The sequence below is a fragment of the Gracilibacillus sp. D59 genome (assembly GCF_052246695.1).
Classification (GTDB): Bacteria; Bacillota; Bacilli; order Bacillales; family Amphibacillaceae; genus Gracilibacillus.
In genome coordinates, this window is record NZ_JBQQCK010000009.1 from 1 (window position 1) to 115,343 (window position 115,343).

Here is a 115,343-nt window from a genome sequence, read left to right on the forward strand (position 1 = left end):
CTAGTAGAAAATGGAACATAAAACATAAACTGCGAAGTAACATTTTTGTGATTTTGCTCTTTTCCATCATGTCTAAGAGAGTGCTGGAATATCGCTCCTGCAGAATACTGCGCTTTCCGTGGGCTCGGCTTCAGCTAACTTCGCAAAGAAAATCACTTTGTAAAGTGGACGGAAAGTCCTTCCTGTGTGTTACTTCAATCAAATTCATAACATTACGCAAAGCGAAGTATCTTGCCGGAGCGTATGTAAGCACTCAGTAAAAATCAGAATGGAGAAAAGCCTCACTTCGGAAATTTTCATTACTTCACAGTTTTTATCTAATTCGAAACCGTTTAACAGGGTTCGTCTGGATTTTTTCCCTTATAGTCTTTAACAATGAATGGGGGAATATCTTATTTTTATAATTAGACGCTTTGGTTGTTATCTTATATAATAGGTTTTAGTGTTAATGTAAAGGATGAGCGCGATGTGGAAGACTGTTTTATCGGTAATGGTTGTTTTGATTTTGGTTGTAATTGTGGTGATTACCAATTTTACTAATATAGGTGATCAACAATCAGAGCCAAATATTATAGATGTTACAGAAGATACCTCTGTAGATGGTGTAGGTATTACAGCACCGAACGTGGAACAATTACAGGAAGGTAATCAGGCCCCTAATTTTAGGTTAACTGATCTTGCTGGTAATGAAGTAGAGGCATTTGATGTGGAACAGGACTATATTTTATTGAATTTTTGGGCAACTTGGTGTAAGCCTTGTAGAGAAGAAATGCCTGCTATGCAGACGTTTGAAAATGAAAATAGTGATACAGTTAAGGTGATCGCAGTAAACGCTACGAATAGAGAAACATCAATCGATAAAGTAAAAGCATTCGTGGAAGAAGGTAATTTCGAATTTACTGTATTATTAGATAAAGATGATGTCGTGTATGAAAGATATTCGATTATCGGTATGCCGACTTCCTTTATCATTAGAACAAGTGATCAAAAGGTTATGAAACGAATTAATGGTGCTATGACACTAGAGCAAATGCAAGATCACTTAAAAGAGTTACAGAGCTAGAATTGATCGGGAAGGAGTATGTTTGTGTCAACAATAGAATGGCAAGAAATAGAAGAAAAAATCCAGAGTTGGAATTCACTAGATGAGATTCCACCCTACAATGAGATAGAAATATTGCGAATCCTTGATAAAGTTGAACAAGCAACTTTTTCTTTGCAAGTTGACTCAGAAGCATTACTTTATAGTATGCTTACTTTTTATCGTTTAAAGAGAAATGTGACAGATGATCATTTAAATAAACATCTCGAACAATTAAAGAAAGAAAGTAATCATCCAATGGTTGCAGACGTACAAGCATTAAAGCATTATTTATCAATCTATAATGATATCCAGGAGACCGATCTTGCACAGTATCACATTCGTGAAACAGACTTTGATCCGGTTAAATTAAAGAAAGCTAAAGCACTCTTAGCTGAAATGGATCGTTTATCAAAATTGAGATCAATTCATACAGCATCATCCAACCATATCAAGAAAACGTATGATCAAATCTTTGAGCAAGTGGAATTTATTGAAGATGTAGCCGAATCAATGGTTTACACTTTAGAGCAACGCAAATCAACAAAAGAAATTCAATCTTACAATGAGGCTGTCGAAAGACTAAGCTATTTTATTACGCTTTTTTATGATGCGTTACCTTCCTTTATTAAAGATGAAACAGCATCTGATCCATTAGATGAATTATCGAAAATGATCGGACTGGATGAGGTTAAAGATTATATTAACCATTATTATCAATATTTAAAATACCAGCAAAAAAGGAAAGAAGCAGGATTTCAAATGGTTGATGAGCAAGGATTAAATATGGTGATCACCGGAAATCCAGGAACAGGTAAAACAACCATTGCTCGTTTGCTAGCGAATATTTACTACCGTCTGGGGCTGCTTGAAACAAACGAAGTGATTGAAGTGAACCGTTCGCAATTAGTCGGTTCCTTTATGGGGCAAAGTGAGGAGAACACATTAAATTATGTCAAGAAAGCATTAGGTGGAGTACTCTTTATCGATGAAGCTTATAATTTAAAACGAGAAGACCAAACTGGTAATGATTATGGTCAAGCAGTTATTGATACATTAGTTTCTAGTATGACTAGTAAGGAATATGCTAATAAATTTGCAGTAATTATTGCGGGATATCCTGATGAAATGCAGCACTTTTTATGGTCAAATCAAGGCCTAAGAAGTCGTTTTCCAGAAGGTAACTTTATTAAGCTGCCTGATTTCTCTAATGAAGAATTATTACAAATTGCGGAAGATGCGGCTTTACAAAATGACTACTTTTTCACAGAAAAGGCACGACATCGCTTTCTATCATTAATTGAAAAGGCACGTGTTGATGAATCATTCGGAAATGCTCGTACAGTTAAAGATTTGGTACTGAAAGTAATTTTCCATATTGGTGCCAGTCATGAGCTACCATTAGAGGACAATTGGCTTGCCCATATGCGCATATCAGAAGAAGATATCGCCACACTTGATGATCAGAAGGATTCTACTGAGCCAATGGAACAACTGGAACAATTAATTGGGCTTGATAATGTGAAAGAGGAAGTGAAGAAGTTATCTGCATTTGTGCAAATACAACAAAAGCGCAAATCATTAAAACTACCGACTGTACCTGTTCAATTACATTCCGTCTTTTCGGGTAATCCGGGTACTGGCAAAACAACAGTTGCCAAATTATTTGCGCAAATTTTAAAGCAATGTGGTTTACTAAAACGAGGTCATTTAGTAGTAGCGTCAAGAAGCGATCTTGTTGCTGGATTTGTTGGTCAAACAGCTATGAAAACCAAGAATAAAGTCCGTGAAGCTTTAGGTGGCGTATTGTTTATTGATGAAGCATATGCGTTATACCGTGGGGAAAAAGACTTTGGCAAAGAAGCAATTGATACGTTAGTTGATGAAATGACGAAGCATAACGAAAATATTGTGATTATACTTGCTGGTTATAAAAATGAAATGGAGCGTTTTATTGCTAGTAACCCAGGATTAGAATCTAGGTTTAAAAAATATTTTCAGTTTCAAGATTATACGAAAGAGGAACTTCTGGAAATGGTGCGATATCATGTCAAAGAATTTGAATACCAGTTGAACGATGATGTAATCGACTATTTATTAAAACATTTTGAAGATACGACAATTAGCGGAAATGGACGATTCATCGTTAACTTGATAAACGAAGCGATCCAGTATCAAGCGTTAAGACTTGATATTGATACGGCACAAATAGAAAATCTTGAGTTGTTAACGAAAAAAGATTTCGAATTAGCTTGGAAATCTATTAGGGGGACAAATCAACAATGAAAGTAACTACACCAATTAAAGTACGATATCAGGAAACAGATCAAATGGGAGTAGTCTACCACGCCAATTATTTAATCTGGTTTGAGATAGGAAGGACAGCATTTATTGAAGAATTAGGCTTTAAATATCATGAAATGGAAGCAAAGGGGATTGTTTCCCCGGTTATCGATGCCAATATTCAATTTAAGCATCCAATTCGTTATGGTGATGATGCCTATGTGGAGACGTGGCTGGAAAAATATAATGGCATTCGTACAACATATGGTTATCGAATCTTAGATCAGGAAGGAAATGCTGCAGTTACAGGTGAAACACAACACGTAATTGTAAAAAAAGATAATTTTCGGCCACTTTCCTTGAAAAAGCAATTTCCAAACTGGCATGATGCGTATCAGAATGCGTTAGAAAGCGTGGAATAATCATGGCCTTCGGAATTAACAGAAATACATTAAAAAAGTGGAAGTCAGATGTTAGAAATGGGGAAATAGCTTTTTTAACTCATTATTGGCTAGATGACCGTTTTCCCGGATGCACGACAGTTACAAAAGTAGGTTGTGCTGATTATCAGAAATTAATTGAATGGGGTAAAAAATATAGTCTGAGGAAAGAGTGGATTCATCAAGATCCAAACTATCCGCATTTTGATCTGTTTGGAGAGAGGCAAAAACAAATCTTATTTAATGAACAACAATGGGAACAGATAAATAAGTTTCAATTGTAATTAGAGATTTTCACATTGATTGAAGGGGTGACCTGGAAATCGCGAAAAATCAGACAGCAATAATAATGAAAAAAAGGCTTGGATAAAGTTTTAGATTCCAAGCCTTTTTTGTGTGTAAATTAAAAAGAGACTATTATTAGCTGTAATTTGTTAGGCGATTATATTAGAACTACTTGTTAATGCTCGGTCTTTTTGGAAGGTACCGGGTCAAAGCCTCCAGGATGAAATGGATGGCATTTTATTATTCTTTTGACTGATAAATACGTTGCTTTAAATAGGTTAAAACGTTGAAAGCATTCTAGACTATAGTGAGAACAAGTTGGTTGAAAACGGCAACTTGGTAGAAACATTGGACTGATAAAGTGTTGATAAAAACGAATGAATGCCATAATCACTTTTTTCAAAGTACTCACCTCATTGATGAAGTGCTTTATCATAGGTAATCGATGCAATTGCATCATGTAAATGAATGGATTCTTCATTTTGGCACGTTACGGTGAATCTTTCAATAAACGGTAATTCATATAAGTCCGCGGCCACAAGTCGAACCATATCTTCCACAAAACGAGGGTTTTCGTATGCTTGCTCGGTGACCATTTTTTCATCAGTGCGTTTTAATACTGGATGAATACGTGCACTTGCATTACTTTCCGCTGCATCTAATAAAGCTTGTTTCCAGTCTACGTCATCCTCTTGATAGTCAGCCGATAAATCCGCGGTCATTTTAACATTACCGCGTTGGTTATGCGCACTATACTCACTGATTTCTTTTGAACAAGGGCACAAAGTCGTAATAGTACCTTCCAATGACACCGTTATGTTGTATCCTACATTTTTATCATAAATAATCGTGATTTCTGCATCTGCATGGTTCATGCCTGCCAAGTCAGAAGCTGGTCCGCTACGCTCAAAGAACCATGGGAAAGAAACAGTAATTTGATTATCATCCTGTTCCAATCGATCTGCCATTTCCTTGGTAAATTGTTTTAATGTTGAAACGGACAACTCGAAAGGATTTCCATTACTATAATTTTGCATCATTTCAGTAAAGCGGCTCATGTTTGTCCCTTTGTGATTTTTCTTAATGGAAGATGTCATTTTAAATGTCCCGATTGTTGTTTGCGTTTCAGGTTTCACCTTACTGGAAACCTGTATCGGATGCTTGACATTGGAAATACCAACTTGATCTATATCAAATAAAAAGTCTTTCTGTGTATTTTGTAAGTCGGGCATTTTTTCTTTTTCAGTTGGTTTCGTTTTTTCACCTGGTTCAACTGAGCCAAACAATTTATGTCTTTCTGTTTTGCTTGGAAGTTGTTTGGTGTTAAAATCTTTCATGATTAGACCCCTTTCGTCTTCAACTATTTCAAAGTATACTTAATCTGAGTACAATATTCAATTTAAAAAGCTTGTAAAAAAGGATCTAACGGTTCTGTTAGACCCCTTTACATCCATTTAATTTTAGGCTCGGTTTTGTTAATAATTCGTTTTATATTGGCCTGATGACGATAAATCACAAATGCTGTTAAAATAGAAATCACGACAATTAACCCGATATCTTGTTGCACAATGCTAACAATAATGGCGATTATACCAGTTAACATTGATGCTAATGATACATATTTTGTGAAATAAAGGATAATTAAAAAGCTACAAATCATAATGGCAAATAATAACGGGTTAACACCTAAAATTACTCCTGACGAGGTTGCTACTGCTTTCCCACCTTTGAATTTTGCGAAAATTGGGTACATGTGTCCAATTGCAGCGAAAATCCCAACTAACAGTGGATAAACATTTTCTGCTTGAAAAAGGATAGGTAGTACAGCTGCTAACGTACCTTTTAAGATATCGACTATGGTCACCGTTATACCAGCTTTCATACCAAGTACACGAAAGGTGTTTGTAGCACCTAAGTTACCACTGCCATGTTCTCTTATATCTTTTTGATAGCCAACCTTACCTACGATTAGTCCTGTTGGTATTGAACCAAGTAAATAGGCAAGAATGATAAAAATAATATAATCCATCATCAAACTCCTTAAATATAATGTTATGATTGGTAATGTTGATTATATTTTAGCACGATGTTAGTAAAAGGGATACATGCATTATTTAATTTTTTGTTCATCTATGATAAAAAAGAAGAAGAACTAGCAAGAAATGGATAGAAAGTGGTATATTTTTTAAGTGTACACTTGCGTCAAAGTCTATTAAATGGTTTAATCAATAAAAATGAGGTGTAACAAGATGAAGCATGAAAATGAACAACAATTAATGCATGAAATGTTAGAAAAAACAAAAACAATTGCAGTTATCGGACTTTCAGATAAATCATATCGAACGTCATATCAAATTGCAAAAGCAATGCAAAATGAAGGGTATCGTATCATTCCGGTGAATCCGAATGTTGAGGAAGTATTAGGTGAAAAGGCATATGAGAAAATAGAAGATGTGCAAGAACCTTTTGAATTGATCAATATTTTCCGGCGGTCCGTCTATTTAAAAGAGTTAGCTAAAGAAATTGTAAATACGGATGCAAATTATGTTTGGATGCAACAAGGTGTTAAAGATAATGATGCATACGACTATTTAACTAAACATAACAAACAGATAATCATGGACCAATGTATAAAAGTCGCACACGCCGTTATAATGAAATAACTTTACAAATAGGAATGTATGTTCTATATTCTAGTTATAGAGGTAGTGTAGGGAAGGAGTTTCGAGAAAGTAATGAGCAATAATACAACGTATAGTGATGATTCAATTCAAGTTTTAGAAGGGCTAGAGGCCGTAAGAAAAAGACCAGGGATGTATATTGGTAGTACAGATGCCAGAGGTTTACATCATCTAGTCTTTGAAATATTAGATAATTCCGTTGACGAGGCATTATCCGGTTATGGTGAACAAATTACTGTAACGATCCACCCGGATCAAAGTATTACCGTATCAGATAATGGTCGTGGTATGCCAACAGGTATGCATCAAACAGGGAGACCTACTCCTGAGGTCATATTAACCGTATTACATGCTGGTGGAAAATTTGGCCAAGGAGGCTATAAAACAAGTGGTGGTTTACATGGTGTAGGGGCATCTGTTGTTAATGCTCTGTCAGAATGGTTAGAAGTTACCATCGAAAGAGATGGGGCAGTTTTTTACCAGAGATTCGAGAACGGTGGTAAGCCAGTTACTACACTAGAGAAAAAAGGCAAAACGAAAAAAACGGGAACAACAATCACATTTAAACCTGACCGTTCGATTTTTTCTACTGATATGTTTCAGTTTGATATTTTGGCAGAAAGATTAAGAGAAGCTGCCTTCTTGTTAAAAGGAATTACCATTGATTTAATCGATGAAAGAAACGAAGGAAAAGAGGAGACTTTCCATTATCCAGACGGATTAAAAGAGTTTGTATCCTACTTAAACGAAGAAAAGGATGCACTCCACGATGTAGTTGCTTTTGAAGGCGAACATCAAGAAATGGAGCTCGATTTTGCTTTTCAATTTAATGATGGTTTTGCTGAAAATATTTTGTCTTTTGTTAATAATGTTCGAACAAAAGATGGCGGGACTCATGAATCTGGTGCCAAAGCTGCCATTACAAGAGTTGTGAACGATTATGCAAGAAAAGTTAATCTGTTAAAAGAAAAAGACAAAAACCTTGAAGGTAACGATATCCGTGAAGGTTTCACAGCAGTCATTGCCATAAAAATACCAGAACAAAAGTTACAATTTGAAGGGCAGACAAAAGGAAAACTAGGTACTGCAGAAGCCCGGTCTGCTGTCGATACGATTGTAGCTGAGCATTTGCTTTATTTCCTGGAAGAAAACCCGGACATTGCATCTATGCTGATTAAAAAAGCCATTCGTGCTAAAGATGCTCGATTAGCTGCAAGAAAAGCAAGAGAAGAAGCAAGAAGTGGCAAGAAAAAACGAAAAAAAGATGCTTTGTTAAGTGGTAAATTAACTCCAGCACAATCTCGAAACCCAGACAAGAATGAACTATATCTGGTGGAGGGTGACTCAGCTGGTGGATCGGCCAAACAAGGTAGAGATCGAAAGTTTCAAGCTGTATTGCCTCTAAGAGGTAAGGTTGTAAATACGGAAAAAGCAAAATTAGTAGATATATTGAAGAATGAAGAGATTTCTACGATTATTCATACAATTGGTGCAGGAGTAGGCAGTGAGTTCTCTCTTGATGATGTCCAGTATGATAAAATCGTGATTATGACTGATGCTGATACAGATGGTGCTCATATTCAAATATTATTACTGACCTTCTTCTATCGTTATATGAGACCTTTAATTGAAGCCGGGAAAGTATTCATTGCCTTACCACCTTTATATCAGATTTCTAAAGGAAAAGGTGCCAAGGCACAGATAGAATATTGTTGGACAGAAGATGAATTAGCAAAAGTAACCAAGACATTTAAAAATGGTTATCAACTGCAACGTTATAAAGGTCTAGGGGAAATGAATGCTGATCAGCTTTGGGAAACGACAATGAACCCTGATACTCGTACATTAATTCGGGTAACTATTGATGATTTAGCAAGAGCAGAACGAAGAGTGACGACATTGATGGGGGATAAGGTCGAGCCTCGTCGTAAATGGATTGAATCTCATGTACAGTTCAGTTTAGAAGAAGATGATAATATTATTGATAATGAAAATATTCAAAGTTAAGGTTATATAGGAGGAATTTCGTTGGCAGTAGAAGAAAAGTATTTAGATCTTCCGTTAGAGGATGTGATGGGGGATCGATTTGGACGTTATAGTAAATACATTATTCAGGATCGAGCATTACCTGATGCGCGTGATGGATTAAAACCAGTACAACGTAGAATTCTTTTTGCAATGCATGAAGAAAAAAATACACACGATAAAGCCTTCCGAAAATCAGCCAAAACGGTAGGTACAGTAATTGGTAATTATCACCCGCACGGTGATTCATCTGTATATGAAGCCATGGTTCGATTAAGTCAAACATGGAAGGTTCGCAATGTGTTAGTGGAAATGCACGGTAATAATGGTAGTGTCGATGGTGACCCACCAGCAGCGATGCGTTATACCGAAGCAAGATTATCTGCTATCTCATCAGAGCTACTTCGCGATATTGATAAAGGAACCGTTGATTATATCCCAAACTTTGATGATACGATTGATGAACCAGTAGTACTTCCAGCAAAAATACCTAATTTGTTGATCAATGGTTCAACCGGAATTTCTGCTGGATATGCGACAGAAATTCCACCTCATAATTTAGGTGAAGTCATCGATGCCATTATCAAACGTTTAGATAAACCATCTGTAACAGTAGAAGAATTATTGGAGATTGTAAAAGGGCCAGATTTTCCAACCGGTGGAATTATTCAAGGTTATGAAGGACTAAAGAAAGCCTATCAGACAGGAAAAGGTAAAGTTGTCGTACGTGGAAGGGCAAATATTGAACCACTAAAAGGAAACCGTGAACAAATCGTTATTGACGAAATTCCATATGAAGTGAATAAGGCTGTCCTTGTCAAACGGATGGATGAACTACGAATCGATCGTAAAGTAGAAGGAATTGCAGAAGTTCGCGATGAAACAGATCGAACTGGTTTACGGATCGTGGTCGAAATGAAAAGAAATGCAGACAGTCAAGGTGTACTCAATTATTTATATAAGAATACCGATTTACAGATTACCTATCACTTTAATATGGTGGCCATCAAAGATAAAACACCGCAATTATTAAATTTATTACAAATGATTGATGCTTATATTGAGCATCAAAAAGAAGTTGTCACAAGACAAACAAAATTTGACTTAAATAAAGCTGAGAAAAGAGCACACATTGTCGAAGGTTTAATAAAAGCCGTTTCTATCTTAGATGAATTAATTCAAACGATCCGCGCATCTAAAGATAAGCAAGACGCCAAAAAGCGGATTATGGAAGCATATAGTTTTACGGAACCTCAAGCAGAAGCAATTGTCACCTTGCAGTTGTACCGTTTAACCAATACAGATATAACTGCTTTAGAAAAAGAAGCGAATGAACTTCAAAAAGCAATAGAAAAATATCAGGCAATTCTTGCTGATGAGAATAATTTATTATCTGTGATAAAAAAAGATCTTCGAAGTATGAAAAAACAATATGCAGAGCCTCGCCGTACAAAAATTGAGGAAAAGATCGAAGAATTAAAAATAAATGTAGAAGTAACAGTAGCTAGTGAAGACGTCATTACATCTGTTACAGAACAAGGCTATGTAAAACGAACAAGTATCAGATCTTATACTGCTTCAAGTAATGAAGATTTTACGATCAAAGAAAATGATCATTTAATCTCCTTATTGGAACTGAATACGACAGACCATTTGTTATTGTTTACGAATAAAGGACGTTACGTGCCGATACCTGTTCACCAGTTACCTGATATTCGCTGGAAAGAACTCGGTCAGCATTTATCCAATATAGCCTCTATTGACAAAAATGAGACGATCGTAAAAGCTATACCAATTCGAGAATTTGCAAAAGATAAATACCTTATTTTCTTTACGAAAAATGGTATGGTTAAGAAAAGTACATTAGATTTATACTATTCACAACGTTATTCCCGACCGCTGATTGCTTTGAACTTGAAAAAGGATGATGAGTTAATCAATGTTTATGAGACGGATGGTAATCAAGATATATTAGTAGCTACCAATAAAGGTTATGGACTTTGGTATCACGAATCAGAAGTAGCGGCCATTGGTCAGCGAGCTGCAGGAGTGAAAGCAATCCAATTAAAAGCTGGTGAATATGTTATCAATGCGGTTCTGATGGATGAACTTCACGAGAACAGAAACTTGTTTGTTACCACTCAGCGAGGTGCTTGTAAACGAATGTCGATTGATCGATTCGAGAAATCATCACGCGCTAAAAAAGGGCTAGTTATGTTAAGAGAATTAAAGGGAAAACCACATCGTATTGTCGGTTTCGATCTAGTGGACAATGAAGATGTGATCACACTAATAACCTCAAAAGCGGAAATTCATGAAGTAAAACCAATGGAACTTCCTATTAGCGATCGATACAGCAATGGATCATATGTGATCGACACCGATCTTGCAGGCGAAGTAACAACGATCAAACCAAAAATGGAACTAACCAAAGCATTTGACGAAGAAAAAGAATAAGATAAAGTAGACTATGATCATGTTAGCGTCTGTTATACTTATCCTTGTGTTACTTGAAGCTTAAGTGGGGGCATACAGACGGAGCACCGTGATAAAAAGATACCCAGCTTATGGTTTGGGTATCTTTTTTTGCAAGACAAAGAAAGTATAAAATTTGCGCGGATGTCTAGCTCCGATCGCCCAAAAACTAGGCTACTTCACGAATCGCCCTACGATAAAGAAGATTTGCCGATTGGTGAAACCAGAGGCTTAGTCACCCTTATACCCTTGGGTGAAAGCCATCATCGGTTCGTAACCTCACCGTGATTCTGAAGTCGCTACGTTTCTAATAACCCCCACTGATGGAAGTCTCACTTTATGATGAAAGTTATCGTGTGCAAGAAAATCGCTTCGGAGAAAACCATCCTGTAGGAGTGGAAGCGGGCGGCCTTCTCTATATAGTTTGCTCTACAATGGTAATGACCGTTATCTTTTTGAACGTTCTAAAAGGATGGTACCCCATATAGCAAGAAATAAGAGTCTAACTGCTATCACTCGCATCCAATGTAGGCATTTTATCTAGAAAAGGCGTTTACTTCGACTCCTGGGGAATCAGCGCGCTCTGAATATCCACTTTGCAAAGTTAACTACCTAAGTTTATCTATGGAAAAGTGAGAAAACTATTAGCCATAATTCAAAAAAATCAGTATAATGGGAAAATAGAATGATCAATCAAGGAGTTTAGACAATGTTGACAACTAGTGACCAAATGGTAGATAAACAACAATTAGCAGACTTATATCACTTTTTCGATCAAAAAAACGAATCAACCTTTCAAGAACAAATACTTGATTATTATGCCAAATTACAAGAACAGATGTTGCATATTTGTTTTAGTGGGCACTTTTCAGCAGGGAAATCGACGTTAATCAATCAGTTAATGAACGAATCGTTATTACCTCAAAGTCCTATCCCAACCAGTGCAAATATTGTGGAGATAAAAAGGGGAGATGATGGCGTCATTGTTCATTTTGCTGATCAACCTGCTATTAAAATGAAAGCTCTTCCGCATTTGGATCGACTTCATCAATTATGTCGTGATGGAGATGAAGTGAAAAAGATAGAAATTTTTAAAAACATGGAAACATTACCTCAAGGAGTAACGTTTATGGATACGCCAGGTATCGACGCTGCCAATGATGCAGACCGATTAATGACTGAATCAGCTCTCCATCAAGTTGATGTGTTGTTCTACGTGATGGATTATAACCATGTACAGTCAGAGGTGAATGCCCGATTTTTGAAACAAATAGATGAAATGAATAAACCATATTATGTCATAATTAATCAAATGGATAAACATGATGAAATGGAAATTGCTTTTTCGGATTTTAAAGATAGCTTGGAGCAGGTTTTTGAGCAATGGGGGATTAGCCCTGAGCAAGTTTTTTATACATCCATCTATGACACTGAAAAGAAAATTAATCAATTTGACGAGTTGAGAAAAACGATTAATCAATTAATAACGGCTAATCACCAGACTATTTTACGCGATACTTTATGGCAAGGTACAGTATACTCGGTTTATCAAAGCATCCAAGAAAAGCAAAAACAAATGGATGCAACACTTACTAATTTAGAGGATCAGTTAGAGGAAATAGAATTGCCTGCAACTTCTTATGAAGAAGTCCAAGACCGTTATCAAGCATTACAAGCAAAGAAAAATAATTTAGAAAAAGACTATTTATATGAGGTCGAGCAGACAACGAAAAATGCTCAGCTTGTCCCGTATGAAATTCGTGAAAAAGCGGAGCATTTGCTCCAATCCTTCGATCCAAAATTTAAGGTGGGTCTATTCCGTAATCGTAAAAAAATAGAAGCGGAACGTAATGAGCGATTAGCTACGTTTTATCAAGCAATGAAAGTGAAAGCAGAAGTAAGTTTAGAATGGAAATTAAGAGATAAAATGTCGGAATTTTTAAAACCTTATGTATCAGTTCACTTTTCAGAGCCTATCTTTGAACAGTATTTCCAAGCAAATGATTTAGTGAAATTAATGAATGAAGGTGCGACTGTCAATGGGGACTATATTCTTGTCTACACAGATCAGGTCTCATCAGCGATTAAAAAAGTATTTCGGCAGTTTTATAAAAACAAATGGCATGAAGTAAAAGATAGGGTATTTTCACCGATTGAGGAACAATTAATCGAGAAGAAAACAGAACTAGAAACAATCGAAAAGTATCATTCCATCCAATCTGAGATAGAGCGAATAAAGCACGAATTTAATGAGTATAGAAATAACGCAGAATCCATTTTAGGTAAAGAGCTCACTTTTGGTAAAGAAGAATTACTTGTTATCGAGAAGGAATTAGATGCCAAAATAATTGATAATGTAATGGATATAGAAGAGCTACCAGAAAAGAAGGAGTCCGTTACAAAAACAAAGGATCCTTCACAAAACAGTAAAGATAACGATTTGCCATTATATTCTTTTAACGAAACTGTTAAAGACGTAGAAGAATCAGAACGAATGTTTAAAGGAATTAATAGCTTGGATTCGATTCGTCAAGAGATGCTTAATAAAACAGATAGGCTGAGTAACCGGTCGTTTACAATAGCACTTTTTGGTGCTTTTAGTGCGGGCAAATCTTCCTTTGCCAATGCATTGATTGGAGAGAAAATATTACCTGTTTCACCAAATCCGACAACAGCTGCCATCAATAAGATTAGCCCAGTAAATGGCGATTTTCAGCATAAAGATGTCTACGTAGTGATTAAACAAGAACAAGAACTTTTAGCAGATATACAGGAAATTGTTGAAGAAGATTTTCGTAATTTGTCAATGGCATATAAGTGGATTCATAAAACAAAACTAGATAAATTAGATATTGCCGATCAACATAAGTCCTTTCTGACTGCTTTTTACAATGGATTTAGTGACATGCAAGATAGAATTGGAACCAATTATGTCATTGGTTTTGATGATTTTCAGGCGTATATTCGTGAAGAAGAGATCGCATGTTTTGTTAAGGAAATGGAGCTTTTTTATGATTGCCCGTTAACAGAGAAGCAAATTACGTTAGTAGATACACCTGGAGCTGATTCTGTTAATGCTCGTCATACAGATTTAGCATTTTCCTATATCAAAGATGCTGATGCAATTCTATTTGTAACGTACTATAATCATCCTTTTTCCAAGCCAGATCAGCAATTTTTAGAACGTCTAGGTAAAGTTAAGGATGCGTTTGAACTAGATAAAATGTTCTTTATTATTAATGCAATTGACTTGGCGAAAGACGAACAAGAGGCACAGTTAGTTGTTGATTATGTTCGTAATGAATTACAGCAATTTGATATAAATGGTCCTAGAATGTTTTCCGTCTCGAGCAAAAAAGCAATTGAAGAGAAAAGTGAATGTACTGGATTGCCGAAATTTGAACAATCCTTTTATCGCTTTGTAAAAGAAGAATTAACCCAAATGAGTATGCGTTCCATCTATACTGATCTGCATAGGGCAAACTCCCTTGTGACAAATTGGCTTACTATTATTAATGGGGATCAGGCAGAAAAAGAACGGTTAATCGAGCAAGGTAAAACTAATCAAACAGAAATAGAGCATGTAATCAAGCAACGTGATGGTGAATCATATCTCGATCAAATCATCCAAAAGTTAACGAAACAAACCTTCTATGCTAAGCAACGGTTTTCGATTCAATATATCGATTTATTCAAGGATTATGTGAATCCCGGTGCTATTCAATCGAATGGGCGCAAAGGTAAAAAAGAAGTTGAAGCTGCACTTGCTGCACTTTGGAAAGCAATAGATACACGTTTGGAGTTGGAGTATGAAGCTATTTCGATTCGCTTGGAGCAAACTTTTAACCAATCGTTACAACAAATGCATCAAGATATTCAACGTAAAATAAAGCAAGTCGACAAGCAATTTTCTTTATCAGATTTAGAAAGTGTTCATTTACCAAAACCAGAGATACTTCTTAAGCAAAGAGAAGTTGATAAAAGTTTGTTAACCAAGTGGAGTAACACTTATAAAGATTCGAAAAGTTTTTTTGCTGGAAATGATAGAAAAGCGCTTGAACAAATAACTGGCAAGTATTTTGGTGAGACTTGGGAAGAAGCTGTTACTAAAATGGAAAAAGACTTGATTACGTTTTATCAAGACCATTGGAAGCACTATGATCGAGTGATTTGGCAACAGTATCATGAAGAAACAACCACATACTATCATCAGGTAGTAGCAGGTATTGAAGATCAGGAAGAAAATAAAGAGCATTTGCTTGCGATCAAAGAGCATTTAGCTCACGTATTAGACTCAAAAATTCACGCTCTATAGAATTTAATCTAGTCTTTCTATCATAAGAAAATGAAGGACAAATAAGCTAAACAAGCATTTGTCCTTCATTTTTCACTATTTGCTAATTTTAAGTTGATCAAATCCGCGTGCAATGGTTTCTGATGCGTGGCTATCAGAGCCTGGTTTCCAACTTATTCCCTTTTCTATTACTTGTTCGATGATGGAAATTGGTGGGTATAGTTCAAGGCAATCGTCTTTATAAAGACCAGCTGTATTAATGTCTAATTCTAATTGGTGTTCTTGTATTAGATCAAGCAACCGCGCTATTGTCGCGTTATAGCTTTGATCGACAGCATATTTGCGTTGATATTTGTGAATTAAGGTTAGGTGACCGATTCGGTTAGGTTTATGAGCGCCAAGGTCAGAAATAATCGCCTTTTCGATAGTGCGGTAATATTGATCATAGACTGCTTCAACACTACCAAATAACTGAATGATACGAGCAAATTCTTCACTACTGAAATCAATGCATACATAGTTATGATCAGGTGTTCTTAACATATGTACAGATAAAATGGCATCATCGATATAGTGGCCATATTGATCAAGAAATGAAGTAGTATCATCTTCATATCCTTCAATATAATCGATTTCAAAGCCTAAATTAATTTTTATTTTTGATTTATATTTTTGTTTAGCATTCTCTATAATCTGAATATACGCATCAAGATCTTCCCATGACATTGCACTGTCTTGATCAGGTGTTGGGTCATTGAAATTTACCGGTAATGGCGCATGCTCGGTAAAGCTTAATTCATTCATCCCCTTTTCAATGGCTCGCTCTATGTACATCTCGATACTATCATTTGAGCCATGTGGACAGAAGGGGGTATGTACGTGATAATCTCCTCTCATGTTCATACAAGACATCTCCTTATGTAAATAGGTTTATTTTTTATTGTATACACAATTCGCTAAAATGAAAAGTGATGATTGACAGAAGTAAAAAAAGTATGCTAATGTTGTATTTATAAACGGACGCTTTACCACGGTAGAGTGGTAAATCAATAAAGTGTAAATAGGATGTGAACGATATGTTTTTACCAGCAGGAAGTCAAGACGAAACAGGTATGCAAATCTCCAACAGGCTTCGGGCATCAGAGATTTTCAGACGAGTCACTCAAAAACGAAATTTTCAGCAGATCTCAACACCAGTTGTGGAATATGCTCAAACATTTACCAATGATGTAGCAGGTATGGACTTACATTCCATGCTAAAATGGTTTAATGGTGAAGGGGAGATAGAAGTACTAAGACCGGACTGGACTGCAGCAATTGCACGTGCGATTGCAGGACAGCATCCATCCAAACAAAAGTGGTCATATCAAGGTAGTGTGTTTCGCTTTGACAAAGAAGATACCGAGAACAGACAGGCCGGTATTGAAATCGTTCATGCCGATCGGTTTTTCGGGGAGGCAGAGAGCCTGCTTACCGCTGTGGCTTATTTGAAAAATTTAAACATTCAATCTTATGTTATCGAGCTAGGACATACCGGAATTTTTGATGCATTGATTGCGCCTTTTAAATTAAACAAACAAGAGGAAGCGGAGTTGTTAAAAGCAATGCATGATAAACGGTCAGATCTTGTCGAAGAAATTGTTGTGAAAGCGGGGAGTTCAGAACTTGTTAAGCCTTTACTTGCATTAATCGATGCATATGGTTCTCGTGATATTATAGAGCAATACCGGAAACGTTGGGAGAATCGTCAAGACTTAACGGAAATTTTAACCCATATCGAAAAGCTGATTGATTTACTTGAAGCTTCAGGTGTAACAGAAGTTATAGTCGACCTTGGCCGTGTGAAAAACCTGCCTTATTATGATGGCATTATGTTTAGAGGTTTTTTGACAAATGATGGATCGACTTGCTTCTCAGGTGGCAGATATGATCGTCTTTATCAACAATTTGAACAGACAACTTCGGCAGTAGGTCTTGCTTTTGATGTCGACGAATTAGCTAAACAGATGGAACCGGAACAAGAACCTGAAAAAATTTGTATAATTGCTTCTCCCAAAACACATGCGATTGCGGAAAAGTTCCGCATGGAAATGGAGGAACAAGTAGTAGATATCCAATACGAATTAAGGAATCAAGCAGCCTATCATAAAATTTATCAAGTGGTAGAGGAGAACAGTCAGTATAAGGTGGTTGAAAAATGAAACCAGTAATTGCACTAACAAAAGGACGACTGGAAAAACAATTTTTAAAATTTTTCGAAGGCTTAGGATATGAGGTCGAATCCTTATTTGAAAAAGGAAGAAAACTTCAAATTGAAACGAAGGAATTTTCCTTCTTTTTTGCCAAAGGGGTAGACGTAACTACTTATGTGGAAAACGGTATAGCAGATATCGGAGTTGTAGGTGGAGATATTTTAATTGAACACGAGCCTGATGTATTCAATTTGTTTCCATTACCATTTGGTCATTGCCGAATGGCACTTGCAACGAAACAAGATTACCAGTGGCCAGATCAGAAGAAGCGGATTGCTAGTACATTTACCAATATTACTAAATCATATTTTAAAGATAAAGGTGAATCAGTAGATATCATTAAGCTAGAAGGATCTGTCGAGTTGGCACCAATCTTAGGTCTGGCTGATGCAATTGTCGATATTGTTGAAACAGGAACGACATTAAAAGAAAATGGTCTGGTGATAGAAGACGAATTTTTGTCATTTAGTGCAAGGTTAATTGCCAATCGTTCGTCATTAAAAATTAAGCGAGAACAATTGGTTCCGGTTATTGAGCGGTTTAGGGAAGGAGCGAAAAACAAATGATTCCTTTATTATCCATTGAAGAATTTTTAGCAAAAGCAGCACCTGAAAAAACAAATAGCAAAGAACAGCAAAAATTCTTACAAGCAGCAAGTACCATTATTGCTGATGTTCAAGAAGGTGGCGATCAAGCGGTGCGATCATATATCGAGAAATTCGATGGGAAAGCACCGAAAACCTTTTTAGTATCTAGAGAAGAGCGGAACGCGGCATGGGACCTAGTGGATGACGAAGTGATACAGTCATTACAACGTGCAGCAGAAAACATTCGAGATTTTCATCGTAAGCAATTAAATAATTCCCGCATGATGCAGGCAGATGGAGATGTGATCTCAGGCCAACTATATCGTCCAATCGATCGTGTAGGTATTTATGTACCAGGTGGAACAGCGGTATATCCATCGTCCGTTTTAATGAATGCTATTCCAGCAGTCCTTGCCGGTGTCGGAGAAGTAAACATGGCAACACCTGTTAAAGATGGTGAAGAACTCGCTCCGATTTTAGCTGTTGCAGCTGATATTGCCGGTGTAACGAATATTTACCGAGTTGGCGGTGTGCAGGCAGTTGCCGCACTTGCCTACGGTACGGAATCAATTCCAAAAGTAGATAAAATCGTCGGCCCAGGAAATGCTTATGTAGCAGCAGCAAAAAAATTGGTCTATGGTGACGTTGGAATAGACATGATCGCCGGACCAAGCGAAGTAGCAATTATCGCGGATGAATCAGCAAATCCGATTTTTGTGGCAGCTGACCTTATCGCACAGGCTGAGCATGATACGATTGCGCGTGCCTTTCTTATTACAACATCTCAAGCTTTTGCAGAAGCTGTCGATCAGGAATTAGTCAAACAATGCCAAGTGTTACCTCGAAAAGAAATCGCAACTACTTCTTTGCAGGAAAAAGGTGCCTCTGTTGTGGTAGAAACGTTAGCTACAGCAGTTGATGTAGCAAATAGGATTGCACCAGAACATCTAGAAATCCAGGTAAAAGATCCTTTAAGTTACCTAAGTAAAGTAAAACATGCTGGATCAGTATTTTTAGGTCATTACACACCAGAAGCTTTAGGGGATTATTTTGCAGGACCTAACCACGTATTACCAACATCAGGCACAGCAAGATTTTCATCCGGCTTATCAGTCGATGATTTTGTCAAGAAAACTACCTATCTTTACTATACCGAAGAAGCTTTGCGAGAAGCTGGAGACGACGTGGTTCGAATAGCAAATCAAGAACAGTTAGAAGGACATGGACTTGCGGTAAGTAAACGTCTGGAGGAGAAACGATGAGAACAGCTAGTAAAAAAAGAGAAACATTAGAAACACAAATTGAAGTGTCTGTGAACTTAGATGATCCGAATGAAGTAAGTATCGAAACAGGTGTTGGTTTTTTTGACCATATGTTAGAAGCATTTGCCCGTCACGGACGAATCGGCCTTGTCGTCAAAGCTACAGGAGATTTGCATATCGACAGTCACCATACTGTGGAAGATGTCGGAATTGTGTTGGGGCAATTAATCAAGGAAGCGCTAGGTGACAAGAAATCAATTAATCGTTTCGGAAATGCTTATGTACCAATGGATGAAGCGTTAGGATTTGTTGCTTTAGATATTAGTGGTCGGCCTTTTCTCGTATTTGACGCGGAATTTTCCAATGAAAAGCTCGGTAATTTCGATACGGAATTAGTTCAGGAATTTTTACAGGCCTTCGCTTTCCAGTCCGCAATCACACTGCATGCGAAAGTATTGTATGGACACAACACCCATCATAAAATTGAGGCAATTTTTAAAGCGCTGGGTCGTGCACTTGGAGAAGCCATGCAAATTAATCCGGATATTAAAGGGGTTAATTCTACAAAGGGGATAATCGAATGATTGCAATTGTTGATTATGGTATGGGAAATGTAGCTAGTGTTAAAACAGCTTTTCAACGACTAGGTTATGAGGTGGAAATTACCGATTCAGTCGATCGTCTTCAAGCTGCAAGCCACATTATTTTACCTGGTGTTGGGTCTTTTCAAGCAGCAGTAGAAGAAATCAATCAGCGTCGCTTAGCCGAACCATTACGACGTCTTGCAAAAGAAAAACCTTTTTTAGGTATCTGCCTCGGTATGCAATTACTATTTGATAAAGGTTATGAAAATGGTATATCCGATGGACTTGGATTAATACCAGGTGAAGTTAATAAGATCGAAACAGAATATATTTTGCCTCATATTGGTTGGAATCAGTTACAAGTCGAAAACAACAATCAGCCTTTCGCATCGTTCCAGGATAAGCATGTTTATTTTGTACACTCTTTTCAGGCAAGAACGGAACAACAATACCTTGTCGCAACAGCAGATTATGGTTCGAAGGTTCCGGGAATCGTACAAAATGGCCACGTCTATGGAATGCAATTTCATCCAGAAAAAAGCGGGGAAGTTGGTGTCGATTTGTTAAAAGTATTCATGGAAGAAACCAGTGATAGGGGGCAACTAACATGATTGCCAAACGTATTATTCCTTGCTTAGATGTGAAAGAAGGAAAAGTAGTAAAAGGTACTAATTTTGTAGGCTTAAGAGAGTTAGGTGATCCGGTAGAAATGGCATCTAATTATTCTAAAGATGGGGCGGATGAAATCATCTTTTTGGATATCTCTGCAACAAACGAAGGCCGTCAAACAATGGTTGATATTGTGAAGAGAACGGCGGAACAAGTTTTTGTCCCTTTTACTGTAGGTGGTGGAGTTCGAACGATAGAAGATGTAAACCGCTTGTTAAAAGCAGGTGCTGACAAAGTAGGGATGAATTCAGCTGCTGTAAACAACCCACAACTTATCACGGAATCCTCTGACCGTTTTGGTGCACAATGTACAGTGGTAGCAATTGATGCCAAGCGAGTTGGTGATAAATGGCATGTGATGACACACGGAGGATCGAAAGACACTGGTATGGATGCAATTGAATGGGCAAAAGAAGCCGAAAAAAGGGGAGCAGGTGAAATTCTGCTGACAAGCGTCGATACAGATGGTGTTAAAGACGGTTTTGATATACCGTTAACCGACATTGTGGTCTCAGCTGTACGCATTCCTGTTATTGCATCAGGTGGTGTCGGTAAACCAGAACATTTTCCGGAAGTATTTAATAAAACCGATGTTTCGGCAGGTTTAGCAGCATCGATTTTCCATGAAAATACCTTTACAGTTAAACAAGTAAAAGATGTCTGTGTGGAACAAGGAGTGAATATTCGTGAAGCCTGATTTTTCAAAAGGACTTATACCAGCAATCATAGCAGATTATTATACGAAAGATGTTTTAATGCTTGCTTATATGAATGAAGAAGCATACGAAAAAACGTTAGAAACAAAGCAAACCTGGTTTTATTCACGTTCACGTGATGAATTATGGAATAAAGGTGCAACCTCTGGAAATACGCAAGAAGTACAGTCGATCGATTTAGATTGTGATCAGGATACATTATTGATTCAAGTGATCCCAGCAGGTCCAGCCTGTCATACTGGTGAGACTTCATGCTTTTTTAATCGCGTAGCCGAAAAGGAATCCAACTTTGATGCTTCTATCATTGATCAAGTGATGAAAGAAGTAGAAGAGCGCAAAACAGAACGTGTTGAGAATTCTTATACCAACTATTTATATGATAAAGGCGTCGATAAAATTGGTAAGAAAGTAATTGAAGAAGCAGGTGAAGTAGTAATCGCTGCGAAAAATGATGATAAGCAAGAACTAACGAATGAAGTTAGCGATTTACTCTATCATACATTTGTGATAATGGCCAATCAAGACGTGTCGTTAGAAGATGTAAAGCAAGAATTATCCAACCGTTTTGCTAAAAAAGGGAACAATAAAGGGGACCGTGCAGAAATTAAAAAATGGTAACCTAAAAATCTCCACTATGGGTCCATATGTGGAGATTTTTGTTTTTAATTCATGCTGTCTACAAAGATATAGCCTCATTTAAAAAATTAAATCTGATGCATAGGAGTCCCATTCTTTATTATCAGTATTTATTTCTAATGTGGGAATAACTGATTCAGCTGCTTGTCGTTTATATTCTTGTTGTCGTTTAATAAATAATCCACAAGCCACTTTTATTTCCTCTTCTGTGTTCTTAGTCCATTTATCGAGGTTTCTACTTCTTAATAATGTTCTTCTTTCTAACAAATATTTAATTTTGATCCCAATTTTTTTCTATAAACTCATCTCTTCCAGATTTTTCTCGATCTTCTAAGTATTCCTCTTTATTTTTCTTATAAAAGTCTTGATGATATACCTCTGCCGGATAAAATATATTTGCAGGTAATATTTTAGTAACGATCTCTTTTTGGAATCGGTTGGATATTTTTAATACCTCTAGTGAATGGAACGCTAACCGCTTCTGATCATCATTATGATAAAAAATAGCAGTTCGGTACTGTGGACCTCTGTCATGAAATTGACCACCATCATCAGTAGGATCAATTTGTGGCCAATATAAGTCTAGAATTTGCTGATACGATATTTTGTTAGGTTCATAGGTGATTTGTACAGCTTCATAGTGACCTGTTGTACCTGTTTTCACCTCTTCATAAGTTGGGTTCTCTAAATGTCCTCCTGTATATCCGGAAATAACACTTTCTACCCCATCCCATTGATCAAAAGGCTTCACCATGCACCAGAAACAACCACCAGCAAATGTGGCCTTTTCCAATTTTTTCTCCATGTATGTTTCTCCTTTATGTTGCAAAATCCTCTTGTAGCATTTAATATACAAGTTATATTAATAGAAGTAAATCAATTAAACTTAGAGGGTGAAAAAAATGACAAATAGATCACACGTCCTTATTGTAGATGGGATGGCATTATTATTTAGAGGATTTTTTGCAACTGCATTTACCGGGAATTTTATGGTCAATAGTAGAGGGATTCCGAGAAACGGATTATTTGGATTCTTGAATTATTTTACCAATGCGGTAGAGACATTTCAGCCGACACATGTTGTCTGCTGTTGGGATATGGGAAGCCAAACGTTTCGCAATGAATTATATGAAGGATATAAAGCTAATCGAGATGCACCTCCTGAAGAGCTTGTGCCACAATTTGACCTTGCAAAAGATATTGTAACAGCATTTCAAGTGCCTAACGTAGGAGTCACAGGTTATGAAGCTGATGACTGTATAGGTACACTTACCAAACAATTGCAAAAACATCATCAAGTAACGGTTGTAACTGGTGACCAAGACTTATTACAACTAGTGGATGAAAATATTAATATTGCGATTATGAAAAAAGGACAAGGTAATTACGACGTTTTTAGTGCTGATAACTTTTATGAGAAGAAGGGATTAACTCCTAGTCAGATTATAGATCTAAAAGGATTGATGGGAGACTCATCTGATAATTATCCAGGTGTAAAAGGAGTAGGGGAGAAGACCGCTCTCAAATTATTAATGCAGTATGAAACAATCGATAATTTGTTAGCAGATAAAGAAAATTTAACAAAAGGCATGCAGAAAAAATTGGAACAGTATGCAGAAGATCTAGCAGTATCTCGGAAATTAGCAGCTATTCACACAGAAGTGCCGCTTACTTTTTCCGTAGAAACGGCAGTATGGAACAATGACTTAACGAACATTCGAACTTATTTAATCGACGAATTAGAATTTCAAAATCCGGGACGATGGTTAGATAAATTATGGGAAAAAGCAACGGGATAAACCTAAAAAAATATATTAAAGCAGAGCTAGCCGTGCAGCTAGCTCTTTTTTATTGAAACCTTTGTAAGATGGAGAAAAATTCCTTAATAAATTCATAGAATACTTGTTCAGAAGGTGCAAGTTTTCTGTTCTTGGGAATAATAATCCCAACAGTTCGCTTTAACTCTGGATTTTGAATCGCAACTTTTGCACTGTAGTACGGATTCAAATCGTTAAATGCACTTTCCGGTAATAATGTAATCCCGATACCTGCTGCAACTAACCCTTTTATTGCATCCAAATCCTCCCCTTGAGAAGACACATTTGGTGTGAAACCTGCTTGCTTACAGCCATCGATAACGAGCTGGTGTAAAATAAAACCTTCCGGAAATACTACAAATGTTTCATCATGTAAATCGCGTAAATTCACACTGCTCTGTTCGGCTAAAGGATGTGAATTTGGCACTAATGCATAAAAATTTTCTGTAAATAAGATATCCCCTAAAATATCAGGATGCTCTGTTGGAACAGGACCTAAAAATGCTACATCAATTTCACGATTTTCTACGGATTCAATTAAAAAATTATAAGAGCCTTGTCTTAACTGAAAACCGATCTTCGGGTGTTTTTTCTTAAATTCGGAAACAACGGTAGGTAACAGATTACTTGCCAAACTGGTTGGAAAACCAATTTTAATTGAACCTCTTTCAGGATCAATGTATTCATCGATTTGTTTCTTTGCATGATCAATTGCTTTTAATGCCGTTTTGGTATGTGTCAAAAATATCCGCCCTATATGGGTTAAACGCACATTTCTACCTTCTCTTTCAAATAGTTCGACACCAAGTTCGGCTTCTAGGTTAGCTATTTGTCTACTGATTGCAGACTGGGCAACATGCAATTCTGCTGCTGCATCAGAGACGTGTTCACGCTCTGCGACTTCCACAAAATAGCGTAATTGACGTAATTCCACTCGATTCACCTCATGATATATATCAGAATTAGAACAATATTATGTTTATTATATATTGTTTCGATCAATAAGAAAACTTACAATAGTAATAGACACCTTAAAAGTATATTGAATGGGGGCGACATATATGATGTATCGCGACTTGCCTAGTGCCCAAGGGTTATACAATCCAGATTTTGAACATGACGCTTGTGGTATTGGATTATATGCGCATATAAAAGGGAAACAAACACATGAAATCGTAAAAAAAGGGTTAGACATGTTATGCAAACTAGAGCACCGTGGTGGTCAAGGGAGTGACCCACTAACAGGTGACGGATCTGGCTTAATGGTACAGATCCCTGATAATTATTTTAGAAGAGAATGTAAAGACTTTCAACTACCAGCTGTCGGACGGTATGGAGTTGGTATGTTATTCTTATCTCAAGATGAAAATGAACAAAAACAAGCAAAAGAAAAGATTAATCAATTAATTGAACAAGAAGGTCAAAAATTAATCGGTTGGAGAGATGTTCCAACAGACCCGACACACATTGGTAAAGGTGCGGTTGAAACTTTACCAACTGTTCATCAGGTATTTATAGAAGCTGCTGATGAATTAGAAGACGATTTAGCCTTCGAAAGAAAATTATATATTATACGTAAACAAGCTGAAAATTGGGCGAACGAAAAAGAAATCCGCTTTTATTTTCCAAGTTTGTCAAACCGAACGATCGTTTATAAAGGTTTATTAACACCTGAACAAGTAGATAAATTTTATTTAGATTTACAAGATGAAGAGTTTGTATCTGCTTTCTCACTTGTACACTCACGATTCAGTACCAACACATTCCCATCTTGGGAAAGAGCACACCCTAACCGTTATCTAATTCATAACGGTGAGATTAATACGATGCGTGGAAACGTAAACTGGATGCGTGCAAGAGAGAAACAATTTGTTTCTGAAGCATTTGGGGATGACTTAGAGAAAGTGCTACCAATTATCAATGGCGGAGGTAGTGACTCTGCAACATTAGATAATGCATTAGAATTCTTTACTTTGGCAGGTCGTAAACCAGCACATGCTGCGATGATGCTGATTCCTGAACCATGGGAGAAAAATCCACACATGGATGAACAAAAACGTGCATTTTATCAATATCACAGCATGATGATGGAGCCATGGGATGGTCCAACATCCATTACCTTTACAAATGGTAAACAGATCGGTGCGATTCTAGATAGAAATGGTTTACGTCCGGCGCGTTATTATGTAACAAAAGATGATTATATCATTTACTCTTCTGAAGTTGGTGTTATCGACTATGAAGAAGAAAATGTATTATTAAAAGAACGGTTAAGTCCTGGTAAAATGCTCCTTATTGATATTGAAGAAGGACGTATTATATCAGATAAAGAAATTAAAGAAGAGGTCGCAAGTTCTCATCCTTACAAAGACTGGCTAGAGGATCAAATTGTACCATTAGAAGTGGAAGCGAAAAATGATGACTATATTGATCCACAACTACTTCAGAAACAAAAAGCATTTGGTTATACAACGGAAGATGTGGAGAAATATCTTATTCCGTTACTGGAAGGTGGAAAAGACCCAATTGGTGCGATGGGTAATGATATGCCGTTAGCGGTATTATCCGAACGTCCACAAAGCTTATTTAACTATTTCAAACAATTGTTTGCTCAAGTAACAAATCCACCAATTGATGCTTATCGTGAGCAACTTGTTACATCGATGCTGACATGGTTAGGAGCGGAGGGAGATATCCTTCATCCTGCAAAAACGAAATCAACCAGAATTCGCTTAGACTCACCAATATTATCAAATACGCAAATAGAAAAACTAAAAAACAATGAAATAAAAGGCTTTCAGTCAGAAGTAATTGAAACATTGTTTACCGATGATATGGAAAAAGCCCTTCAAAAAGTGTTTGAGCAAGCGAAAAAAGCAATTGAAGCAGGAACAAATATCATTATTTTAAGTGATAAGGACATGGATGCGAATCAAAAAGCAATTCCAACACTTCTTGCTGTTAGTGGTTTGCATCAGTATTTAGTACGCGAAGGTATCCGTACACAAGCAAGCATTATTGCTCAATCAGGTGAAGCTAGAGAAGTTCATCACTTTGCAACAATGTTAGGTTACGGTGTCGACGCTATTCATCCATACCTTGTATATCAAACATACTACACAAATATTTTGGATGATCGCCTAAATATGACACTTGCAGAAGTTCAAGATAAATTTATTGGCATCGCAACAGAAGGTATCATTAAAGTTATGTCGAAAATTGGTATCTCAACAGTGCAAAGTTATCGTGGTGCCCAAATTTTTGAAGCTGTAGGTATTAGCAAAAAAGTTATCGAGGATCATTTTACTGGTACTGCTTCACAAATTGACGGAATTGGTTTAGACGTGATTCAAGAAGAGACGGAAAAACGTCATAATGAAGCTTATAAAGCAGCTGTTCAAGAATCACTCGAATCAGGTAGTGATTTCCAGTGGCGAAAAGTAGGAGAACATCATGCCTTTAACCCTACTACCATTTACACGTTACAGTGGGCTTGTCGTCGTGGTGATTATGATCTGTTCAAGAAATTCTCCAAAGCAGCGAACGAAGAGCGTATTGGCTTCTTACGAAATCTATTTGATTTCAATAAGTCGAATGCGATCCCGATCGAAGAAGTGGAGCCAGTAGAATCGATTGTCAAACGATTCAAAACAGGTGCGATGTCATTCGGTTCCATTAGTAAAGAAGCACATGAAGCATTAGCAATTGCGATGAACCGTTTAGGTGGTAAAAGTAACAGTGGTGAAGGTGGAGAAGACCCTGACCGTTTTAGTAAAGATGAAAATGGGGACTTGCGTTCTAGTGCGATTAAGCAGGTAGCATCTGGGCGTTTCGGGGCGAAAAGCCATTATCTTGTCAATGCAAAAGAATTACAGATTAAAATGGCACAAGGTGCAAAGCCTGGTGAAGGTGGACAATTACCTGGTATGAAGGTTTATCCATGGGTAGCAGATGTTCGAGGTTCAACCCCAGGAGTAGACTTAATTTCACCTCCGCCACACCATGATATTTATTCTATCGAGGATTTAGCACAGTTAATTCACGATTTAAAAAATGCTAATCGTGATGCAAGAGTTAGTGTGAAGCTTGTAGCTAAATCAGGTGTAGGAACGATTGCTGCAGGTGTAGCAAAAGGTAACGCAGATGTTATTTCAGTTGTTGGATATGATGGTGGTACAGGTGCTTCACCAAAAACAAGTATTAAACATGCTGGCTTACCGTGGGAATTAGGTCTAGCAGAAGCACACCAGACATTAATGTTAAACGGACTAAGAGATAGAGTAATTCTAGAAACGGATGGGAAATTGTTAACAGGTAAAGATGTCGTGATGGCAGCATTATTAGGTGCAGAAGAATTTGGATTCGCTACAGCACCGTTAGTTGTTGTCGGATGTATTATGATGCGAGTATGTCATAATGATACATGTCCAGTTGGGGTAGCAACACAAAACCCAGAATTACGTAAAAAATTCACTGGTAACCCTGATCATGTAGTCAACTATATGACATTCATCGCAGAGGAAGTTCGTGAAATCATGGCAGAATTAGGATTCCGAACTATCGATGAGATGATTGGAAGAACAGATGTATTAGAAGTTTCAGAGCGTGCAAATGCACATTGGAAAGCAAAACATTTAGATTTATCTACATTGCTTTACCAACCAGAAGGAACTCGTATTAATACAACAACACAAGATCATAAACTAGACGAATCATTAGATATGAAATATATTTTACCGACTGTACAGAAAGCAATTGAAACTGGAGAAGCGTTGGAAGCATCATTCCCGATTAAAAATACCGATCGTGTAGTAGGTACAATTGTTGGAAGTGAAATTTCTAAGAAATATGGAGAAAGAGGTTTACCAGAAGATACGATTAATCTTCACTTTATAGGATCAGCTGGTCAAAGTTTTGGAGCCTTTATTCCTTCCGGTATGACATTAACAGTAACTGGAGATGCGAATGACTATGTTGGTAAAGGCTTGTCAGGCGGAAAAGTTATTGTACGTGCTTCCGAGAAAACAACGATTGATCCAGGTAATAATGTGATTGCAGGTAATGTATCTTTCTATGGAGCAACAAGTGGTGAAGCTTATATCCAAGGGTACGCGGGAGAACGTTTTGCTGTAAGAAATAGTGGAGCAAGAATCGTTGTCGAAGGCGTAGGGGACCATGGTTGTGAATATATGACAGGTGGCCGTGTAGTCATCCTTGGCAATGTAGGTAAAAACTTTGCTGCCGGTATGTCTGGTGGTGTTGCATATGTGAAACCAGACAACATCGAGCAGTTTAAACGCCTATGTAATACGGAATTAGTTCAGTTTGAAGAATTAACAGATGATCAAGAAATCGAAGAAGTGAAAGAATTAATTATGAATCATCACGAATACACGAGAAGTGACAAAGCAGCTGTCACGTTGCAAAATTGGGAAAATGAAGTGAAAAAAATCGTGAAGGTAATCCCGACAGACTACAAGCTAATGTTAAAACAAATTGCTTGGTTTGAATCTCAAGGCTTATCAGTGGACGAAGCTCGACTTGAAGCATTTACGGCAAAAAAAGAAAAAAAAATGACTGTAACACTTAATCCAGAAGAAGTAATGACTAAATAGAAAGGAGTCAGATGATATGGGGAAAGCAACAGGTTTTATGGAGTTTGAAAGACAAACGGCAAATGAGCGTGATCCATTAGAAAGAGTTCATGATTGGAAAGAATACTCTGCTCCTTTCTCTGATGAAGTAGCAAAAATACAAGGAGCACGTTGTATGGATTGTGGTACACCATTCTGTCACATCGGGATGGATATTGAAGGGGCAACATCAGGTTGTCCTATCTACAACCTGATTCCAGAGTGGAATGATTTGGTGTATAAAGGTAAGTGGAGAGAAGCGTTAGATCGTTTAATGAAAACCAATAACTTCCCGGAATTCACAGGAAGAGTTTGTCCGGCACCATGTGAGGGGTCTTGTACAGTTGCGATCAATGATCCGGCCGTAACAATTAAAAATATTGAACAAAAAATTATTGATAAAGGTTTTGAAGAAGGTTGGATCGAGCCACGAGTTCCAGAACATCGCACTGGAAAGAAAGTAGCAATTGTCGGCTCTGGACCAGCTGGGTTAGCAGCGGCAGACCAGTTGAATCAAGCAGGACATCAGGTTACAGTGTATGAGCGTGCAGATCGCGCTGGGGGTCTTTTAACGTACGGCATTCCAAATATGAAATTAGATAAAGGGGTAGTAGAACGTCGAGTTCAGTTACTTCGTGATGAAGGTATTGAATTTGTTCTAAATACCGAAGTAGGTAAAGATATTTCTGCAGAAGAAATTAAAGCGAATCATGATTCTGTGATTCTATGTACTGGTGCACAAAAACACCGTGATCTACCTATTGAAGGTCGTGAAGGTAAAGGTGTTCGCTTTGCAATGGATTATTTAACGAGAGCAACTGAAAAAGTACTAGATGATAGTATCGAAGTGGAAGAAGAATTAGACGCAAAAGGAAAAGACGTTATTGTTATTGGTGGTGGGGATACTGGTGCTGACTGTATCGCTACGGCACTTCGTCAAGGTGCAAACAGTATTGCACAATTCGGTAAGCACCCACAATTACCAATTAAACGTTCAGATGAAAACCAGTGGCCAGCATATCCACAAGTTTTCAGTTTAGAATATGCACACAAAGAAGCGAAAGAGTATTATGGTGAGGATATCCGTCAATATTCTATTCAAACAAAGAAATTTGTTACGGATGATAATGGTAAATTAAAAGAATTACACACGGTAGAAATGAAGAAAACCCGTGATGAAAATGGAATGTTTGTATTTGAGGAGATTCCAGGTACAGAAAAGGTATGGCCTGCACAATTAGTATTAATCGCTATCGGATTTGAAGGTACAGAACATCCTGTATTAGAAGCATTTAATGTGAAAACTGAACGCAATCGTGTAGATGCTAAGTATGGTGACTTCCGTACAAATGTTGAGCATGTATTTGCTGCCGGTGATTCACGTCGCGGTCAAAGTCTTATTGTATGGGCAATTAATGAAGGCCGTGAAGTAGCCTATCATGTTGATCAATATTTGATGGGAGAAACTGCATTACCATCCGTTGCAAACATGTAATATAATGAGAAAACCTACGCATTGTCGTAGGTTTTTCTTTTTGTCCTTTTCAAATGAAAGCTGCACACTATACACAAAAAACAATTAATTTCTTTATTTTCTGGTAAAATTTGATTATGAAGAACTGTTAGTTTGTGAAGTGTTGATCTTAAACTAAAGGCAGGTTAGTTTAAGTAGGTCAGGGTTCTGTAGTAAAATTATACAAGAACATCACAGGGGAGATATTAAATGATTAAAGGAATATATGAATTTATAAGTGAAGCCCAGTTAAAAAAGTATGCAGAACTTGCTGTACGAGCTGGTGTAAATCTGCAAAAAAATCAATTGTTGATTATTCATAGTGATATACAACATGCTACGTTTGCACGTCTAATCCAAACGGTAGCCTACGAGGCAGGAGCTTCAAATGTATTTATAGATTGGACAGATGAACAGTCTACCAAAGAATTTTACTTAAATGCAGCAGATAGTGTCATCGATCACTTTCCTGATTGGCAGGCTGCCCGTTTTAAGGAGTGGGACGATGCAGGTGCTGCTTACATCCATATTATTTCTGAAAACTTAGATGTCTTTAAGGAGGTTTCTACAGAAAGGATAAGTCGTTTCCAAAAAGCTACTCGTACCAAATTAGGAGATTATTATGCGAAAATTAGATCCCACGAGATACGCTGGTGTCTTCTAGCTGTCCCGTACGTTGTATGGGCAACTAAAGTATTTCCGAACCGAAGTAAAGAAGAAGCTTTACAATCATTATGGAAATTAATTTTAAAAGGATCTCGGGCAGATGGGAAAAATCATATAAAAGATTGGGAGAGTCACAATAGAGCCTTTGAGTATCGAAAAAAAATCCTAAACGAGAGCCAATTTGAAGCCCTGCATTTTACAAATAGACGTGGAACTGATTTATTAGTTGGTCTACCTAAAAATCATCTCTATATCGGTGGAGGTGTCATAGATAAAAATGGAATACCTTTCTTTCCGAACATTCCTACGGAAGAAATATTTACTGCTCCCCATAAAAATAAGGTGAATGGCAAATTGGTAGGTACTAAACCTCTTATCTATGGGGGAAGTGTCATCGATGAATTTTATCTAATTTTTAAAGATGGACGGATTACCGACTATTATGCCGCAAAGGGACAAGAAGTGTTACAAAATCTCATTGAAACAGACGAAGGTTCACATTATCTAGGTGAAATTGCCTTGGTCTCCAATAAATCTCCTCTTGCTCAGGCAGATACTCTTTTTTACAATACCTTGTTTGATGAAAATACGGCCTGTCATATTGGAATCGGAAATGCATCTCCCTCCAATATTCAAAATGGCATTGACCAATCTGAGGAAGAGTTGAAGGCAGCAGGTCTGAATACTTCACTTTTGTTAGTCAATGTGACCTTTGGTACTGAAGATATGAAAGTAGTGGGCATTAAAGAAGGTGGAACTGAAGTCCTGCTAATGAAGGATGGGGATTTCCAATTCTAAATCGTCTTCAACTTAAAAACAGAGAAAACTGATTTCTGGTGGATTATACTTAGTGCTAGTTATAGTGAAAACAAACTGTCGTTGCGACTGTTGAACTAACGGGCAGTTGAGTAATAAAATAAATTTAGAGTTATTTCTTACAATTAAATTAGGGGGGATTATGTGGAAGTTTTCGGAATTATGGGGTTCACATTTGGAGCTATGGGATTTACTTTCGGACTTATTGCTTTTACAACAGCATTGACTAGTAGTAATAAAATAAAAGAACTTGAACAGAGAATTGATGATTTAGAGGAAAAATCGTGAACAATGTCTCAAACAAACGGAGAGCTCTACTTGAATAGGCAGGGGAAGGAGTAGATCAGCTTGACCATTTTTGCAGAAGCCTTACAAACAATTTCTATTGTAATACTTATTATTAGTTCTGCTTTCTATTTAAGGCATTTGGAAAAAAAGAAAAAATAACATAAACTTTCAACCTTTGAATTTATAATGTACATAATCATACAGATTGCTTATATTTTATTTGTAATCAATTTATTGATTTTTGTATTTATTGTGTGATTATTGTTTTGAATAATTTCTCAGTTTTAAACTGAAGGGTGCTATAGTTCAACAAGAGGATCGTCATAATATTGGCGATCCTTTTCTCTTGGAAGGGTTGAATATGTGGAAGGGAGAATCTTTAACAAAGCTGATATGAATGACTCAGGCTATTTTGAATTTGATTCTCTCCCCAGACACACAGCACTGGGTTATATTGACCTTCCAAATGGTAAGTGGAAAACAAATATTTACTCATTGCCTGTAAAGGGTGGTTCAGATGGTGGAGCCTTTGTAACAGTGAACGATATGGCAAATTTGTGGGATTCGCTCTTAAATAACAAATTACTCAATGAAGAATACACTAATAAGTTACTAACTCCATATGTTCGAACGAATGACTAAAGTGGCTTTTATGGTTATGGTGTATGGATTGAAAAAAAGGATGATGAGATTTTCAAATTTCATATTATGGTTATGACCCAGGAGTTAGTTTCCATTCTGCTTTTTATCCCAAAACCTCAATAAAAACAGTAATATGTTCGAACAAATCCAAAGGTGCATTTGATATTATGAGTAAAATCGAGGAAGGAATTTCAAAATAAATTATATTTTGTGAAATAATGTACTTAAATTGTTGAACAAGGAACAAAGGAAGGAGGAGTTAGTTTAGTGGTTAAAAAAAGCTTGTTCTTTATACTGATTATTTTTGTCCTCCTTGGTGCTTGCAATCAACAAAGTTCAGAAATAAATGAAAATGTTAAAAAAGTGGTATGGAGTTATATTGAAACTAAAGGAAATGATGGTTTCTATAACAAAGAATTGTGGGACCGTTTAGGTGTGGAAAAGGTAAAATTAGAAGATAAATATAAAAAGTATATAGAAAATACTTATGATGGAGAAGAAATATTTTTAGTTTCGACCTATAATCAAAACGTAGTTGCATCTCCAACGTTTCTTGTCGACCAAGATATTGAAGATGTAATTGGAGTTATTCCAGGGAGTAATAATACTAGCTAGAAATTTCTTCTCACTCAAGTAACGGGGTCCCGCGACAAGTTCTGTTATAAGCGCTTTCTAGCGTGTAAATACAGGAAGTTTATTAGATAAATTTCAACTTTACAAAATTCAAAAATTTCTCTTCCTTCGATAATCAGAACACTGCCTTTAGCGGAGGCAGAATACGTGCCCGTGGAAAGCGCAGTAATCTGCCGGAGCGAATGGCAGCACTCACCTCTAATCAGAATGGAGGAAGCAAATCCATATAAGAATTACTGCACAGTTTAAGTGAAATCAGCTGTTTAAGCTCCTATTTGAGCTTATTTTACATAGCAGTAAAATCCTTTGTAACTGACCCGACAACGCTGAATAGTTTAGTTGTATTAAGTATGTTTTAGCAGTGGAAAATTATATGTTTTTAGTTGGACTAGGTCCCAGGAGGAAATAATCCCTATTGGTAGCTCTGCTGCTGTACCAGTTTCGGTGATTAGGATTGCTTCTATTTTTTGATTTCTTTCTAAGTACTCTTTGAATATTGATTCAATATCCATTACACTAGCTTCTTTTCCGACAATCCTTGTATGTTCTTTTTTCTCAATTCGAAAGATGTCACCGATAGGCTGATCTAATTCAATTGATAATTGATCAGTATTTGTAGCAAACCAGTTTGCGATATTGCCATCTGTTAATAATCCGATTAGTTTTTCTTCTTGGTAAATGGGATATTGTGAGTATTGTTTTTCTTGCATACAAGTAATTAATTTCTTTATCGGTGTGTCTAAATAAAAAAATTCAACAGGTTTTGAAGCAATAGACAAGCAAGTGGGTGGTTTAGTTAAAAGAACTGCCAATTGCTCCAGTTCATAAACCACATCCTGATGAGGTTCTGCAATATAGAAGTCCTCTTTAATTTTTCGATGTACCATTGCATTTCGCAGTTTACTACACTGTTTTAATAAATCAAAATATTGATCTATAGCATGATGCTGTACTCTCGCTTTTGTTAATACTTCGGTAAACGATGCATGATTATTATGTTCATTTGCATAATCACATAATGTATCATGTATTTGGTTAAAAGCTGCTTCAAATCGTTCAGAAAGTTCATAACCCATGATAAATCTCCTTTAATTGTTTGAAAATTATCAAAATTAATGGTTGTCATAACTAGTCGTTTAGTAATAAAATAAAGTTTGTAGGTTATTTTGCCGAAATATTATAGAATTCATTCAAATAAGGGAGTCTTTTTTATGTCAGAGTATACAATCACTTATATTAAGAACGAAAATCCAAAAGAAAAACCAAAATCAGATGAGCTATCTTTTGGAAAATATTTTTCAGATCATATGTTCATTCAAGATTTTAATCCTGAAAGAGGCTGGCATAACCCCCGCATCGTGCCCTACCAACCACTTGTGTTAGATCCAGCAGCTATTGTATTCCATTATGGTCAAACGGTATTTGAAGGATTGAAAGCATACCGTACAAAACGGGATAAAATTCAGCTGTTCAGACCAGATAAAAATATGGAACGTCTTAATCGATCCAATGATAGAATGTGTATCCCAAAGATTGATGAGGAGTGTGCAATAGATGCAATCAAACATTTGGTTCATATTGATCAAGATTGGGTCCCAGACGCACCAGGAACATCGCTTTATATAAGACCGTTTATTATTTCAACAGAGCCGTATTTAGGCGTTTCTCCTTCTGCTACATACCAATTTATTGTGATATTATCTCCTGTTGGAGCGTATTACGAAGAGGGCATCAACCCTGTGAAAATTGCAGTGGAAAATCAATATGTTCGAACGGTAAAAGGTGGTACTGGTGAAGCAAAAACTGCCGGTAATTATGCATCCAGCCTAAAGGCGCAGGAACAAGTAGCTGATCAAGGATATGCACAAGTTTTATGGTTGGATGGTGTGGAGAAGAAATATATCGAGGAAGTTGGCAGTATGAACGTTTTCTTCAAAATAAAAGGTGAAATTGTAACACCAGCTCTTAACGGTAGTATATTAGAGGGAGTTACAAGAAATTCAGTTATCCAATTATTGAAACATTGGGACATTCCGGTAATTGAACGTCGTATTACAATGGAAGAGCTTTATGAACATCACCAAAAAGGTGAATTAGAAGAAGCGTTTGGTTCAGGTACAGCTGCTGTTATTTCTCCAGTAGGCGAGCTTGCCTGGGAAGGTAAGAAAATGGAAATCAATAATGGGAAAACGGGAGAAATTGCTAAACGCTTATATGATACTTTGACAGGAATTCAATATGGTACAGAAATAGATCCGTTCAATTGGATTGTAAAAGTAAAATATTAATACTTGAGATTTATATAACATTTTTCTATAATAGCATTAGAATATAAAAAGGTTATGATTAGAGCCAGTAGTTAGAGATATGGTGACAAGAGAATGGAATTCACAGGCTGAAAAATTCCATCACCCACTGTCCTAATGAACCTACTCTATGAACTGTTAAGAATAAACTTAATCGTTACTCTGCGTTAAAGAGTTAAGGGGATCATGCAAAAAAAGTATGGTCAACTAAAGGTGGTACCGCGGATATGGCTCTTTTCGTCCTTTTACGATAGTAAGGATGAAAGAGCTTTTTTAGTTCCAAAGATAAACTATATCTTAAAGTGTTAGAGAAGAGTGAGACAATTTTTATAGAAACTGATAATACGCTATATCAGTTCCCTAACACTTAAGTAAATGAAGGCGTGAAAATTATGGCTAAGCAACGTATTGTAGTGAAGATCGGGAGCAGTTCACTAACGAACAAGAATGGTGGTCTTGACCTCATTAAATTAAAAGAACATACGACAGCAATTGCAGCACTAAAAAAACAAAACTATGAAGTAATACTGATTTCGTCAGGTGCCGTATCTGCTGGTTTCTTTGATTTAGGTTATCCAACAAGACCTGTTACTATCGCAGGAAAACAAGCAGCAGCAGCCGTTGGTCAAGGCTTACTTGTTCAAGCATATACCGATGAGTTTAGAAAATATAACTTGGTTACCGCTCAACTTTTACTAACGAAAGATGTATTTAGTAATGAGACACAGTACAGTAATGTGTATGCCACATTGACGGAATTATTAAAACGTGATGTAATCCCTATTATTAATGAAAATGATACGGTAGCAATAGATGAATTGACATTTGGTGATAATGACATGTTATCGGCATTGGTAAGTGGTCTTGTTCATGCAGATTTTTTAGTAATGTTAACAGATATTAATGGCCTATATGACAAAAATCCAAAAACAGATCGAACAGCTAAAAAATATCATCGGCTCCAGAAATTGTCGACAGAAATTTTGCAACAAACGAAGCATGAATCTGGCTCCAAATTTGGTACTGGTGGAATGAAGTCAAAACTTTTAGCTGCAAAAACTGCAATCTCCCTCGGAGTGAAAGTTTTTGTGGGGACTGGTGAAGGCGAAGAAAAATTAATCCGCATTATGCAAAATCAAGGGGATGGTACTTATATTGGTGAAGACTTAACCAATAGTTACCGTAAACAGAAACAATGGATTGCTTTTCATTCAAATGTATCTGGAAAACTTCATGTTGACAAAGGGGCAAGTGAAGCAATTCTTTATCAAGGAAAAAGTTTATTACCAGCCGGAATTAAATGGGTAGATGGAGATTTTTCTGTTGGATCTGTTGTCGACATTGTCTTTGAAGACAGTGTTATAGCAAAAGGACAAGTGAATTATTCTTCTGAAGATTTAATCAAATTTAAGGGTGAACCGAGTCAAATTGCGATGGAACAATCTACAAGTAACCGACCAGAAGTTATTCATCGTGATCGACTCGTATTATCGATAGAGGAGGCTTATAATTATGAGTGATTTAATCCAAAAAGCTAAGTTGGTCAATAAAACAACTACTGCCTTAGCAACGAAATCAACCGAACAAAAAAATCATGCATTGAAACTTTTATCCGATGAATTAAAAAAACAAAAAGGTTTTATTATGGAGGAAAATAATCGAGACATAGTGAATGGGCGTAATAATGGTTTACATGAGTCATTAATTGATCGCTTAATCTTGAACGAACAGCGGATTGATGATATGGCAGATGCATTAATCCAACTAACAGATTTAAAAGATCCGATTGGCGAGATTATGGAAGAATGGACACGACCAAATGGTCTAAAAATCCAAAAGGCCCGTGTGCCAATAGGTGTTGTCGGTATGATTTATGAAGCAAGACCAAATGTAACAATTGATGCCGCAAGTCTTTGTCTAAAAACAGGCAATGCTGTATTACTTAGAGGGAGCTCTTCAGCTATTTATTCCAACACAGCATTAGTAAAAGTCATTCATGATGCACTAAAACGATCTGATTTACCGAATGATGCCGTACAGCTAATTGAGGATACAAGTCGTGAAACAGCATCACAAATGTTTAAATTGAATGAATACTTAGATGTATTAATTCCGCGTGGAGGAAAAAAATTAATTGATACGGTTGTAGCAAATGCATCGGTACCGGTTTTGGAAACGGGCGCAGGAAATTGTCATTTGTTTATTGATGAAACAGCTAACAAAGACATGGCAATTGAGGTAGCGATCAATGCGAAAACACAACGACCTTCTGTATGTAATGCGATCGAAACCATTTTAATAGAACGTAAATGGGCAGAAAAACATTCGGCTGAATTAGTTCAGGCATTACAGGATGCGGGAGTGGAAATACATGGGGATAGCACTGTTGTATCTAAAGGTGAGAATATCATCGAGGCTACAGAAGAAGACTTTGAAACAGAATATTTAGATCATATAGTTGCAATCAAGGTCGTAGATTCGGTGCAGGAAGCGATTGATCATATCAATAAATATGGAACCAATCATTCAGAATCTATTATCTCTGAAAACGATGAAAATGTTGTAAGCTTTATGAATGAAGTAGACGCAGCAGCTGTTTATCATAATGCATCAACCAGATTTACTGATGGATTTGAGTTTGGTTTTGGTGCTGAAATTGGAATTAGTACACAGAAGTTACATGCACGTGGACCTATGGGCTTAGAAGCATTAACATCAACGAAATATTTATTACACGGTAATGGTCAAATTAAGTAAACTATTTTTCTTTCGTGACAATTCCTGTATAATAGAGTCGGAGATAAACATTTGGTAAAAAAGGAGTATGAATCATGGCAAACACATTAATATTTGGACACAAAAATCCGGATACAGACACAATCTGTTCAGCAATTGCATATGCGGACCTTAAACAAGCACTAGGAGAAGATGTAGAAGCAGTACGTTTAGGCGAAGTGAACAATGAAACACAATATGCACTAGATCATTTCAATCAAACTGCACCACGTATGGTGGAAAATGTATCAGATGAAGTCGACCAGGTTATTTTAGTAGATCATAATGAACGTCAACAAAGTGCGGATGATATCGAGCGCGTACAAGTATTGGAAGTAATCGATCATCACCGTATTGCAAACTTTGAAACAAAAGATCCATTATATTACCGTGCAGAACCAGTTGGTTGTACTGCTACCATTCTAAATAAATTATACAAAGAGCACGGAGTTGAAATTAAAAAAGAAACAGCAGGATTAATGCTTTCTGCAATTATTTCTGATTCTCTTTTATTCAAATCCCCAACATGTACAGATCAAGATGTTGCAACAGCGAAAGAATTAGCTGAAATCGCTGGTGTGGATACTGAAAAATATGGCCTTGAAATGTTGAAAGCAGGTGCTGATCTTAGCGACAAAACTGCAGAAGAACTAATTTCTATGGATGCAAAAGAATTCGATATGAATGGAAACAAAGTGGAAATTGCACAAGTAAACACAGTGGAAGTAAATGATGTGTTAGCACTTCGCGACAAAATAGAACCAGCTATTGAAAAAACAGTAGCAGACAAAGGTTTAAAATTATTTGTTTTTGTCATCACAGATATCCTTAATAATGATTCCGTAGTACTTGCAGTAGGGGAAGCAGAGGATAAAGTAGCTAAAGCGTTTGATGTAAAACTTGAAAACAAAACAGCAACATTAAAAGGTGTTGTATCTCGTAAGAAACAGGTAGTTCCAAACTTACAAAATGCATTTTAAGATAAGAGATTTATAGAGATGTCAGACATAAAAAGTGTCTGACATCTTTTTTTACTAATAAGCATTTTATAATTTGGCCATATATAGGTCGTCAATTAATTGTAATAAATCATTAATCAAATAACGAAACACCACCATAAAGAGAATTTTTAAAGGGATTGTAAATAAAAAGAAACTTTCTTCATGTGGTGTCGTAATTAAAGTATGGGAATAAATTCGATTCGATTTTTGTGGGAGGTGTACAGGTGGATTATGGTTTATTGATTATTAGTATAGCTCTTTTATTTGTATCATTTTTAGTAGGAATAAAAAACAAACGTGGTTATTAGCTGGATTCAATGAAAAAATAATTAAGAATAAGAATTTATTAGGTAAAGTGGTAGGTGGGGGCTTTTTCCTGCCGTTTGGCTTGTTAATATTTATAAGTAGCCTGATTGAATTTCCTTATGAAAGTACCGTTCTTGTAATTGCAATGTTAGTTTTATTAACAAGTGTGTACCTGTATATCAACAAAAAATTACTTGACTAACAATACCTTAGATAAATGTAATAATAAGATAGAGAACTTCACCAGGACGAGATACTCTATATAAAGACAATTTCAAGTTTGGATTCAAGTAATAATTATAATATAGTTTGTCGTATTTGAATTTCTGAAACTAATTTGTTCTTTCATACGTTATAGTAATAAACACGATTTTATCACGGTGCTAATCGTCCGTAATACCTCACTTCAAGGTTTGAGTAAAAGAAGTGGACGGCTAACGGACTCTAACACCCTGATAAGTTTCATTAACTATCAGTAGTGGTGGGTAAAAACCCCCACTGATGAAATCTCACTTTATTGAGGGGTTGAAGTAATATGAGAATTGAGTTACTCACTAGTATTCGAACTAATAATTTTAATGATGAACAAATGATGGAGAAGATTCAAAATATGTGGAAGGAAGCTTATCGACGTTTAGAAGGGAAAAACGATACCGTTTATGGCGTTTATTATGACTATGAAAGCGACTTTGAAGGCGATTATTCTATTGGCGTAGGAATAGAAAATGTTGAAAATGGAAATATGTTGATATCGGATCAAGCCAACTATAATGTTTATAAGGTAGCTTCGTCCGAAGAAGAAGGGATTTTAAGAACATGGCAAAAGATATGGGGTTTAGAGGAATCTGGTGAGCTTGAACGAGCATACACCGTAGATTTTGAAAAATACCTACCTAACGGTGAAATAGAAATACATATCGCTATCACTTAAATAAGTCATGCCACTACTATTGCTTTAAAAAAAATGGACCTTACCAATACTTTACAAGCAATTGGTCAGGTCCATTCTAAAATACTGCTTAGAAATATTACTTTTTAAATAATACTTTCTCTAATTCTTCTAATGTACGCCCTTTCGTTTCAGGAACGAACTTCCAAACGAATATGGCAGAAATTAAACTCATTAAACCATAGAACCCATAAGTTAATCCGCCACTAAACTCCATCATCGCTGGATAAGTAGAAGAGATGAAATAGTTAGCAGCCCATTGTGCAGCTACGGCGATTGCAACTGCTTGTCCACGAATTTTATTAGGGAAGATTTCAGAGATCAACACCCAAACAACAGGTCCCCAAGACATCATGAATGAAGCAGTATAGATGATAATAAACACTAGTGTAGCAATTCCAATTACATCAAAAAAGGCTAATCCCGCTACACCGAACATACCAAGAGTCATACCTAATGACCCGATGATAAGCAGTGGTTTACGACCAAATTTATCAACTGTTAAGATTGCAATTACCGTAAAGATTACATTTATTAGTCCCATCGTAATCGTTTGAAGCATTGCTGCGTCTCTTGCCGCACCCATACTTTCAAAGATTCGAGGAGCGTAATAAAGAGCTACATTAATCCCAACGAATTGTTGGAAAACAGAAAGTAGGACACCGATTACAATGATTGCCTTACCATAAGTGAAAAGTTTAGCTTTCCTCTCATCAAATGAGTTTTTGATTTCAAACAAGGTAGCTTTTGCCATTGTCTTATCATATAGTTTGTTCAGAATATCCATTGCGCTTTCATTTTTACCTTGAGAAACAAGGAAACGTGGTGTTTCTGGAACTGTGAATAGAAATAGTAAAAATAATGCGGCAGGAATCGCTTCCGATAAGAACATGTAGCGCCAACCCATGTCATTAATCCATTCAAGTGATTGTCCTCTTGCAATTCCCCAATTCACGAAATACACAACTAACATTCCAAAAATAATAGCAAATTGGTTTAAAGATACTAAGCGCCCACGAATAGATGGTGGTGCAATTTCCCCGATATACATTGGTGAAACAGCTGAAGCAAGTCCTACACCGATACCACCAATAATTCTATATAGATTAAATGTAACTAACAGGGCAATTGAAGGTTCACCTTGTTCGAAAAATAGAAATTCAGGAAATGCTGAACCAAGTGCTGAAACTAAAAATAGTACCGCTGCAACAATCAAAGATTTCTTACGTCCTAGATTGGATGCTAGTAATCCTGAGATTAAACCACCAATGATACACCCAATTAACGCACTGGATACGGTTGCACCATGGACAAATGAGCTCAAATTCAAATTATCAACGAAGAATGCTTCTAATGCTCCTTCTGCTCCAGATATAACAGCAGTGTCATATCCAAATAAGAGACCACCTAAAGTAGCAACTAAGGTTATTAACGTAATATAGACATTATTATTCGCTTTCATAAAAATTGAGAGTGTTCTTCTCTCTTGCACCTCCTGATGTAAATTTTAGAACAGAATTGATTGTAACAAGCCAAACTTACTTTGTCAATCGAATAAACTAAGTTAAATATTGTTATTCTCTTATACAATTTGAAACTCGATTTTATTATGTTCATAAAACAGTTATAGTATAATTAAAAATAATCTATATAGAATGGGAAGAATCATATGATTATAACAACAGCAGGTCGTGTAACACCTCAACTTATTCAATACGCACAACGATTATCTGTGAATTATCAAATCCCTTACATTAAACGTAATGGATATTCTATTCAAAAATTAAAGGACTATTATCAAGAAGATGTCATTGTTGCTGGAAAAGATCGGTTATTTATTTCTTCTTTAAACAAGAAAACAAGTCTCTTTTTTCACCCTAATCTTGCAATGGTTCGTGCAAAGCGACTACTCCGTACGGAAGAAGACCCATTTGTCACAACAGCAAAATTAGAAAAGGGGATGTCTGTATTAGATTGTACAGTTGGACTTGCTTCAGATAGTATTATTGCTAGTATGGCAGTTGGGTCTAATGGTTCCGTTACAGGGTTAGAAGGGAGTAAAGCTATTTATATAATCACTAATGAAGGTTTAAAGACTTGTAACAGTTCGAATGACATACTCGATACAGCAATGAGAAGGATTAAAGTCAAACATATTCCATACCTAGAATATTTAAACCAATTAGAATCAAATGTTTATGATGTCGTATATTTTGACCCAATGTTTCAAGAAGCAATTAACACATCGGATGGATTTAATCCTATTAGAACACATGCTCTTGAAAACAACCTTATCGTTGAAGCGTTGGAAGAAGCCAAACGTGTTGCCAGAAAACGGGTAGTGCTGAAAGATCATTGGAAAAGTGATCGTTTTAATCGATATGGCTTTACCCAAATTAAAAGAAAAACCTCTTTATTTCATTACGGTGTAATTGAATTGTACTAACCTAGCAATAAAGAAGAAATCTGACTTTCCATTATGTGATATAAATATATGGAAGTATCTAAAATGAGAAAGGAAGTTTTCTATGGTTAGCAGCACTTATCAGCTTATTCTTTTTGTTACAGACAAAGAAGAAGCAAAAGCATTTTACACAGAAAAATTAGGTTTTATTATTCGAAATGAAGAAGAATTCGATGAAGAATGGAGTTATTTAACAGTTGCACCGCAATCTAACAGTGAGGTCGTTATTGAGTTGGTAGAAGCTGTAACTACTGAGGAAAAACAACTTGTGGGTAGACAAGCAGCAGAACAGGTTTTTCTTATGTTTACGGTGGATGATATTAATAAGACATATCAAAAGTTAAAGGCAAAAGGAGTAAACTTTCTTGATGAGCCCGGAAGTGCCAGGAGGTAAAGGTGTTGTTTTTGAAGATTTATACGGAAACAAACTTGATCTATTTGAGAAGTTGAAATCATGAAAATAGAAGGTGGAAATAATATTGCGATTAAAATTCCGAAATATAGATTTAAAGAAACGGTGGCATTTAAGAAAGATATTCTTGGTCTTCGTCTCAAAGTCAAAGAAGAAAAATCATTTGCTTTTGAATTTGGTGGTTCAACTCTTTGGCTTGACTGTATGGACAATTATTCGCAGCAAGATGTATATGGTTAGAATTTAAGACAAGACAGCTAGGTGAGACTATTGAATGCTTTAATAAACATGTGATACCGATACGTGATGAAGTAGAGATTCATGAACATTCATCATGATTTTGAATATCTGATCCTGCAGGGACGATTCTCATAATAAATCCCCAATGATTTAATGAACAGATCCCGCAATCGCAGTCATTATAGCCCCTATCACTTGAATCCAATTGCCAATAGTATTTATTTCTGTTGCATTAGTTGTACTTCGAGTAGAAAGAGCTTGCAAACTATTACCGATTACTTGTAATAGATTGCCAAATCCATTATACATCACTTCGACTGTAATCTCTTTTTGCCATTCTTCAGCAAAATTCATACCGCCTCCAAGTGCCTGCATTAAATCTCCCTGAATACCTAACAAACTTTTTACATTATCAGTTACAGGCAATCGTAATGATGCCACCTCTGTTATATTTCCGACCGCTTGAATCTCATTACCTAAACTATTTAAGTCCTGTAAGGATATACCTTTAACTTGTAATGTATTTCCTGTTGCTTGCATTACATTGCCGATCAGCTTAAGGTCATCTTTTATATCAGATGAAAGAGCAATACGAGGTGTATTTCCTAAAGCAGACAATACTGTCCCTACCGCTTGTATCCAACCACCAAGTAACTTGTTATTTTCTTTTTCCACCTTATTCACCAAATTCCTGGTTATGATGTAATTAGTTTATGAAAAACTCCCTTACTTGATTTGGCAGTTGACTAGATTGGCAATCATTAATAGTTGATAATGACAACGTTTTCTTATAATATGTACGTATTGGTTGTTACATAGTTAGAAGAAGTAAGGGAGTGTAGAGAATGGTTCAACGTATAGATGAAGTGATGCCTCATATAGCTTTTGGTGGCGATTACAACCCAGAGCAGTGGGATGAAAGTGTTTGGTTAGAAGATGCTAAGTTAATGAAGGAAGCAGGAGTAAACCTTGTTTCTGTAGCAATTTTTAGCTGGTCTGTGTTGGAACGAGAAGAAGCTAAGTTTGATTTCAGTTGGTTAGATAGAGTATTGGAGATTTTACATGAACACGGAGTTGGTGTGTCTTTAGCGACTGCAACAGCATCTCCACCAGCTTGGTTATCCAAAGAATATCCAGAGGTGTTGGCCGTACAAGAAAATGGTGTACCTTATCAAGTCGGTTCACGGCAACATTATTCACCTAATAGTAAGCGTTTCCGATACGCAGTAAAACAATTGGTTACGGAAATGGCCAAAAGATATAAAGAACACCCTGCATTAAAAATGTGGCATATAAATAATGAATACGGCTGTCACTTGGCGGAGTGTTATAGTGATGAAAGTTTACTAACGTTTCGTGAATGGTTAAAAGATCGTTATGAAACGATAGAAAACCTAAATCAAAAATGGGGTACTAACTTCTGGAGTCAGCGTTATAATGACTGGGGTGAGATTCAATTTCCGGTTAATATACCTACTTTTTATAACCCTAGTCAACAGTTGGATTATAAAAGGTTTATGAACGATGCGATATTTGATTTATACAAGATTGAAAAAGAGGTATTACGTGATATCACCCCGGATGTACCGGTGTTTACTAATTTTATGTATGAATTTAAGCCGCTTAATTATTTTGAATGGGCCAAAGAAATGGATCTTGTGACATGGGATTCTTATCCGGATCCAAGAGAGGGTAAACCTTATCGTCATGCAATGCATCATGATTTAATGCGCAGTTTAAAAAATGGGCAACCCTTTTATTTAATGGAACAGGTAACGTCACATGTCAATTGGCGTGATATTAATCTTACGAAAAAGCCGGGGGAAATGAGGTTATGGAGCTATTCTACTGTTGCACGTGGCGGGGACGGTGTGATGTATTTCCAATGGCGCCAGGGAAAAGCAGGGGCAGAGAAGTTCCATGGTGCTATGGTCCCGCACTCGAATGATCCTAATAGTCGGGTCTATCAAGAAGTAAAACAATTAGGAAATGAATTAAAACGATTAGATGGTTTAGCAGGAGCACGGGGTACTGCAAAAGTTGCGATCGTTTTTGACTGGGAAAATTGGTGGGCAGTGGAGCATGAAGGAAAACCACATAATAAATTATCATACTTAGACCAAGTCTACCAATATTATCGTGTATTCTATGAAAATAACATTGCTGTAGATTTTGTAGAACCAAATGGTAATCTAACGAATTACCAATTAGTAGTAGCACCGATGTTATATATGGTTCGTGATGGAGAGGAAAAAAATCTCGAACAGTTCGTTGCAAACGGTGGAACATTAGTGGTGAGTTTTTTCAGTGGTATTGCGGATGCACAAGACCATATTCATTTAGGGGGTTACCCAGCACCATTAAGGTCACTTTTAGGTGTAACAGTGGAAGAATTTGCTCCTATGGCAGATGAAGAGGTAAATAAGATAGTATCTAATGGCGAGAAATTTATCGTTAATAAATGGGCAGATATTATTAAACTAGAAGGTGCCCGGGCAATTGCAACCTTTAAAGAAAACTGGTATCAAGACAACCCTGCTGTAACCATTCATCGCTATGGTCAGGGCAAATCAATTTACATTGGTACAAACCCGACAGATGATTATCTAGACCAGTTAATGAACGGACTCTTACAACAATTAGATATCAGCGCCCCAATAGATGCGCCAAAAAACGTAGAAATCGTGGAACGAGTAAAAAACGAGAAGACATATTTGTTTATTCTTAATCATAATACAGACGCTGTAACAGTTTCTTTAAAGGATGGCGTTATCTATCAGGATTGTTTACAAAGTAAGCAAGTTTCTCAAGAAATCACAGTGAAAAATACCGATGTTGCCATTTTAGTCTACTAAAAATGGTAAATTTAACGAGTAAAAATATTTTCTATTCCGCTTCTTTATGTTAGTATAAATCTAACAATTGAAGTAGGAAGGGTTCGTATAATGAGTACAAAAGTCAATCCAATTCAAGTTAGAGATATCATTATTGCAAATCAAGTGCTAAAAGATGTAGTGGTGAAAACACCATTACAGCGAGATACCATATTATCTGATAAATATCAATGTAATGTCTATCTTAAAAGAGAAGATTTACAAGTTGTTCGCTCATTTAAGATTCGTGGAGCATACAATTTGATGCAAGGCTTAACGAAAGAAGAATTAGAAAATGGTGTGGTTTGTGCTAGTGCCGGGAATCATGCACAAGGAGTTGCATATTCTTGTAAAGCACTTGGCGTTAAAGGTGTAATTTTTATGCCTAGTACAACACCGCGCCAAAAAGTTAACCGTGTTGAATTTTTCGGTGGTCCGTTTGTCGAAATTCGATTAATCGGAGATACTTTCGATGACTCTTTTGAAAAAGCAATGGATTATTGTAATGAACATAATGCATCATTTATCCATCCTTTTAATGATACGAGAACCATCACTGGTCAAGGAACAATTGGATTAGAAGTTTTGGATAGCATGGAAGAGCCGATATCCCACGTCTTTATGGCAGTTGGTGGTGGCGGATTAATTTCTGGTGTCGGGTCTTACATAAACAGTATTAGTCCAGATACAAAAATCATCGGTGTTGAACCAGAAGGTGCAGCTTCGATGAAAGCAGCTCTAGAAAAAGATGAAGTGGTTAAATTAGATAAGATTGATAAATTTGTTGATGGTGCCAGTGTAAAACGAGTTGGAGATATTTCGTTTGATATTGCCAAAGAGTTTATCGATGATATTGCGGTTGTACCAGAAGGTAAGTTATGTACGACTTTATTAGATTTATATAATGAAAATGCGATTGTCGCAGAACCGGCAGGAGCATTACCTGTGTCTGCACTTGATTACTATCGCGATGAGATTAAAGGGAAAAATGTTGTTTGTATCGTAAGTGGTGGAAATAATGATATCGATCGTATGCAGGAATTTAAAGAGCGTTCCTTAATTTATGAAGGATTTAAACATTATTTCATTGTGAATTTCCCTCAGCGTGCAGGAGCATTACGTGAATTTATGGATGAGGTCTTAGGCAAGAATGATGACATCACCCGCTTTGAATATACTAAGAAGAATAACCGTGACAAAGGACCAGTCCTAGTCGGAATCGAACTGCAACAAGCTGAAGACTATCACCAAATCACAGCACGCATGGAGAGAAAAGGTTTTACCTACATCGAAATTAACAAAGACGAACAATTATTCCATTTACTAATTTGACAAAAAGGAAGCGACCTAACCGCTTCCTTTTTCTTAAAAGCCAAGGAAATTTGAAAACGTTCACAAAACATATGCCGCGAAGGTTAGATATTTGCTTTCTTCCATTTTTTTATGGATGCGTGCTTGATCATCGCTGTGGAAAAATACTCTCTTTCTAATAGAGTGATAAAAAATACAGGGAATATAGGTTTATGGGGTCAGTATTCTCCACAATCAGAACACTGAATTTAGCGCAGCATTGATCTTTAATCAGATGGAACGAAGCTACTCCAAAATTAATTTTCACTAGTTCGCAGAAGCTATCTAGTCCGAATAAGGTCCGGTGGGTATGTCCGATTTGTCGTAAAGCCACTTATTTAAGATATGGGGATTAGGAAATGTCCCATTGTTTGAAGGGAGAGCATCGGTTTGAATACTCTTTTATATCAGGAATTAATGAAGGAAACAGAGGAAGAACGTGCGATATTGGAAGGCAATCAAGCAGTCAACAAAAAAATATACACAGATCTCACCTCTGATTTCGTTATCCAAAGTGAGAAATTTCTAAAAGACGATCTTATCATGATTCGTAAACATCCAAGATATATCGATTTTCCAAGGCACTCCCATGATTATATCGAAATGAATTATGTCTTTCACGGCAAGTTTCATCAAAAGGTAGCCGATCAGCCGATCACCTTAAAGCAGGGTGATATCCTGTTACTAAACCAATATATCGAACATGAGCTAGCTTCATGTGAAGAAAACGATATTGTCATCAACTTCATCATTCACCCAGCTTTTTTTGATTATATTCTGTCTAATCTATCCACTGGATTTATTCAAAGTCAAATGCTTCAATTTTTGATGAATAGTATGTTCGATTATAACCATACAGGTCAATTTCTTTATTATCCGGTAGCTGATTCAGAAAGAATACAAGACATAATGAAAGAATTATTAACAGAAATGATGGAAGAATCGATTTTGTCCCAATCCAAAATAAAATTCTTAATGGGGTTATTAATCTTAGAATTGATTGAACAAAAAAATCATTCTCACCAAAATATAGACCAAAGTGAACAGCATGCTTTTTTGACAGAAGTGTTTCACTATATAGAGGAGCACTATCAAGAAGCGAATTTACAAACACTGGCAAAAAAGTTTAACCAGACAGCTTATTGGGTAAGCAAACAAATAAAAACACTAACGAAACAAAATTTTAAAGATCTTGTCCAAGAAAAAAGACTACTTGTGGCTAAAAATTTATTGATGTATAGTGATTTATCTATGCAAGCTATCGCAGAAGAAGTAGGCTATGAAAATATTAGCTACTTCTATCGACTATTCAAACAAAAGTACGGCAACACTCCAAAAGCGTATAAAAAACAGTTAATCGAACAGTAATGGTTAACTGTTTTTTTATAATTTTAAAAGTAATATGAAAATGATAATTATTTGTTTAGTGATTTTTATCACGGTGCTATTCGTCCGTAAAACCTCCACTGATGGAAGTCTTTATATGAAGATGCAAAAAAGGACAATAAAAAAATGATTTTCGTTATTAAATATATCCTTTACATACTGTATGATTAAATTATAAATCGCTTACATAAAGGGAGTGATCATATTGCAAAAATGTAACTTGGCTGTTGATATCGGAGCTTCGAGTGGTCGGGTAATCGCTGGCTATCTTCGCAACGATCAATTAGTTCTCGACGAAATACACCGTTTTGAAAACCGGATGGAAGAGAAAAACGGCCATTTATGTTGGGATATTGATGGACTATTTCAAGAAATCAAGACCGGTTTAAAAAAGAGTGTGGAAAACAATTATCAGCCATTAACGATTGGCATTGATACATGGGCAGTTGATTTTGTTTTGTTAGATAAAGACAAAAACAGAATAACAGATGCAGTTGCCTATCGTGATCACCGCACAGATGGGGTAATGGATGAAGTATTTCAACTCATCGATCAAAAAAACATTTACCAGGAAACAGGGATACAATTCCAACCATTTAACACAATCTATCAATTATTCGCCTTACAAAAAGAAAATCCGGAAACACTAGATAAAGCGAAATACTTTTTAATGATTCCCGACTACCTCCATTATTTACTGACTGGAAAAATAACGAATGAATATACTAATGCTACAACAACTCAATTGTTAAAAGCTACGAATCAAAAATGGCATCAAGATTTTCTGGAAAAGTTAAATATACCTGAACATATATTTTCAGACCCTATTGAACCAATGCAAAAAATTGGTTCTCTAACGCCAGAATTACAACAGGATCTTGGCTTTGATCTGGAAGTGGTCTTACCCGGAACACACGATACAGCCTCAGCTGTGATGGCAGTACCAGCGCAGAATACAATATACATTAGTTCAGGTACGTGGTCGTTAATGGGGGTGGAGCATGATAAACCAATCAGTACACCAAAAGCATTTGATTATAACTTCACCAATGAAGGTGGTGCTAACCAAAACATCCGCTTTTTGAAAAATATCATGGGCCTTTGGATGATACAGGAAGTAAAACGTGAATGGCAAGATCAATATAGCTTTGCGGAATTTGTGGAGCTTGCTTATCAAGAATCTACATTTACATCAAAAGTTGATGTAAATGATCAGCGATTTTTAAGTCCGGCAAGTATGAAAGAAGCAATTAAAGAATATTGTCAAGAGACGAGGCAACGAGAGCCAGAAACAGCAGGAGAATTTGCAAAATGTATTTTTGATAGTTTAATAGAAAGCTATTACCAAACAGCAAAAGAAATTGAAGAGTTAACAGGCAAAACGTATAGCACGATCCATATTATTGGTGGCGGAAGTAAGAATCATTATATGAATGAAAAATTAGCAGCAGTTAGTAAGAAAACGATCTACACAGGTCCAGGCGAGGCTACAGCGATTGGAAATCTTGTAGTGCAAATGATGGCGACAGGTGAGATTACTTCGATTGAACAGTCAAAACAAATAATTAATCAATCCTTTGAAATTCAAAAATTTTAAACAAGAGGTGAAAGAAATGAGTGTAAAAGATAATTTTCAAGCAGCTAAAAAGCAATATGAAAAATGGGGTATTTCGATAGAGGAAGCTTTTGAAAAATTGAAACAAGTACCGATTTCGATTCATTGCTGGCAAGGAGACGACATTGGAGGATTCGAGGTAGATCAGCAAGAGTTGTCTGGGGGAATTGACGTTACAGGGGATTATCCCGGGAAAGCAACATCACCAGAAGAATTGAGAAGTGACTTGGAGAAAGCGCTATCTCTCATTCCAGGAAAACATAAAATCAACTTACACGCGATATATGCTGAAACAGATGGGAAACTGGTTGATCGTAACGAATTAGAACCAAAACATTTTGAAAATTGGGTCCAATGGGCAAAGAAAAATGATTTAGGTCTTGATTTTAACCCGACCTTATTTTCCCATCCAAAAGCAGCAGATGGACTAACACTTGCACACCCTGACAAAGAGATCCGTAATTTTTGGATCGAGCATTGTATCAAGTCACGTAAAATCGGCGAATATTTTGGAAAAGAATTAGGTCAACCAGCATTAACGAACATTTGGATTCCGGATGGTTATAAAGATATTCCAAGTGATAGATTAACACCTCGTAAACGTCTGAAAGAATCATTAGATGAAATATTTGCAGCAGATGTTGATGAGTCGTTAAACATTGATGCAGTAGAAAGTAAGCTGTTCGGTATCGGCTCTGAAGCATATGTAGTAGGTTCACACGAATTTTATATGGGCTATGCCCTTAAAAACAACAAGCTTTGCTTATTAGACAGTGGTCACTACCACCCAACAGAAGTGGTTTCCAATAAAATCTCTGCCATGCTTTTATTTAGTGATAGGTTAGCCCTTCACGTCTCACGACCAGTTCGTTGGGATAGTGACCATGTCATTATATTAGATGATGAATTACGTGAAATCGGGCTGGAAATCGTTCGTAACGATGCACTAGACAAAGTTATGATTGGACTGGACTTTTTTGATGCCAGTATAAATCGAGTGGCGGCCTGGACGATTGGTACAAGAAACATGATCAAATCATTATTATATGCATTACTTTTACCAAATGACCATTTAAAACAATTACAAGAGGAAGGTAATTTCACAGACCGATTAGCATTATTAGAAGAATTCAAAACTTATCCTTTCGGTGCTGTTTGGGATTACTATTGTGAGCAAATGGGTGTACCAGCTCAAGAAAAATGGTTAGAGGAAGTAAAAGATTACGAGAATAAGGTATTATCTAAACGTGATAGTTAATTTAAAAGTCCATCTTTGTTTATGTTGATTTATTTTTGTTTTGTAGTATAATCAAAACAGAACCAAACAAATAAAACAAAACAAAAATTATGAGGAGGAATTGCAGTGGTACAAAACAATTGGGATGATAGTCAAATTGCTCAAGCTGATGGCTTAGAATCACTAGTTTATCGTTCAAATCTATTAGGTTCAGATCGTGCTGTCGTAAACATCGGTGGGGGAAACACATCATCTAAAACGATAGAGAAAGATTTTAAAGGTGACGATATTGAAGTAATGTGGGTAAAAGGTAGTGGTTCTGACTTAGCTACGATGAAAGCACACAACTTTACCGGACTCAAATTGGATGATATCCGTCCACTCCTTGAACGTGACGATATGTCTGATGAGGAAATGGTAAAATACTTATCACACTGTATGATAGATGCAAAGCATCCGCGATCATCTATTGAAACATTATTACATGCTTTTCTACCATTTAAACAAGTTGATCACACTCATCCAGATGCTATCATTAGTATTGCGTGTGCTGATAATGGTAAAGAAATTGCGGAAGAAATTTATGGAGAGCGTTTTGTGTGGGTGCCATATATTCGTCCAGGTTTCAAGCTTTCTAAAATGATTGCTGAAGGAGTAAAAAATAATCCTAATGCAGAATTAGTAATAATGGAAAAACATGGCCTTGTAACATGGGGAGAAACATCAAAAGAAAGCTATAACAAAACGATCGATATAATTAACGAAGCGGAAGACTATATTAACAACAAATCGGAAGGTCACACGTTATTCGGTGGTGTAAAATATCAAGCCTTACCTGAAGAAGAAAGGAAAAATCTTTTTGCGGACGTAATGCCAATTATCAGAGGCCAAGTTAGTCAAGACAAAAAGATGCTGACGACATATAATGATGATGATAATGTTTTAGAATTTGTGAATAGCAATGATGCGAAAGAATTATCGCAAGTAGGTGCTGCTTGTCCAGATCACCTTGTCCATACGAAACGGGTACCGCTATTTATTGACTGGGATCCGCAGTCAGGAGATGTAGAAGATTTAAAATCAAAAATCAAAGAAGGCCTCGCAGCTTACAAAGATGAATATGTTGCATACTTTGAACGAAATAAAAATGAGGGTGACGAATTAGTTGAAACAGCTCCTCGAATTATTCTAATTCCAGGGCTTGGAATGGTGAATACCGGAAAAAGCTGGACAGCGGCAAATATTAGTGAACAACTTTACCATCGTGCAATTGCGGTAATGTCAGGTTCTACCGTATTAGGAAACTTTGTATCGTTAGATGAAGCAGAATCTTATGGTGTTGAATATTGGCCGTTAGAGCTTTACAAGTTAAGTTTAGCTCCACCAGAAGCAGAGTTTTCCCGTCAAGTAGCATTTGTAACAGGTGGAGCTGGTGGTATTGGTACTGCAACAACCTATCGTCTATTAGATGAAGGTGCACACGTTGTTATTGCTGATATTAACTTAGAAGGTGCTGAGAACCTGGCGAATGAAGTAAATGAAAAATATGGAGCGAATCGTGCATTTGCCGTAAAAATGGACGTAACAAAAGAAGAGGAAGTTCAAGCAGCAATTCAAGCTTCAGTAAGAAAATACGGTGGTATTGATATTTTAGTGAATAATGCTGGTCTTGCTAGCTCAAGTCCATTTGAAGAAACAACAATGGAGCAATGGAACTTAAATATTAATGTACTTGTCACTGGCTATTTCTTAGTGGCTCGTGAAATATTTAAATTAATGAAAGACCAAGAAATTGGTGGAAACATGGTATTTATCGGTTCTAAAAACTCGATCTATGCTGGCAAAAATGCGGCAGCATACAGTACAGCAAAAGCTGCAGAAGTTCACTTAGCGCGAACAATTGCTGCAGACGGAGGTTCTTTAGGAATTCGAGTTAATTCTGTTCTACCAGATGCCGTTATCCGTGGATCAAAAATTTGGGACTCTTCTTGGAAAAAAGAACGTGCTTCTTCCTATGGTATCGGTACAGACGATTTAGAAGAACATTATCGTAAACGTACGATCTTAAATGTTAATATTTTACCAGAAGATATTGCCGAATCTGTTGCTTTCCTTTCTTCATCTAAAGCAGCGAAAACAACAGGTTGTATGGTTACAGTTGATGGTGGTGTTGCAGCAGCGTTTACTCGATAATTTTAGAAAATGGATAAACTCTCGTTATTGGGAGTTTATCCATTCTATTATAAGTAAAAAACATGATAGAATGATAGAAAGAGCAATGTCGATGTTCCTAAAAGGGGAGTAAAAACATGAAAGTATCATTTTTTGTTACATGTTTAGGAGATATGTTTTATGTGAATGCCGGTAAAGCTGCAGTGGAGTTATTGGAACATCTCGGCTGTGAAGTCGATTTTCCGAAAGCGCAAACATGTTGTGGTCAGCCTGCCTATAACAGCGGTTATCACAAGGAAACATTAGAGGTGGCTAAACATTTAGTAGAAACTTTTGAACATGCAGAATATGTTGTCGGGATTTCAGGCTCATGTGTCTTTATGATTCATGAGTATGTTCATTTATTTGAAGAAGGTTCCGATTGGCAGAGACGAGCAATCAACTTGAAAGAAAAAACATATGAATTAACACAGTTCATCGTCGATATTCTTGGTGTCGAAGATGTGGGAGCAAGTTATGACGGAGTAGCAACTTATCATACATCATGTCATATGACTCGACTGTTAGGTGTAAAAGAAGCACCGTTTCGATTACTAGAGAATGTGAAAGGACTGCAAATGATTGATTTACCAAATCGTCATGATTGTTGTGGATTTGGTGGTACATTTTCAGTTAAGATGAGTGATATTTCAGAACAAATGGTGGATGAAAAAGTAGAACATATTGAAGAAACCAAGGCGAATCTTTTGCTTGGAGCGGATGGAAGCTGTCTAATGAATATTGGAGGACGTCTTTCAAGGAATGGCAGTCCGGTAGAGGTTAAACATATTGCTGAAATTTTAAATAGCAGAGGTGACGTATAATGCCGATGCATATTGGGGAGAAAGATTTTAAAAAAAGAGTAACAAAAGGATTAGATGATGATTTTATGCGTGGTGCTGTTCGTTCTGCACAAGGAAGATTGCAAGACAAACGTGCAACAGCAGCAGACGAACTAGGTGATTGGGAAGATTGGCGTACACTTGGATCGGAAATCCGAAGTCATACGATTGAACATTTAGACTATTATTTACATCAATTAAGCGAAAAGGTCGCCGAATTAGGTGGGCATGTCTTTTTTGCAGAAACGGGTGAAGAAGCAAATGAATATATTCAGAAAGTAGCCCAAGAAAAAGACGCAAAGAAAATCGCAAAATCTAAATCAATGGTAACAGAAGAAATTTCCATGAATGAAGCGTTAGAAGACATCGGCTGTGAAGTAATTGAAACAGATTTAGGTGAATACATCTTGCAGATCGATGATCATGACCCACCATCTCATATTGTGGCACCAGCTCTTCACAAGAATAAAGAGCAAATCCGTGATGTATTTCATGAGAAATTGGATTATCTAAAATCGGAAAAACCGGAAGAATTAGCATTATTTGCCCGTGAAAAATTACGCGAAGAGTTCCTTGCTGCAGATTTAGGTATTACGGGGTGTAATTTTGCTGTTGCGGAATCTGGTTCTTTTGCATTGGTTACCAATGAAGGTAATGCACGTATGGTTTCAGCACTACCAAAAACGCAGATTACCGTGATGGGAATGGAGAGAATTGTCCCAGGGTGGGAAGAACTTGATGTCGTTGTTAGTTTGCTAACAAGAGCAGCTGTTGGTCAAAAATTAACAAGTTATATCACCGCATTAACCGGTCCTAAACAATTGGAAGAAGCAGATGGCCCAGAAGAATTCCATTTAGTTATTGTGGATAATGGAAGATCAAAAATTTTGGGTACGGAATTCCAAGAAGCATTGCATTGTATTCGTTGTGCAGCATGTATTAATGTATGTCCAGTCTATCGTCATGTTGGCGGTCATGCATATGGCTCGATTTATCCTGGTCCGATTGGTGCGGTACTATCGCCATTGTTATCGGATTATGATGAATATAAAGAATTACCTTACGCCTCATCTTTATGTGGAGCCTGTACGGAGGTTTGTCCAGTAAAAATACCGCTCCATGAACAATTGATCATGCATCGAAGAAAAATTGTCGAGGATGAGAAAAAGACGACATTGTCAGAGCGTGTAGTAATGCGCGGATTTGAACAGCTTGTAAATTCGGCGAACCTTTATCGAACAGCAACGAAAATGGCTCCATTCTTAACGACGCCATTTGCTAAAAATCAGTTAATTTCCAAAGGTCCAGGGCCATTAAAACATTGGACACATGCAAGGGATTTCCCTCAGCCAGCCAATGAACGTTTTCGTGATTGGTTTGAGAATCGCGAGAAACGAGGTGAAAAAAATGCCAAAAGGTAATATTATCAATCGTGATGCGTTTTTAGCCAATATCCGAGAAAAAATAGGAGGTATTTCTACTGATAAACCAGTTGAAAAACCTAAATGGACGACTGAACCACAGCGAAATGTGTTAGATGGATATGACCGAGATCAATTAATCACTGTTTTACGAGAACAGTGTAATGAAATTCATACTGATTTTTATCAAACAACATTGCAAGACTTATCTCAAACCATAACAAAGGTGATGAAGGAATACGAATCTGAGTCAATAGTTTATTCAGATGATTCTAGATTTGAACATGCGAACATAGAAGATTATTTAACTGGTTTCGATGCCTTTAAGTGGGATCGAACGGACCGAGAAAGGTCAATTAAAATAGCAGAAAAGGCAGATGTGGGGATTACATTTAGTGATATCACTCTAGCAGAATCAGGTACCGTTGTTTTATTAAATGATAAAGGACAGGGACGTTCAGTCAGTCTTTTACCTACCAATTATATTGCAATAATCCCGAAGTCCACGATCGTAAAAAGAATGACTCAGGCAACTGATTATATACATGCTCAAGTGGAAAAAGGAGAAGATATCGCATCTTGTATTAACTTTATTACCGGGCCAAGTAATAGTGCTGATATCGAAATGAACCTCGTAGTCGGTGTACACGGACCAATACACGCTGCCTATATCGTAGTAGACGACCTATAAAACCAAAAATGCTACACTAAAAACATAAACTTCGAAGTAAAGTTGTTGTGGATTTGATTTCTTCCATCCTTTCTTGAAGGGAGAGTTATGGCCACCGCTTCGGCAGAATACTGCGCTTTCCGTGGGCACGGCTTCAGCTAACTTGGTAAAGAACTTTACCAAGTGGATCTTCAGCTCGTGCTGTTCCCACAGGAGTCTCCGTATTCTGCCTACGCTTATAATATTATTATTTCTTTTTAAAGTGGAAATACTCGGAATCATATTCCCGTGTATTACTTCTTTCAAAAACTAGAGCACTACCCACAGCGGAGGCAAGATACGCAGACTCCTACGGGACCAGCACGTGTCCGAAGACCCCGTGATGCACCTGCGTCTTCTAGTAACGCTTCGTTGTAGGCTTCCTCAGTGCAAGGGTGCAAAGAAGTTTATTCAAGTAGTTCCCTGGCTGAGGCCGTGCCCGTGGAAAGCGAAATATCTTGCCGTAGCGTATTTAAGCACTCTCATACATCAGGTATTTTAAAGTATTCACTCACTAGTGCACAGTTTGTATCTACTACGAATCTGGTGAAAAAAGTAGATATGAGTGTTTTTTGCCTGTATCCCTAGCTTGATTTAGGTTTCCTGGTTGTGTTTAGCGGGGATTCCTTGCTATGATAGAGTAAGATGTTGCAGGAAGGGGTAGGCAGAATGAATGTTTATCAGAATATGACGGAGTTGATTGGAAACACTCCTTTAGTAAAATTAAATCGTATTGTACCTGAGGGTGCTGCAGATATTTATGTGAAGTTAGAAATGTTTAATCCTTCAAAAAGTGTGAAGGATCGTGCTGCATTTAATATGGTTGTTGAAGCGGAAAAGGCAGGTTTGTTGCAAGAAGATTCTACTATTATTGAGCCCACAAGTGGAAATACCGGTATCGGACTTGCACAGACTTGCGCAGCAAAAGGTTATCAAGCAATTTTAGTAATGCCGGATAATATGACACAGGAACGTATCAATATATTAAAAGCTTATGGTGCAAAAGTGGTTCTGACACCAAGTGCAGAAAAAATGCCTGGAGCAATTAGAAAAGCAGAAGAATTAGTCAAGAATATACCGAATAGCTTTATGCCGCAACAATTTGAAAATAAGGCAAATCCAGATATTCATCGTCAAACAACAGCTCTTGAAATATTAGAGCAGATGAATCATGAGTTGGATGGCTTTGTCGCCACTGCTGGAACTGGTGGGACCATTACAGGTACTGGTGAAGCATTAAGACAACAACTTCATGATCTACATATAGCTGTCGTGGAGCCAAAAGGTTCACCTGTATTATCTGGTGGAAAACCAGGTAAACACAAACTAGTTGGTACAAGTCCTGGTTTTGTTCCAGATATCTTAAACACTTCTATTTACGATGAAATTATCCAAATTGGTGATGAAGATGCGATTAACACATTTAAACGTTTAGCAGCAGAAGAAGGACTTTTCGTTGGTCCATCTGCTGGAGCAGCCGTTTTTGCTGCCATTCAAGTAGCAAAAAGGCTTGGTTCAGGTAAAAAAGTAGTCTGTATTGCTCCAGATACCGGAGAACGATATTTAAGTATGCATTTGTTTTAATACTTGATGTTTTAAACAAGATTCTTGTAAGTACACTTTCCGTAGTGACTTTAAAAAGGGTATATAATTTTAGGTTCACTAAATGCTCAAAGAGATCAGTAAAAACTGATCTCTTTGTTGTAAGTTAACGAAATAAATAAGTGTCTAACCGTCTATCTAGTCGAAACACTTATACAACTTCAAAATTAAAAGGGTCCAAAATACGGTCCTGGTCCATATGGTCCTGGCGGAAATGGAGGTCCATAAGGTGGATAATCGTAATAAGGAGGATATGGTGGGTATGGGTACGGCCCTGGATGACCGCCTGCGATTTCGCTTCCTAAATAACCTAACCCAAAACCTAACAATCCTGCCCCTAATGGTCCTATAGGTCCAAAAAATCTTTCGTCTGGATGTGGTGGTTGTTGTGGCTGTCGAAATTGTTGAGGTGCCATCTGATAGTGGTGATGATGCATAAAGCATTCCCCTTCCTTCAGTAAACTTTCATCACTTGATAGTAGCCTATGCACCAATTACAAATTGGGATAGGATATTCACCTATTTTTGAAAAAATAATTTAAAAGGTGGTTTGTACATTGAAAATAATCGAAAAAGAAAATGTGAATTGGGAAGACCAGTTTTTACATCAAGACGTGCCAAGTATTACACCTTATTTAATACCAGATAATCAAACAGCACCTATTATATTAGTTATACCAGGAGGCGGATACGGTCATCGTGCATATCATGAAGGGGAGCCAGTTGCAAATTGGCTCAATCAAAATGGAATACATGCCTGTGTTTTAAGATACCAGATTGCACCGATATCAGAACAAGAAACTATTGAACAAGCACAGCAGGCCTTACAATTAATCAAAAGCAAGAGAAATGATTGGGGTTTGAATGATCATAATCAAATAGGCGTGTTAGGTTTTTCAGCTGGTGGGCACCTAGCTGCAGTGGTCAGTAATCATCACATTGAGACAGAGGGTTTCTCCTCAAGGCCTGATTTTCAAATCCTTTGTTATCCGGTAATTACAATGGGAGAGTTCACACATGAGGGAAGTAAAGCGAATTTACTTGGTGAAAATCCAAACCAGTCATTGATTGATCAATATTCTTGTGAGAAAATTGTACATGAAGATACCCCGCCAGCGTTCATCTGGTCAACCGCAAATGATCAATCGGTATTATCCATTAATAGTTTAAAATATGCGGAATCATTACAACGGTATCAGATTCCGTATGAGTTACATATTTATCAAGATGGCAGACATGGTTTGGGGCTTGCTGAAGACCATCCGAATACGATGGACTGGAAAAATGCTTGCTTACGTTGGTTAAACGCTTATATAACAGAAAGTGAGGAAGATTAATGGCAAAAGTAAAAATGCTCGTACAATCCACCTATAATAAAGAATTACTGCGAGCAGGTAAAATATACGAAATCAATGATGAAACAGCAAAACGCTGGGAAATTAGCAGAATTGCTGAAATCATCGAAGAAGAAAAACAAAATTAATGTAGTTCCAGTAGCTTTCGTAATTTTAATCGGAAGCTATTTTTTTGATCATCGGTAAATTTTTTCGGTCCTTTTGTTCGTAAACCTGCTTTTCTGGCTTTAGCATTCACATGGCGTTCTTGTAACATTCGGTTGATTTTTTCTTTTGAATAAATGAAGCCAACGTGATGCATCACTTGGCATCCTTTCTCTAAACAAAGTGCTGCTAGTCCGTAGTCTTGGGTGATTACTAAATCATTACGCAGCACCATTTGTACGATTCGATAATCAACTGCATCAGACCCGTCGTCTACATATTTTACAGTTACATGTTGAGGCGTTTCTTTTATTGAGAAATGACTGTAACTTTTTACTACTATTACATTGAGCTGATAGGTTTTGGCTTCTTCTATAATAATATCGGTCACAGGACAAGCATCTGCATCGACATATATTTTCATGATATTCGCTCCCTTCTCAAAAATAGTAGGTATAAATAGTATAGCAAAATCGACAAAATTATAGTATGATTTTCTTAGTCTATCAATAGAAAGTAAGGGAAATAAATGAAAAGCTATTTAGAAGAACAACAAGAACAAATGCTGAGAATGTTAGAACAGTTAGTCAATATCGATAGTGGCTCATACGACAAAGAAGGTGTCGATAAAATTGGAGCCGTCATGAAACAATATTATCAAGACATTGATTTTGAAGTGGAGGAAGTGAAACAAGAGGAATCAGGCAATCACTTGATTGTTCGAAAAAAGAATGTGGATCCATCTAAACCAACTATTTTGATTCTTACACACATGGATACCGTGTTTGAAAAGGGAACAGCTAAGGAAAGACCTTTTAGTATAAAAGGGAATCGAGCATATGGTCCAGGTGTCATCGACATGAAAGCAAGTCTTGTTTCTGTATATTATGCGATTAACGCATTGCTAGAAAGTGAGAAAGAGTCTGTTGGACAGGTGGAAATATTATTAACGAGCGATGAAGAAATAGGTTCTCAAACCTCTAGAGAGCTAATCGAAAAACATGCCCGGAATAAAAAATTTGCATTAGTAATGGAACCAGCCCGCAAAAACGGTGCGATCGTCTCAGCGAGAAGAGGTAAAGGTCTTTACACATTGGAAGTAATCGGGAAAGCAGCTCATTCAGGTATCGAACCTGAAAAAGGAAGAAGTGCGATTGAAGAGTTAGCGTATAAAATTATACAATTGTATGATATTACCGATGAGGAAGAGGGCATTCATGTCAATGTAGGCTTAATTGAAGGTGGAACTTCAGTGAATACAGTTTCTGATCATGCAACAGCTCAAGTCGATGTACGCTTCCGAACACAAGAGCAAGCAGAAGAAATAAAGGAACAAATCGCTACAATTATGGCCAGTACCGAAGTAGACGGGACCAAAGTCAACATGGAAGGGGATATCAATCGCCCGCCAATGGAAAAAACGGAACAAACAGAAAAATTGTTACGTATTATTAAACGAGTTGGAGACGAACTAGATATTTTTATTAAAGATACGGAAACTGGTGGCGGATCTGATGCTTCATTTACCTCTGCATTAGGTATACCAACCGTAGATGGTCTAGGACCGGTAGGAGGAAGAGCCCATCGAGAAAGCGAATATCTCGAATTAGAATCCTTCATCCCGCGAACACTTCTTCTAGCACATGTCATCGATGAATTAGCAAAATCATAGGCGAATTTGTTTAGATACGAAAAAACGCAATTCACTTATAAAAGTGAATTGCGTTTTAAATTAACCTGCATCATAATTTTCTTGTAGAAAATGTAGCTGATGTCTTAATAATTGCATCTCTTCATCATTTAAAGGTACTAACGGTAAACGAACTCCTCCAACATCGATTCCGTTTATGCTTAATGCTGCTTTTATCGGTGTTGGACTTGGTGCCATAAACATAGATTGCATAATCGGTAGCAAGAAATGATGTAATTCCTGTGCCCGCAACATATCCCCGTTTTGACAAGCAGCAATCATATCGTTCATTTCGTTTCCAACAATATGTGAAGAAACAGAAACAATTCCATTTGCCCCAATAGCAACAGCTGGAAGTGTTAAGTTATCATCTCCACTATATAATGAAAAGTCCTGATCTGTTTCTCGAATAATTTTGGTCATCACATCGAGATTACCGCTAGCTTCTTTTACGGACACGATATTGTCAATTTTGGAAAGTTCAATAATGGTTTCAGGATTAACATTAATACTCGTTCTTCCTGGAATATTATACAACATCACAGGTAGAGTAGTAGATTCCGCAATCACTTTAAAGTGTTGGTATAAACCTTCTTGTGATGGTTTATTGTAATAAGGTGCTACAAGCATGATGCCATCTACACCGATCGTTTCCGCTTTTTTCGTCATCTCGATAGATTCGCGCGTATTGTTTGACCCGGTCCCAGCAATAACTGGCACCCGGCCATTAACTGTTTTAACGGCGTATTTTATCAAAGATATTTTTTCTTCTTTTGATAGTGTCGGAGATTCACCAGTCGTTCCTGTAACAACTAATGCATCTGTTCCATTTTGAATTAAGTAGTTAATTAAGCGCTCTGTTTTTCCGTAATCAATTTCTCCATTTGGATCAAAAGGAGTAACCATTGCTGTTAATACACGTCCAAAGTTCATGATACATCCACCTCTATTCAAAGATTTAAAACAATTTGACTATTTCCATTGAATAGAGGGTATCTCATCACCAATGTTAATAAAAAAGATGCAACAATGAGGGTCTCATTGTTGCATCTGGTTTTACACTGGATTCGATGCGTGAGATAGCCCTCCATATAGTTCGTCACTATATGACAGCCCTGCATTTATTCAATGAAGGACCAGTAATTTAAGTTGATGTATACTTAGATTACTTCGGCAAATTCCCCTTTCCATAGCTTTCTCTGGCGACATCAGCCTCCAACTATGTACTAATGGTTTTTGCACCTCTATTCTCACTTCAATAAAAAATTGAAGCAAAATATTTAATTGTTTTACGTTGTAACCAACTATATCAAAAAATATCGATTAGTGCAATCCGATTTATTAAAAAATTTCTTGACAATATGGAAAAATTTGATATGATGTAATCGAATTAAATATTATCAACACATTCCACTAGGGGTGTCTTTTAAAGACTGAGATTAAAGTAATACTTTAAGACCCTTAGAACCTGATCTGGTTAACACCAGCGTAGGGAAGTGGCTAGTATCTAATATATTGCAATCCTTTTATATGGATAAGTATAGCCACTATCTCTACGTTTGTATGGATAGTGGTTTTTTGTGTTTGAAGGGGGCTTGGCACAATTAAAGGGAACGTAGAAGGCGTAAGCCTAGATCAATACTTATTACAAAAAGGAGATGTGTTTAATGAAAAAATCTTTAACATTAACAGATATTTTAGTAACGATTGTCATTGCCTTTATTTTTAGTGTTATTTACAAACTTTGGGGTCCATTATACAGCTTAATTGGAGTGTTTGGCTTACACCTAGACCAATTAATTTATGGTATGTGGTTTATGGCAGCTACAGTAGCTTTCCTTATCATTCGTAAGCCAGGGGTTGCTTTATTGGCAGAACTTGCTGCTGCCCAGGGTGAATTTTTATTTGGTGGACAGTGGGGAATATCTTTACTGTTATATGGCCTTGTACAAGGGTTAGGCTGTGAACTGATTTTTGCAATGTATCGATACAAAAGTTATCGTTTATATGTTACCTGTTTGGCAGCAGTGGGAGCAACAATAGGTTCACTCATTTTAGATGTGTTTTATGGTTATATCGATTCATTAGCCGTTTGGAATCTTACATTATTGATTGTTGCCAGATTAATAGGATCGATATTGATCACCGGTGTGTTTGCCTACTATTTAGTAGAAGCATTGGACAAAACAGGTGTTACGAAAGCTATTCGTCCCATTTCAAAGGACGATTACAAAAAGTTGGACGATGAGATGGGGTAAACTGAGATGTTAGAAATTAAAAATATGCGAGCAAAATATCCAAGCGCGGCATCTTTATTATTTAAAGATTTTTCATTATCCATTAATAAAGGGGAGAAAGTATTACTTGTCGGTCCTTCAGGTTCTGGGAAGTCTACATTACTCCAAATCATGGCCGGCTTAATACCAGACGTTATTGAAATGCCTTTAAAAGCAGATAAACAACAAATATCAGAATCGTACGGCATGGTTTTTCAAGACCCAGATGCTCAATTTTGTATGCCATATGTAGATGAAGAAATTGCGTTTGTATTGGAAAACCGAAATACTCCAAGACAAGACATGGATGATTTAATTTGCCAATACCTAACCCAGGTTGGATTACAATTAGATGATTATCACGTTTCGATCCAACAATTATCTGGTGGAATGAAACAACGTCTTGCGATAGCATCTGTCTTAGCATTAGAACCTGAAGTGCTTTTTTTAGATGAACCAACCGCTATGCTAGACCAAGTTGGTACTAAACAAGTTTGGGACACCTTGAAGAATGTCTCAGAGGATAAGACAGTGGTGATTGTAGAACACAAAATTGATCATGTATTATCATTAGTTGATCGAGTTATCATCTTGGATGACACTGGTTCTATAGTGGCCGACGGTGAGCCAAACGATATTTTTAATCAATTCCGCAGTAAACTCTATCAATATGGGATATGGTATCCCCATATTTGGGATGATTATGCAAGTCAATTACCAGAACAGTCGCATAATGAACATAGTTATCAACCACTTGTAACCATGCAATCTTTTTCCGGTTATTATCAGAAACATTTAAAAATGCATGTCGAAAATGCGGTAATTAACCGAGGAGATTGGATAACAATAACCGGTGAAAATGGTTCTGGTAAAAGCACGCTTATGCTGGCAATGATGCAATTAATTAAAACATCAGGAGAGATTAGTTATTTTATAGCGGAGGATATAAGAACATGCGATTACCGAAAAATGGGGTATGTTTTTCAAAACCCTGAACTGCAATTTGTGAAAAACAGTGTCTACGAAGAACTTGAGCATTCATTAAAGCATAGCAATGTGCCACAAAAACAGTTCGCAAACAGAATAGAAGCACATTTGACCAAATATAATTTGTATCATGTTAAAGACCATCATCCATATCAATTATCTATTGGTCAAAAGAAACGTTTAAGTGTAGCAACTGCAACAATAGCAGATGTTGATATTCTGTTATTAGATGAACCGACCTTTGGACAGGATGCTAAAAATACCTTCCAAATGCTCGAACTTTTCGAAGAATGCAGGAAAAATGGTGTCACCATTGTGATGGTTACTCATCAGACTGAAATAGTAGAACTATACGCTACCAAGGAATGGCGAATAAAAGATGGAAAAATCACAGATATCATTGATCTTTCCAAACAGTTCGAAAATACGTTGAAGGATGATATGTATGTCAATCAGTATTAATTACCAATCTACATGGTTGCATCGGATAAATCCCAGTTTTAAATTATTGATATTGACCGCATTGTTTATTGGTATGCTATTTGTGCACAATCCCAATTTTTTGTTATATATGATTATTGGTGCTCTTCTACTATATCTTTTTGGTACCGGACATACCTGGAAAGTAATCGGGTTGTTAGCTATTCCATTATTGATTATTTTTCTTTCATCTTCTACAACTATGATCTTTTTTGGTGAAGGGGAAACTACCTGGTTTAAATTAGGCTTAATCCATATAACAGAAGAGAGTTTTTATCGCGGTATTCACTTAGGGCTTAGGAGTTGTGTCTTTGGTATCTTAAGTTTAATATTTGCTTTAACGACTAGACCGGTTTATTTATTCTATTCAACTATGCAACAATTAAGATTAAAACCGAAGTATGCTTACAGCTTTATGGCGGCCATAAGGATGTTGCCGATCATTGTTGAAGAGTTTCAAACATTACAACAAGCATTAAAAGTGAGAGCTGTCCAATATTCCAAAGGGATAAAAGGATGGTACGAAAAAATAAAATTATATGCGATTCCATTATTAGCTCAAAGTATTCGACGAGCGCACCGAATCGCTGTAGCTATGGAAGCCAAAAAGTTTTCAAAAGATAGTCAAAGAACCTATTATTATCAGTTAAAATACACGAATAAAGATATTCTTTTTTCTATTCTTTTAGCGGCTTGGTTATTTCTTTCCTATATTTGCAGTGAACAATTCATAGTTTTTCCTATTGAAAATGTACGGTAAGCTATATACTTAAGGGATAAACCTATGTAACGACCAAACCGATCAACAACTTAAAAGAAAAAATTTCAAGAACGATTCATATAACAAGTCAGGAGTTGGACCGCATCTTCTTTAATTTGGAAAACGATAATTAACCTAGTCTATTCAAATATCTGTTATACTAATCTAATAAATGTAAACTGCTAGGAGAATCAAACATGACTGGTTATTTAACACATGAAGAAATTATTAAAAAATGCAAGGAATTAAATGAGAAATATCAAATTAATGAAGATGCTTTTTATCACATCGTTGAGCAATTAATAGATAGCAATCTTTCCACTGATCAAAAATTAGTCAAAAGTTTTCGACTTCTGCTTGAAGCAGTATCAAAAGAAATCAATCAAATGGAAAATGCCGTAGAAATGGAGCCGACTTGTCGCATGGGCTGTGCGTTTTGTTGCTATTTTCCAATCGTAATCAATCAAATGGAAGCCAAGCTAATCAAACAATCTATCAGCCAAATGCCAAAAGAACGAAAAGAGCAATTAGAACTGCATTTTGATAATTATTATCGTATGTATCAAGATAAAGTCGATCGATTTGCTGACTTAGATGTGACAGACCAAGATAAAAAATATAACTATAAACAATCACTATTGCCTTGTGTCATGTTAGATACAGAAACCAATCAATGCTTAGCTTATGAGATAAGGCCCTTACCTTGCAGAACTTATGTTAATTACACTGATCCTGCAGTATGTGCTGATAATGTCATGCCAGAAGAGACGATTAGTTATGAATTTCTCTATCAAGAGTACATGGGAGCTATCAATGAATTATTAATGTATTTATATGAACAAGAGGATACAGGAATAGTTGAATATCCCAATGACTTGTATCAGGAAGATTTGTTAATAAACTGGATGAAAGACTATTGATAGACATATCAATATCCACTCTAATTTTTCGCATAAGTAAAATAAAGTTTGCAATACTAAGGAAAAAGGAGTGAGATATGATATGAGTTTACGAAAGTTATTTATGGCTTGTATATTGACGGTTTCAATTGGAGGTTTATTCCTTTCATCTGTTCAAGCGGAACCGAAGGATGTTAAGCTCTCTGACGAACAGATAGAAGAAATGAAAGGCTTGCAGAAGGAAGCAATCGAAAAAGAAAAGCAGATTATCGAAAAATATGTAGAATACGGTGTGTTTACGAAAGAAAAAGCCCAAAAAATAATACAACATCTGGAGAAAAAATATGAAAAGCTAGAAGAAAACAATTTCATTCCAAAATGGGATCATAAACATCACATGAAACGTGATAAAGAAGCAGAATAATAAAAAATAATGCTTACCTGACGAAGGTAAGCATTATTGCGTTAGATAGGTTTCCGTATAAAATGGTTGCCCGTCTTCTTGAAAAGCAACGCCTACAGACATTAATCTGAAATCAGAATTTAATATATTCTCTCGATGACCTTTTGAATTCATCAGTCCTTGGTGAGCATATATACTGCTAGGTTGACCTGCTGCTAAATTTTCTCCAGCCATACGGAAAGTGATGTTATCTTCTTCTAAGCGGTCAAACGGGGATTGCTCCTCTAAATTGGTATGCCCAAAAAAGTTATTCTCAGCCATGTCTTCACTATGATTTTGAGCGGTTACCCTAGAGGCTTCATGCCATTCCAAAATCGGCTCTTCAAATTTAGCCCTCGCTGCATTAGTAAGATCAAAGAGTTGATATTCCAAACCTTCTGCTAATGCATTATTCGGAGCTGCAAAATAGTCTTCTTTTTGATTTTCAAGACTTTTTGAAATGATTTGTATAGCAGCTATCTTATCCTCTTGATGAATATCATAAAAAATAGTGACATAGTTATCATCCATTAAATATGTGTCCTGGTCATCATTATCATTAATACGGTATTTAACAAATCCCTTTTTGATCGAATCAAGCGGTTCGCCAAATGCATTTCTGACATCATTTTTATCGTTTTGCAAAGTTAAATCGACGCTTGAACTAATTAGGTCTTGATTGGTGTATAATCCAGCCACTTTATTATCTTCATTATAAGCAACCATGACAAAATTCTGATAATGATCATGGTAAGTGTGCCAATTGACTCTATATTCATTTAAAGAGCTTCGTTTTGGATCTTTTAGAATATTTTCAACCTCTGATTTTGCATCATTAATTTCGATATTATGAATTGAAAAAGTTTGCTCAGAGGGTTTTGTTAAATCTGGTGATTCCACATTAGGAGAATTCGGAACTTTAGTTTCCTCGTCTGTAACGGAGTCAAAAAAATTTTCTAATTCCATACGAAGGTTATCTATCGTGTTGCTTATCTGGTCATTGTCTTTTAAATGATTGAAATTATCTTTCATCTCGTACCAAACACCAGATAACCCACTTTGTTTATAATCATCTTGATAAAAAAACCAGATTAATCCCCCTATTAACAGGAAGAAAACAATCGTTCTAAACTTGGGCAAATCCTCACTCCTGACTTCTTCGGTATTCTATTCTTTCATTATATCATGATTGGTGGTATTTATAAGTAATAAAAAATTTTGCTTTTTTTGTAGTCATTTACTTTTTTTATACGTCAATTAAAATGGGGATATAAAAGGGAGGGGGGAGCATCATTCAAGATGAGCAACTGATCAGAAAAATAAAAGCGGGTAATCAACATGCGATCCGCTTATTGATAGAGCGGTACAAACATGTTGTATTTAAAGTAATTTATAGCGTCGTACATGATGAAAAAACCGCAGAAGATTTAGCACAAGAAACATTTATTAAAATGATTGATGCTCTTTCTTCTTATCAACATAAAGGCTTCAAAACATGGATTAGTCGTATTGCGCTACATAAAGCGATCGATCATAAACGAAAAAAGACAAGGCAGAAAGAGGAATTAGAAACGTTTGAAGAATTTGAACCAAAGAGTTTGGAGATAGATCCTGATGAGCAAATCATTAAGAAAGATAAATTAAATAAGGTTCGACAACAAATTAATTTGATGCCAGAAAAACTTAGAATGGTAGTGAAAGCTTATTATTTTGAGGAATTATCGTATAAGCAGATTGCACAAGAGTTAAATATCGAAGAAACGACGGTAAAAATGCGTTTATACCGAGCAAGAAATTGGATGAAAGAAAATTGGAAGGAGGAGGATTTTAATTGAATCACTTTAGTAAAGACGCTCTGCTAACCTATTTTAATTCAGACTCTGATCTAGAGAACGAGATTGAGAAACACTTATTAGAATGTGAAAGATGTACAAATTTGTATGTCTCACTGATAGAGGATATTGAGATTAATGCTGAGCTTTCAGAAGATTTCACTGATACTACAGTTCAACAAATTGAGAAGATATTACCTTCTCCTTCAAAAACTAAGCAAAATAAAGTTGTCACCCATTACCTGGTTGCAGCTGGATTAACTATTTTATTGACATTAACAGGTGTTTTCCAAGATGCATTAAATGTGACAGAAATCCAGCAAAAACAAAACAATGGATCGATAACCGACCATTTAATGACTAAAACGAATGATGTGTTAGAAGAAATGAAGGGGGTTCATCATAATGAATAAATCAGCATTAGTAGCATTTTTTCTAGGATTTATACCAGGGTTTGGCCATATCTATTGGGGGCATAAAATTCGAGGAATTCTTTATCCGATCCTTTTTATAGGTGCTCTCGGATTATCCTTTGTTAATGCTATTTATACTTACAGTGGATTAGATGTTTTGTTCTTAGGATGTGCAGTACTTATTTGGGGCATTAATATGTTCGATATCACCGTCACTCTATTATTATCAAAAGCAAAGCCGAATACAGTAGAAACTAAGGGGATGGATGCTGCATCATCCAACGAGCGAGTTACCACGATGTTGTTGTCAATTATACCTGGTATGGGGCATTTTTATTTAGGATTGTCCTATCGAGGTCTAACATTGTTAGCTGCCTTTTTTGGCATTATTATTATGGTTTTCTTTGTTAGTTTTTTGACAAGTGCTGTGTTTTTAATTTTCTTATTAGCACTGCCGATCATTTGGATTTATAGTATGTTTGATATTGTACAGCTATTAAATCAAAAGCAAGAAGGGAAGGAATTAGAAGATAAAACGATTATGGATGATTTTGATCGATCACGAGACAATGATAGAAAAAGCAAAATGATTGCCACTATATTATCGATTTTCCCTGGAGCAGGTCATTTGTATTTAGGCTTACAAAAAAGAGGTATTCAGTTAATGGCTTCCTTTTTATTTTCTATCTATATATTAGATGTGTTAAACTTATCGCTTTTTTTATTTTTGATTCCATTGATTTGGTTCTTTAGTTTCTTTGATGCATTGCAATTAGCAAATCGCTTTGAATATGAAGTGCTAGAAGATGTTCCAATTATAAAGTATCTAGCCAATTATCAGAAATGGATCGGTATTGGGTTAATGTTACTTGGTTTATTTTATTTATTCGATTCAGTATTAATGCCAGTTTTTGCAAGTAAAATAGAAGCCTATTTCCATATCAACATATGGCAATTCTATTATCAGTATTTCCAGGTAACGATTATCTGTTTATTACTGATTGGAGGAGGCATCGGACTGGCAGTAAATCATAAAAAAACAAAGAAACCTACTGAAGATTAAAAATTTAATACTCAAACATCTACAAATAGAGAATAAAACTTGTTTCTTTAATGGGAATGAGTTTTATTCTTTTTTATGTTTTATAAATTTTTTTCATTTATAATGAACTTATTGCGTTTGTAATGACTCTTATATAGGGGAGGGGGACAACGGTAATGGATGTGAGACTGGTTAAAAAAGCAAAAAAAGGCGACAAAGAAGCACTACTAAGTCTAATTATGAGTAAAAAAGACGATTATTACAGATTAGCTTTTTCCTATATGAGAAAGGAAGAGGATGCTTTAGATGTCATGGAAGATATGATTGTAAAACTATATGAAAATATTCATTTACTAAAAAATAATAAATCCTTTTATAGCTGGAGTAATAAAATATTAATTAATTGCTGCCATGTTGCTTTTCGCAAGAGAAATAGAACGATTCTATTGGATGAACAACTTATAGAAGACAAATTAAAAGGTGAACATAATGCTTTTGATCAAATTGAAAAGCAGATAGATATTAACACCTTACTTTTACAACTAAATGAACAGCAGGCTGAAGCGATTAGACTAAGGTATTTAAACGATCTAGATTTTCAGACCATTGCTAATATTACGGAAACTTCTGTTGGAACGATCAAATCAAGAGTATTTTATGGGTTGAAAAGGTTACATACTTTGTATCGAGGTGATCGAAATGAGTAGTTTAAAAAATAAATTACAGATGGAAAGGCAGCAGTTAAAATCTATCCAAGCACCGGATCAATTAGAAGAGCGTTTGCGAAATGAGCTGAACAGCCAACATACACGGAGACCTGTAAAAAACAATTTTATATGGAAATCCGCCGTAGCCATTATATTATTCTCGATATTAATCGGTTATAATTATCAAGGATTAGCTTATTATGGTAAAAAGATCATTGGATTTGATGAAATAGATGTTATTTCAGAAACATTACAAAACTTAAATGAATGGGGAAATGGTCAAAGGCTTAACGAAAGTATAACTTTTAAAAATGGCGTAACATTTACTGTTAACGGAGTAATGGTAGACGATAATCAACTGATCATTTACTATACTGCAACAAGTCAAAAGAGTAACTTGGATAACCCCGATCTAGATATTACACCGATTAAAATATCCGGCTTTCTTACCAATTCAATAATGGAAAGCGGGGCAGGGGAATTAAGTGAAGACGAAATGACAATGAAAGGTACATTCAGTTTTGAACCGCCAAATGGATTTGCTAAGAAATTAACACTGCATTTTCAACAATCATCCAAAACCCTTACATTTATATATGATCCAAACAAAGCCATGGGATCTAGTTTAAAACAAAACATCGATAAAAGTTTGCCAGTGACTAATGGTTATTTACATTTTGAGACAATTACTGCATCACCAACTGTAACAGTGATTAAAGGTACAACAACTAAAGAAACAATTGATCATATTTCATTCGATCAGATTGAGCTTGTAGCGGATGGAAATAAAGTTCAACACCTCGGTAATGGCTATAGTAATAAGTGGAGCAACGACTATGAATTTGAAATTCGATTTGATGCATTGCCCACAGACGTTACAAACCTGGAAATCCGATCAGATTTAGCAGAAGGGAGAGAGATTGAAATCATCACCGACTAGTAATAATGTTCAATTTATTAGGAATTGTTTCGTAACATATAGGAACAATTCCAATTTTTACATAACACAAAATGAAAAAGGAAACTTAATTACAAACAATTATTAATTAAGGAGTCAGTACCTGTCGAAAAAGGGCACAAATTAACAGGATGGAGCAATAGGTTTTTGATAGACTGTTTATAGAAAGGAGAGTGGTTAAAATAGAGGGATTACAAAGAATGATAGATAGCATTGAGTATATAGAAAGTAATTTAGATAATGATCTATTTATTGAAGATATTGCTGTAATTGCCTGTATGTCTAAATTTCACTTTCAACGGATGTTCACAATGTTAACTGGGTATACCGTAAGTGAATATATCCGAAATCGCCGTATCACCGTAGCTGCACAGGAACTTATTAATTCTAGGTCTAAGGTAATTGATGTTGCATGGAAGTATGGATATGAAAGTCCAGAATCCTTTACAAAAGCATTTCGGAGAATTCATGGTACCACTCCATCAGAAGCCAGGAAAAAAAGTCAATCCTTAAAAGCATATCCAAAACTCTCTTTTCAAATACAGTTAAAGGGTGATGTAGAGATGGATTACAAGATTGTAGAAAAGGACGGTTTTACGATTGTAGGAAAAAGTATTCGAACAACTACAATTGGAGGTGAAAATAATCGAAGAATAGCTGCTTTCTGGGATGAATCGAACCGGAATGGATTCACAGCAGAGCTTGCTAAAAATTGTGGTCCACTTGGATTAATTGGAATTTGTATGGATTTTGACAAACAACAAGAAAATCTAACGTATTTAATCGGAGCAGAAAAAAATATGGATCAAACCCCACCTGAATGGGAGGAGAAGCTTATACCTCATGCTACATGGGCAGTTTTTCCAGTACACGGCGCAATGCCTCATGCAATGCCAAAGGTTTGGAAGAGAATTTTTTCCGAATGGTTTCCTGCTACTGGATATGAGCATGCCGGCTTATCAGAAATGGAGGTTTACTTAAGTGATGCTGATCCATATTCAAAGAATTATTATAGTGAGATATGGATACCAATCAACAAATAAGGAAAGAAAAGCTCTTGGAAAGTTATTTTATCTTACTCCTAAATTTGTTTGCTCTTCGTGAAAAAAGATTATGAGTAATTAATGTTATCAAGTTTAAAGATCGGGTATAAGAGTTGTAGATCCAATATGGATCGGCAGCTCTTTTTCTTTCTTCGACTGATAGTTGCACAATTAAGATAATCACTAATTAAAATTGTAATGTTATTGTATGAGAAAGACAAAGCAGATTTGTTCCGCGTTTATACCTTCTCTAGCATAAATATAACATGTCAATTATTACAAAAATATTTTAATCTAGTAAACTTGTACACTTTCGTTGATTAACAACATATAATTATATTGAATTTAATTTTAAAAGGAGGATGAAGATGACGCAAAAAAAGGTTAAATTGATACCTTATACCATTCAGTCGATTGCAGATAGTATAAGTGAAACACCAGAAGGGATTCAACTGGTACAAGCCCCTGCAATATGGGAGAAAAGCAATCAAGGTAAAGACATTGTTGTTGCGGTCATAGATACAGGTGTTGATACCGATCATCCGGACCTTAAAGATCGAATTATTGGCGGAAGGAATTTTACAACAGATTATAATGGAGACTTTAACAAATTCGAAGACAATAATGGCCATGGTACACATGTATCGGGAACTATTGCAGCAAGCCTTGATGATAACGGAGTTGTAGGTGTTGCTCCAAAATCTAAAATTTTAAGTATAAAGGCGTTAACTGGAGAGGGTTCTGGTGAATATGAATGGATCATAAATGCCATTAACTATGCAACTGAATGGCGTGGACCTGAAAAGGAACGAGTTCGAGTGATTTGCATGTCATTAGGTGGTCCAAATGATGTACCTGAAATGCACGAAGCGATTCGAAATGCAGTTAATCAAGATATATCGGTAGTAGTTGCTGCGGGAAATGAGGGAGATGGTCAAGAAGATACATTTGAGCAAGCCTATCCTGGAGCTTATAACGAAGTCATCTCTGTCGGAGCTGTCAATAAGAAATTAAAGATTGCTCCATTTTCGAACACAAATAATGAAGTAGATCTTGTAGCCCCAGGTGTGGAAATCATGTCTACGTATCTAAATAATAAATTTGCAACACTGTCAGGAACCTCTATGGCCGCTCCGCATGTTGCAGGTGCTTTAGCTTTAATCATTAATTTAAGTGAAAAAGAATTTGGTCGACCCCTAATTGAATCAGAGGTCTATGCCCAACTTATCAGACGAACATTGCCTCTTGACTACCGAAAAAGTTCTGAAGGGAATGGCTTTCTCTTGCTTAACTTGGTTGAACAATTAGAAAGGATCAATGCTCCTAGCTTGAATTGATAGATAACCCAATAACTAAATTGCATAAAAGAAAAAGTGGATTCTTTGGCTAACATATTGTCTCTATGGAAAACGGACTGGTAGGTCATTTCAATCCTTGTCCGTTTTCTTATATCTAACAAGAAAGGGGAAAGAACAAATGCGAGGGAAAACAAATGAAAGCAATGATTTAAAGGCAACATTGTTGTCTTTACAATATTACAAAAAGAAAATTAAAGACACAAAAGAGTATTACGACGAAGAAGAGGATATACGGATTGTAAAAGATTATTATCAGCAGATTGATTTTAATGAAACGGACAAAACGAAATTATATAAACAACTCAATCAGTTAATTTCGAATACCCATGAAAACCAACTGCCTTATAACTCCGAAACCCGCGATCACCTTTATTCAACCGTTGACCTCCGTATGAACGGTACCCTAAAGAGTATTTATTCTGGAAAACAAAAGGAGCCTGAACAAGCGATAAGAGAAGATCATGCTGCAGCTATAAAAAGGAAAGAAGAATATGATAAGTTGTTAAAAAGTAACCCCAAAAATGACGATGAATGGAAGAAAGCTACAGCAGCTATTGAAAGTGAAAACATGTATAATTGTGAACATGTCGTACCCCAATCATGGTTTGATAAGGATAATCCAATGAGAGGCGATTTGCATCATCTTTTTACATGTGAAAAAGATTGTAATTCCTCGAGGTCCAATTATCCTTATTTTGATTTTGTTGACTATTCTCCCGAAATGGAGACAGAAACGATTAGAACCCATTGTGGGAAATATGAAGAGGAAAAGTTTGAACCCGAAAGCGGAAAAGGTGAGGTTGCCAGGGCGACATTGTACTTTTTGTTAAGATATCCGGGAGAAGTAAGCCACTACAACAATAAAGATATTAAAATGCTGCTTAACTGGCATCATGATTTTAAGGTTTCAGTGTATGAAAAACACCGAAACAAAGAAATATTCCTTATTCAAAAGAATAGAAATCCCCTAATTGATTTTCCGCAATATGCTGACAACATTGATTTTATGTTAGGGTTATCGTAGAAATTATGAACTTTTTCTGGAAATTGTTCGTTTAAAGCTGTAAAAAACCCACCTTTGGTTAAGTTTTCAAAGGTGGCTAAACTAAACTGTTTAACTTTATTTAAAACAAACAAACTTAATTAGAAAACTACAGTCATTTGTTTTCGTTCTCATATTCACTATATACTTTTTTGAAAATAGACAAAGAAGCGATCGCTTTTGGAAAACCTACATAACCACTACAATGATTTATCACTTCTAGAATTTCCTCTTTTGTTAATCCTGCTCTAAGTGCTATTTTAAAATGGAAAGTTAATGCTGTTCCTTGATCACCTTGTGAGATAAGTGAAGATAAAGTGATCAGAGTACGCTGTTTCAAATCTAGTGTATCATCAGAATAAATGTCTCCATATCCGTGTTCTACAGCCATTTTTGCTAATTTTGGAGAAAAATCTTGCACCTCTTTCATCGTTTTAACCCCTTGTTCACCAGCAATTTCCTCGATTTTTTTCCATCCAACTTGTATTTTTTCCATTTCTTCCAACCTCTCTATTTAAAATGGGGGTATTTTAGGAAAGCATTCGTCTAAACCCTATTTAAGATAGGTGGGGTTTCTTCTGGATCAACCATTATCTCAATCACTGTTGGACCACTATAGTTTTTTAATGCATGTTCAATTGCGTTCTCAATATCTTCGGTTTTTATGCACCTATAGGAATTAGCACCTAACGATTCCGCGAACATTCTAACATCTAACGGGTGTTGATAGGTAGCACCGATTGAGTGCCCTAACATCTTTTTCATCCCTTTATCCACCATATCAAGAGCAATGTTATTAAATACAATAAATACCACAGGGAGATTCTGATCTACAGCAGTTGCAATCTCAGTACCATGCATAAATGTACATCCATCACCAGTTAAGCACACGACTGTTTTATCTGGTGACGCAATTTTTGCACCGATGGAATAGCCGATAGCATGTCCCATTGTTCCGAATACATCATCGAAATAAAACGTTCCTGGTTCATAAATGTCATAGTGTTTAATTGCATAGAAAGTATGACTTCCATCATCCCCAAAGAGTACGGCATCCTTTGGCAAAAACCTTCGGAGTTCTTTTATAGCTATTTTTGCTGATAGATATGTTTCGTTTTCTTGAATATCATCTGAATTTTCCTTATCTACTTCAACGTTGTAAAGAGTATCTCTTATTATTTCTATTTCATCTAATTGAGATTGACGTTGTATTTCGGCTAGATTTGCTTTAATGTCCCCTTGAACATACAAAGTAGGAATTGGAAGAGATTTTTGTATAAACGTAGGGTCAATATCAAAATGAATGAGATGGTTCGGATAAACTGCTTCCGAAAATCCTGCTAAGGACATATCACTTAGCTTGCTACCAATTACAATCATTTCATCTACACTTTTTTTAAGGTATTTTGTTGCTTTTTCGTCACCTCCCAAGCCAAATGCACCTAAAGATAGAGGGTGGTTAGTTGGAAAAGTCCCTTTACCACCTGGAGTAGTCATTACTGGAACTTGCCATTGCTCTACCAACCACCTTACTTCTTCATATGCTTTTGATAGATGTACCCCTTTGCCTAATAATACAATAGTTTTTTTCGCCTCATTAAGCTTTGAGATAACTAGCTCAATTTGGTTGGAAATGACAGAAGACTTAAAAGTAGGACTTTCAACTATAAATGCTGGAATTTCTTCTTGCAATACATCCATAGGTATAGAAAGATGCACCGGTCCTTTTATCCCACTTGTTGCCTTTTCAATTGCATGCTTAAGGAGCATTTCAAGTTGATCGCCTCTATCTACACGTGCACTAAACAATGTTACAGATTCAAACATCCTTACAAGGTCAGTACCAAATATTGATGAGTCTTGTCCTTGAGCTTTACCCGTATCTTTCGCAGATGGGTGTCCAGTTATAAATAAAGTAGGACAGTGATAAGCTTTCGCTTGGCCAGCTGCTGTTAATAGGTTAGTTCCTCCCGGACCGGATGTACCTAAAGCTACACCTATACCTTTTTTTAAAGCATAGCCACTAGCTGCAAAACCTGATCCTGATTCATGTCTTGAGAGAACAAATTGTATATCATGAGCCTCACATTCTACTAATAATGGTACGATAGCTTTACCCGGTATTCCAAATACATGAGAGATTCCCAACCGTTTAAGATTTTCCACCAATACTGTAGAAACTTTTTTCATTATACATTATCTCCTTCTTAATCGTTATAATTTAGAGGTAGTATGATATGTACTTCAGTTCCTTTTCCTTTCTCAGAATCAAATTTTATTTTCCCGTCATGAGCTTGTACGATATCAAAACAAATAGGTAATCCCATACCAAGCCCATTTTCTTTTGTGGTGAAAAAAGGAGTACCTAGATTGTTTACTTGCTCCTTCGTCATACCTACTCCTTCGTCCTTGATAGAAATATGAACTTCATCCTTCTTAATATCTGATTTTAATTGAATACAAACATTCCCACCGTCAGGCATAGCCTCAAGGGCATTTTTCATAAAATTAATTAATACTTGTTTGATTTTAGATTCATCAATAAGGACTTTGGCATTTATATTAGTAGGTTCAACGTAAATGTCAACATTATGGAGATGGGCATTACTGTTCATTAATTCAACAGTATCGGCAATTAGATCGTTCAAGTTACAATGCACTCGTTCCATATAGGATGGTTTTCCGTATGAAACGAATTGATTCACTAAATTTTTCATTCTTTCTAACTCAGCTGTGATGATTTCAAGATATTCCTTTTTATGATTATTTTCTTTCATTAGGTGGGTGAGACCAATAATAGAAGTGAGCGGATTTCTTATCTCATGTGCTAACCCGGCCCCTAACTTTCCTATTGCGGATAATTTCTCTGATTCTATGAGCTTCTGTTGTAATTCATGGTAATTGGTCATATCCCTAAATTGAGCAAAGGCTCCAATCAAATAGTCCTCATCAAAAAGAGGTAACACATCCAGAAGGAGTTTTTTTGAATAATCGCTTTCTATAAGCGAAAAAGAAAATTCAGCATTTTCTACTTTTTTGCCAGTCTCCAGAACATAATTAATATATTCTCCAATTTTATCCATTTGTCCTATGCCGTTATCAATAATTGTTTCTCTTTGAATGCCAATTATTTCTTCAGCACTGGAATTGAATTCTAGTGGTTTTCCTTGTTGGTCTGTCATCACTATCCCCATAGGAGTTGATTCTATTAACACTTGATTTAATAAATGAAGCGTGTGATTTTGTTCTTGAAGTTGAATTTCTCTTTCGATTGTATCAACGGCAGACGATAAAAGTCCGAGATGGAAATTACTAGCGTAGTTAACCGTCGTCATCATGGAGACTGTACCAACTAAACTACCATTAGACGAGAAACAGAAAGGAGCGGAATAACATGCTACTTCAGATAAGCAATGGTGAAAATGATCACTACCAATTAATGAAATGGGCGTATGATGTTTTAGGGACAGCGAAACTGAATTTGTTCCAACATCCTTCTCATCAAATTTAGTACCTTGTGTTATACCTAGGGAATCCACCATTTCTTTAATACTTTGATCTCCATAAATATCTAATACATACCCTTGATTGTCTGTTGTAATAATTAATGTTGGGATCCCTTCCATATACTGAATCAGTTTTTTCATAAAGTGTTGCACTACGCTCAATTCCTTAACAAACCTTTGTTTTCTAAATTGTAACTCTTTATTAGTCAGTCCTACTTTTAAAAAAGGGACTTCATTAGGTTTCATGTTATAGACCATTTCACAATTCATTTTAGAATCGCGTATGTATGTATCGAAGTCTTTCATTAAATGCCTCCTATTTACTAGTAAAGAAAGTATAATTGAATTTTAACAAATTATTCAGGATCGCAACAATCAGACTTATTTTTATTACTTAGTTTTAACCTTTGGTAAAGTACTATTTTTTCATCCAAAAGTTCACTCAACTCTAGAATTTCCCCGATGGAATACTGATTTGTTTCTTTTCCTAAATTGTATAATTGGCTTTGTAATGAACGAATTTCTGCTTCCAATTTTTTTATATTCAATGAAAACATCCTAACAAGTGGCTTTTTCTTATAGAATACCATAAGTAATCATTGACTACCTTATTTTTACACTAAAATAGTAGATTTTCTCTATATTACTGTTATTAAAATGGATAAAGGTTTTATGATAGCATCAGTTTGATTTTGAATATATAGAGTAGTAAGAAGTATTTTTTCTCGGAAAATATAAAAATATTACCGAGCATGAAATAAAGATTTACATTGCTGCAAGGAATGATCGAAATTTCAAGGAAATAATGATAAAAATCGGTCTATCTAAATTAAGGAGTTAGTTTATCATAAACAGAAATGGAATAGATGTATCAGCATAAATTTCTGTAATAATAGTGGAAATGGGGGAGGGGAGTGGTGAAATAAGATTATTGCATGATTTCTTAAAATTCTTACAAATTGTTTTACCAACTACTATTATCCCAATTGTTTCCATGAGTTTATTTTGGAGAATTATAAATACCAACATTATATGATGTTACTCTATATCGCATGAGTTAGAGGGCAGCAGTGTTGAAAATAGTCTTTAAAACAATCCACGGTGAATATCTGTAAATTTTCTGGTAAATATAATAAATACCAACTACAAGGAATGATAAAATGTATATTTTTATTTTTATTTTATATCTGATAGCAGGTTATATATGGGGAGATTGGAGGAATTGGAAAGAGTATTATCCTACAATTCTTTTCTTCATCATTGGGGATTTTTTGTATAATTTTCTTCTTTATAATAAATCAATGTGGTTATTTCATGATTTAATATTACCTAACCACACTACAATTACAATTTTGGGCATGTTTGTTACATACTCTGTAACCGTATTAATATACTTGGGCAGGTTCCCGAATGATTGGAAAAAACGTTCTTTATGGTTTTTATTATGGTCTGGAATATATATATCGATTGAGTATATAAATAGTAAATTAGGTTTTATTACATACCATAATGGTTGGAATATATGGTGGTCTGTGTTATTTACTGGAATAATTTTTTTGATCTTACCTGTTCACTATAAACGACCTTTATTAGCTTGGTTAATAGCAAGTGTATTTGTAATCTTTTTATTGAATATATTTGAGGTGAAAATTAGTGATCTGAAATAGAACTGTAACTTGTAGAGAAAATTTCATACTGTTGATGAAACAAGTTGATTGATTTTTGAATAAAAGAGAAAGAAGACAAAATCATAAAAGATATGCTAAAGTGCATAAATGAAGGAGATTTGTCTTATGATTGGACTGCCTCTTACTATATTATTTACTATATTTGTTTTCCTTTTCTTCTTTTTTCAAAGGAAACGTTATACATTTATAGAGAATTCCATTGTTTATATGGTAATGACCATTATAACAACCAATGTTATTACTATCTTGACTTTAAATTTAGAATTGATTAAAACGACAGAAAATCCATTTTTGTTTCCTGCTGTTCTTCTTTATCGAAATGTAATCATTCCGTTGCTTATTTTGTATTTGGTTAATGCTTTTCATACAAGCTATACTTTGAAAAGAAAGACCCTTTATTTCATTCTTATTTTTACTTGTTTGAATGGAATTGAAGCACTATTAATTTTTATGGATGTATTCAAATTTATAAAATGGAATTATTTTAAAGCGGCAATTGTTAATTGTGCATTCCTATTTATCGGCTTAGGAATTGCAAAAATTGTTGTGTTTGTTTCTAAAAGGAGTTCAAACTAATGACAGTGGTTTATGAAGAGGCGTTTGATTGGAATGAATGGTTTGTTATTATTACTCTATTATCTTTAAGTATCCTTATTTTAATGATTCCTAAAATTTTTTCAATTATTGAGGCGCTTGCATATTATTTATTTGGGATTATGATTGTGCATTTCTTTGATCACACAGCTAGTGTTAGACCATGGGATCTATATGATGTTAATGACAATTCAAAGTATCAACTTATGGACTTCACTTATTATGTAATGAATGGTCCGTTTAGTTATATTTTTATATATTTATATTCAAAACTGAGAATAAAGGGACATTATACTATTCTCTACATACTAATTTGGTCAAGTTTTTCCCTTTTAGTTGAATGGTTCGGAGTCAAAATTGGGCTTTTTCATTACGATAAAGGATATAACATGTACTGGTCTTTTCCAATTTACATGCTAATCCAATTAATATTAATCATCTACTACCATATAATCCAAAAAACTAAGAAATAATCCATTTTAGACCAATTGTTAGTTGTTTGTAGGATCTATCCTAAACCACGATTTTAAATTAACTTCTGAAAAATTAGCAACAAGGCAACACTTAAGAAGATAACTCATTGGTTCTAAAAAAGGGAGAGCGCCTACCAAGCGGGCACCATTTTTATGATTTTCTTTTCTTCGTTTTTTTCATCGCTTTTAAAAGATAGCCTCCCTTAAACTTACGTGGTTCATAAGAAATAATAAAGGCATGCGGTTCATATTTTTCGATCATGTTCATTACATTTTCTTCTAAACTTCTTTTCGTCAAAATCTGAAGCTGGTAACGGACACTATCTTTTCCCATTCCTTCAAATACGGTTACTCCGAACCCATTGTTCCGAAGATTTGATACAAGATCAGTATTCATATTCATTAAGTTAACAGTAAGGTTTGTATATCCTAAAGCCAATTTATTTTCAATGTAATTTCCTAAAAAGATTCCCGCTGCGAAACCTAAGGCATAAACAAGCATCTCAGGAATACTTTGCTGGCCACTTAGGACAATTGATAAACCAAACACATAAATTAACGCTTCTAAAAATCCAAAAATAGAAGCGAAAACAGCCATGTTCTTAACAACAAAAATAATTCGAAGTGATAATGTGGGCACTAATATGATTTGTAATAAAAAAATTAAAACTATGCTAGACATTTTTTAATCCCTTTCTGAAAAGAGTAGTTCTATGATTTATCTGTGCACTTCTTTAACTTGAATTTGAATAGGTCAGTGTATGATGACTACAAAAGTATCATTGTGTTTATTGTCTATTTCTAATTTATACTAATTCATTATTTTATCTTCTATATCCTATCTTTTGTTAAAACTCATAATACTATTAATTCAAAATGTAAAATTTTTTGTGGGGTATATATGTTGCGTGTGATTGTGAGGAGAAACAAAGGAAAATTTGGCAAGTTATGTAGATGAAAAGGTCAATATAAATGATGAAATGATGCCACTCCAAACATACCTTGAAAGTTAATTGAATTATAATAATGGCGCGTATGGGTATAACAGCTAATATAGTTGTATCTTTTAAAGTTGTCTTTTTGTACATATATGATCGCTTAAATATTATGAATTATATTGGTAACTAGTTAATTATTTAAAAAAAGATATTTATAATCGTTCCGTATAAAAAATAATTTTGTCTTCCATTTACAAATAAAATAAAAACATTTATAATAAAATTAATTTCAGTTGAAAGGGGTTTCATACACAAAAAATGGTTGACGATGAGATAAGTGTCTCCAAATTATATCGGAAGATCATTACTTCTAATGAAATGAAAGTATTTCGTATTCTTGAAAACTGTGATGAAGAATTAAAAGAGAGACTTATGAAAAAGATGGAAAATAATGGTTCTGAAAGTGCAAAAAACATGCTGCAAAAATTACAGAGATACTTAATATAAAAGACTGGTCATGCCCAGTCTTTTTTTAGTATAAACAAACGCAAGGTTCAAACTGGCGCATTTTTCTCATATAAATAAACATGTCTAAAATCCAAGTGAGATTTGGAGATGGTGGGATGTTTATCACTAAAAAGATTTTTACGATAATTGTTGGCAGTATCTTATTAGCTATTGGTGTAAACTTTTTCTTAATTCCTTTTAAACTGTTGGATGGAGGAATGATAGGATTAGGTTTAATTATTAAATACATAGCTGGTTTAAAAGCTGGCTTAGTCATCATCTTCCTAAGTGTGCCAATTTTTATATTGGCTTGGGTTCATAAAAAAGAATACTTTTATAATAGTTTACATGGAATGTTAGTCTCTTCTTTTGCTATCGATTACCTTGCTCCATTCCATTATTCCTTCATAACTAGCTTTCAATTGCCCGCCGTAATTAGTTCTATTTTTGGAGGGACATTAATTGGAGTAGGAACGGGGATTATGCTTCGATATAGGACAAGTACTGGTGGAACTGATCTATTGGCGCAGCTCCTTTCTAGAATAACTAGAATGAATGTTGGCGTTATTATTTTTATAATTGATGCATTAATTATAATGGTTGGTGGTATTATTATTTCAACAGAAACATTGATATTATCGACTATAACAATTATTTGCGTCGGTATTGTTACAAGCTTATGTACTTGGAATTTAAAAAGTAGCTAAAGTTATAGACTAGATCGCTGGATACAATACGGAATAAAAGGAGTTTTTACTTTTATTGCATGAGATTTAAACGGAGGTTAGAGAGGACCAAGATACAGTCCGAATAAAAAATTGTAATATCGCGCGGGGATGAATATGAACAATTGAGACAATTCGTAGACTATAAATATGGTTTAATCAATGAAGACAACAAAAAATCTCTAATTTCGATAAGTAAAACAAAGAAAGAAATACAACTATCATATCTTTAAAGGTGGAACATTAGGTATTTGCAACAAACTTATTATGATTAGATTATTTAGGAAAGGCGGATTGAAATGCTCACTTCAACAACTACACTAACCATGACACGTCGTTTAGATTTCTCTGTGGAAAGAGTGTTTGATGCGTGGGTAAACCCAGAAATGATGAGGAAATGGTTATTTAATCCCGAAGGGAAAGCTAATATTGTAGAGAATGACTTTCGTGTCGGAGGATCCTATAGGGTGAGAGATCCCATTGGTATTTACTTTTCAAATCCCAAAATATAGCGAAACGAAAGATCGAATAACCGTATTATTTGAACCCGTCGATGATGGATGCGATATGACTTTCACACAAGAAATAGTGGTTCCTCATGAAGAAGGTTGGACTACAGAAGAAATTGAAAGGGCGCAACGTGAATTTAGAGATGGTTCTGAACAGGGATGGAATATCATGTTTGATGTGTTAGATAAAAATTCATCAAACAGAAATCACCCCTAAAACTAACTAATGAATAGGGATATCCCGATGGAAACAACAAAACCAACATATTCTCAATGTTCCGGTTTAAAAAAGATAAATTTCAAAGATATTATGAAACCTACAATAATAATTGAAAGGACGACGATAAATTATGGATACTCAAGTAACTACGGAATTTAATATACTCAGTCCAGCTACTGAGGTGTTTGAAGCCTTCGTAGACCCAGGGAAAATAGGAAGTTTTTGGTTTTCCTCAAGTTCTGAAAGATGGGAACAAGGCAAAACGGTCCTATTGAAATATGATGAATTCGGAGCAGAAGGTGCAATCAATGTTTTAGAAGTCGAGAAAAATAGAAAAATCGTGTTTTCTTGGGGGGTTGAAGAGGATGATGTAAGGGACGTTACGATTTTACTGAAAGAGTCGGATAATACGAGTACAATAATTGAAGTAATCGAGTCTGGGTTCAAAAAAGATGATCCCCAAATTGTAAACAAAATGCTTGGGCAAAAAGGGGGATGGGTCTATACACTAACTTGCTTAAAGGGTTATTTAGAAAACGGCGTTACTAATTTAAGAGCATCAATACTTAAATAATCTTATAATTCCTTGATTTCCTGACGTTATCATTTTTACATAAGCTAATCAAACGGGCGCTATTCTTGAATAGAATAGTGTCTAAAATGCAATTAAGTTAATCTGAAAAGAAAGGACTTGAAATTAGTTGTACAGGAATGTTAGGGAAAAACTCTAGTTTTGGTTTAAATCAATACTAGTTAACATAATATATATTATAGGAAGTAAGTTGAAGAGAGGATCTCAATATCTCAAATACAAAGTATACTTAAGATATTGAGACAGAATTTAATTTTCAAGATCTATTTTCTTTAAATGTTTCGTTGCTGGACCTTCAATGATTGTACCGTCGTATGAAAATCTTGATCCATGACAGGGACAATCCCAGCTTTTTTCAGCTTGATTCCAGTTACATTCACATCCTAAATGTGTGCATGTTGTATCGACGGAATGAACTTGATTGTGTTCGTCTTTATAAATCCCAATGATTTGTCCATTATGTTTCTTTTTTATTGCCGTTTCTGGATCTAACTGATCAGGTTCATTATTCAATCCTAGTTTTCCTGTTACAAATTCTTTTGTTACATTTGAGTTAAAGCTAATAAATTTCTTCACATCTGGATCAGCATGAAAACGCTGAGGTTGATAAAGGTCTTTGTAAGGATTATCCCGATTCATGATGAGATCTGTTAGCAAATGTGCTGCTACAACACTATTGGTCATTCCCCATTTACGGAAACCTGTTGCTACATATACATTTGGATGTCGTTTGTTTAACGATCCGATATATGGAATTTTATCTAACGTAATATAGTCTTGTGTCGACCATTGATAGTACCAATCTTTTACGTCCAAGTATTGTGACCCAAAACTCTGTAAATCACGATACGGATTGGTATTCTCTTTTTGATACTGACCTGTTTTATGTGATTCTCCACCTAATAACCAAACTGTCTCATTTTTATGCTTCACATAGCGAATTGAGCGTTTTGGTTGATCAACATCCAAATACATTCCACCTGGATATTCTTGGTTGGAAGTCAAGCTTAACACATATGATCTAGAAGGATACATTCTGGTGCTGTAGAAAGCTTGTCCTTCATAGAATGGAAACTGCGTTGCAACGATAATATTATCGGATAAAACATTATGATCACGAGCTGTTCTTAACGTAACTTTATTTTGATAATCAATATCCACTGCAGTTGTGTTTTCATATATCTTACCACCGTTTTCTACGATTTTATCGATGATAACTTTCAGAAATTCAGTGGGATGAAATTGAGCTTGTTGATACATGGATAGCGCTACCTTATGAGGTATTTCAAATGGTATTTCTTTTACTAAATCTGCAGAAATATTTAATTGTTGATAAGCTTTTGCTTCGTCTTCTAATTTTTTATAGTTTTGATCAGAATTTGTGTATAAAATTGCATCTTGTTGATCAAATTGACAAGCTATCTGATATTGTTCTGTTATCTCTTTAATGAATTGAATTGCTTCAACTTGACTCTTGTAATACTTTTGAGTATTTTCTAGACCAAAATGTTCCAATAATTCATTATATATTAAACCATGTTGTGCTGTTACTTTAGCGGTTGTGTGACCGGTTGTACCATGAAGTAATCTCCCTCTTTCTAATAATACAACACGAATACCATTTTTAGACAAAAGGTACGCAGATAGAATCCCGGTAATACCACCACCGACAATGGTAACATCTGTTTCAAGGCTTTCATTTAATGAATCAAAGGATTTTATATTAGTTGTTAACCAAATTGTTTGTGTCATGGCAAAAATCCCTTCTTTTTATAAACTATTTCTAGCTTTTCCAAAAAGCATGGGAATATCACATCTTTATCGACTTCTTGGATGTCAAATTAATATAAATTTCTTTTCATCTATTTCCCTTTCGTTTATCTTCCATATACACCCATCCATAATAAATAATCCAGAAAATAAGAGCTGTTATAATTGCATTATGATTTTGACTTCGAGGTAGAAAATAGATAAGTGCTAAGCCCAACACGACAAAGGGTATCAATAACATAAAATATTGTTTCCAATGCATACGCAACACTCCAGTTGGTTTTTTACGATAAATCATAGAAACAGGAATATTTGCAACAGACTTTGCCATTTTTACTTTATTAGAAGCCATTACGGATAACATGTCCCCATCCATCAATGTATGGGAGGTTCTATCGTTTTTGCAATTCCATCTTGAACAATAGACGTAATTTTACTCGCTTGAGCTTTGGTTAATTTTGTATTCGTCATGAGAGTTCCTATCGTTGTATTTCCATAGTCATTATTTTGACTATATGATCATCCTACTTGTGATAATGATATGTCTGAGGTCGATAATAATTGATACTTTTTTCTGTCGAAAATTCCCGCTATTTGTTTACCTGTAAATGGATCGATAATATTACCTACTGCATTTACTGCAACTGCCCCGACATTTCCAAACATCCCCCATCGACACAAGCTTGTTCACAAGCTTTATATCCCATTACCTAATCTGACGTATTTTGCCAACATCTAACCCATAAGCACTTTTCGGCTAAAATGTAGCATGTGCTCTATCGTGTTCTCTGATGCTAATAAATCTGTTTCCCTAGTTCAGGGGCTCTACCTCTGACATCAACTCCAGTTATTGCTCTTCACAAACTATAACAGTACAACCAGTTAAGGCCTCCTGATCTTGACAGTGACCTATTTTAAAATCAACTTATCGTTATGTATTAAGCGCTTTCATTTATGTCTCCTTTCTCTAACTTTTGAATTATGAAATATTCAATGATACTATCATATGAAAGAGGTGATGATAATGAGACAAGTTCACGTGATAGTTTCAGGTCGTGTACAAGGTGTAGGTTTTCGTGCCTTTGCGCAACAAGTTGCTTTAGAGAATGATATTGCTGGATGGGTTAAGAATCTTGGTGATGGGTCCGTTGAAATCGAAGCACAAGGTGAAGATCATAAGGTTGAAAGATTTTTAAAACAAGTTAAAAAAGGTCCTTCCTTCTTTGCTAAAGTGAAAAATATCGAAATTACAGAAAAAGATATAGAAAATGTATTAAAAAAGTTTGAAATTCATTATTAAAAAACCGCTATTAGTAATAGCGGTTTTACATTTGTATGTCTTAACTTTCTTCAAAGAACTTGCGGTTTAATGAGATGTATTCATGTTCATCATCTGGTACTTCATCTTCCATATAAATTGCCTCTACAGGGCATACAGCTTCACAAGCACCACAATCAATACAAATATCAGGATCGATATAGAACATATCTTTTCCTTCTTCTATACAATCTACAGGGCAAACTTCTACGCATTCGCCTGCTTTTTCTTCTTTACAAGGTGAAGTAATTACAAATGCCAAGACGGTCCCCTCCTTTAACGATTAATCGTTATGTATCTCTATACATACACATTCTATCATATTTTTAAAAGCCCGAATACCATTATAGCTTATTTCATAGAGTTTTCAAATCATATTAATAAAAATGAGACTGATTTTCTTCCCAAATTCGCTCTGTAATATATTCGCCACCTATACGTTGAATTAAAAAGACATCAGGATTAGTAAGTGTTTTCCATTCATGGAAGCCAAAATCAACTTGAAATTTCTGTAACATAAGAGCAAGTAAGTTTCCGTGTGTTACAATAATAATGTTCTCCTTTAACTCCTCTTTCATACACTCATCTAAAACTTCTTCTGCACGTTTATAAGCGTCGTTCGAAGATTCCCCACCAGGTAGCTTAAAATGGAAATTTTGAAAAGATTCTTCTAAAATATCGATCCAATCATCTACAGGCTGTTCGCTTAGTAACCGCTCCTTCAATCTCTTATCTGTTTCGACTTTAATACCTTGACGAGATGCAAACGGTTTGATACTTTCTTGCGCACGCATATAAGGGCTTGTAATGATACGATCTATTTTAAATGTTAGACTCTCTAGTTGTCTAGCTAATTCATACGCTTTTTGTATGCCTTTCTTAGATAATGGAGAATCACTGTGTTGTCCTAAAGCCTGGCAATGACGGATTAAAAGAATTCTTTTCATTTTATCAGCTCCTATGGAGAATCTTTGAAAAGTCTAGTATTATACATAAAAATCCCTATTATATAAATTTTCCCATTATATACAACAATTAAACATTATTGGACAATTTCGAAGTAATCTTTCTTAAAACCAGCAATACGACTGGTATTATCGATAACAAAATAAAATTCATCTGTTTCGTTCTTCACTTCGTATATTTTCCCTTCTGTCAAAACAGAATTCACTTTATATTTCTTAGCATTCGTGTGGACACACTTAATTTTTTTAATTGTATGGTTATTTTCCCAATTTTGATGAATCATTTATGTCCCTCCTTCCTTTCTATCATAAACATTTATTGCCTTTTACACAAGGTATTTTCTGTAGTTAACATAATATTATTATGGTTTATTAAGGGATGGAGACATCTTTTTAAAAATAAAAGGTAATACTAATATAATAAATAACATTCTTATCAATTGTAGTGATCCTACGATTGATGGATCTGCATCTACTTCACCAGCGGTAATTGCCATTTCCACCAATCCCCCTGGTGCCAGGCTGAGCATTGCTGTCGAGAAACTGAGATCGGATAGTTTTGCAAATATGTATCCTAATACAGTCGATATCATAATAATAAAGCAAGTAAACATAAAGAAGATCCATGAAAAGTTTCCTGCTTTCTTTAAATCTGACATCGTTATAGATAATCCTAAGTGAATACCGATGGACAGTTGGGCTACATGATACAAACTTACTGGCACATCACTAACAGGGATTGACATCAGTTTTAGACTTGCGATAACAATCATTGGAATTAGTACATATGGTGCTGGAATTTTATAGCGTAATAAATAAGCAATGCCGAAAAGAAGTAAATACAACAATAATGTCCAACCGTTCAATTCGATTGAGGTATTAGTGAGCACTTGCTGGTTATCCGTCTGAATAAATAAAAACGATGCCAATAACGGGACAAGGAATAACACCGCCATCAATCTAATCGTGTGAAAAATAGCCACTAATCCTGTGTTAGCATTCATCGATTCACTCATTGCTACCATCACCGACAGACCACCAGGTATGCTTCCTAACATACCAGTCGATTGATCTATTTTTGCATATTTAGCAAGTAGTTCCCCGCTTTTCATACAAACATAAATCAGTAAAATAGTAATAACTAAAAAAGGAATGAAATAAGGAATTACTTTATTTAATGTGTTCGATGTAAAAGTGGAGCCTATTTGCGCTCCGGTAAGTAAAAAGCTGATATGCAAAATAGTTTTATTTTGTTCCAGTGGTTCGTTTATTAACCAATTTAAGATAAAAACGGTTACCAATGGTCCTAATATCCATGGTAGAGGAATATGTAAAATTAGGAAAAATCCTGTTATTAGTAGTGAAGCGGTATACATTAACAAAAGATAACCTATATTTCTGACCATAAAACACGCCCTCTTTTATGCAAAAACTTCCCGATTTAACAACGGGAAGTTATTCGAATAGTGCTAAATACTCTTCAAGTCCTTCATCTTTCAATTTGTGTTTTGGAATGAATCTTAGAGCAGCAGAATTAATACAATATCTCATTCCACCTTCGTCAATTGGGCCATCATCAAATACATGGCCGAGATGGGAATCTGCCTCATCACTTCTTACTTCAATTCTTCGCATCCCATGCGAGGTATCTAGATTTTCTGCAATCGAGTTGCGGTTTAAAGGTTTAGTGAAGCTTGGCCATCCACACCCTGCATCATATTGATCTTTACTGGAAAACAAAGGTTCACCACTAACAATGTCTACATATATACCTTCTTCAAAGTTATTCCAATATTGATTATCAAATGGTCTTTCTGTTCCGTTTTCTTGTGTTACATGATACTGAATAGGTGTTAAGCGTTCTTTTAAATCATCTTTTGAAATATTTTTTCCCCAATTTCTTTTGATAAAATCTGCTCTGCCTGACCCTTTTTTATACAACTTGTAATGAAAGTTTTGTTTTTTGTAGTAATCTTGATGTTGTTCTTCTGCTCGATAAAAAGTTTTTGCCGGTAATATGTCTGTTACAATAGGCTTATCAAACTTGCCACTTTCCTGCAATTTCTGTTTAGATTGTTCCGCTAAACTTTTTTGTTGATCATTGGTGTAAAAAATAGCTGTTTTATAGGATTCACCACGATCATGGAATTGGCCACCGGGATCTGTAGGATCGATTTGCTGCCAAAATATCTCTAATAATTTTTGATATGGAAATATATCCGGATTGTACGTTATTTCAACCGCTTCTCGATGCCCTGTTGTATTGGTGCACACTTCTTCATATGTGGGATTAGCTTTATCTCCACCTGTGTATCCTGATACAACCTGTTCAATACCTGGTTGTTCATCAAAAGGTTCGACCATACACCAAAAACAGCCACCTGCAAAAATTGCTTTCTCGAGAGATTGCTTTGTCATGAAAAAGCCTCCTAGTAAAATTGATTACTTTTATTGTGCTCTTAGAGTTAAAAAAATGCAAGTGGTCTGTTTTTACATAATCCTAGATAAACAATTTTGGCTGAGATTCACTTGTGCTAATTTGAGTAGATCTTTTATTTACCTGTTTTTTGGTGGTCGGTGAACTTTCAGTTATAGTCATTTCTTCTGCTTCTTCTATTTCATCATCAACTTCAACTTCATCATTTATCTCGTTTAATGCCTTCATCATATTGATTAATTTCGGAGCGTTCTTTATCATTGGCCCGTATTCTTTAATTAATGGTGTTGCCTGTTGAGCTACTTTTAAAACTTGTTGCACATTATTTAACGTTCCCATTAGATTTGACCCGCTACCTGTTGCCACATTTGTTGCCTGGGTCATATTTGAAGCCTGTGATGGTAAAAAACGTTGCAATAATCCTTGCAGTCCTGTTGGATTTGTCATTTGATTTGGGACGGGACCGCGGGGAAAGAATCCCTGTGTCGGTATGTTATTCGGTATGTTATGTTGTGAGAACATTGGTGGTTGGTTTGGTGGACGAAACATATACATTCTCCTTCCGTTTAGCATGTTGATATAGTATATGTTCGTTTGTCTATAATGGTATAGGCATAAAAAAGAACTAGACAATTTAGCGTTGTATTAAGTATTAATAATACTGTGAAAGAAATTTGTTGTGCAACGATTCGATACTAGATAGTCCCATAGGTTTTGCTATAAAAAAGAATACACACGTTTCCTTATTGGTAGAAACATGTGTATTCTTATAGTCAACGTGAAGTATTTGGTCAATGAAGCACCTTAATAGGAAATGAATATTTGATGACAAATAATATTTCCTGGGTAAGCGCATGTTTTGACAGTAATTATTTGGTTGTTGTTGAATTTTGTATCATTTTGCTTGTTTTTAGCCAATTCTGAACTTCGCTGTAGAACCGTTTGGAGATGATTCCACAACTAATTTGGCTTTAATTTCGTCTTTTAATTGTGCTACGTGGGAAATAACACCGATCACACGATGGTCTTGTTGTAAATCTTTTAAACATTTAATAGCTTGCTCTAGAGATATTTCATCAAGTGTACCAAATCCTTCATCAATAAATAGTGTGTCTAATTGTACACCACCTGCATGAGCTTGGACAATATCGGCCATCCCTAATGCAAGACTAAGAGCTGCTTTGAAGCCTTCCCCACCAGAAAGGGTATTTACTGATCTTTTCTTACCTGTATAATGATCTAGTACTTCAAGGTCAAGACCACTCTGAGCTCCACGCTTTGCTAATTCTTCGCTTCGAATTAATTGATAACGATGATCTGTCATTTGATCAAGACGTATGTTGGCTTGCAACAATATTTCATCTAAAAAGGTCGATAATACAAACCGTTCAAATGAAAGTCTTGCAGAATTATCACCTCTGGCTAAATCAGCCAATTCTCCAATATGGAAATAATCATCATTTCTTTCTTTCATTCTTTCTTCTAAATCATTTGTTTTCCGAATCGTCTCAACTAACTGATCGATTTGAAGAACAATAGCTTGGATATGTTTATATTTGTCATTTTTATCTTTTTCTACTTCTGCCATCTTTTCTTCCATTTTTGTTAAATCTGGTTTTTCAATATCATTTATCCATTCTTTTAGATTGTCTAATCTGTTTTTCACTACATTTTTTTGCTCGTCATGCTGTGATATTTTACTTTCCATTTCCAGTTGCTTTTCAGATGGTAGAAGGGCTTGTTTATAATCTGTAATCGCCGCAAATTGATAATTGGCAAGTGTCCGCTTAAATATCTCTTCTTGTTCTGTATATTTTTGTTGTAACTGATCAGTGAATTGTTTTGCTTCCTGATATTTTGTTTCTGCCTTGTTCTTTTCTTCAAGCACTTTTTCATAATGATCTTGTACATTTTTCCAATACTGCAATTTATGATTTAGTTCCTTTTCCAACATGCTCACTTGTTGTTTAAAGGCTGCAGGTGATTCTGTATCAGCAGGAAGTTGCGCTTTAAGTTGTGAATAGTTAGCATGGAGTTGATGATATTCTTTACTTAATTCCTGATATGTTTCTTGTGTTTGTACTAATTCTTGCTTTAATCGATCATAATCCTGTAATTCCTTTTGAATTTGCTTGAATTGATTATGGAATTCTTGAGCCTTATTGAGATGGTCTTGTGTTTCATTTTTATTATTTTGGATGCTTCCAAGTAAGGATTTATCTAATTGTTGTATTTCCTCTTTAGTGACTTTTTCTTTTTTTATTTCTAACGATTGAATCAATCGCGTAACAATTTGTTTTTTCCCTTCTCCTTGTTCTTTAATTTGTAGGAGTGTCATTTGCATATTTTTTGTTTCTTCATGTAGTGTAGTAAGGTATTGGTTTTCTTTTTCAATCCATTCATCTGAAATAGAAGAATCTTCTATCTTGGCCAGGTCTGGATGGTGGTTGGAGCCACATACAGGGCACGCATCTCCAGCTTCCAATGATGCTGCCAAATGACTTGCAAAATGTTTTTTTCTTTTCTGTTCTAACTGTTCACATCTCTTTGTCTGTGCATCAGCTTTTGCTTGCAGCTTATCGACTACATTTTTATATTGCTGATAGTCTTTCCTTAACACTAAAAGCTCTCGATATTCCTTCTTTAAATCTTGCATATCTGTTGCTTTACGTTGCAGTTGTTCTTTTTCATGCTTAAGTTGTTGCAAAATGCTGTTTGATTCATGGATCTTATCTCTTATCTCGTAACTCGTTTCTTTCATTTTTTCTAGTTCTTTGATTTTATTTTCCAGCTCAGTTTGTTTCTCTAAAGTTCTTTTTATTGTTTTATCTAGTTTAGTCAGTTTGTTACCAGAAGCTTCGAATTGATCCATCTTCTTTAGTAGTTGCTGCTGCTCTTTCAATTGAAATTGTAGTGATTCACGTTCTTTTTCTTTCTTTTGTTCTTCTTCATATTTAAGCTTAGATTGTTCATAAAGAATCTGGACATCTTTTTGTTGTTTAGTTATATCCTCAAATTTCTGTTGTTGCGATTGATATTCTTTTTTCCTAGTTTGCATTAATTCTTCTACCGGTTTTATTTTCTCCGCTATTTTTGCGAGTTCGAGTTTTTCATGTAAAATAACTATATCTTTTTGTTTTAGCTGCAATTGATTTTGTTTTTCTTGAAGTTGTTCATACTCTTGAAAATGATCTACTAATTTTTTTTGCTGGTAATATTGCTCTTGTAATAAAGTTAATTGATTGTTTACTTGCTCTAGTTCTTTATTTAATGATGCTTTTTGTTCTTCTAGTTTGTGGTAACGATTTTCTAGTTGTTCTTTCACCTTCACCTCTGAGTCAGGATCGATCGATTCATCTGGCAATTTTTCTAATTCATGTTGATATTGCCAATCTAGTCTTTCAAGTTGTTCTTTCAAAGATTTTGCTTCTTCTTTTAATCTATCAGTAATATTTTTATAAAAATAAGTCCGAAATATTTTTTGTAACACTTCTTCTCGTTCTTTACTATTTTCGGAGATTAGTTTTCGGAACTCACCTTGGGGAATCATAATCATCTTCCTAAATTGTTCATAATCAAGTCCGATCATTTCCTCAATTGTTTCATTGACGTCCTTTATTTTTGAAACAATTAATTCCCATTGTTGATCTTGATTATATACGTAAAGACTGGCACCTGCAGGTTCTTCTGTATATCCTTCTCCTCGTGCTTTAGGTTTTTGTTGTTTCGGGCTTCTCACTACACGATACGTTTTCTGATGCAATACAAAGGTAAAACAGACTGAAGTTAATTCAGTTACGTCAGCAAAATGACTACGAAATGCATCTTGATCACGGTCAGTACCACTGGCTTTTCCATATAAACTGTAACAAATTGCATCAAAAATGGTTGTCTTTCCAGCACCAGTTGGACCGGTAATCAAAAATATCGGTTCTTCTCCCAGATCAGTAAAAGTTATTTGTTGTTGCTCTCGGTAGGGTCCAAATGCGGTTAGCTCAAGGTTTAATGCGCGCATATTATTTTCCCCTTTCTTCTACCATTACTTTTTGTATGACATCTTCTACATATTTCGCCCGCTCTTCAGAAAGTTCTGTTCCTTTTATTTCTTTATAGAAAGAAGCAAATAGTTGTTCATGGGTCATTTTTTGTTTTTCTTTTATCGATTGGATCTCTTTAAGTGAATGATGTACTAAGTGATGTTTGCGTTCTAAACGTAAAATATTTGGAAACAGCTTACGAAGCTTTGTAACGGGATCAATTATTTGACCATCATCCAGTAATCGAATTTGCAGGTAATCAGTAGTCGCTTCCACCACTTTTCCCTCTAACAATTCTTCAAAATAACCCTCTGCAATTCGTAAATCCTTTGGTGCTTTTAAGGGAATAGTGTTTATTGTTTTTTTACGCTCATCTATTTCCAAGATGGTGACAGTTTTTTTATGGTTTGCTTCTGAAAAGGAATATTTCATGATGGAACCGCTGTAACGGATAAAGTCACTTTTTATTTTTTGAGGTTGATGAAGATGACCTAAGGCAATATAATCAAAGGATTTAAATATAGATGCATCAATGTAAGGAGTGCCTCCAATCATCGTAAGTCTTTCTTCTGACTCTGATTCCATTCCACCTGCAATAAAAGCATGTCCGACCAAAATGTGTCGAGCTTGCTCTGTCATTTCTTCTTCAATCTGTCTCACGATACGCTCCATAGCTTCTTGGTGTGTTTGAATGGATTCCTCTTGAAAATAGTGCCTCACTTGTTCTGGTTCTAAATAAGGTACTAAATGAAAATAGACATCGTTAGTTCCATCGCTGAAATGTATTGGTTTAAATATATCCTCAATAGTTGTAGCTAAATATAATTGTTTGGAACGAAATAAACTTGCCCCGAAGCCTAGTCGATCTGGGCTATCATGGTTACCAGAAATAGCAATAATTGGGATCTCCATGTCAACTGATACTGTAGTAAAGAATGAATTTAATAATTCAACTGCTTCTCTTGGTGGAACCGCTCGATCATAGAGGTCACCTGCAATGACGATAACATCTGGTTTTTCTGCCTGGATGATATCAATAAGCTGCTGTAGGACCTCACTTTGGTCTTCTGTCATATGTAATCCGTGAACAATTTTTCCTAAATGCCAATCAGCTGTATGTAAAATCTTCATATAATAGTCACCATTCCTTCCATATTTTACTACCAATTATACACGAACAAATGATCGAAGTCCATTGATTAAGAACCTACGTTCGTGTATGATGTTAGTGAGGTGGTTTGTTTGATACACGATAGAGGTAAAATAAAATGGGCTTCCTTAATGCTGCCTGAACATGTTGAGATGTTGCAAGAGTTCTTTTACGAAGAATCTTCTAAGGAAAAACCAGTTTTAAATGAAGATTGTGTTCATGAAATGGAACTAACGCTACAACAGGCGCTGCAATCTAATCACAAAGTAAAACTAAGCTATTATCAAAATGGTTCTTTTGAGTCTGTTTTTGGTCATATCGTTAAGTTGCAGTCAACAGAAAAAAAGATAACCATCCAAGAAGCATCTGTGAAAAAAAAGATTCCATTCGATAATATTGTAGCAATAGAGTTACTGTATGAGGAATAAAAGCCATGAGTAGTTTGGAACACTCATGGCTTAACTTCATCTATATACTCATCCCATAAACGATCAAATGTTGCAATTGCTTCTGGAAATGGAGTGTGCCACTCAAGATAACTACTAATCTCATAGTAATCGTGAGAATGCTTTGGGAAGTCGTGATCATAAAACATCCAGTCAGCTAATCTTCTGGAATCATCCAATTGTTTATTTCCACGATAACGCATCATAAAGTGATAAAAAGATTTCATATTCTTCGATCAATCCTTCGAGTTATTTTCCATAAATTCACGATGTTTCGCTTGTTTTTTACGATAAACAATTCGCGATAACATAATACTGATTTCATATAGTACGATTAATGGAATGGCAACCACAATTTGCAATATAAAATCTGGTGGTGAAATCATAGTTCCTATGATAACAAGGATGAAATAACCATACTTTCTCGTTTTACTTAAAAATTGTGGTGTAACAACACCTAAACTAGTTAAAAACATAGTAATAACCGGGACTTCAAAAAATACAGCAAACGGTAATGTCACTCTAAATATAAAGCGAAAATAGTTTTCAACTGTGAACATCGTATCAAACATTCCATCGTTCAATGATAATACAAATGGAAGAATGAGTTGTATGAAAATGAAATAACCAAAAGCGAGCCCGGATATAAACAATATAAAAATAACTGGAATATAAACCAATGAAATTCGTTGCTCTCTTTTCGTTAAACCTGGTTTAACAAATAACCATAATTGCATACATAGAAATGGTAATGTTGCAGCAAAAGCAACGATAAAAGCAATCATGAAGATGATCCAGATAATTTCCTCTGGAGAAATGAGATTTAGTGTGATATCAATATCATTTAAAAAGAAATCCCTAATATCTTCCACAAAATAAAGACCACCGATAAAAAATAATACAAATATTAGCGCGGTCCATAAAAAGCGATTACGTAATTCAGCGAAATGGTCTAAATACCCCATTTCCTTTTCATTTGGTAAGGATTTGTCTTGCTTCATTTTAAACGTCCCTTCATCAATAGCCAGTGTTATATGCAAGAAAAAGATGTAAAAGAATGTCTTTTACATCTTTTCTTTACTTATTTGCCTGATTTATCTTCATCATCATTCATAATATCATTGGTAGCTTTTTTAAACTCGCGTAAAGAATTGCCCACAGCTTTGCCGATCTCAGGTAATTTAGAAGGTCCAAAAATAACCAATGCAATAAGTAGTATTAAAATTAACCCTGGAAAGCCAATATTAGATAACATGACGTTCACCTCGTTTATTAATCAATAAAAATTACGATTTATTTTCCTTTTGTTCTTTTTCTTCATCTGTCAAATCACGTGCAGAATTTTTGAATTCACGTAACGTTTCCCCTGTTGCTTTACCAATTTCAGGCAATTTCTTCGGTCCAAAAACCACTAATGCAATCACTAATATTAAAATTAGCCCGGGAATGCCAATAGAAGATAACATATTTTATGCGCCCCTTTATGTATAATCAGATTACCATTACCTTTTATCTTACCATGATTTCAAGTACTTGTCTTTATTAACGATGAAAATATTATGACTTTTTCCGATCATATTGAATAAAGTAATAGTCATATGTATTTTTTTCGTCTTTTTTTCCTTTTTCTTTATTGGTGATATTCCACTTTGTTTCATCGAAATCCGGGAAAAAAGTATCGCCATCAAACATTTCATCAATATAGGTCATATAGATTCGATCCGCAAAATGAAGCACTTGCTTAAAAATTTCTTCACCACCGATTACAAACCATTCTTTCTCAGGATTAGACTGGTCCATTTCTTTAATCTCATCAATTGAATGAATCACTTTACAATTATCATGAGCAAACTCTTGATTGGTGGTTAGCACAATATTTTCACGTTTCGGCAAAGGGCCATTCATCGACTCAAATGTTTTTCGCCCCATTATAATGGAATGAGATGTCGTTAATTCTTTGAAAAATTTTAGATCTTTTGGTAAATGCCAAGGTAATGTATTGTCTTTTCCAATCACCCGGTTTTTTCCCATTGCAAATAATAATGAAATCATTTTACTCCTCCTATACGGCTACTGGTGCTTTAATAGCGGGATGTGGTTGATAATTTTCCAACTTAATATCTTCTAATTCTACATCAAAAATAGATACTCCTTCTTTAATAGAAATAGTTGGTAATGCTCTAGGTTTGCGTTCTAATTGCGTTTCCACCTGTTCGAGATGGTTTGCATAAATATGGGCATCACCAAAAGTATGGATAAATTCACCTGGTTCTAATCCACATTCATTGGCAATAAGCAGTGTTAGTAAGGCATAGCTAGCAATATTAAAAGGTACCCCAAGAAAGATATCACCGCTTCGCTGATATAACTGACAGCTTAATTTTCCATCCGCAACATAAAATTGAAACATCGTATGACAAGGCGGTAGCGCCATGCTAGGAATATCTTCAGGATTCCATGCAGAAACAATATGTCTTCTTGAGTAAGGATTATTTTTAATTGCTTCGATAACATCTTTTAATTGATCAATCGTTTCCCCTTGAGCCGTTTTCCAAGCGCGCCATTGTTTACCATACACAGAACCTAAATCTCCGAACTTGGCTGCAAAACCGTCATCTTCTATAATGTTAGTTTTGAAAATATTCATTTGCTGATCATATACTTTCTTAAAATCAGGATCCTGTAACGAACGATGACCGAAATCTGTCATATCCGGTCCTTCGTACTCATCGCTCTCCACCCAATTTTTGAACGCCCATTCGTTCCAAATATTGTTATTATGCTTTAAAAGGTAACGAATATTCGTATCCCCTTTAATAAACCATAATAATTCACTAACAATTAAACGGAAGGGTACTTTTTTAGTTGTTAGTAACGGGAATCCTTCCTGTAGATCAAAGCGCATTTGATGGCCAAATATAGATAAAGTACCTGTATTTGTGCGATCATCTTTCTTTGTACCTTCTGCAAGTACTTTTTTACATAAATCTAAATAGTTTTGTTCACTCATTGACATCTTTTATCTTCCTTCCTGACCAGCGTTTATTACAAATACGTAACAAAGTTAACTATAAATCATATTTCCCCCATTTTAACATAAATTTTTCTGTAAGTAATTATTTCGCAAGGGGTGGTTTTATGATGTTACAAGATCAAATATCACGAGTAGTAAAACACTCCGTCGCTTACAGCTTTGCATTTAGCCAACCATTTTCTTTCTACGTCGATGCCTATCCAATGATGCAAAACGAAATACTTGAGCAATCGAACATGCTGAAATACGGTATGCAGCATGAATCAGTCCGGATGCTACAGCATAAATTACAAAGATTATCGTACTATGATTCATCCATTGATGGAGAGTTTGGTGTTTTAACAGAATATGCATTAAAGAAATTCCAAGAAGATCATTTATTAAAAGAAAGTGGAAAAGCAGATGAAAAAACAGTAAAAGCTATTATAAATAAAGAAGAAGAATATTATGAAAACATATTACAACAACATGAACTAGAATTTTCAATGGGTGACCGTGGTGAAGAAGTCAAAAAGGTACAGGAAGCTTTATTTTACTTTGGATACTACCGTGCGAATATCGATGGTATCTATGGTGAGAAATCAAATGAAGCGGTAAAAGCTTACAAACAGGATACAGGGATGGAAATTCATCATATTGAAGCAGAAGTGCAAGAAAAAACAGTTGAAACTCCACAAGTTGCGTCTGTGGAAGTAATAAGTCGAACAGATCAGGAAGCCGACAACGTCCAATCAGATAGTACAAAAAAAGAATCATCTTCAGAGCCAAAGCAAGTATCATCGTCTAAAACGTCGGTAAGTGTAGGTGCAATTATCTCTACGGCTAAAACTCATATTGGAACACCATACGTATGGGGTGGTACATCCACTGCCGGGTTTGATTGTAGTGGTTATTTACAGTATGTATTTAACCAACTAGGTATAAGTCTACCACGAACTGTAAGTGATATATGGAATGCAACCAAGCATGTTGATCAACCATCTGTAGGAGATTTAGTCTTTTTTGAAACATATAAACCTGGTCCATCTCATGCTGGTATTTACATTGGTAATGGTCAATTTATTCATGCTGGCGAGTCCAATGGTGTAGGAATTAGTAAATTAAGCAATAGTTATTGGTCTGAAAGATACTTAGGTGCCAAACGAGTTACTCTACATTAAGTCAAAAAAATCGATTTGCTTAGGGTGTAATCCCTGATATGTGATATCCAGTAATTCTAATAATTGTTTAGCATTATCAGCTGCATCCCCACCAGAGTTATTATTAAATAATATCGTTATTTCTTTTGCTTGTTTTTTTAGCCAGTTTATATGGTTCACCCATTCCTCTAACTCTGTTTGGTTATAACGGTATAAAAAACGAACCTCCCTCCAATTATCTTGACCGTGGTTATTCCATCCATGAACATTTCTTCCATGGAAGCGGATTAATACACGGTCATTTGTTGCTTCTAAAACAGTAGGAACAGAACCTTCCCCTGCTTGTGGTTCATCACAAATGACGTGTGTTATCCCTAGGTCTTTTAGAAACGCCAACGTTTCCTTTTGATGTCCTTCAAACCAAGTTCTATTCCTAAATTCAATTGCTATTGGTATATCACCCATCCATTGTTTAATTTTTTTGATTTTCTGTATGTTACGTTGTTTTACATCAAACCATGGCGGAAATTGAAATAGTACTGTATTTAATTTGCCGGCATTAATCACTGGTTGAATCGAACTGATAAAAGTTTCGACCAATTGCTTTGCCTCACGATTGGTTAATGCCTTCCGGTCATGTCCTGTTATGGTCTGATGCGCTTTAATAACAAAAGAGAACGTATCAGGAGTTTCACTCACCCATTTTTGATAATTTTCTGTAGATTGGATAGCATAATAAGAGCTGTCTATTTCAACTACAGGAAAATGTGAACTGTAGGCAGTTAATTTGTATTGTCTATCCTTTGCATTATCATACAGTGCGGGATGATCTCCCCAACCTGTTAAGCCGATTAGTATTGTCAATCGTAACACCTCAAAATAAAAATTCTGTTATTACGATATCATGTTCAATGGATATTGAAAAGGTTTTATTCCTTGAAAACAAAGGATTTGTACCACATGAATATCTTGACGTATTTGGTAAATTAAGCTATAGTAGAAACAAGCAAAGAAGATGTTTTGGGTTCATTATTATCAGGTAGCTTCTATAGAAGTAAATGGAATGGTGATCCTATACTTCTGTGGTTGCTACCTTTTTCATTATCCGTCATCTTGTTTGTATTAACACGTTTTTGCGTGAAAGGTTTTAGGAGGAAAGATAACATGGAAAACGGTGTAGTAAAATGGTTTAACGCAGAGAAAGGCTATGGATTTATTCAGTTGGAAGAAGGAAATGATGTATTTGTACATTACTCCGCTATCCAACAAGAAGGTTTCAAAACACTCGAAGAAGGACAAGAAGTAACATTTGAAATCGTTGAAGGTGAAAGAGGCCCACAAGCTGCTAATGTTGAAAAAAAATAAATGATAATTTACAAGGCGATGATTCAAATCATCGCCTTTTATATATATCATTTGTATACAGGTTTGCTGAAAATCCTAAGCCTTCTGTTAAGCTGTCATATTCTCTAACGCCAACGTAATGCAATAGATAATCGACAGCAATCCAAATTGACTACTTTTGATGAAAATTCCAGCCTTAAGCCGTCGAGATTGAAATTAATAGCTACATCTGATGTTACTCCTATAGAATGAATTAATCGCTTAACTTCCTCGAAATCTGAGGCTTGTGCAGCATACATTATTTCAGCATCAAATTCTTTTGACTCAGATAATTTATCAAGAACCATGCTTGCTTCTTTCATGAGTTTTTTAGATTCATTGGCTGATTGATCCAAAAGATTAGGATCAACTGATTGATATTGACGCATAGGCCAATAAGCGTAAGAATAGTTTGGAGCGTAGTACCCTTGATGATTTAAATAATAATCCATAAACAGGCCTTCCCCTCGAAAAAAACTATTTAATAAACTATATGCACAAATACTTCTTTTGCCATTCACCGAGTTAAGTATGCCTTCAGATAGTTTAAAAACATTTGGATGGTAACAACCTGACATTCCTTTCAGTATCAAAACCATTGTGAGAATACTTCTCTAACAAACTTTTATGTTTACATAATTCTTTAAATTATGGTAATTTTATTTATTGACTGTGAAATATATCTCGAAGAAAGGTAGGAATAAATATTGTCAAACGAGCTATTATGGATTATTTTTGCTATTATTAATTTTGCGTTATTGTTAGTTATGTATCGTGTATTTGGAAAAGCCGGCCTATTTGTATGGATAGGTATGTCTACCGTTATCGCAAATATCCAGGTCTTAAAAACAGTTGAAATGCTCGGTTTAGTAGCTACACTTGGAAATATTACCTATGGAACAATATTTTTAGCTACGGATATATTAAACGAAAATCATGGAAAAAATGAAGCGAAAAAAGCGGTGTGGATGGGGTTCTCTTCCCTTCTTATTATGACAATTGTTATGCAATTTGTGTTACGGTTCACACCTCATGCAGACGATTTTGCACAAGGAGCATTGGAAACCATATTTGCATTGATTCCGAACATTGCGATCGGTAGTATGTTAGCATATGTAGTGAGCCAGTATATCGATGTGTGGATTTACGGTAACATAAAAAAGATACTACCTTCCAATAAATATTTATGGATCCGTAACAATGGTAGCACAATGATAAGTCAGTTTATCGATACACTTATCTTTTGTTCAATTGCTTTTTATAATGTTCATGAATTTGACGATTGGCTCAGTATTTTATTTACAACATATATTATTAAATTTGTTGTATCTGCATTAGACACTCCATTCTTATATATCGCAAAGAAAATAAGTCCTAAGATTGAACATTAAGAAAAATTCGGATTCTCGCATAGTTTTATAATTTTTCTTTTAACATTCAATAAATTAATACACCTATAAAAATTATAGTGATATGTTAGGGGCAATGTAATGATTGAAGTCTATACAGATGCTGCCAGTCAAGGAAATCCAGGTCCGAGTGGCATAGGCATATATATAAAAGATGGACAACAACAAATAAAAGAGAAACAATTTATTGGAGTATATTCCAACCATGAAGCGGAGTTTATAGCAGTTGTTAAAGCGTTGGAATTATGCAAAGAGCGTTTTCCAGAAGAGATTATTTCGTGTAGATCAGATGCAAAAGTTGTTGTGGATACAATTGAAAAAAATCATGTAAAAAATGATATATTTCAGTCATACTTAAATCAAATTAACCAATTATCAAGTTCTTTTCCTTATTTTTTTATTAAATGGATCCCGGAGAAACAGAATAAACATGCGGATGATTTAGCACGAAAAGCTCTAAAATTGAATAACTAACTATTTCATTAAGCCATTTTGTTTTAAAAGCAAAACGGCTTCTTTTTTATTTTGGATGTTATGACGGCTAAATAACTCCAGTAAACTGATATAAAAACTGCGGTCAAAGGACATTTGAAGCTGCAATGTAAATGATAATGCTAACTGAACATGTTCTACGGAAGTATTTGTATATTTTTTCCCAAAATATATAAAGTTAACTTCCTCATCTGTTAACTTAAACCCCTTCGACCACAAATTTTCTAAGAAATAAGCCAATATTTCACTGTCTTTCATTAGAAATCCCTCACTCATGTACAAACTTTTATCTTGAATACGAAATTGTTGCTACCGCTAGTATAGATTTTTTTAGAATAGAAGTCTAGTGTTCTTTTAGCTAGATTAATAAGGAAAATAAGCAACGTTCTTATAATTACCAAATTTAATAGTAAATCACCAATTATAAGACCTATATTTTTCCATATAATCACACAATGTTCACATACTTTTTTATCAGAAATGTTCAAAGTTTTACTGTGGAAAGATGTAAGATTTTTTGCTCCTTTGGTAGGATGTTGGCTTTTATCCCAGCAGGTACCGGTGGCATTATCAATGCATCTCATCAGAGGAATCAGGTGATTCATAATACGATTTGGGTTTGATCATGTCCGGGTCTATCACATTGCTGGTTTATTGGGTGTACCTAGAAGGACTACCTACTCTAACTATACAAGGGCAGAACAAGTGCCAAGTGGATACTTCGATTGGATATCAATTAGCTCAGGCTAGGGGAAACATGCTTGCCTATCGCGGGGTTCTGATAAAGCTGAGCGTACACCTCTATATTTAGAAAAATGGAAATTGTGGATCGGCATAACAATTACATTAATCCTATTCGCGTATACCATACCATTTATCGATATCATCCAGCATTCCCCACCAGGTTTTGATAATTTTAAATAAGATAAACAGACCCATAACGAACATTAAACCCGTTTCATCCAAGAAACGAGTTTAACGTTCGTTATGTGAAATATCTGTAATTGAAATATGCGATAGACGCTTGATAATGCGAATGATTCTGGATGTCACAATAGTTTAGATTTCAATGGATATAATGTTCTACTTCTTTTTTTTCTTTCCGAAATACTGATAATAATCCGTTTTTATAAACGCATTAAACAGTTTTCGTTTCTTCGAAGCTTTCTGACCAAATAATGCTTCGAAGTTTTCGTTAGCAGTCAGAATGTAAATACTCCATGTCGGATATTCTTTTAATACTTCTCCAAGCTTTTGATACGTAGCTTCTACTTCTTTTTTATCGCCTATCCTCTCACCATATGGTGGGTTACTGACGATATATCCCCCATCAGCATTTGAGTGAAAGTCCGTAGCTTGCATTTGCTTCCATTGCACTAAATCAGCTAGACCTGCTTCCATCGCATTATCTCGAGCAATCTCGATCATTTTAGGATTAAGATCAGATCCATATATCGCAAGCGGCTGATCATAATTGGCTAAATCTTCTGCTTCCTCTAGTGCTCGATCCCAAATAGAAGAGTTAATAAATCCCCACTCTTCTGCCGAAAAAGATCTATTAAAACCAGGTGCAATATTTTGCCCAATTAATGCCGCTTCAATTGGAATCGTTCCAGAGCCGCAAAACAAATCGTAAAATGGATCATCTACACGCCAGTTAGTTAATTGAACCAATGCTGCTGCAAGTGTTTCTTTTATCGGTGCATCACCCTGCCCCACACGATATCCTCTTTTATGTAACCCGGCTCCAGAGGTATCTAATGTCATCGTTACTTTATCTTTTAACAAAGCAACTTCTATTTTGTGTTCTGCACCGGATTCTTCTAACCAGCTAGCGATTCCGTGTTTCTGTTTTAATTTTTCAACGATGGCTTTTTTGACGATCGATTGGCAATCAGGCACACTATATAATGTCGATTTATGTGATTTTCCGATAACTGGGAATTTCCCATCTTCGGGAATATATTCTTCCCATGGTAAAGCTTTCGTTCCTTCGAACAATTCGTCATAAGATCTTGCTTCGAATTCCCCTATCAATAATTTCACGCGATCTGCTGTTCGTAACCAAAGATTACAACGAGCAATTGCTTGATGATCTGCTTGAAAGGTAACTTTTCCATTTTCAACCGAAACGTCCTCATACCCTAATTGACGTACTTCATTTGCCACAACCGCCTCTAAACCCATCGCTGCTGTCGCAATTAAGGTAACTGTATTTTTCATCTATAAAATCCTTTCTTGTGCTTCCTTACTTGAAACGTAAGAGTGATCAATGTTTCGCACACTACTCTTACATACAAGCATGGATCTCTGCTCCAATCACAGAATCCATTATGAATTATTTCGTGTGTTCTCTTATAATTATGTACAACAAAACCCCTTTTAATTAAGAAAGGGGTTAAAATTCCTGTTTACGACCAGAATGAATGTCCGTAAGCCATGTTCTGTCCTTGTCGTACTACAAACGGTGGTCAGCCTCGTACCAAAGGAGTAATCATCTGTCTACAAGCCAATAGTAGCTTGTCCTTCGTTCGGTTGAATTCCCTAATAGAAGATGCCCCTACCAATATTTGGGTTGCTCACTCGAGGGGTTTACCGCGTTCCACCTAAATAGTTTCCTATTTAGCTACGTCACTGTGGCACTTTCAAGGTATTCACACCATATCAAAAGACGTAGGTGCTTTCCCTGCCGTTAACCTTAAAGGTTACCTTGACTTATGATTTCGTCAAGCACGAACACTACAAGCATCTCAGCTTGTGTGAGCATGGACTTTCCTCAACACATTTAGTATGTGCAGCGATTACTTCAACATTCATTCCACTATATTTAAGCCTTCATTATTGTAACATGAATGAAGGAATAGTCAATGGAAATCTAAAGATAGAATGGTAGATTATTCTTCATATTTCTTTCCAAAGACTGCTTTTTCCAGATTAGAAAGTCGTTTTAAAATATCATAATTAACTTGATGATTAGATGTCGTTGGACGAATACGTGTCTGATCAGATTGCTTTCTCAATCGTTCATTTTCCTGCTGCAATCGATTGATTTCTTCCTGAAAATATTCATAGTCCTGGATAATAACATCTAAGTACTCGTCCACTTCTTCTTGATTATAACCTCTCATCGCAGTTTTAAAATTCTTCTCTAAAATATCTTTTCCATTAAGTTGATTTGCCATTATTTCCACCTCATTTAATCATTACTTATCATTTTTTCAAAAAAGATATAAGTTGTCAATTTTTAATCTAAATGACTTTCATTATATTCCTGATGCTCCCTGACAATGTCTTCTAGATCATTCGGTGTAATATACCAAACCGAATAATTGGAAGATTCAATAGCATTTTTCATCTTATCCAATACATATCCTGCACTTCCTGGATACTCCTCATCGACAAGCGCTAAACAACCATCTGTTTTATCAATTAACCAGAAATCCTTATTAATAAACTGATAAGGTGCTTTATATGGTTCGTTGTATAGCGGTTGGTAAAAATCAGCTTGTTCAATGATTTGAAGAAATGCTTCCTTATAAACATCCGGCCATCTTGATTCATATTCTAAAAATGGCGGGAATATGCCTAATTTTATTGAATACTCATCTTTTAATTCTACTACCACTTCCGCTGCCCATAATTCAACTCCCATTTGGCCAGACATGATCACCCATTCTAATCCTTCATCGATTAAAGAAATCAATCTTTGTTTCAGAGCAATCTTTACAAAAGGTATTCGTGGATCATTTTCATTACGTATATTTAATTCTGTTGGTTTGTTTCCAATAACTGTTATAACTTTCAACTTGAAACACTACCTTTTTATAAGGAAACTGTATTTATTAGTATAAAGGAAATCACTATTATATTCTAGTGATGCCTATATTTCATACTATAATCAGATTTGTTTACATCACTTTATATGTATTTTATGTAAAATCAGAAAAAATACCCTAGCATGTTTATGTAAACACACTAAGGTATATCTAATTAATAGTTATTATATGCCTTCTATCGTAAAGGATCAATGTGGTGGGCAATTTCTAATCTGGAACATTATGATTTGCGATCGATAATCGGTTCCAGCAGTTAATTGTAATAATAAGCCCTACTAAATCAATATATTGTTTTTCATCAAATTGCTGACGTACTTTTTGATACACACTATCAGGCACACCTTGCTCTGCAATTTGAGTAACAGCTTCAGTCAATTCCAAAGCAGCTTTTTCTTTTTCTGTATAGAAGTCTGTTTCCCACCACGTACTTAGGCAATAAATTCTTTGTTCCGTTTCACCTAATAGTCTGGCATCTTTAGTGTGCATATTAATACAATATGCACACTTATTGAGCTGGGATGCACGAATCTTTACTAATTCGATCAATTTCTCATCAAACTCTGTCTGCTTTTTGTACATTTCCAATTGTCTGATAAGCTTTACTAAATCAGGTGCTATCTCCATATAATTGATTCTTTGTTCCATATTTTTTCCTCCTTTTAATTTGTCTTTCACTTATAAGACAAATTAAAAGGAGAAAGTGTGACCTATATTTTTTAATTTATTTGGATTCATCACGACATAAATATGTTGAACACCTGCTTTTGAGTAATTAAAAGTAATTAGTTTTTTTGGCTCGCCTTGATTTTGCTGCAGAATTCCAACCTTTTGATGAACTTTCACTAAACTAAGCTGACCTTGAAATGTTCCTCTTCTATGAATCCCTTTTAAATAGGCAACCACCCGCTTCTTGCTAATAATCGGATACATAGCGGACAATACTTTCCCACCACCATCAGAGACAAGCACCACATCTTTAGATAAATAATGAATGAATGCATCAAAATTACCGCTTTTCACTGCACTTAGAAATAGCTCGGCCAATTCATGCGCTTCCTCTTTAGAAGTTTGATCGGAAGGTTTACTTTTTTGTATTTTTTGCTGTGCCCTACTATATACCTTTCTACAGCTTTGCTCTGAGCGATTTATAATGGAGGAAATAAATTTGTAGTCAAATGCGAGTACTTCCCTTAATATATAAATGCATCTTTCAAGTTCAGTGAGTTGATGTAAGAGAACAACAAAAGCATAGGAAATTGATTCTTCTTTTAAAAGACATTCCAGCGGAGCATTTGCATCTGGGTTAACAATAGGCTCAGGTAGCCATTGACCTGGATAAACTTCTCTTTTTTTCATAGATGATTGAAGATAATTCAAACTTTTATTTGTTGTCATTTTTGTTAAATATGCCTTAGGATCATTAATAGTGGATAGATCTACTTTCTCCAACTGTATGAAAACATCATGTACAATATCCTCTGCATCTTTTATAGAACCTAACATTCGATAAGCAACTGTGAAAAGCAGCGGTTTATACATATCATATAAATGACTGTAATCCATTTTTATTACCAGCTTTCTATTTAAACAATGATTCAATGGCCGAAAATGTTGTTTAATTACATGTTATAACAAAACCGTGATGAAATCGACCATGAAGTAATTAAATGGAAAGTTGATATCTTAAAATAGACATTTCACAAAATTTGCTTGATAAGTTCAGATATTCTCTTATCTATTAGCTGATCGTTGTAGCTCGCTAAGCTTGCATTCATTTTTTTAAGATGTCCACTACTATCAAAGAAAGTAAAGAGCTGGCTCTCCAAATCCCTCCAGTTGTTAAGGTAGAAAACAACACCTAACTTTTGCAATTGATCAAGGTTGATAACCTCTTGTCCCGGAAGTGCGTGATATATAAAAGTTGGCTTTCTCTTTCTTAAGCACTCACTTATCGTAACACCACCCGGTTTGGTTAAAATACCATCTATCGAATCATAAAGTTCATTCATTTCCTTTCTGCATGTAATAAATTTCAAGGGGATAAGATATTGATTATTTAACCTTTTCACTTTACGGTACAGCAAATTGTTTTTTCCACATAACACATAAAATTTTATTTTACCACTCGTCTTTAAATTGTTTAATAAATCTTCCATCGCACCTACCCCTAAATTTCCACCTGTCACCATTATGGATAGAAACGAAGAATGAGGTTTGTGTAATGGCTTCGTATCTGGCTTAATTTCATGATGAACGGGAATACCCGTAATCCAGATTTGCTGCTCTGGTATTCCTTTTTTCTTTAAGAGCTCTTTCATATTAGGAGATGAAACAAAATGATAGTCGATATGGTTAATCCCCCAAAAGCTATGTATGAAAAAGTCAGTGTATACATTAATCACTGGAATATTAATGATACCCTTTTCTTTCATCACATTTAACATATAGGATGGTAATGCATGTGTACAGATCACACAATCAGGTTGTTTCTCTTTTATTAGTTGTTTCATTTGAGCTAAAAAGAGCAGTTCGTACAGTCTAAATTTTTTAGGTTGTTCTATGTTTTTATATACACTTTGTTGATAAATCCAGTTATATAAACTAGGAAATAAATGAATCCATTTAAGATAGAAACCTGAAACTAAAGCTTCTATTTTTCCATAGCTATAGGAAAGTATTTCTGCTTTTTCACATTTCATTCGTGGTTCATTTAATTCAATTTCATGTTTTAGGGAATCGGCAACTTGGTGGTGTCCAGAAGGTATATTTAAAAATGGGAGAAATAAAATCTTCTTTGAATAAATTGTCATGATGCACCTCATAAATGTCAGATTGATCAAATTATATTGGAAATCCATCCATCAATTACCGTAACAAATAAGGAAAATAATCTGTATAATTAGGAACAGAGGAGTGATGAATATGTTCATGCTATTATTAATCTGTTTCATTATCCTAGTGGCTATTGTAATTTTCAAAGCATATAAAAACACACACAAAATAGTCGTTAAAAAAGTTAAGATAGATAACACCCTAGCAGAACCAGTTTCAACTTTAAATATATTACACCTTTCTGATTTACATCTAGAAAATATCTCCATATCCGCTGAAATGTTATATGAAAAGCTAAAAGGGGAAACAATTGATTTGATTGCCCTTACCGGTGATTTCCTTGATCGCAAGAGAACAATCCCAAAGCTTATTCCTTATTTAAAGGTTTTAAATAAATTGAATCCTAAGTATGGCATTTACACTGTGTTAGGTAATCATGATTATGTTCTAAAAGGGAAACATTTACAAACATTAATAGACACGCTTAATCAAAATAATTGTAATGTCTTACAAAATAGCAATGAAACCATTTATATTGAAAATCAGCCATTAAACATTATTGGTATTGATGATTTCAGCACGAAGCGTAGTGATTTGCCCGGCTCTTATAAATCCATCAAAAAAGGGATGAATTTAGTGCTGACACATGATCCTAATATTGTACTTGATATGAAAAAGTATGATTTCGATTATTTGTTAGCTGGTCATTTTCACGGTGGACAAATTTGTTATCCTAAAGCATACCATCTTGCCAAAATGGGAAAGCTTGCTAGAATGAACATTATCAAAGGACTTCATTCACAGGATGGCAGACCTTTCTATATCAGTGAAGGAATCGGTCAAACTGGCGTAAATATCAGAGTTGGAAGTCTGCCAGAAATAACGCTACATCAACTATCCATCACAAAGAAAAATGCCGATTTATATCCAGCTATTTAAATAGGTGTGACTCTATGCTCTATAAATTTATTATTTAATGAATGAAGCAAACTATACATTCCTATATTTGGTTTTAAATCCTAACAAAAAGAACTCCTGTGATAGGAGTTCTTTTTTAAAGGAATGGACTTAACTATAATCAGAATGGGACAAATTTTCACAAGTACGCAGTTTTTATCTATTCGAATAGTTAAATAGGTCTTGCCTGGGTTTATTTGTTTTTCATCCTACATTTTCTGGTAATATTTATTTAACAATCTTTTTTTGGACATAAATAAATAACATGGATGATGTTTTTTGAGACTTTGTGAGGAAAGCGAAGTAACTGACAACCAGTAGATCGGAAGTAAAGCAATGCATTTAAAATATTTATAAAAGGGACTCCCAATCTCGACAGTGTCAAAACCTAATTTGGTACTTCCTCGATTCAGCATGGTTATACCTATTATTCCTTTAATATCAGTGGCGTTGGCATGGCTATTCACATAATCAGCAAGTTGTGGTAACGATTTTTCAACACTTTGATGAATGACCATAGCCTTTCTAACATCGCTTTTCATACTTCTGATATTTTTCATTAACTGTACATTGTGTAGATGGATTTTTATTAATAAATCATTTTTTTTGATAATAGTTCCATCAGATAATATTGATTCTTTTCCCTTATAGCGGGTTAAACGAACTCTGAAAACATTTTGATCTCTATCCTTTGAATCATCGATGTAAGTAAGGCGGGTAAACATAAAATAAACAGGATCAATTAATAACCATAAAGTAAGTACATATAACTTGATATTCATTATCTTTTTCCTCTCATAAAGTAATACCAATCCTATTTTGTCTTATGTACATATGATTATTCTGTAAGATGTTACCTTGTCAGGATATTATAGAGGAAAAAGCAGTCATATGGATAAAGTAGATACTAAAGGTAAATGATCGGAAGCTATTGGAATAGAATCGTTAACCCGTACATTCAAAATTTCAATATCTTTACTA

At 35.5% G+C, this 115,343-nt stretch carries 118 protein-coding genes, 1 other RNA gene, 2 riboswitches and 1 other annotated feature (1 of these 122 running past the window's edge); of the genes, 71 read left to right on the top strand and 48 right to left on the bottom strand.

Translation table 11 applies throughout. The features are described from left to right. Positions 1–466 precede the first annotated feature (466 nt). From ACTWP4_RS14960 to ACTWP4_RS14975, 4 genes are read left to right on the top strand one after another with little or no spacing between them, the layout of a single operon-like run. Entirely contained in the window at positions 467–1,063 is a 597-nt protein-coding gene (locus tag ACTWP4_RS14960) for a redoxin domain-containing protein (protein ID WP_443129587.1), read from the top strand. An 18-nt stretch (positions 1,064–1,081) separates the two neighbouring features. Beyond that, positions 1,082–3,367, top strand: a complete 2,286-nt coding sequence (locus tag ACTWP4_RS14965; protein WP_443129588.1) for an AAA family ATPase — start codon at positions 1,082–1,084, stop codon at positions 3,365–3,367. Beyond that, positions 3,364–3,786, top strand: a complete 423-nt coding sequence (locus ACTWP4_RS14970) for an acyl-CoA thioesterase (RefSeq protein WP_443129589.1) — start codon at positions 3,364–3,366, stop codon at positions 3,784–3,786. Before ACTWP4_RS14965 ends, ACTWP4_RS14970 begins: the two co-directional genes overlap by 4 nt. A gap of 2 nt (positions 3,787–3,788) precedes the next feature. Then, positions 3,789–4,088, top strand: a complete 300-nt coding sequence (locus tag ACTWP4_RS14975; RefSeq protein ID WP_443129590.1) for a hypothetical protein — start codon at positions 3,789–3,791, stop codon at positions 4,086–4,088. 176 nt (positions 4,089–4,264) lie between these two features. On the opposite strand, the gene yidD is transcribed toward ACTWP4_RS14975, so the two are convergent. From yidD to plsY, 3 genes are all read right to left on the bottom strand, one after another. Beyond that, positions 4,265–4,525, bottom strand: coding sequence for a membrane protein insertion efficiency factor YidD (gene yidD, locus ACTWP4_RS14980; protein ID WP_443129591.1), 261 nt, complete (start codon positions 4,523–4,525; stop codon positions 4,265–4,267). After that, positions 4,503–5,426 (bottom strand): GTP cyclohydrolase FolE2, encoded by a 924-nt coding sequence (gene folE2, locus ACTWP4_RS14985; RefSeq protein ID WP_443129592.1) that lies wholly within the window; start codon positions 5,424–5,426, stop codon positions 4,503–4,505. The genes yidD and folE2 overlap by 23 nt, the downstream gene beginning before the upstream one ends. A gap of 107 nt (positions 5,427–5,533) precedes the next feature. Beyond that, positions 5,534–6,118: a glycerol-3-phosphate 1-O-acyltransferase PlsY gene (gene plsY, locus ACTWP4_RS14990; protein WP_443129593.1), complete on the bottom strand. Its 585-nt coding sequence runs from the start codon at positions 6,116–6,118 to the stop codon at positions 5,534–5,536. 220 nt (positions 6,119–6,338) lie between these two features. On the opposite strand from plsY, the gene ACTWP4_RS14995 reads away from it, so the two are divergent. The 4 genes from ACTWP4_RS14995 to ACTWP4_RS15010 all read left to right on the top strand — a co-directional run bounded on the left by ACTWP4_RS14995 (position 6,339) and on the right by ACTWP4_RS15010 (position 15,585). Next, entirely contained in the window at positions 6,339–6,752 is a 414-nt protein-coding gene (locus tag ACTWP4_RS14995) for a CoA-binding protein (protein ID WP_443129594.1), read from the top strand. A 72-nt stretch (positions 6,753–6,824) separates the two neighbouring features. After that, positions 6,825–8,777, top strand: coding sequence for a DNA topoisomerase IV subunit B (parE, locus tag ACTWP4_RS15000; protein WP_443129595.1), 1,953 nt, complete (start codon positions 6,825–6,827; stop codon positions 8,775–8,777). Between the two features lie 21 nt (positions 8,778–8,798). Further along, positions 8,799–11,252: a DNA topoisomerase IV subunit A gene (gene parC / locus ACTWP4_RS15005; protein WP_443129596.1), complete on the top strand. Its 2,454-nt coding sequence runs from the start codon at positions 8,799–8,801 to the stop codon at positions 11,250–11,252. Between the two features lie 727 nt (positions 11,253–11,979). Next, entirely contained in the window at positions 11,980–15,585 is a 3,606-nt protein-coding gene (locus ACTWP4_RS15010; RefSeq protein WP_443129597.1) for a dynamin family protein, read from the top strand. Positions 15,586–15,660: 75 nt separating this feature from the next. On the opposite strand, the gene hisJ is transcribed toward ACTWP4_RS15010, so the two are convergent. Next, positions 15,661–16,467 (bottom strand): histidinol-phosphatase HisJ, encoded by an 807-nt coding sequence (gene hisJ, locus ACTWP4_RS15015; RefSeq protein ID WP_443129598.1) that lies wholly within the window; start codon positions 16,465–16,467, stop codon positions 15,661–15,663. Between the two features lie 173 nt (positions 16,468–16,640). On the opposite strand from hisJ, the gene ACTWP4_RS15020 reads away from it, so the two are divergent. The 7 genes from ACTWP4_RS15020 to hisIE are packed head-to-tail and all read left to right on the top strand — an operon-like array spanning position 16,641 to position 22,252. Further along, complete coding sequence (locus ACTWP4_RS15020) at positions 16,641–17,765, top strand: ATP phosphoribosyltransferase regulatory subunit (protein ID WP_443129599.1); 1,125 nt, start codon at positions 16,641–16,643, stop codon at positions 17,763–17,765. Next, entirely contained in the window at positions 17,762–18,382 is a 621-nt protein-coding gene (gene hisG, locus ACTWP4_RS15025) for an ATP phosphoribosyltransferase (RefSeq protein WP_443129600.1), read from the top strand. The genes ACTWP4_RS15020 and hisG overlap by 4 nt, the downstream gene beginning before the upstream one ends. Further along, the gene (gene hisD / locus ACTWP4_RS15030; RefSeq protein WP_443129601.1) at positions 18,379–19,665 is read left to right on the top strand and encodes a histidinol dehydrogenase; all 1,287 of its coding nucleotides are present in this window, start codon (positions 18,379–18,381) and stop codon (positions 19,663–19,665) included. Before hisG ends, hisD begins: the two co-directional genes overlap by 4 nt. Beyond that, positions 19,662–20,249 (top strand): imidazoleglycerol-phosphate dehydratase HisB, encoded by a 588-nt coding sequence (gene hisB / locus ACTWP4_RS15035; protein ID WP_443129602.1) that lies wholly within the window; start codon positions 19,662–19,664, stop codon positions 20,247–20,249. Before hisD ends, hisB begins: the two co-directional genes overlap by 4 nt. Beyond that, entirely contained in the window at positions 20,246–20,860 is a 615-nt protein-coding gene (hisH, locus tag ACTWP4_RS15040) for an imidazole glycerol phosphate synthase subunit HisH (protein WP_443129603.1), read from the top strand. Before hisB ends, hisH begins: the two co-directional genes overlap by 4 nt. Further along, positions 20,857–21,615 carry an imidazole glycerol phosphate synthase subunit HisF gene (gene hisF, locus ACTWP4_RS15045; protein ID WP_443129604.1) on the top strand — a complete coding sequence of 253 codons (759 nt, stop codon included), beginning with the start codon at positions 20,857–20,859 and terminating at the stop codon, positions 21,613–21,615. Before hisH ends, hisF begins: the two co-directional genes overlap by 4 nt. Then, positions 21,605–22,252 carry a bifunctional phosphoribosyl-AMP cyclohydrolase/phosphoribosyl-ATP diphosphatase HisIE gene (gene hisIE / locus ACTWP4_RS15050; RefSeq protein ID WP_443129605.1) on the top strand — a complete coding sequence of 216 codons (648 nt, stop codon included), beginning with the start codon at positions 21,605–21,607 and terminating at the stop codon, positions 22,250–22,252. The genes hisF and hisIE overlap by 11 nt, the downstream gene beginning before the upstream one ends. Positions 22,253–22,330: 78 nt before the next feature. Here hisIE and ACTWP4_RS15055 read toward each other — a convergent pair whose 3' ends face one another. Next, positions 22,331–22,462 (bottom strand): hypothetical protein, encoded by a 132-nt coding sequence (locus ACTWP4_RS15055; RefSeq protein WP_443129606.1) that lies wholly within the window; start codon positions 22,460–22,462, stop codon positions 22,331–22,333. Between the two features lie 79 nt (positions 22,463–22,541). Further along, on the bottom strand, positions 22,542–23,075 hold the full coding sequence (gene msrA / locus ACTWP4_RS15060) for a peptide-methionine (S)-S-oxide reductase MsrA (RefSeq protein ID WP_443129607.1): 534 nt from the start codon (positions 23,073–23,075) through the stop codon (positions 22,542–22,544). 97 nt (positions 23,076–23,172) lie between these two features. On the opposite strand from msrA (ACTWP4_RS15060), the gene ACTWP4_RS15065 reads away from it, so the two are divergent. Further along, on the top strand, positions 23,173–24,069 hold the full coding sequence (locus tag ACTWP4_RS15065) for a 5'-3' exonuclease (protein ID WP_443129608.1): 897 nt from the start codon (positions 23,173–23,175) through the stop codon (positions 24,067–24,069). Positions 24,070–24,118: 49 nt separating this feature from the next. Here the strand turns inward: ACTWP4_RS15065 and ACTWP4_RS15070 are convergent, their stop codons facing one another. Continuing rightward, the gene (locus ACTWP4_RS15070; protein WP_443129609.1) at positions 24,119–25,021 is read right to left on the bottom strand and encodes a LysR family transcriptional regulator; all 903 of its coding nucleotides are present in this window, start codon (positions 25,019–25,021) and stop codon (positions 24,119–24,121) included. A 127-nt stretch (positions 25,022–25,148) separates the two neighbouring features. Between ACTWP4_RS15070 and gltB the strand changes: the two genes are divergently transcribed. From gltB to ACTWP4_RS15100, 6 genes are all read left to right on the top strand, one after another. Then, positions 25,149–29,702, top strand: coding sequence for a glutamate synthase large subunit (gene gltB, locus ACTWP4_RS15075; protein ID WP_443129610.1), 4,554 nt, complete (start codon positions 25,149–25,151; stop codon positions 29,700–29,702). 16 nt (positions 29,703–29,718) lie between these two features. After that, positions 29,719–31,215 (top strand): glutamate synthase subunit beta, encoded by a 1,497-nt coding sequence (locus ACTWP4_RS15080; protein ID WP_443129611.1) that lies wholly within the window; start codon positions 29,719–29,721, stop codon positions 31,213–31,215. A gap of 228 nt (positions 31,216–31,443) precedes the next feature. Next, entirely contained in the window at positions 31,444–32,697 is a 1,254-nt protein-coding gene (locus tag ACTWP4_RS15085; protein WP_443129612.1) for an aminopeptidase, read from the top strand. Positions 32,698–32,859: 162 nt separating this feature from the next. Next, positions 32,860–33,003 (top strand): hypothetical protein, encoded by a 144-nt coding sequence (locus ACTWP4_RS15090; protein ID WP_443129613.1) that lies wholly within the window; start codon positions 32,860–32,862, stop codon positions 33,001–33,003. Between the two features lie 363 nt (positions 33,004–33,366). Continuing rightward, positions 33,367–33,645, top strand: a complete 279-nt coding sequence (locus ACTWP4_RS15095) for a hypothetical protein (protein WP_443129614.1) — start codon at positions 33,367–33,369, stop codon at positions 33,643–33,645. A gap of 267 nt (positions 33,646–33,912) precedes the next feature. Beyond that, complete coding sequence (locus ACTWP4_RS15100; protein ID WP_443129615.1) at positions 33,913–34,260, top strand: hypothetical protein; 348 nt, start codon at positions 33,913–33,915, stop codon at positions 34,258–34,260. Between the two features lie 362 nt (positions 34,261–34,622). Here ACTWP4_RS15100 and ACTWP4_RS15105 read toward each other — a convergent pair whose 3' ends face one another. Further along, positions 34,623–35,354 (bottom strand): CBS domain-containing protein, encoded by a 732-nt coding sequence (locus tag ACTWP4_RS15105; protein ID WP_443129616.1) that lies wholly within the window; start codon positions 35,352–35,354, stop codon positions 34,623–34,625. A 135-nt stretch (positions 35,355–35,489) separates the two neighbouring features. Between ACTWP4_RS15105 and ACTWP4_RS15110 the strand changes: the two genes are divergently transcribed. From ACTWP4_RS15110 to ACTWP4_RS15130, 5 genes are all read left to right on the top strand, one after another. Further along, positions 35,490–36,566: a branched-chain amino acid aminotransferase gene (locus tag ACTWP4_RS15110; protein ID WP_443129617.1), complete on the top strand. Its 1,077-nt coding sequence runs from the start codon at positions 35,490–35,492 to the stop codon at positions 36,564–36,566. Between the two features lie 45 nt (positions 36,567–36,611). Beyond that, positions 36,612–36,832, top strand: a binding site (T-box leader). Positions 36,833–36,976: 144 nt separating this feature from the next. Beyond that, positions 36,977–38,104 (top strand): glutamate 5-kinase, encoded by a 1,128-nt coding sequence (gene proB, locus ACTWP4_RS15115; RefSeq protein WP_443129618.1) that lies wholly within the window; start codon positions 36,977–36,979, stop codon positions 38,102–38,104. Then, positions 38,097–39,341: a glutamate-5-semialdehyde dehydrogenase gene (locus ACTWP4_RS15120; protein ID WP_443129619.1), complete on the top strand. Its 1,245-nt coding sequence runs from the start codon at positions 38,097–38,099 to the stop codon at positions 39,339–39,341. The genes proB and ACTWP4_RS15120 overlap by 8 nt, the downstream gene beginning before the upstream one ends. 74 nt (positions 39,342–39,415) lie before the next feature. Further along, a complete protein-coding gene (locus tag ACTWP4_RS15125) occupies positions 39,416–40,339 on the top strand; it encodes a manganese-dependent inorganic pyrophosphatase (RefSeq protein ID WP_443129620.1) in 924 nt (307 codons plus the stop codon). An 862-nt stretch (positions 40,340–41,201) separates the two neighbouring features. Continuing rightward, positions 41,202–41,597, top strand: a complete 396-nt coding sequence (locus ACTWP4_RS15130) for a GyrI-like domain-containing protein (RefSeq protein WP_443129621.1) — start codon at positions 41,202–41,204, stop codon at positions 41,595–41,597. Between the two features lie 97 nt (positions 41,598–41,694). Here the strand turns inward: ACTWP4_RS15130 and xylE are convergent, their stop codons facing one another. Then, the gene (gene xylE, locus ACTWP4_RS15135) at positions 41,695–43,077 is read right to left on the bottom strand and encodes a D-xylose transporter XylE (RefSeq protein ID WP_443129622.1); all 1,383 of its coding nucleotides are present in this window, start codon (positions 43,075–43,077) and stop codon (positions 41,695–41,697) included. Positions 43,078–43,284: 207 nt separating this feature from the next. Here xylE and ACTWP4_RS15140 point away from each other — a divergent pair, with 207 nt between their 5' ends. The 3 genes from ACTWP4_RS15140 (at position 43,285) to ACTWP4_RS15150 (ending at position 44,731) form a co-directional block, all read left to right on the top strand. After that, on the top strand, positions 43,285–44,061 hold the full coding sequence (locus ACTWP4_RS15140; RefSeq protein ID WP_443129623.1) for a class I SAM-dependent methyltransferase: 777 nt from the start codon (positions 43,285–43,287) through the stop codon (positions 44,059–44,061). A gap of 82 nt (positions 44,062–44,143) precedes the next feature. Continuing rightward, positions 44,144–44,473: a VOC family protein gene (locus ACTWP4_RS15145; protein WP_443129624.1), complete on the top strand. Its 330-nt coding sequence runs from the start codon at positions 44,144–44,146 to the stop codon at positions 44,471–44,473. A gap of 60 nt (positions 44,474–44,533) precedes the next feature. Then, positions 44,534–44,731: a hypothetical protein gene (locus tag ACTWP4_RS15150; protein ID WP_443129625.1), complete on the top strand. Its 198-nt coding sequence runs from the start codon at positions 44,534–44,536 to the stop codon at positions 44,729–44,731. Positions 44,732–44,881: 150 nt separating this feature from the next. On the opposite strand, the gene ACTWP4_RS15155 is transcribed toward ACTWP4_RS15150, so the two are convergent. Beyond that, positions 44,882–45,406: a DUF6944 family repetitive protein gene (locus tag ACTWP4_RS15155; RefSeq protein WP_443129626.1), complete on the bottom strand. Its 525-nt coding sequence runs from the start codon at positions 45,404–45,406 to the stop codon at positions 44,882–44,884. Between the two features lie 170 nt (positions 45,407–45,576). Between ACTWP4_RS15155 and ACTWP4_RS15160 the strand changes: the two genes are divergently transcribed. The 10 genes from ACTWP4_RS15160 (at position 45,577) to cysK (ending at position 59,959) form a co-directional block, all read left to right on the top strand. Next, positions 45,577–47,586 (top strand): beta-galactosidase, encoded by a 2,010-nt coding sequence (locus ACTWP4_RS15160; RefSeq protein WP_443129627.1) that lies wholly within the window; start codon positions 45,577–45,579, stop codon positions 47,584–47,586. 90 nt (positions 47,587–47,676) lie between these two features. Next, the gene (ilvA, locus tag ACTWP4_RS15165; RefSeq protein WP_443129628.1) at positions 47,677–48,936 is read left to right on the top strand and encodes a threonine ammonia-lyase IlvA; all 1,260 of its coding nucleotides are present in this window, start codon (positions 47,677–47,679) and stop codon (positions 48,934–48,936) included. Between the two features lie 408 nt (positions 48,937–49,344). Then, positions 49,345–50,322, top strand: coding sequence for an AraC family transcriptional regulator (locus tag ACTWP4_RS15170; protein ID WP_443129629.1), 978 nt, complete (start codon positions 49,345–49,347; stop codon positions 50,320–50,322). Between the two features lie 223 nt (positions 50,323–50,545). Continuing rightward, positions 50,546–51,937, top strand: coding sequence for a rhamnulokinase (gene rhaB / locus ACTWP4_RS15175; RefSeq protein WP_443129630.1), 1,392 nt, complete (start codon positions 50,546–50,548; stop codon positions 51,935–51,937). 16 nt (positions 51,938–51,953) lie between these two features. Beyond that, entirely contained in the window at positions 51,954–53,213 is a 1,260-nt protein-coding gene (gene rhaA / locus ACTWP4_RS15180; RefSeq protein WP_443129631.1) for an L-rhamnose isomerase, read from the top strand. 105 nt (positions 53,214–53,318) lie between these two features. Next, complete coding sequence (locus ACTWP4_RS15185) at positions 53,319–55,385, top strand: bifunctional aldolase/short-chain dehydrogenase (RefSeq protein WP_443129632.1); 2,067 nt, start codon at positions 53,319–53,321, stop codon at positions 55,383–55,385. A gap of 116 nt (positions 55,386–55,501) precedes the next feature. Beyond that, positions 55,502–56,227, top strand: a complete 726-nt coding sequence (locus tag ACTWP4_RS15190) for a (Fe-S)-binding protein (RefSeq protein ID WP_443129633.1) — start codon at positions 55,502–55,504, stop codon at positions 56,225–56,227. Next, positions 56,227–57,666: a LutB/LldF family L-lactate oxidation iron-sulfur protein gene (locus tag ACTWP4_RS15195; RefSeq protein ID WP_443129634.1), complete on the top strand. Its 1,440-nt coding sequence runs from the start codon at positions 56,227–56,229 to the stop codon at positions 57,664–57,666. Before ACTWP4_RS15190 ends, ACTWP4_RS15195 begins: the two co-directional genes overlap by 1 nt. Then, positions 57,653–58,357: a LutC/YkgG family protein gene (locus ACTWP4_RS15200; protein ID WP_443129635.1), complete on the top strand. Its 705-nt coding sequence runs from the start codon at positions 57,653–57,655 to the stop codon at positions 58,355–58,357. The genes ACTWP4_RS15195 and ACTWP4_RS15200 overlap by 14 nt, the downstream gene beginning before the upstream one ends. Before the next feature lie 687 nt (positions 58,358–59,044). Next, positions 59,045–59,959, top strand: coding sequence for a cysteine synthase A (gene cysK / locus ACTWP4_RS15205; RefSeq protein ID WP_443129636.1), 915 nt, complete (start codon positions 59,045–59,047; stop codon positions 59,957–59,959). A 185-nt stretch (positions 59,960–60,144) separates the two neighbouring features. Here the strand turns inward: cysK and ACTWP4_RS15210 are convergent, their stop codons facing one another. Then, positions 60,145–60,414: a hypothetical protein gene (locus tag ACTWP4_RS15210; RefSeq protein ID WP_443129637.1), complete on the bottom strand. Its 270-nt coding sequence runs from the start codon at positions 60,412–60,414 to the stop codon at positions 60,145–60,147. A 120-nt stretch (positions 60,415–60,534) separates the two neighbouring features. On the opposite strand from ACTWP4_RS15210, the gene ACTWP4_RS15215 reads away from it, so the two are divergent. Together ACTWP4_RS15215 and ACTWP4_RS15220 are read left to right on the top strand one after the other, a co-directional pair. After that, entirely contained in the window at positions 60,535–61,314 is a 780-nt protein-coding gene (locus ACTWP4_RS15215) for an alpha/beta hydrolase (RefSeq protein ID WP_443129638.1), read from the top strand. Next, the gene (locus ACTWP4_RS15220; RefSeq protein ID WP_194841976.1) at positions 61,314–61,460 is read left to right on the top strand and encodes a hypothetical protein; all 147 of its coding nucleotides are present in this window, start codon (positions 61,314–61,316) and stop codon (positions 61,458–61,460) included. The genes ACTWP4_RS15215 and ACTWP4_RS15220 overlap by 1 nt, the downstream gene beginning before the upstream one ends. Here ACTWP4_RS15220 and ACTWP4_RS15225 read toward each other — a convergent pair. Continuing rightward, positions 61,457–61,900, bottom strand: coding sequence for a YaiI/YqxD family protein (locus ACTWP4_RS15225; RefSeq protein WP_443129639.1), 444 nt, complete (start codon positions 61,898–61,900; stop codon positions 61,457–61,459). The two genes, ACTWP4_RS15220 and ACTWP4_RS15225, sit on opposite strands and share 4 nt — an antisense overlap. Before the next feature lie 105 nt (positions 61,901–62,005). Between ACTWP4_RS15225 and ACTWP4_RS15230 the strand changes: the two genes are divergently transcribed. Next, complete coding sequence (locus ACTWP4_RS15230; RefSeq protein ID WP_443129640.1) at positions 62,006–63,148, top strand: M20 family metallopeptidase; 1,143 nt, start codon at positions 62,006–62,008, stop codon at positions 63,146–63,148. Between the two features lie 60 nt (positions 63,149–63,208). Here ACTWP4_RS15230 and dapA read toward each other — a convergent pair whose 3' ends face one another. Next, positions 63,209–64,102: a 4-hydroxy-tetrahydrodipicolinate synthase gene (gene dapA, locus ACTWP4_RS15235; protein WP_443129789.1), complete on the bottom strand. Its 894-nt coding sequence runs from the start codon at positions 64,100–64,102 to the stop codon at positions 63,209–63,211. A gap of 136 nt (positions 64,103–64,238) precedes the next feature. Then, a riboswitch (Lysine riboswitch) is annotated at positions 64,239–64,421 on the bottom strand. A gap of 150 nt (positions 64,422–64,571) precedes the next feature. Further along, positions 64,572–64,678, top strand: a riboswitch (TPP riboswitch). 155 nt (positions 64,679–64,833) lie between these two features. On the opposite strand from dapA, the gene ACTWP4_RS15240 reads away from it, so the two are divergent. From ACTWP4_RS15240 to ACTWP4_RS15260, 5 genes are all read left to right on the top strand, one after another. Then, positions 64,834–65,424 carry an ECF transporter S component gene (locus tag ACTWP4_RS15240; RefSeq protein WP_443129641.1) on the top strand — a complete coding sequence of 197 codons (591 nt, stop codon included), beginning with the start codon at positions 64,834–64,836 and terminating at the stop codon, positions 65,422–65,424. A gap of 6 nt (positions 65,425–65,430) precedes the next feature. After that, entirely contained in the window at positions 65,431–66,891 is a 1,461-nt protein-coding gene (locus tag ACTWP4_RS15245; protein WP_443129642.1) for an ABC transporter ATP-binding protein, read from the top strand. Next, positions 66,875–67,669 (top strand): energy-coupling factor transporter transmembrane component T family protein, encoded by a 795-nt coding sequence (locus tag ACTWP4_RS15250; RefSeq protein ID WP_443129643.1) that lies wholly within the window; start codon positions 66,875–66,877, stop codon positions 67,667–67,669. Before ACTWP4_RS15245 ends, ACTWP4_RS15250 begins: the two co-directional genes overlap by 17 nt. Before the next feature lie 197 nt (positions 67,670–67,866). Then, complete coding sequence (locus tag ACTWP4_RS15255) at positions 67,867–68,589, top strand: YkgJ family cysteine cluster protein (RefSeq protein ID WP_443129644.1); 723 nt, start codon at positions 67,867–67,869, stop codon at positions 68,587–68,589. An 82-nt stretch (positions 68,590–68,671) separates the two neighbouring features. After that, entirely contained in the window at positions 68,672–68,992 is a 321-nt protein-coding gene (locus ACTWP4_RS15260) for a YckD family protein (protein WP_443129645.1), read from the top strand. Between the two features lie 33 nt (positions 68,993–69,025). Here the strand turns inward: ACTWP4_RS15260 and ACTWP4_RS15265 are convergent, their stop codons facing one another. Beyond that, positions 69,026–70,150 carry a CAP-associated domain-containing protein gene (locus ACTWP4_RS15265; protein WP_443129646.1) on the bottom strand — a complete coding sequence of 375 codons (1,125 nt, stop codon included), beginning with the start codon at positions 70,148–70,150 and terminating at the stop codon, positions 69,026–69,028. Between the two features lie 170 nt (positions 70,151–70,320). On the opposite strand from ACTWP4_RS15265, the gene ACTWP4_RS15270 reads away from it, so the two are divergent. The 8 genes from ACTWP4_RS15270 (at position 70,321) to ACTWP4_RS15305 (ending at position 77,387) form a co-directional block, all read left to right on the top strand. Beyond that, positions 70,321–70,845, top strand: a complete 525-nt coding sequence (locus ACTWP4_RS15270) for an RNA polymerase sigma factor (RefSeq protein WP_443129790.1) — start codon at positions 70,321–70,323, stop codon at positions 70,843–70,845. After that, positions 70,842–71,255, top strand: coding sequence for a hypothetical protein (locus tag ACTWP4_RS15275; protein ID WP_443129647.1), 414 nt, complete (start codon positions 70,842–70,844; stop codon positions 71,253–71,255). The genes ACTWP4_RS15270 and ACTWP4_RS15275 overlap by 4 nt, the downstream gene beginning before the upstream one ends. Continuing rightward, complete coding sequence (locus ACTWP4_RS15280) at positions 71,248–72,318, top strand: hypothetical protein (RefSeq protein ID WP_443129648.1); 1,071 nt, start codon at positions 71,248–71,250, stop codon at positions 72,316–72,318. The genes ACTWP4_RS15275 and ACTWP4_RS15280 overlap by 8 nt, the downstream gene beginning before the upstream one ends. A 155-nt stretch (positions 72,319–72,473) precedes the next feature. Then, positions 72,474–73,004, top strand: a complete 531-nt coding sequence (locus tag ACTWP4_RS15285; protein WP_443129649.1) for a sigma-70 family RNA polymerase sigma factor — start codon at positions 72,474–72,476, stop codon at positions 73,002–73,004. After that, positions 72,997–73,944, top strand: a complete 948-nt coding sequence (locus ACTWP4_RS15290) for a DUF4179 domain-containing protein (RefSeq protein WP_443129650.1) — start codon at positions 72,997–72,999, stop codon at positions 73,942–73,944. The genes ACTWP4_RS15285 and ACTWP4_RS15290 overlap by 8 nt, the downstream gene beginning before the upstream one ends. Positions 73,945–74,162: 218 nt before the next feature. Next, complete coding sequence (locus tag ACTWP4_RS15295; RefSeq protein WP_443129651.1) at positions 74,163–75,005, top strand: AraC family transcriptional regulator; 843 nt, start codon at positions 74,163–74,165, stop codon at positions 75,003–75,005. Between the two features lie 368 nt (positions 75,006–75,373). Beyond that, on the top strand, positions 75,374–76,342 hold the full coding sequence (locus ACTWP4_RS15300) for a S8 family peptidase (protein ID WP_443129652.1): 969 nt from the start codon (positions 75,374–75,376) through the stop codon (positions 76,340–76,342). Between the two features lie 139 nt (positions 76,343–76,481). Beyond that, positions 76,482–77,387 (top strand): endonuclease I family protein, encoded by a 906-nt coding sequence (locus tag ACTWP4_RS15305; RefSeq protein ID WP_443129653.1) that lies wholly within the window; start codon positions 76,482–76,484, stop codon positions 77,385–77,387. Between the two features lie 133 nt (positions 77,388–77,520). On the opposite strand, the gene ACTWP4_RS15310 is transcribed toward ACTWP4_RS15305, so the two are convergent. From ACTWP4_RS15310 to ACTWP4_RS15325, 4 genes are read right to left on the bottom strand one after another with little or no spacing between them, the layout of a single operon-like run. After that, entirely contained in the window at positions 77,521–77,901 is a 381-nt protein-coding gene (locus ACTWP4_RS15310; protein WP_443129654.1) for a carboxymuconolactone decarboxylase family protein, read from the bottom strand. A gap of 50 nt (positions 77,902–77,951) precedes the next feature. Then, entirely contained in the window at positions 77,952–79,595 is a 1,644-nt protein-coding gene (locus ACTWP4_RS15315) for a thiamine pyrophosphate-binding protein (RefSeq protein ID WP_443129655.1), read from the bottom strand. Between the two features lie 17 nt (positions 79,596–79,612). Next, entirely contained in the window at positions 79,613–81,217 is a 1,605-nt protein-coding gene (locus ACTWP4_RS15320) for an ATP-binding protein (RefSeq protein ID WP_443129656.1), read from the bottom strand. 50 nt (positions 81,218–81,267) lie between these two features. After that, the gene (locus tag ACTWP4_RS15325) at positions 81,268–81,459 is read right to left on the bottom strand and encodes a hypothetical protein (protein WP_443129657.1); all 192 of its coding nucleotides are present in this window, start codon (positions 81,457–81,459) and stop codon (positions 81,268–81,270) included. Between the two features lie 612 nt (positions 81,460–82,071). On the opposite strand from ACTWP4_RS15325, the gene ACTWP4_RS15330 reads away from it, so the two are divergent. The 3 genes from ACTWP4_RS15330 to ACTWP4_RS15340 all read left to right on the top strand — a co-directional run bounded on the left by ACTWP4_RS15330 (position 82,072) and on the right by ACTWP4_RS15340 (position 83,666). Continuing rightward, positions 82,072–82,578, top strand: a complete 507-nt coding sequence (locus ACTWP4_RS15330; RefSeq protein WP_443129658.1) for a CBO0543 family protein — start codon at positions 82,072–82,074, stop codon at positions 82,576–82,578. A gap of 126 nt (positions 82,579–82,704) precedes the next feature. Then, entirely contained in the window at positions 82,705–83,175 is a 471-nt protein-coding gene (locus ACTWP4_RS15335) for a hypothetical protein (protein WP_443129659.1), read from the top strand. Next, on the top strand, positions 83,175–83,666 hold the full coding sequence (locus ACTWP4_RS15340; RefSeq protein ID WP_443129660.1) for a hypothetical protein: 492 nt from the start codon (positions 83,175–83,177) through the stop codon (positions 83,664–83,666). The genes ACTWP4_RS15335 and ACTWP4_RS15340 overlap by 1 nt, the downstream gene beginning before the upstream one ends. Positions 83,667–83,817: 151 nt before the next feature. Here ACTWP4_RS15340 and ACTWP4_RS15345 read toward each other — a convergent pair whose 3' ends face one another. Further along, on the bottom strand, positions 83,818–84,348 hold the full coding sequence (locus ACTWP4_RS15345; RefSeq protein ID WP_443129661.1) for a DUF2179 domain-containing protein: 531 nt from the start codon (positions 84,346–84,348) through the stop codon (positions 83,818–83,820). 574 nt (positions 84,349–84,922) lie between these two features. Here ACTWP4_RS15345 and ACTWP4_RS15350 point away from each other — a divergent pair. The 5 genes from ACTWP4_RS15350 to ACTWP4_RS15370 all read left to right on the top strand — a co-directional run bounded on the left by ACTWP4_RS15350 (position 84,923) and on the right by ACTWP4_RS15370 (position 87,139). Further along, positions 84,923–85,111 (top strand): hypothetical protein, encoded by a 189-nt coding sequence (locus ACTWP4_RS15350; protein ID WP_443129662.1) that lies wholly within the window; start codon positions 84,923–84,925, stop codon positions 85,109–85,111. 116 nt (positions 85,112–85,227) lie between these two features. Beyond that, the gene (locus ACTWP4_RS15355; RefSeq protein WP_443129663.1) at positions 85,228–85,818 is read left to right on the top strand and encodes a YitT family protein; all 591 of its coding nucleotides are present in this window, start codon (positions 85,228–85,230) and stop codon (positions 85,816–85,818) included. Positions 85,819–86,135: 317 nt separating this feature from the next. Further along, positions 86,136–86,348 carry an SRPBCC family protein gene (locus ACTWP4_RS15360; RefSeq protein WP_443129664.1) on the top strand — a complete coding sequence of 71 codons (213 nt, stop codon included), beginning with the start codon at positions 86,136–86,138 and terminating at the stop codon, positions 86,346–86,348. Then, on the top strand, positions 86,317–86,562 hold the full coding sequence (locus tag ACTWP4_RS15365; RefSeq protein ID WP_443129665.1) for an SRPBCC family protein: 246 nt from the start codon (positions 86,317–86,319) through the stop codon (positions 86,560–86,562). Before ACTWP4_RS15360 ends, ACTWP4_RS15365 begins: the two co-directional genes overlap by 32 nt. A 133-nt stretch (positions 86,563–86,695) precedes the next feature. After that, positions 86,696–87,139, top strand: a complete 444-nt coding sequence (locus ACTWP4_RS15370; protein WP_443129666.1) for an SRPBCC family protein — start codon at positions 86,696–86,698, stop codon at positions 87,137–87,139. 267 nt (positions 87,140–87,406) lie between these two features. Here the strand turns inward: ACTWP4_RS15370 and ACTWP4_RS15375 are convergent, their stop codons facing one another. From ACTWP4_RS15375 to ACTWP4_RS15385, 3 genes are all read right to left on the bottom strand, one after another. Beyond that, the gene (locus ACTWP4_RS15375; protein ID WP_443129667.1) at positions 87,407–88,909 is read right to left on the bottom strand and encodes an FAD-dependent oxidoreductase; all 1,503 of its coding nucleotides are present in this window, start codon (positions 88,907–88,909) and stop codon (positions 87,407–87,409) included. 106 nt (positions 88,910–89,015) lie between these two features. Next, positions 89,016–89,291 carry a hypothetical protein gene (locus tag ACTWP4_RS15380; RefSeq protein ID WP_443129668.1) on the bottom strand — a complete coding sequence of 92 codons (276 nt, stop codon included), beginning with the start codon at positions 89,289–89,291 and terminating at the stop codon, positions 89,016–89,018. A gap of 155 nt (positions 89,292–89,446) precedes the next feature. Further along, on the bottom strand, positions 89,447–89,593 hold the full coding sequence (locus ACTWP4_RS15385; protein ID WP_443129669.1) for a hypothetical protein: 147 nt from the start codon (positions 89,591–89,593) through the stop codon (positions 89,447–89,449). A gap of 358 nt (positions 89,594–89,951) precedes the next feature. Between ACTWP4_RS15385 and ACTWP4_RS15390 the strand changes: the two genes are divergently transcribed. Continuing rightward, complete coding sequence (locus ACTWP4_RS15390) at positions 89,952–90,227, top strand: acylphosphatase (RefSeq protein WP_443129670.1); 276 nt, start codon at positions 89,952–89,954, stop codon at positions 90,225–90,227. A 40-nt stretch (positions 90,228–90,267) separates the two neighbouring features. Here ACTWP4_RS15390 and ACTWP4_RS15395 read toward each other — a convergent pair whose 3' ends face one another. The 8 genes from ACTWP4_RS15395 to ACTWP4_RS15430 form a co-directional block, all read right to left on the bottom strand. Beyond that, entirely contained in the window at positions 90,268–90,507 is a 240-nt protein-coding gene (locus ACTWP4_RS15395; RefSeq protein WP_208590982.1) for an indolepyruvate ferredoxin oxidoreductase subunit alpha, read from the bottom strand. 115 nt (positions 90,508–90,622) lie between these two features. Further along, the gene (locus tag ACTWP4_RS15400; protein WP_443129671.1) at positions 90,623–91,192 is read right to left on the bottom strand and encodes a histidine phosphatase family protein; all 570 of its coding nucleotides are present in this window, start codon (positions 91,190–91,192) and stop codon (positions 90,623–90,625) included. A 95-nt stretch (positions 91,193–91,287) separates the two neighbouring features. Beyond that, positions 91,288–91,494 carry a DUF6501 family protein gene (locus ACTWP4_RS15405; RefSeq protein ID WP_443129672.1) on the bottom strand — a complete coding sequence of 69 codons (207 nt, stop codon included), beginning with the start codon at positions 91,492–91,494 and terminating at the stop codon, positions 91,288–91,290. Between the two features lie 78 nt (positions 91,495–91,572). Beyond that, entirely contained in the window at positions 91,573–92,616 is a 1,044-nt protein-coding gene (locus ACTWP4_RS15410) for an AbrB family transcriptional regulator (RefSeq protein WP_443129673.1), read from the bottom strand. Positions 92,617–92,665: 49 nt separating this feature from the next. Beyond that, entirely contained in the window at positions 92,666–93,628 is a 963-nt protein-coding gene (gene msrA, locus ACTWP4_RS15415) for a peptide-methionine (S)-S-oxide reductase MsrA (protein WP_443129674.1), read from the bottom strand. An 82-nt stretch (positions 93,629–93,710) separates the two neighbouring features. After that, positions 93,711–94,196, bottom strand: a complete 486-nt coding sequence (vrrA, locus tag ACTWP4_RS15420) for a VrrA/YqfQ family protein (RefSeq protein WP_443129675.1) — start codon at positions 94,194–94,196, stop codon at positions 93,711–93,713. Between the two features lie 361 nt (positions 94,197–94,557). Continuing rightward, the gene (locus tag ACTWP4_RS15425; RefSeq protein WP_443129676.1) at positions 94,558–97,662 is read right to left on the bottom strand and encodes an SbcC/MukB-like Walker B domain-containing protein; all 3,105 of its coding nucleotides are present in this window, start codon (positions 97,660–97,662) and stop codon (positions 94,558–94,560) included. A 1-nt stretch (position 97,663) separates the two neighbouring features. Then, positions 97,664–98,815 carry an exonuclease SbcCD subunit D gene (locus ACTWP4_RS15430; protein ID WP_443129677.1) on the bottom strand — a complete coding sequence of 384 codons (1,152 nt, stop codon included), beginning with the start codon at positions 98,813–98,815 and terminating at the stop codon, positions 97,664–97,666. 111 nt (positions 98,816–98,926) lie between these two features. Between ACTWP4_RS15430 and ACTWP4_RS15435 the strand changes: the two genes are divergently transcribed. Beyond that, positions 98,927–99,262, top strand: a complete 336-nt coding sequence (locus ACTWP4_RS15435) for a YolD-like family protein (protein WP_443129678.1) — start codon at positions 98,927–98,929, stop codon at positions 99,260–99,262. Between the two features lie 23 nt (positions 99,263–99,285). Here the strand turns inward: ACTWP4_RS15435 and ACTWP4_RS15440 are convergent, their stop codons facing one another. From ACTWP4_RS15440 to ACTWP4_RS15465, 6 genes are all read right to left on the bottom strand, one after another. Next, positions 99,286–99,507: a YozE family protein gene (locus ACTWP4_RS15440; protein WP_443129679.1), complete on the bottom strand. Its 222-nt coding sequence runs from the start codon at positions 99,505–99,507 to the stop codon at positions 99,286–99,288. Between the two features lie 9 nt (positions 99,508–99,516). Next, positions 99,517–100,281: a twin-arginine translocase subunit TatC gene (gene tatC, locus ACTWP4_RS15445; protein ID WP_443129680.1), complete on the bottom strand. Its 765-nt coding sequence runs from the start codon at positions 100,279–100,281 to the stop codon at positions 99,517–99,519. An 80-nt stretch (positions 100,282–100,361) separates the two neighbouring features. Further along, positions 100,362–100,535, bottom strand: a complete 174-nt coding sequence (locus ACTWP4_RS15450) for a twin-arginine translocase TatA/TatE family subunit (protein WP_443129681.1) — start codon at positions 100,533–100,535, stop codon at positions 100,362–100,364. Between the two features lie 31 nt (positions 100,536–100,566). Continuing rightward, complete coding sequence (locus ACTWP4_RS15455; protein ID WP_443129682.1) at positions 100,567–100,746, bottom strand: twin-arginine translocase TatA/TatE family subunit; 180 nt, start codon at positions 100,744–100,746, stop codon at positions 100,567–100,569. Between the two features lie 91 nt (positions 100,747–100,837). Then, a complete protein-coding gene (locus tag ACTWP4_RS15460) occupies positions 100,838–101,332 on the bottom strand; it encodes a dihydrofolate reductase (RefSeq protein WP_443129683.1) in 495 nt (164 codons plus the stop codon). 10 nt (positions 101,333–101,342) lie between these two features. Further along, complete coding sequence (locus tag ACTWP4_RS15465; protein ID WP_443129684.1) at positions 101,343–102,296, bottom strand: thymidylate synthase; 954 nt, start codon at positions 102,294–102,296, stop codon at positions 101,343–101,345. A 122-nt stretch (positions 102,297–102,418) separates the two neighbouring features. Between ACTWP4_RS15465 and ACTWP4_RS15470 the strand changes: the two genes are divergently transcribed. Further along, the gene (locus tag ACTWP4_RS15470; RefSeq protein WP_443129685.1) at positions 102,419–103,474 is read left to right on the top strand and encodes a C40 family peptidase; all 1,056 of its coding nucleotides are present in this window, start codon (positions 102,419–102,421) and stop codon (positions 103,472–103,474) included. On the opposite strand, the gene ACTWP4_RS15475 is transcribed toward ACTWP4_RS15470, so the two are convergent. Continuing rightward, positions 103,466–104,317 (bottom strand): DUF72 domain-containing protein, encoded by an 852-nt coding sequence (locus ACTWP4_RS15475; RefSeq protein WP_443129686.1) that lies wholly within the window; start codon positions 104,315–104,317, stop codon positions 103,466–103,468. The genes ACTWP4_RS15470 and ACTWP4_RS15475 overlap by 9 nt on opposite strands. A gap of 300 nt (positions 104,318–104,617) precedes the next feature. Here ACTWP4_RS15475 and ACTWP4_RS15480 point away from each other — a divergent pair, with 300 nt between their 5' ends. Then, positions 104,618–104,818, top strand: coding sequence for a cold-shock protein (locus ACTWP4_RS15480; RefSeq protein WP_058307618.1), 201 nt, complete (start codon positions 104,618–104,620; stop codon positions 104,816–104,818). A gap of 104 nt (positions 104,819–104,922) precedes the next feature. Here ACTWP4_RS15480 and ACTWP4_RS15485 read toward each other — a convergent pair whose 3' ends face one another. After that, complete coding sequence (locus ACTWP4_RS15485) at positions 104,923–105,288, bottom strand: hypothetical protein (RefSeq protein ID WP_443129687.1); 366 nt, start codon at positions 105,286–105,288, stop codon at positions 104,923–104,925. Positions 105,289–105,543: 255 nt separating this feature from the next. On the opposite strand from ACTWP4_RS15485, the gene ACTWP4_RS15490 reads away from it, so the two are divergent. Together ACTWP4_RS15490 and ACTWP4_RS15495 are read left to right on the top strand one after the other, a co-directional pair. Then, positions 105,544–106,227: a queuosine precursor transporter gene (locus tag ACTWP4_RS15490; RefSeq protein ID WP_443129688.1), complete on the top strand. Its 684-nt coding sequence runs from the start codon at positions 105,544–105,546 to the stop codon at positions 106,225–106,227. 99 nt (positions 106,228–106,326) lie between these two features. Beyond that, positions 106,327–106,719: a ribonuclease HI family protein gene (locus ACTWP4_RS15495; RefSeq protein WP_443129689.1), complete on the top strand. Its 393-nt coding sequence runs from the start codon at positions 106,327–106,329 to the stop codon at positions 106,717–106,719. On the opposite strand, the gene ACTWP4_RS15500 is transcribed toward ACTWP4_RS15495, so the two are convergent. The 8 genes from ACTWP4_RS15500 to ACTWP4_RS15535 all read right to left on the bottom strand — a co-directional run bounded on the left by ACTWP4_RS15500 (position 106,720) and on the right by ACTWP4_RS15535 (position 113,383). After that, a complete protein-coding gene (locus ACTWP4_RS15500; protein ID WP_443129690.1) occupies positions 106,720–106,995 on the bottom strand; it encodes a DUF6123 family protein in 276 nt (91 codons plus the stop codon). It abuts the gene before it with no gap. A gap of 825 nt (positions 106,996–107,820) precedes the next feature. Continuing rightward, a complete protein-coding gene (locus ACTWP4_RS15505; protein ID WP_443129691.1) occupies positions 107,821–108,960 on the bottom strand; it encodes a THUMP domain-containing class I SAM-dependent RNA methyltransferase in 1,140 nt (379 codons plus the stop codon). Between the two features lie 205 nt (positions 108,961–109,165). Beyond that, positions 109,166–109,551: RNase P RNA component class B (rnpB, locus tag ACTWP4_RS15510), an RNA gene on the bottom strand. Between the two features lie 80 nt (positions 109,552–109,631). Then, positions 109,632–109,919, bottom strand: coding sequence for a cell division regulator GpsB (gpsB, locus tag ACTWP4_RS15515; protein ID WP_443129692.1), 288 nt, complete (start codon positions 109,917–109,919; stop codon positions 109,632–109,634). 62 nt (positions 109,920–109,981) lie between these two features. Further along, complete coding sequence (locus ACTWP4_RS15520; RefSeq protein ID WP_443129693.1) at positions 109,982–110,542, bottom strand: SLOG family protein; 561 nt, start codon at positions 110,540–110,542, stop codon at positions 109,982–109,984. 238 nt (positions 110,543–110,780) lie between these two features. Continuing rightward, positions 110,781–111,218, bottom strand: coding sequence for a carboxymuconolactone decarboxylase family protein (locus tag ACTWP4_RS15525; protein WP_443129694.1), 438 nt, complete (start codon positions 111,216–111,218; stop codon positions 110,781–110,783). A 42-nt stretch (positions 111,219–111,260) separates the two neighbouring features. Further along, a complete protein-coding gene (sigJ, locus tag ACTWP4_RS15530) occupies positions 111,261–112,136 on the bottom strand; it encodes an RNA polymerase sigma factor SigJ (RefSeq protein WP_443129695.1) in 876 nt (291 codons plus the stop codon). Between the two features lie 134 nt (positions 112,137–112,270). Then, a complete protein-coding gene (locus ACTWP4_RS15535; protein WP_443129696.1) occupies positions 112,271–113,383 on the bottom strand; it encodes an MGDG synthase family glycosyltransferase in 1,113 nt (370 codons plus the stop codon). 112 nt (positions 113,384–113,495) lie between these two features. Between ACTWP4_RS15535 and ACTWP4_RS15540 the strand changes: the two genes are divergently transcribed. After that, positions 113,496–114,344 (top strand): metallophosphoesterase, encoded by an 849-nt coding sequence (locus ACTWP4_RS15540; protein ID WP_443129697.1) that lies wholly within the window; start codon positions 113,496–113,498, stop codon positions 114,342–114,344. A gap of 227 nt (positions 114,345–114,571) precedes the next feature. On the opposite strand, the gene ACTWP4_RS15545 is transcribed toward ACTWP4_RS15540, so the two are convergent. Beyond that, on the bottom strand, positions 114,572–115,138 hold the full coding sequence (locus ACTWP4_RS15545) for a YkoP family protein (protein WP_443129791.1): 567 nt from the start codon (positions 115,136–115,138) through the stop codon (positions 114,572–114,574). A gap of 111 nt (positions 115,139–115,249) precedes the next feature. Beyond that, positions 115,250–115,343: the 3' portion of an endonuclease/exonuclease/phosphatase family protein gene (locus ACTWP4_RS15550; RefSeq protein ID WP_443129698.1), read on the bottom strand. It continues 623 nt past the right edge of the window; the window shows 94 of its 717 coding nt (coding positions 624–717); its start codon lies off the right edge, out of view; the stop codon is at positions 115,250–115,252.

Excerpts from the sequence above, each read along its gene's own strand:
- ACTWP4_RS14960 (WP_443129587.1), top strand. The coding sequence starts at position 467 with ATGTGGAAGACTGTTTTATCGGTAATGGTTGTTTTGATTTTGGTTGTA.
- ACTWP4_RS14965 (WP_443129588.1), top strand. The coding sequence starts at position 1,082 with ATGTTTGTGTCAACAATAGAATGGCAAGAAATAGAAGAAAAAATCCAG.
- ACTWP4_RS14970 (WP_443129589.1), top strand. The coding sequence starts at position 3,364 with ATGAAAGTAACTACACCAATTAAAGTACGATATCAGGAAACAGATCAA.
- ACTWP4_RS14975 (WP_443129590.1), top strand. The coding sequence starts at position 3,789 with ATGGCCTTCGGAATTAACAGAAATACATTAAAAAAGTGGAAGTCAGAT.
- yidD (WP_443129591.1), bottom strand. The coding sequence starts at position 4,525 with ATGATAAAGCACTTCATCAATGAGGTGAGTACTTTGAAAAAAGTGATT.
- folE2 (WP_443129592.1), bottom strand. The coding sequence starts at position 5,426 with ATGAAAGATTTTAACACCAAACAACTTCCAAGCAAAACAGAAAGACAT.
- plsY (WP_443129593.1), bottom strand. The coding sequence starts at position 6,118 with ATGGATTATATTATTTTTATCATTCTTGCCTATTTACTTGGTTCAATA.
- ACTWP4_RS14995 (WP_443129594.1), top strand. The coding sequence starts at position 6,339 with ATGAAGCATGAAAATGAACAACAATTAATGCATGAAATGTTAGAAAAA.
- parE (WP_443129595.1), top strand. The coding sequence starts at position 6,825 with ATGAGCAATAATACAACGTATAGTGATGATTCAATTCAAGTTTTAGAA.
- ACTWP4_RS15010 (WP_443129597.1), top strand. The coding sequence starts at position 11,980 with ATGTTGACAACTAGTGACCAAATGGTAGATAAACAACAATTAGCAGAC.
- hisJ (WP_443129598.1), bottom strand. The coding sequence starts at position 16,467 with ATGAACATGAGAGGAGATTATCACGTACATACCCCCTTCTGTCCACAT.
- ACTWP4_RS15020 (WP_443129599.1), top strand. The coding sequence starts at position 16,641 with ATGTTTTTACCAGCAGGAAGTCAAGACGAAACAGGTATGCAAATCTCC.
- hisG (WP_443129600.1), top strand. The coding sequence starts at position 17,762 with ATGAAACCAGTAATTGCACTAACAAAAGGACGACTGGAAAAACAATTT.
- hisD (WP_443129601.1), top strand. The coding sequence starts at position 18,379 with ATGATTCCTTTATTATCCATTGAAGAATTTTTAGCAAAAGCAGCACCT.
- hisB (WP_443129602.1), top strand. The coding sequence starts at position 19,662 with ATGAGAACAGCTAGTAAAAAAAGAGAAACATTAGAAACACAAATTGAA.
- hisH (WP_443129603.1), top strand. The coding sequence starts at position 20,246 with ATGATTGCAATTGTTGATTATGGTATGGGAAATGTAGCTAGTGTTAAA.
- hisF (WP_443129604.1), top strand. The coding sequence starts at position 20,857 with ATGATTGCCAAACGTATTATTCCTTGCTTAGATGTGAAAGAAGGAAAA.
- msrA (WP_443129607.1), bottom strand. The coding sequence starts at position 23,075 with ATGGAGAAAAAATTGGAAAAGGCCACATTTGCTGGTGGTTGTTTCTGG.
- ACTWP4_RS15065 (WP_443129608.1), top strand. The coding sequence starts at position 23,173 with ATGACAAATAGATCACACGTCCTTATTGTAGATGGGATGGCATTATTA.
- gltB (WP_443129610.1), top strand. The coding sequence starts at position 25,149 with ATGATGTATCGCGACTTGCCTAGTGCCCAAGGGTTATACAATCCAGAT.
- ACTWP4_RS15080 (WP_443129611.1), top strand. The coding sequence starts at position 29,719 with ATGGGGAAAGCAACAGGTTTTATGGAGTTTGAAAGACAAACGGCAAAT.
- ACTWP4_RS15085 (WP_443129612.1), top strand. The coding sequence starts at position 31,444 with ATGATTAAAGGAATATATGAATTTATAAGTGAAGCCCAGTTAAAAAAG.
- ACTWP4_RS15105 (WP_443129616.1), bottom strand. The coding sequence starts at position 35,354 with ATGGGTTATGAACTTTCTGAACGATTTGAAGCAGCTTTTAACCAAATA.
- ACTWP4_RS15110 (WP_443129617.1), top strand. The coding sequence starts at position 35,490 with ATGTCAGAGTATACAATCACTTATATTAAGAACGAAAATCCAAAAGAA.
- proB (WP_443129618.1), top strand. The coding sequence starts at position 36,977 with ATGGCTAAGCAACGTATTGTAGTGAAGATCGGGAGCAGTTCACTAACG.
- ACTWP4_RS15120 (WP_443129619.1), top strand. The coding sequence starts at position 38,097 with ATGAGTGATTTAATCCAAAAAGCTAAGTTGGTCAATAAAACAACTACT.
- ACTWP4_RS15125 (WP_443129620.1), top strand. The coding sequence starts at position 39,416 with ATGGCAAACACATTAATATTTGGACACAAAAATCCGGATACAGACACA.
- ACTWP4_RS15130 (WP_443129621.1), top strand. The coding sequence starts at position 41,202 with ATGAGAATTGAGTTACTCACTAGTATTCGAACTAATAATTTTAATGAT.
- xylE (WP_443129622.1), bottom strand. The coding sequence starts at position 43,077 with ATGAAAGCGAATAATAATGTCTATATTACGTTAATAACCTTAGTTGCT.
- ACTWP4_RS15140 (WP_443129623.1), top strand. The coding sequence starts at position 43,285 with ATGATTATAACAACAGCAGGTCGTGTAACACCTCAACTTATTCAATAC.
- ACTWP4_RS15145 (WP_443129624.1), top strand. The coding sequence starts at position 44,144 with ATGGTTAGCAGCACTTATCAGCTTATTCTTTTTGTTACAGACAAAGAA.
- ACTWP4_RS15150 (WP_443129625.1), top strand. The coding sequence starts at position 44,534 with ATGAAAATAGAAGGTGGAAATAATATTGCGATTAAAATTCCGAAATAT.
- ACTWP4_RS15160 (WP_443129627.1), top strand. The coding sequence starts at position 45,577 with ATGGTTCAACGTATAGATGAAGTGATGCCTCATATAGCTTTTGGTGGC.
- ilvA (WP_443129628.1), top strand. The coding sequence starts at position 47,677 with ATGAGTACAAAAGTCAATCCAATTCAAGTTAGAGATATCATTATTGCA.
- rhaA (WP_443129631.1), top strand. The coding sequence starts at position 51,954 with ATGAGTGTAAAAGATAATTTTCAAGCAGCTAAAAAGCAATATGAAAAA.
- ACTWP4_RS15190 (WP_443129633.1), top strand. The coding sequence starts at position 55,502 with ATGAAAGTATCATTTTTTGTTACATGTTTAGGAGATATGTTTTATGTG.
- ACTWP4_RS15195 (WP_443129634.1), top strand. The coding sequence starts at position 56,227 with ATGCCGATGCATATTGGGGAGAAAGATTTTAAAAAAAGAGTAACAAAA.
- ACTWP4_RS15200 (WP_443129635.1), top strand. The coding sequence starts at position 57,653 with ATGCCAAAAGGTAATATTATCAATCGTGATGCGTTTTTAGCCAATATC.
- cysK (WP_443129636.1), top strand. The coding sequence starts at position 59,045 with ATGAATGTTTATCAGAATATGACGGAGTTGATTGGAAACACTCCTTTA.
- ACTWP4_RS15210 (WP_443129637.1), bottom strand. The coding sequence starts at position 60,414 with ATGCATCATCACCACTATCAGATGGCACCTCAACAATTTCGACAGCCA.
- ACTWP4_RS15220 (WP_194841976.1), top strand. The coding sequence starts at position 61,314 with ATGGCAAAAGTAAAAATGCTCGTACAATCCACCTATAATAAAGAATTA.
- ACTWP4_RS15225 (WP_443129639.1), bottom strand. The coding sequence starts at position 61,900 with ATGAAAATATATGTCGATGCAGATGCTTGTCCTGTGACCGATATTATT.
- ACTWP4_RS15230 (WP_443129640.1), top strand. The coding sequence starts at position 62,006 with ATGAAAAGCTATTTAGAAGAACAACAAGAACAAATGCTGAGAATGTTA.
- ACTWP4_RS15240 (WP_443129641.1), top strand. The coding sequence starts at position 64,834 with ATGAAAAAATCTTTAACATTAACAGATATTTTAGTAACGATTGTCATT.
- ACTWP4_RS15245 (WP_443129642.1), top strand. The coding sequence starts at position 65,431 with ATGTTAGAAATTAAAAATATGCGAGCAAAATATCCAAGCGCGGCATCT.
- ACTWP4_RS15250 (WP_443129643.1), top strand. The coding sequence starts at position 66,875 with ATGTCAATCAGTATTAATTACCAATCTACATGGTTGCATCGGATAAAT.
- ACTWP4_RS15255 (WP_443129644.1), top strand. The coding sequence starts at position 67,867 with ATGACTGGTTATTTAACACATGAAGAAATTATTAAAAAATGCAAGGAA.
- ACTWP4_RS15260 (WP_443129645.1), top strand. The coding sequence starts at position 68,672 with ATGAGTTTACGAAAGTTATTTATGGCTTGTATATTGACGGTTTCAATT.
- ACTWP4_RS15280 (WP_443129648.1), top strand. The coding sequence starts at position 71,248 with ATGAATAAATCAGCATTAGTAGCATTTTTTCTAGGATTTATACCAGGG.
- ACTWP4_RS15285 (WP_443129649.1), top strand. The coding sequence starts at position 72,474 with ATGGATGTGAGACTGGTTAAAAAAGCAAAAAAAGGCGACAAAGAAGCA.
- ACTWP4_RS15290 (WP_443129650.1), top strand. The coding sequence starts at position 72,997 with ATGAGTAGTTTAAAAAATAAATTACAGATGGAAAGGCAGCAGTTAAAA.
- ACTWP4_RS15295 (WP_443129651.1), top strand. The coding sequence starts at position 74,163 with ATGATAGATAGCATTGAGTATATAGAAAGTAATTTAGATAATGATCTA.
- ACTWP4_RS15300 (WP_443129652.1), top strand. The coding sequence starts at position 75,374 with ATGACGCAAAAAAAGGTTAAATTGATACCTTATACCATTCAGTCGATT.
- ACTWP4_RS15305 (WP_443129653.1), top strand. The coding sequence starts at position 76,482 with ATGCGAGGGAAAACAAATGAAAGCAATGATTTAAAGGCAACATTGTTG.
- ACTWP4_RS15310 (WP_443129654.1), bottom strand. The coding sequence starts at position 77,901 with ATGGAAAAAATACAAGTTGGATGGAAAAAAATCGAGGAAATTGCTGGT.
- ACTWP4_RS15315 (WP_443129655.1), bottom strand. The coding sequence starts at position 79,595 with ATGAAAAAAGTTTCTACAGTATTGGTGGAAAATCTTAAACGGTTGGGA.
- ACTWP4_RS15320 (WP_443129656.1), bottom strand. The coding sequence starts at position 81,217 with ATGAAAGACTTCGATACATACATACGCGATTCTAAAATGAATTGTGAA.
- ACTWP4_RS15330 (WP_443129658.1), top strand. The coding sequence starts at position 82,072 with ATGTATATTTTTATTTTTATTTTATATCTGATAGCAGGTTATATATGG.
- ACTWP4_RS15335 (WP_443129659.1), top strand. The coding sequence starts at position 82,705 with ATGATTGGACTGCCTCTTACTATATTATTTACTATATTTGTTTTCCTT.
- ACTWP4_RS15340 (WP_443129660.1), top strand. The coding sequence starts at position 83,175 with ATGACAGTGGTTTATGAAGAGGCGTTTGATTGGAATGAATGGTTTGTT.
- ACTWP4_RS15345 (WP_443129661.1), bottom strand. The coding sequence starts at position 84,348 with ATGTCTAGCATAGTTTTAATTTTTTTATTACAAATCATATTAGTGCCC.
- ACTWP4_RS15350 (WP_443129662.1), top strand. The coding sequence starts at position 84,923 with ATGGTTGACGATGAGATAAGTGTCTCCAAATTATATCGGAAGATCATT.
- ACTWP4_RS15355 (WP_443129663.1), top strand. The coding sequence starts at position 85,228 with ATGTTTATCACTAAAAAGATTTTTACGATAATTGTTGGCAGTATCTTA.
- ACTWP4_RS15360 (WP_443129664.1), top strand. The coding sequence starts at position 86,136 with ATGCTCACTTCAACAACTACACTAACCATGACACGTCGTTTAGATTTC.
- ACTWP4_RS15370 (WP_443129666.1), top strand. The coding sequence starts at position 86,696 with ATGGATACTCAAGTAACTACGGAATTTAATATACTCAGTCCAGCTACT.
- ACTWP4_RS15375 (WP_443129667.1), bottom strand. The coding sequence starts at position 88,909 with ATGACACAAACAATTTGGTTAACAACTAATATAAAATCCTTTGATTCA.
- ACTWP4_RS15380 (WP_443129668.1), bottom strand. The coding sequence starts at position 89,291 with ATGTTATCCGTAATGGCTTCTAATAAAGTAAAAATGGCAAAGTCTGTT.
- ACTWP4_RS15385 (WP_443129669.1), bottom strand. The coding sequence starts at position 89,593 with ATGTTTGGAAATGTCGGGGCAGTTGCAGTAAATGCAGTAGGTAATATT.
- ACTWP4_RS15390 (WP_443129670.1), top strand. The coding sequence starts at position 89,952 with ATGAGACAAGTTCACGTGATAGTTTCAGGTCGTGTACAAGGTGTAGGT.
- ACTWP4_RS15400 (WP_443129671.1), bottom strand. The coding sequence starts at position 91,192 with ATGAAAAGAATTCTTTTAATCCGTCATTGCCAGGCTTTAGGACAACAC.
- ACTWP4_RS15405 (WP_443129672.1), bottom strand. The coding sequence starts at position 91,494 with ATGATTCATCAAAATTGGGAAAATAACCATACAATTAAAAAAATTAAG.
- ACTWP4_RS15410 (WP_443129673.1), bottom strand. The coding sequence starts at position 92,616 with ATGGTCAGAAATATAGGTTATCTTTTGTTAATGTATACCGCTTCACTA.
- msrA (WP_443129674.1), bottom strand. The coding sequence starts at position 93,628 with ATGACAAAGCAATCTCTCGAGAAAGCAATTTTTGCAGGTGGCTGTTTT.
- vrrA (WP_443129675.1), bottom strand. The coding sequence starts at position 94,196 with ATGTTTCGTCCACCAAACCAACCACCAATGTTCTCACAACATAACATA.
- ACTWP4_RS15425 (WP_443129676.1), bottom strand. The coding sequence starts at position 97,662 with ATGCGCGCATTAAACCTTGAGCTAACCGCATTTGGACCCTACCGAGAG.
- ACTWP4_RS15430 (WP_443129677.1), bottom strand. The coding sequence starts at position 98,815 with ATGAAGATTTTACATACAGCTGATTGGCATTTAGGAAAAATTGTTCAC.
- ACTWP4_RS15440 (WP_443129679.1), bottom strand. The coding sequence starts at position 99,507 with ATGAAATCTTTTTATCACTTTATGATGCGTTATCGTGGAAATAAACAA.
- tatC (WP_443129680.1), bottom strand. The coding sequence starts at position 100,281 with ATGAAGCAAGACAAATCCTTACCAAATGAAAAGGAAATGGGGTATTTA.
- ACTWP4_RS15450 (WP_443129681.1), bottom strand. The coding sequence starts at position 100,535 with ATGTTATCTAATATTGGCTTTCCAGGGTTAATTTTAATACTACTTATT.
- ACTWP4_RS15455 (WP_443129682.1), bottom strand. The coding sequence starts at position 100,746 with ATGTTATCTTCTATTGGCATTCCCGGGCTAATTTTAATATTAGTGATT.
- ACTWP4_RS15460 (WP_443129683.1), bottom strand. The coding sequence starts at position 101,332 with ATGATTTCATTATTATTTGCAATGGGAAAAAACCGGGTGATTGGAAAA.
- ACTWP4_RS15465 (WP_443129684.1), bottom strand. The coding sequence starts at position 102,296 with ATGTCAATGAGTGAACAAAACTATTTAGATTTATGTAAAAAAGTACTT.
- ACTWP4_RS15470 (WP_443129685.1), top strand. The coding sequence starts at position 102,419 with ATGATGTTACAAGATCAAATATCACGAGTAGTAAAACACTCCGTCGCT.
- ACTWP4_RS15480 (WP_058307618.1), top strand. The coding sequence starts at position 104,618 with ATGGAAAACGGTGTAGTAAAATGGTTTAACGCAGAGAAAGGCTATGGA.
- ACTWP4_RS15485 (WP_443129687.1), bottom strand. The coding sequence starts at position 105,288 with ATGGATTATTATTTAAATCATCAAGGGTACTACGCTCCAAACTATTCT.
- ACTWP4_RS15495 (WP_443129689.1), top strand. The coding sequence starts at position 106,327 with ATGATTGAAGTCTATACAGATGCTGCCAGTCAAGGAAATCCAGGTCCG.
- ACTWP4_RS15500 (WP_443129690.1), bottom strand. The coding sequence starts at position 106,995 with ATGAAAGACAGTGAAATATTGGCTTATTTCTTAGAAAATTTGTGGTCG.
- ACTWP4_RS15505 (WP_443129691.1), bottom strand. The coding sequence starts at position 108,960 with ATGAAAAATACAGTTACCTTAATTGCGACAGCAGCGATGGGTTTAGAG.
- gpsB (WP_443129692.1), bottom strand. The coding sequence starts at position 109,919 with ATGGCAAATCAACTTAATGGAAAAGATATTTTAGAGAAGAATTTTAAA.
- ACTWP4_RS15525 (WP_443129694.1), bottom strand. The coding sequence starts at position 111,218 with ATGGAACAAAGAATCAATTATATGGAGATAGCACCTGATTTAGTAAAG.
- sigJ (WP_443129695.1), bottom strand. The coding sequence starts at position 112,136 with ATGGATTACAGTCATTTATATGATATGTATAAACCGCTGCTTTTCACA.
- ACTWP4_RS15535 (WP_443129696.1), bottom strand. The coding sequence starts at position 113,383 with ATGACAATTTATTCAAAGAAGATTTTATTTCTCCCATTTTTAAATATA.
- ACTWP4_RS15540 (WP_443129697.1), top strand. The coding sequence starts at position 113,496 with ATGTTCATGCTATTATTAATCTGTTTCATTATCCTAGTGGCTATTGTA.